This is a genomic window from Moraxella oblonga NBRC 102422, assembly GCF_001598275.1.
Classification (GTDB): Bacteria; Pseudomonadota; Gammaproteobacteria; order Pseudomonadales; family Moraxellaceae; genus Moraxella; species Moraxella oblonga.
On record NZ_BCYQ01000009.1, the window covers coordinates 1 to 92,271 of the forward strand.

The window sequence follows — 92,271 nt, forward strand, 5'->3', positions numbered from 1 at the left end:
AAATAAGCAAGGAGGCAAACAAAATAGTAAGGTTGCCAAAAACATTGTCAATGCTACGATTGTGTTTTAAAAATAATATTTTATAGTATATGCAAAAACCCCGCATGGAGCAGGGTTTTTGTAAAGCATAAAAATTAACGCTTTGAGTATTGTGGGCGTTTGCGAGCTTTGTGCAGACCCAACTTTTTACGTTCAACTTCACGAGCATCACGAGTAACAAAACCAGCTGCTTTTAGGGCAGGTTTTAGGGTTTCGTCAGAGTCAATCAAGGCACGAGTAATGCCATGACGGATAGCACCTGCTTGACCGCTTGCACCACCACCTGATACAGTGATGTATAGGTCATATTTATCCGTTACTTCCAAAAGCTCTAGGGGCTGACGCACCACCATGCGAGAAGTCTCACGACCAAAGTATTCATCTAGGCTTTTGCCGTTGATGACGATGTTGCCAGTGCCTTTTGATAGGAAGACACGAGCGGTAGAAGTCTTACGACGACCTGTTCCGTAATTCTTTTCCATGTGTATCTCCTTAGATGTCTAGCACTTTTGGTTGTTGGGCGGTATGTGGGTGTTCGGTACCAGCATACAACTTCAACTTCTTAATCATGGCATAACCAAGTGGACCTTTTGGTAGCATACCTTTAACGGCTTTGTGTAGCACGTCTTCTGGTTTGTGAGCCAAAAGTTTGGTGAAGTTAGTTTCTTTGATGCCACCAGGATAACCAGTATGGCGGTAGTATTTTTTGTCTTGGGCTTTTTTACCAGTTACGGTAATTTTGTCCGCATTGATGACAATGATATAATCACCTGTATCAACGTGGGGCGTATATGATGGCTTGTGTTTGCCACGAAGACGAGAAGCGATTTCGCTTGCTAGACGACCTAGCGTTTTGCCTTCGGCGTCCACAACATACCAGTCATGTACGACTTCAGCGGGTTTGGCACTGATAGTAGTAGTCATTTGATAAAACCTATATAATTGAGTTTGAGAGTGAAGCAATCATCAAAACGTGAACTTTGATGGTTGCGAGAGTTGGGAAACGAAGGGCTCTCAAAAAACTTTTCAATTCTACTGGATTTGGCAGTAAAAAGCAAGTGCAATCTTATTTATTTTGCAAATATTTGACAGTTATTCAAAATCCTTTAAAATAAACCATTTTTTTATACGTGATTATGACACACCTATTACTCACTCCTCTAAATGTTGGCAATCAAACCATCGCCAACCGTCTTATTGTAGCACCGATGGCAGGTGTTACCGATAACCCCTTTCGCCGTTTGTGCAAATCCTTTGGGGCAGGCTATGCCATCTCCGAGATGATGACGGCAGATAAGGCACTTTATGCCCACAAAAAATCGCTATTTCGTGCTGATTTTACAGGCGAAATTGACCCCATTTGTGCACAAATCGCTGGCGGTGATGTCAAAAAATTGTGCGAGGCTGCCCGCTTTCAAGTGGATAATGGGGCAAAAATCGTGGACATCAATATGGGTTGCCCTGCCAAAAAGGTCTATCGCAAGCTGGCAGGGTCGGCACTGCTACTGGATTTGGATTTGGTTGAGAAAATTTTAAATGCGGTGGTGGCAGCTGTTGATGTGCCAGTTACCCTAAAAACACGGCTTGGTGTGTATGATGGACAAGAAAATATTTTGACTGTGGCAAATCTTGCCCAAAATGCTGGCATTGCTGCCTTAACCATTCACGGTCGCACAAAAGAACAAATGTACACAGGTACTGCTCGCTATGAGCTGATTAAAGAAGTTAAAGCCAATGCCAAAATTCCCATCATCGTCAATGGCGACATTGACAGCCCCCAAAAAGCCAAATGGGTGCAAGAATATACAAATGCCGATGCGGTGATGATAGGGCGGTCGGCACAGGGCAAGCCTTGGATTTTTAGGGAAATTCGCCATTATTTACAAACAGGTCAACCCCTGCCTGCCCCAAGCCTTGATGAGCTTCGCTTGGTTGTGCTTAGCCATCTTGATGAATTGTATCGCTTTTATGGCGAATATTCAGGCGTGCGTATCGCTCGCAAGCATATTGCTTGGTACACAGGCGGTCTGCCAAGCTCCAATGCCTTTCGTGAGGCGATGTATGCTTGCCAAAGCAGTAGTGAACAGTATCGGGCAGTTGATGATTTTTTAAAGGCGTTTGAATAGTGGTCTACTTATCTATGTTTTGTTAGGGTTGTCTTTTTCGGTAATGATGTTGGCATTGGGGTCGCCAAAACTTAATATCTCTCCAAAATTAGGCTGTGCTTTGATGAGTAATTGTTCAGGTAGGGTTTGGGCATGGGTAATTTGGATTTTTTTGATTTTATTTTTGATACTTTCAGGAAACCAACGACCAATTTCTAAATAAATAAAATTGCCTTTATATTCAATAAAGGGCTTGCCTTTTAATTTGGGTGATAGGCTCAATAAAAAAGGCAAAGGGTCTTTTTTAAGTAGGGTGCGATATAGTTTAATGGCGTGTTTTATGGCAAATGATTTGTACCATTTTTTTGCATATAAATCAACAATCTGCGTATCGGATATTTGCTCAAAAACAACCTGCTGAATGTATTTGTCGGCTCTAATTTGAACAAGACGAAAATCAGCATAAACAGACAAATACAATCCCAAAAAATTGGCAGTGCAATAAAGTCGCATTGAGTTATCAGATAATTGCAATTTCAAATCTAACAACAATCCCACATTTTTTACTACAAATTGTGCCAATGCGTCATTAATCTGTTGCTCGCTGACGGTGATAAGAAATTCATCAGTCAGATTATTTGTGGCAGTTGCATAATTATGTTTGAGTGTATTTAAGTTATTTTGCCAACTATTTAACAAATTGGCAAAAGCGTGGTCATTGATTGGTGTAGATTGGGTATTCATTTAGATATGCTCGCCTTGCCACAGACATTCTAAAGTTTCACGCTCACGTACGATACGGTGTGTGCCGTTGTCGCATAGGATTTCAGCAGGTCTAGGGCGAGTATTGTAGTTGCTTGCCATGACAAAACCATAAGCGCCAGCCCCTGTTATGGCAAGTGTATCGCCAACTTGTAAGGATAAGGTGCGATTTTTTGCCAAAAAGTCTGATGATTCACACACAGAGCCAACAATATCCCACACTTGAGGGGTGGTATCATTTGCCAAATCGGTAGGTATGACCGCCATGACCGAGCCATATAGGGCAGGTCTGATGAGTTCGGACATGGAGGCATCTACGATGGCAAAGTTCTTGTGTTCTGTAGGTTTTAATACATCTACATTGGTTAATAAAACACCTGCATTGGCACTGATATTGCGACCAGGTTCTAAATGTAATCCCAACCCATATCTTTCTTGTAAATCAAGCAGTTTGGGCAATAAGGCGTTGGCGTATTCACTCACACTTGCAGGGTTTTCGTTTGTATAACGTACGCCCAAACCGCCACCCAAATCCACATGACGCAAGGAAATGCCAATGGCAAAAAGCTCATCAATTAATTTGGCAAATTTATCCAAAGTGTCCACAAATGGCTGAATTTGGGTGAGTTGTGAGCCAATGTGGCAATCAATACCGACAATCTCAATGCTGGGCAAGTTTTTGGCAAAACGGTAGGCTTCTATGGCGTTGTCGTGGCTGATGCCAAATTTGTTGTCTTTTAGCCCTGTGGAAATGTAAGGGTGGGTTTTGGCATCTACATCTGGGTTGATGCGTAGGGCAATGGGGGCGACTTTACCCAACTTTGTGGCAACTTCGCTGATGAGTTTAATTTCACTGATGGCTTCTACATTAAAGCACCCAATCCCTGCATTGAGAGCGGTGGCGATGTCGTCTGCTGTCTTGCCTACGCCTGAATAGACGACTTTTTGGGCTTGACCGCCTGCTTTTAACACCCGAGCCAGCTCACCGATGGAGACAATGTCAAAACCTGCCCCTGCATTGGCAAGCGTGGCTAGTATGGCTAGGTTGGAGTTGGATTTGACTGCATAGCAAATATGTACGTCATTTAAGGCGTTAAAACTTTCTACATAGGCTTGATAATTGGCGAGTAGGGCGTTTTTGCTATATACATAAAGCGGTGTGCCATAGGTTTGGGTGAGAGTTTTTGTGCTTACATTATCTATAAAAAGTGTGTTATTTTGGTAATCAATGAATGGTAAATCTGCCACACAAGCAGTGGGTTCTAAGGTTAAAATTGGGTATTCAATGTCATTTGCCATGTGTGTTTGTCCAAAAATAAATTGATGATTGGGCTTATTTTAACAAAAAAATGGAAAATTTGCCATTTTCATTTTTTTAAAATGGTTTTGTCCCATTTGAATCTTGTATAACCGATTGATTTGCAAAGGGTGAATACAACCCTTTCCCATAATTCTAAACATAACTATTGTTTAATCAATAGGTTATATTTTTGAGTTGAGATTGGGTGAATTTTTTATGATAAAATAGCTCAAAATTTCTTTGCCCACATTGTTATGACTAATTATACTTATACTTTTAAAGATAAATTCATCGCATGGTTACAACTAACCCGCTTTGACCGTCCGATTGGAACGGAGCTTTTGCTGTACCCAACTTTATGGGCATTGTTTTTGGCAAATGCAGGCGTGGGGAGGTTACCAAGTGTCAAACTCATCGTGATTTTTACGTTGGGGGCGATACTTATGAGAGCGTCTGGCTGTGCGATTAATGATTTTGCTGACCGCAAGGTTGATGGCAAGGTCAAACGCACCAAAAATCGCCCCCTAGCTGATGGGCGATTGTCCGCACGCATAGCGGTGGCGACTTTTGTGGGATTGTCACTATTGTCAGCGTGTTTGCTCTTTTTTTTGCCGATACAAGTGTTTTATTGGTCGTTTGGGGCGGTTGTGTTGGCGTTTGTTTATCCATTTATGAAACGTTACACACATCTGCCACAAGTGGTATTGGCTATGGCATTTGGGTGGGCTGTTCCGATGGTATATGTGGCAAGCATAGGTGTGGTGGATAGATGGGGCTGGCTTGTATTTGTTGCTTATATGTGTTGGACGGTGGCATATGATACGGCTTATGCGATGTGCGACCGTGATGATGATGTAAAAATTGGGGTCAAATCCACTGCCATTTTGTTTGGGCGGTATGATGTGGCGATAATTATGGCGTTGCAGGCGTGTTTTGTGGGGTTGATGACAGTAGTGCTGTGGCATTATTTTGCTGATGTGGTGGGTGTGTGGGCAGTTGCGGGGTTAACTCCTGTGATACTGATGGTGGTGTATCAATATGGGCTTATCAAAAATCGTGAACGTTTAAGCTGTTTTCAAGCCTTTTTGCATAATGCGTGGGTGGGGCGGTATGTATTTGTATTGACGGCGGTGTTGGCGGTGGTGCAAAATGGGTAAAATCATAATGCTAACTTTAATCCCAAATGCTTGCAAAATGGTAAAAAATCGCTATCTGAAAATAACAACGGTAAATCCTGCTGAATACAAAATCCCGCTATCATCACATGATTGCTTTTTATTGTGTTAATACCTTGCTTTCTTAATGTGCGATGATAATCGGCATAAATGATAGCGTTGTCTTTATTGATGATGTTAAAAATGGGTAAATTTGATAAGGCGGATTTTGCAGATAGGTAATCTTTATCGTTTTTAAAACCTTGTAAAACTTCCATTAAAATCAAATCACAAATACCAATTTGATTAAATTTTAAGACATTGTCCAAAAATTCACAATGAGTGGTATCTTTACCGTTAAAATAATCAATCCAAACGCTTGTATCTACAATTATCATATTCATGCTCAACGCCTTATCGTATTTATGCCAAATCATTTTCCCAATCTAGCTTACCACGCAAAGCACGGATATTTTCTTGGGCGTGCATGGTGATAAAAAATTGCAAGGCAGTTTCTATGGTTTTGTCTTTATCTAAATTGGTAATGGCAATGGCTTGGTTAAGCAAAATGTTGTCAATATTGGCATTGTTAAATTGTGTATTATCAAATTGTATTTTGGTCATTTCACCTTTACCTGTTAAAATCCAATTTATGTCCAATCCATAAGCATTAGATATTAACAATGCACCACTTTTTGATAAACCACGATGAACCCAATTATTGATAGTTTGGGGTGGTTTACCAATTTTTTAGCAATTTGTGTTGTGCTGTTGTGTCCAACCGCATGAAAAACCCTTTGCATTGTTTCGTGCGTCATTGTTTGTTACCCCACCTTCGCATCACACCAATCAATCACGCCCCCACCCAAACACACATCACCATCATAAAATACCACCGATTGTCCTGCCGTTACTGCTCGTTGGGGGGTATCAAAGACCACACGCACTTTATCATTTTCAAGATAGACGGTGCAGTCTTGGTCGGGCTGGCGATAGCGGGTTTTTGCGACAAGTTTTGCTCCATGGGTAGGAGGGGCAACCACCCAGTCAAGTTTATAAGCCGTTAATTCCTTGCTCATCAGATAGGGGTGTTCGTGCCCTTGTCCAACGATTAGGCGGTTATTTTCTAAATCTTTGTGCAATACAAACCATGGTTCTTCTGGGCGATTTGCCACGCCTCCAATGCCAATACCGCCTCGTTGTCCTAGTGTATAATACATCAAACCATCGTGTGTACCAAGCCTCATACCATCATCGGTGTAAATGTCGCCTTGTTTGGCAGGCAGGTAGGTTTGCAAGAAATCTTTAAATTTACGCTCACCGATAAAGCAAATGCCTGTACTGTCTTTTTTCTTGGCGGTGGCAAGTTCATATTTTTCCGCTATCGCACGTACTTGGCTTTTTTCAAGTTCGCCAACAGGAAACAACGTTTTGGCGATTTTGTCGCCCCCAACCGCATGCAAAAAATAACTTTGGTCTTTATTGGTGTCTAGTCCACGAAGCAGGTGAGCCTGTCCGTCCGTCTCAAAACTTCGGCGAGTATAATGTCCTGTGGCGATATAATCCGCTCCAAGTGTTAAGGCATAATCCAAAAAGGCTTTGAACTTGACTTCTTTGTTACACAAAATATCAGGATTGGGGGTACGACCTGCTTGATATTCTTGTAAAAAATGCTCAAAAACATTATCCCAGTACTCCGCCGAAAAGTTGGCGGTGTGTAATGGTATGCCAATTCTGTCTGCTACCGCCTGTGCGTCCGCAAGGTCAGTCATGGCGGTGCAGTATTCGGTGCCGTCATCTTCTTCCCAGTTTTTCATGAATAGACCTTCAACAATAAAGCCGGCTTCCTTCAACAAAACGGCTGATACCGAGCTGTCCACACCGCCAGACATGCCGACGATGACTTTGATTTGGTTGGGGTTTTTGTTGTGAAATTGGGCAACATCAGATAGGCGGTAGGGATTCATGTTTTTTACTTGGTTAAAAAATTGGAAAATTTATGGGGTATTTTTTGAGATTTGCAAGGCTGTTTAAAAATTATCTTAAAATTTCTTGCTTTTTATGATAAAAATGGATAAAATAGTCATTTATTTTGTCCTAGTCGTGTTCGTTAGTAAGTGCTATCAAGGGGTAGCCACGACACACAGGTTTATCGGAGAATGCGATGTACGCAGTAATCAAAAGTGGCGGTAAACAACACCGTGTACAAGTTGGTGAAACTCTAAAAGTTGAACTTCTTAAAGCAGAAGTTGGTGCTTCTTTGAACATCGAAGAAGTGCTTATGATTGTTAATGGTGCTGATGTGAAAATCGGTCAGCCTGTGGTTGTTGGTGCTAGCGTGGTTGCAGAAGTGGTTTCTCACGGTCGTGGCAAGAAGGTTCGCATTGTGAAACACCGTCGCCGTAAGCACTACCACAAAGAGCAAGGTCATCGTCAATGGTATACCGAGCTTAAAATCAACGCAATCAATGGTTAATTTACATACTTTTAGCTAAAAGTATTCACAGGAGATATTCTCATGGCAACTAAAAAAGCTGGTGGTTCCACCAAAAACGGTCGCGACTCTAACCCAAAAATGCTTGGTGTAAAAGTATTTGGCGGTCAAGGCGTTATCGCAGGTAACATCATCGTTCGTCAGCGTGGCACAGAGTTTCACGCAGGTGAAGGCGTAGGTATGGGTCGTGATCACACCCTATTTGCCCTGACTGATGGTATTGTCAAATTTGAAAAGAAAGGTGAATTCGGTCGCCGTTACGTATCTGTTGTTGGCGAATAATTAGCCAAAAACCTCACACAAAATCCCACAAGTGCAAACTGGTGGGATTTTTGTTTGGGTGATTAAAATTTATTTAACATAATCCTAATTTATGCGAATTGTTTTTTGTAATATTTTGTAAATTGTTGTATGTTCAATGTATTTATAAAATATTAACAAAAGAATGTACAATGAGAGTTATCCACAACCGATTTAACGGCGACAAATAAGAAAAACTAAGGGGGCGAGGGCGGTTAGCGTTATGGGGTTCGCACCGCCCCGCCCCCAAGTTTTTCTAAGTCGCCTATCGGATGTGGATAACTCATTACAGTTTACGCACGAATATGAGTTTTAAACTCTTATACGTGGAGACGAACACGAGCGACCCTAGCATGATTGAAATGCAATCATCAACCCTTGCGATGTTTAGGTATGCCGAAACATCGGGGTGTAGTGCGGTGTTCATTTGGGTTATTGAGCGTACTAAATAACCATCAATGATTTTATTGATGTAATTGGCGGTTGCCAAGCCAAAGCCGATACTAGCGAGAATACGCCAGACGAGACCACCAGCAACGATACCAAGAACAGAAATTAAAGAAAATTGCATGACAATTCACCAAAAAAATACCCCTAGATTATATCTAAGGGTATTTGTTTAAACAAGGTTAATTAAACAAACATCACTTCCGAAAATGCATAAAACTCATCATTTACCACAAATTCGCAAGATTGTTCATCAAGTAGAACAGATTTGACTTCGCCAGAGACCTTAATCCAAAAATCAGAATAAAAAGGCTCTAACGGCATAGGTTTGTAGAAAAAAACAACGTATTTGCCCAAGTATTGAGTATATTGGGTGATTGATGTATAATCAAGATTAGCCATAATGGTACTCCAATTAAGTTATGGTTAGAGACTTGCAAAAATTGCCGTTTTTGCAAGTCTTGCTTTTTCAAGGATAGCAAATGCTATCCTTTTTTAATCGTTAAAATCTGAGTAATCAAACGAAACACCGCCAACTACATCTCTACCACCACCAAGACGACCATTAGCAACGGAGTTTGTTATAAAAATCTTAATTTCCCTAGCCATGGTTGAATGATTTTTTTTACACAAATCATCAAACATGGCTTTCAAGTTGGAATTTATCTTAAAATTTATAGAGGCATCAAGCTCAGTGCCAACATGAGATAAATTTTTCGCTTTTTTAGATTCATGACCAAACATATCGCACCTTATAAAGTATAAAGAATGTAAAAATATATATCAATTATATTATAGATAATTTATAAAAATGTCAATAAAAATTATTAAGTAATTACAATAAAAAACATTAACTATTTGATTTTAAAAGAAATAACGAAAAATTTTTCGTTAAAGTACACTACTAAAATATGTGTACTACGCCACGAACGGCAATCCAACGCCGAAAAGTCGTTGTCATGCCGTTCGTGGCTCAATTCGCATAAATAGCGTTATATTAAATACCCCCATGCGATAGTAATTTTCGCATGGGGGTATTGTTGCTACGCTAACATAACGCATTGTTTAAGAGTGGGGCTATATGATGTGTTAAATAAGAGTGGGTCTATATGATGTGTTAAAAATTATATGTTATAAACCAAATTTTTAATGGTTAAAACCATCTTGATTGTGTAATGCTGCAAGTATAAAATGACTTAACCAAGACCTTGATAAATTATCATAAATTAAATACATGATTTTAATAAAAACCATATGTTATTAAAAGAGGGTCGTTGTTTTATAAATTTGGAAATTTCAAATAAAATCACCAAATCGTCAAATCTTTTGATAGGATAAATAAGGTGTCTAAAAACAATAAAAAATTATGCAAAAAATGTAAAAATATAGAAAAAGCAAGTGTACCACCATACAATCTGGCATGAGTTACGACATAACTAAATAACAAATGATGAAATAAAGCAAAAGGGCTAAAATTTAAATGAGCCAAAGCAAAAAATACACCACTGACCCAAAAAGCAACATGAAAACTTTGACTTTTATCATAAGTGGCTCGCCATAAAATGCCACGAAAAAATATTTCCTCAAAAATCGGTGCAATGATGACTGTGCTTAATAGACTAAGCCAAATGCCATAGACAAATAAATCATCTTTTAACCCTATTTGGTCGCCACTTAATTCCCCACCCCAAGATAACAGGCGAAACCCGATGATGACTGCTGTCCATTTTAATAAAACTGTCCAATTAGGTTCTAAAAATCCCAAATAAGACGAAACGCTTTCCCAAGATTCCAAGGTATCAATTCGCCATTTGACAAGCATTACCATGAATAAGGTTGCAAGACAAAATGCCATATAAAAACACAGCGTGAATAATTTATTTTGATTCTGTTTTAAAATTTGAAAAGCTTCAAAATCAAATAAAAAATTCAAAAACCACATACCCAATAAAGCAATGATGGTCATTATCATGAGTAATAAAGCAAATAACCCCAATATTTCTAATAAAGAAAATAAAGAGGGTGTTTCATCATCATATTCATCAGGTAATTGATTATTCATATTCATGAAATCCATGATGGCTATTAATTGATGGGATAGACATAATAGTCATCATCAAATTTTAAATAATTAATTTCAATGCAGGATTTCTTACGATATTCAAAAATATCGCCATCAAGCATTAAGCTCTCATGCTGTTTATGGAGTTCTAAAAGTCTTATAAAAAATTGCTCATTAATCTCTACGCCATTATCATCAAACACAATAAGTTGTGATTGTGTGAGTGTTTTAAAACTGGTTCTGCTAATGCCATTGGAATCTGTGGTTGTCTTTGCAAATTTATCATGTAGCCAAAACTCATAAGGTGGCTTTTGGTGTGTCAAACTCAGACAAATCGTGGCGAGTGTGGGTGTTTTGCGTTGAGTTTTTTGAGTGGGGTTTGGTTGTGTTGTGGTTTGTTCTGTGTTTTTGTTAGAAGTTTTTGTGCTAGAAATCGGAATATTGGTAGTTTGGGTGTGATTGGCGATACTGCGTTTAAGTTCGGCAATGTAGGCAGGTTTTAGGCTGTCTATCATGGGTGAAAAATAAACCCCTGTACCAATCGTGGCAGATAGGCTTAATATGCCTAGTAAGGCAAGTCCTGCATTATTAGCATTCATTGTTAAGTGTTGTTGGGAAAACGGTATTATAATGGTTGTTGTGATGGTTTGACAAGGATAAATTTTTCATTATTTTTGATGAATCTATGGTATAATAATGAGTTTATTAGAATTATTAGAGAAATTATGCGTTTTATTGATGAAGCTGTAATTAGCGTAAAAGCAGGCGATGGCGGTAATGGCATTGTCAGCTTTCGCCGTGAAAAATTTATCCCCAAAGGGGGGCCTGATGGCGGTGATGGCGGTCGTGGTGGTAGCATTTATGTTGTGGCAGACGACAATACCAACACTTTGGTGGATTTTCGTTATACTCGTAAATTTGAAGCCAAACGAGGCGAAAATGGTCGCTCCAAAAACTGCTCTGGGCGTGGGGCGGACGACATTTATCTAAAAGTGCCTGTGGGGACGACCATCATTGACACCGATCTTGATGTGGTGATTGGTGATTTGGTGGAGATTGGGCAGACCATTTTGGTTGCCAAAGGCGGTGATGGCGGTTTTGGTAATACTCGCTTTAAAACTTCCACCAACCAAGCCCCTAGAAAGGCAATCCCTGGGTTTGCAGGCGAATTTAAAAATTTAAAATTGGAGCTTAAAGTCGTTGCCGATGTTGGCTTGATTGGTCTGCCTAATGCAGGCAAATCCACTTTTATCCGCCAAGTGTCGTCCGCTCGCCCAAAGGTGGCTGATTATCCTTTTACCACCCTTGTGCCAAACTTGGGTGTGGTGGATGTGGGGACGCACCAGTCCTTTGTGATGGCAGACATTCCAGGTCTTATTGCAGGGGCAAGCGAAGGGGCAGGGCTTGGCATTCGCTTTTTAAAGCATATTGCAAGAACTCGCCGTCTTTTGCATATTGTTGATGTCAAACCCATTGATGGCAGTCATCCTGTGGATAATGCACGGACTATTTTAAATGAACTGCATAAATTTTCACAGGCTCTAAGTGAATTGCCCCAAATTTTGGTGCTCAATAAAATTGACCAGCTAGATGATGATGAGATTGACGAAGTTTGTCAAGGGATTGTCAAAGAATTGGGCTGGACTGGCGAGGTGTTTTACACTTCTACCATTAGCGGTCACGGTGTTGATGAGATTAAATATCATCTGATGAACGAAATTGCGTTGGAGCAAGAAAAAGAGCAAGAGGATGAAGAATTTGCCAAAATGCAAAAACAGCGTTTTGCTCGCCTTGAAGAAGAAGTTCGCCACAACAGCGAAATCCAAAAAGAAGCCTATCGTGCCAAGAGAAAAGCCCAAAGAGAGGGCGTGGTTGATGATGAGGACGATGAGGATTGGGACGATGAAGATTATGATGTGGCGGTGGAGTATGCACCGTATTGACAAGGGATTGTGATGAGTAAGTTAAAACGCATTGTTGTAAAAATCGGCTCCTCCCTATTGACCAACAACGGACGAGGGCTTGACCGCACCGCCATCTATGAATGGGCAAGACAAATCGCTACTTTGCACGCTCGTGGCATCGAGGTGGTGCTGGTGTCTAGTGGGGCGGTAGCAGAGGGGGTGGTGCGTATGAATCTATCCGAACGCCCCAAAAAACTGCCTGCCCTGCAAGCCTGTGCCTCTATCGGTCAGATGGGGCTGATTGAGACATGGTGGCAAGCCTTAATCCAAAAAGGCGTGCAGTCCTCGCAGATTTTGCTCACGCATGACGATTTGGCTCATCGTTCTCGTTATCTGAATATCGCCCAGACACTCAATCAGCTTATTGACTGGCATGTTGTTCCTGTCATTAATGAAAACGACACGGTCAGCTATGGAGAGATTAAATTTGGCGATAATGACACGCTCGGGGCGATGAGTGCTACGCTGGTGGGGGCGGATTTGTACATCATACTCACCGACCAAGAAGGGGTCTTTACCGACAACCCACGCACCAATCCTGACGCTCGCCTCATACAGACAGAGCGGGCGATGGCGGATTATCTGTTTGATGTGGCAGGTGATGGCGGTAAATGGGGGTCTGGTGGCATGCTCACCAAAATCCGAGCAGGACGACTGGCGGCGATGGCAAATTGCCCCACCGTCATTGCCAGTGGTAAGGTAGAAAATGTCATCGTCAGATTGGCAGAGGGCGAGTCCATCGGCACACGACTCACCACCGACCATGCTGACCGTCTCATCGCCAAAAAACAATGGCTTGCCACCCACATTCGCATGGCAGGAACGCTCATCATTGATGATGGGGCGGTCAATGCCATCACAACCGACCAAAAATCGCTACTGCCTGTGGGTGTGGTAGAAGTGCAGGGTGATTTTGAGGTGGGTGACGTGGTGGAGGTAGTCAATGCCCAAAAAGTGCGTATCGCGGTGGGGCAGGTGGGTTTTGACAGCAGTCAAGCCAAACAAATCACCCAAAAACACACCAATGAAGTGCTTGCCATTTTACACTTAACCGACAATGACAAAGCCATCATGATACATCGTGATGATATGGCAGTGTTGTGATATTAAATTGTCTGCACAACCTTGAATCAAAGAAAGCTGTTTGTGGTAAACGTGTCAAGCCATAACGGTTTTTTCCATAACGGTTTTTCCATCATCAAGGTAGGTTTGGGAAGATGGAAAATTGGTTTTACAGGAGGTTGATTTATTAAATGAAGACATTGGGTGGGTGTGATTATTTAAAAATGACACAAACTTTGTTATAATGGTGTACATAATTAAGATTTGGGTATGATATAACCATAAATTGAGTATGGTTTTATGTGGTTTTAATTTGTGGTGATTTTGCACATGTCAAAATATGGAAAATTTTTTTATGTCAATAACTAATCAAAAATTTGCCCCTCTAAAAAACGACCGTCTGCTACGTGCGTTACGCTTTGAACCTGTGGATGCAACCCCTGTGTGGATGATGAGGCAGGCGGGGCGATATTTGCCAGAATATCGTGAAGTACGTGCCAAAGCTGGGGATTTTTTGAGTTTGTGCAAAGATACTGACATGGCAACCGAGGTTACTTTACAGCCTCTACGCCGTTTTGAGCTTGATGCAGCAATCTTGTTTAGTGATATTTTGACAATTCCAGATGCCTTTGGTTTGGGCTTGTATTTTGAAGAAGGTGAAGGCCCTAAATTTAAATACACAGTACGTACACCAACTGACCTTGAACGCCTGCCGAAGATTGATGTTGCCAACCAGCTTGATTATGTACTGAAAGCGGTAACCAATATTCGTAAAGAGCTAAACGGTCAAGTACCCTTGTTTGGATTTAGTGGTTCACCTTGGACACTTGCCACTTATATGGTGGAAGGGGGTTCTAGTCGTGAATTTCGCCATACCAAAGAGATGATGTACGCACGCCCTGAGTTTTTGCACGCCTTACTTACCAAAATTAGCGATGCGGTCGTGGATTATTTGGATGCTCAAATCATCGCAGGGGCGAATTTGGTGCAAATTTTTGACAGTTGGGGCGGGGCATTGGGGCATCGCCAATTTATTGAGTTTAGCCACAACTATAACAAAGACATCATTGCTCGTTTAAAGGTTAAACATCCTGATGTGCCTGTGGTGATGTTTACTAAAGGTGGTGGGTTGTGGGTGGATGTGCAAGCAGAAAGCCAAGCAGATGCTATTGGGTTGGATTGGACGGTACGGCTTGATAAGGCTCGTTTGACACTCAATGAAGCGCAACGTGCTCTCACCATCGCCACCAAAAAACTTCAAAAACCCAAAGCCATACAGGGTAACCTAGACCCTGCTACATTGTACGGTTCACCAGCTACTATCAAACAGGCGGTTCATGATATGCTTTCGGATGCTTATCGTGCAGACAAAACAGGTTATGTAGCAAATTTTGGACACGGGATTACTCAATGGGTCAAGCCAGAACACGCCAAAGTATTTGTTGATGCGGTACATGACTTTAAGATTTGACATATTAAGAAGAAAGGGGGTTGTTGTCAACCCCATTGACATGAATATGTCTTTTAAACTTATGCACCATCATCGCCCCCATAAACAACACCGCCTGACACAGCACAATCGTTGCCCCTGTTGCCGAATCCAAATGAAAACTTGCCAACACTCCCACCGTACTACTAATAATGCTACTAATAATAGCAATGGCAAGCATTGGCAAAAAGCGTTTGGTTAATAAAAAGGCGGTAATCCCAGGGGAGATGAGCATTGCCACCACCAAAATCACCCCCACTGCATTCATCGCTACCACAATGGTTGCACACAACAGCACAAGCAGTCCATAATGCAAGGCGTTTACGGACAGTCCTGCGATTTTGGCTTGGGCGGTATCAAAGGCATATAACAAAAAATCACGGTATTTAATCAAAATCAAAAGTAGCACCGCCACCGATACCGCCACCACTTGCCAAAGCAGGGTATTTGAAATGCCCAAAAGATTGCCAAACAAAATGTGCTTTAAATGCTCGCCTGTATTTAATTTGGTAAATGCCACCAGTCCAAAAGCAAACATTGATGAAAAAACAATGCCCATTAGGGTGTCTTCTTTGATACGAGTGTGGTTTTTTAAAAACCCCACCGATACGGCACACAAAAGCCCTGCCAAAAATGCCCCAAGCATTAAGGGTAAGCCCAAAATGCTTGCCACCACCACGCCCAAAAACACGCCGTGCGATATGGCATCACCCATCAATGACCAGCCCTTTAAGACAACAAAACACGACAAAACTGCACAAACAGACGACACCGCAATGGAGGCAATCAAGGCGTGTTGCATAAAGGTATGGGCAAGCGGGTCTAGGAAAAATTGGGTTGGGGTCATTTTTGATTACTCATTTTTTAAATTATCTTAATAACATCATAAAGTTTCCAAAATAGGTGTGGCAGAATTGATAATTTGCTTTAAGACTTTAATATAATCATCTTTTTGTGCCAAGAGTTCATCTTTGTGAGTAATTATAAGGTGTAGTTTTTGTATTTCTGATTTTAATTGAATGATTTCTTTTTCTAGTTTTTCATTACCGTTATAATAATTATTATTGCCGTGATAATTTTCACCAATTTGGTAAACGATATTTTGATTATCCATTTTTAGTAAGTCAAACAATTCTACGCCCAAAATATTAGCGATTTCATTTAGGCGTTTTAGATTTGGCATACTTTTACCCTGCTCAATCTTGGCATAGCCATTACGAGTAATGTCTAGCTTCTCCGCCATTTGTTCTTGGGTTAAATCGTGTTTTTCTCTTAGTTCACGAATACTTTCAAAGTCAATCATCTTTTTTCCTTAAAATACTTACTGGCAGTTGGCAAATGGGGAGTGGGAGTTGGTTTAAAGATTTGTAAAATTATTGTACCATAGGGGAAATTATTTGGCAAACCAAAACGGAAGTATTTTATGAAAATTTATCACACCCTGATTGCTCTAATAGTACTTAGTGTTCCAGCATTAGCAAATGCAAACAATCTAAACACGCTTATCAATCAAGAAGCAAAAAAGGCGACACAATTTTTAAACAAAGAAGACGCCAAAACAACAGGTTACAAATACCATTTAGCCAACAAAAAAATCCATTATGCTGACATAAATAAAGACGGCAAAAAAGATGCAGTGGTTGCATTGTATTATTGCGAAAAACAATCGTGTCATATGACAACCAATGTTTTTGATGTAGCGGTATTTTTAAACACTGGCAATGGTAATTATAAATATGCTTCTGCTTATACATTAGGATTAACAGGAGACTTGACTGTCAAAAACGGCATTATTTATGCCAATACTTTATCTTATATAGAACACGAAGACCCTGATTGTTGTCCATCTCATAAAGCATTGGTTAAACTAAAATTTAATAATGGCAAGTTAATTCAAGTTAGATAACAGGATATTAAAATGAAGAAGTTAATATTAGCAAGTATGTTATTGGCAAGCAGTCAAATGGCAATGGCGGTAAATTGGGTATATATCGGTCAAGATAACAGAAGTTTCTTGGGAATGACCCAAAACAATGAAATGGTATACGGAACTATTCATAGTTATATTGATAAAGACAGTATTTTAATTAAGAAAATACCTAATGGAAGTCCATATATTTCTGTATGGGTAAATACAAGATACCAAAAACCATTTTTTGGAATTCCAAGATACGAAATGGAAGTATATCAGTTTAAGTCCATAATTTACTTTGATTGCAATAAACGCTCTGTTGCTACTGGATATATGTCTGCTTATGATAAGAATGGACACTTAATTACTCCAAATTCATTAGACTTTATTGTGAGAAACAACAATCTGTTAAAAAGTGATTTTGTTCCAAATGACTGGAAAAAAGTTGTTCCCGATACAATAACAGAAAAGGAATTAAATACCGTATGTTCTTGGGTAAAACAATAAATCAATTATGGATAAATTCTTTCTCTTTGTTTTTATGATAATAATTTGTGGTTATCTATGGACAGACAACCACAATCGTAAATTAATGAAAAACTTCAATCATCAATTAAGCCACCATTATAAAAAAGCCGTTCAAGGAGAATTATCATCACAAAAAGAACTGGCGAGACTTTATAGTCGTGGTGCAGATTTATTTTTTTCAAATAATAATGGCAAAAATTTGCACACTTCTGCCTATTGGTATGAACAAGCCGCCAAACAAGGGGATATGGATTGCCAATTTACTATTGCCAATATTTATGAAAACGGCATAGGAATACAGGTCAATTTGCAAAATGCCAATTATTGGTATTATCAAGCATCGTTACAGGGCGACAGTTTATCCCAACATAGATTGGCTCAAAATTTTGAAAATGGCAATGGTATTACTCAAAGTTATCAAGACGCAATGTATTGGTACACAAAATTAGCCGAACAAGGAAATAAACAAGCTATTTATAAAGTGGGTGTGGTATATGATGACGGCTTATGGGGATTTACCGAAAATAATGAGTTGGCATTATTTTGGTTGGATAAATTAGACCCCAATAATAAAAACAGTCCATTTGATTTGCGTAGCAGGTTAATTATATTAAAAAATCCAATAGATTTAAGCAAAGTACAAGCAAATCAAATTCAAATCCCCCAACAACAATACACCAATACAAACAAATACTATTCATCAGAGCATTATGGATATAGCAAAGAGCCTACTGCTCAATGTTGGGACGGTACTTATAGTTACAGTTTGGGTAAGCGTGGTGTTTGTTCTAGACACGGCGGTGTCAAATATTGGTTTTAATTTTACAAGCATTCCCTGCAAAATTCACTTTCATTTTAAAAATCAAAACTTTTAAATTTTGCAACAACCTGTTGCACTATTCCACCTTCCCCCTATTTCTCAAATACCCAAACTTCCCTGAAAACAAAAACGCCAAAATAAACAAAATCCCCTGCAAAGACACAATCACCCCACCTGTCGCCCCATCAAGAAAATAGGACAAATAAACACCCAGTCCGCCAGTTACCACGCCAATGGCGATGGCGATTTTGATGATTTGTGAAAATTTGTCGGAGAGCTGATAGGCGGTTGCCCCAGGGGTTACCACCATTGAGATGACCAAAATCGCCCCCACCGTTTGCAAACTTGCCACCACGCACGCCGAAAGCAAACTAAAAAATAACACCTTTAAGACTTTGGGATTTAGTCCGCTTGCCACCGCTTGCACTTCATCAAAAAAGGTCAAAGTCAAGTCTTTAAAAAACACCAACAAAAACCCCAAAGCCACCGCCATTACCACGCCCACTTGCCAAACATCAGCACTTGCAATACCCAAAATATTACCAAAAATAATCTCTTGCACATTGACCGCCGTAGGGTTTAGCGAAATGATAAACAAGCCTAAGGCAAAAAAGAAAGTAAAAATAAAGCCAATGACCGCATCTTCTTTTAGGGCGGTGATGGATTTTATCCAAAGAATTGCCAAAGTCGCCAAAAACCCTGACAAAAACGCCCCCACCGCAAAGGGTAATCCAAGTGCATAAGCAATCGCCACCCCCGGCACAACGGCGTGCGAAAGGGCATCGCCAATCAATGACCAGCCCTTTAACATCAAAAAACACGACAAAAACGCACACACCCCACCAACGGTTGCACTCATCACCATTGCCGTGTTCATATAGTCATAAGAAAAGGGTTCAAAGAGTAGTTCAATCATCGCCATCTTCCCCATTTTTCTTAGGACTTGGTTCGTTTTGTAGGGTTTTGGGGTTGTAGATGATGGGGGCTTGCAGGTGCTGTTTGGGGCTGGCTCTGTGGTAATTTTTGCTCATATTCTTTTTGGCAATCTCGTCTTGGCAACTGGCATCGCAATTATCATTGCCATAAAACACCGCAGGCACTTCATCGTCCGCCAAAATGGTCACGCTTCTGGTATCGTCATCATCGTGTAAATCACGCCCACCAATACGGATTTGACGCAAAACCCCACCAAACACCATTGCCAAATTCTCTTGGGTAAAGGTGCTTTGTGTATCGCCCACCGCCAAAACGGTGCGGTTTATCATCACCACTTGGTCACAAAATTCAGGGATTGTGCCTAAGTTGTGCGTGGAGATTAAGACCAAATGTCCACTTGCTTTTAATTCTAACAAAAGGGTCATAATCGCCTGTTCGGTCTTGACATCAACCCCTGTAAACGGCTCATCAAGCAGGATAATTTTGCTTTCTTGGGCAAGCGAACGAGCCAAAAACACCCGCTTTTTTTGACCACCAGACAACTCGCTGATTTGGCGATTTGCCAAACTTTCAATGCCCACTCGTGCCATCGCCTCACGCACTTTGTCTTTGTCGGCTTGTTTGGGGATTCTTAAAAAATTCATATAGCCATAACGCCCCATCATCACTACATCTAAGACCGACACAGGAAATTGCCAATCCACTTCTTCGGCTTGGGGAACATAGGCGACAAGGTTTTGTTTTAGGGCTTTTTTGATGGGCAAATTGCACAATTTGATTTGCCCTGTTGTGGGCGTAACCAGCCCCATAATGGACTTAAACAGCGTGGATTTGCCAGAGCCATTGACCCCCACCAAGGCACAAATCGTCCCCCCAGTTAGGTCAAAATTGACATCGTTTAGGGCGGTGTGTCCGTTGGGATAGCGGACAGAGACATTGGCAACGCTGATACTGGCGGTGGTCATAGGGTAAACTTTAATTCCATTATTGGATTGGGGCATTTATTTTAAAAGATAATAAGCATTTTTTAAAGTGATTTTTGTAAGGATTTTTGATTGAAAAAATCAATCGTTTTTTTAAAGTGTTTGGACAAAATCAAACACTGGCAAGTGCAGTTATTGTCAAAAATACGCTTTTCACATACAGCCATTGCAAGATGCCAATGAGCCAAAATTTATATCGCCAATTTGTCAAATAAATAAGTAGCGTTGCAATCATTGCGATTAATGCAATAATGCCTGTTTCTAGCAAGAAAAAGGGGGCAAATACACTAACAAACAATCCTGCTAAGGTATCCAATAATGAAATTTCTGATACCAAATATTGATAAAACCCAAAACCAATATAATAAATCCAAGATGATAATGCTATCAAATATTCAATACTGCGTTTTATCATTTAAACTCCTGCTACCCACTCCCCACACCAAAAGCACAAATAAAGATAACTCCAACCAATAGCAGACCATATCCAAAATTTATACTTACATTTTCTAACCAAAAAGGCAATGACAGCCATTGTTATTAATATACCAACTATGACAAGACTCACACCTTCAATCCCAAGAAAGATTATAATAAACGGAATAAATAAACCAAACAAAAAATTACCAATCACATCAACCGATACTGATTTGTTGTGATAAATAAAATAGCCAATAAAGAAAATCAACGGCGATAGCAAAACAAAATACTCTATTTTATTTTTCATATTTTAATCCATTGACAAAATAACGATTGGTTTTATTTTTAATCTCAAAAGAAAACCCATTGAATAATCACCAAAATCGCCATCATCGCAAATAACATATTTATTGTATAATGAAACTTTTTATGCCAATGACTTTTAAAATAAACATCGCTTTTTTTTACTCAAATCAAACGCAGGGGCTTTTTATAATAAGACCAATTAACGATAAGCTCCAACAACAAAACCAAACAAATGTCTTTAATCGGATTTACCCATTCCATTTTTCAAAACCAATTTAAAGTAGCTATTGGGATAATTTTATCATAAAAAGGGCGAACTTAAAATTCGCCCCTACGCCCATTTTGGCGTAATGACGGTTATTTTGTCGCACTCTCAAACCCATCGGCAATCGTTCCGACTGTCACATTTAACAAATCCAAATAAGTTGGCACTTTGCCACCGCTTTCAGAAAGACTATCCACATACAAAACACCGCCATATTTTGAACCCGTCTCGGTGGCGACTTGTTTCATCGGCTTGTCGCTAATCGTGCTTTCGCTAAACACCACAGGGATTTTGTTGGCTTTGACCGTATCAATGACCGCCTTGACTTGCTTGGGCGTGCCTTGTTGTTCGGCATTGACCGCCCAAATATAGACCTCTTGTAGCCCATAATCTTTTGCCAAATAACTAAACGCCCCTTCACTGGTAACCAGCCAGCGATATTCTTGGGGGATTTTGCTAAGTTTTTCACGCAAAGGCGTGTCTAAGTCCTTGATTTTTTGGGCATAATCTTGGGCGTTTTTGGTATAAGTGTCGGCATTGGCAGGGTCTACCTTAATCAGAGCATTTTTGATATTTTCTACATAAATCAAGCCATTAGAAGGCGACATCCAAGCGTGCGGATTGGGCAAATCCTTGTACGCCCCTTCGGTAATCGGCAAGGGCGTGATACCGTCTGTTACGGTGGCACTTGGGACATTTTTGGCGTTTTCATAAAATTTGTCAAACCAGCGTTCTAAGTTTAGCCCATTGTGCAAAATCAGCCCTGCGTTTTGCACTCGTGCAATGTCTTGGGGGGTTGGCTCATAGTCGTGAATCTCCGCCCCTGCTTTGGTGATGGAGACCACTTCGGCTTTGTCGCCTGCCACATTTTGGGCAATGTCGGCAATGACAGTAAAGGTGGTGGCAATAACCAGTTTGTCATTGGTAGGACTTGGGGTAGGTTGGGTACTAGATTCGCCACCACAGCCAGCAAGCATGAGAGTAAAGGTTACGGTCAAAATTTTGATTTTCATGGATATTGTCCAAATTTAAAATGATAATAATACTCATTATCATATAAATTGTCAAGTATGGTATGACAATAAAGTGTCATAGATTATAAGAAAAAATCCCACTTTTGTAAATGTGATTTATTTTGGGGGGTGGTTGTGCTAGAATAGACAGCCAGATATTAGATGTAATTAGTAAACAGTTGTAATTGTTTGTCATAGAGATAGCCATGAATATCGCTGATTTGCCCAAACCCCTACAAACCCTGCTTGAACTTTCCAAAAGACAAGTTGTCAAGGTCAATTTAACCGCCAGCGACAATACTTGGCAAGCGGATACATTAAGCAAAATTGGTGGCATTGGTTATTTGCCAATGGGCGAGTCTTATCCCACCAATGAACAAGGCGAACCCTTAGCATTATTATTTCAATTAAACTTTGAGCAATTAGCCAATGAAGTGGATATTAGCCAATTGGCTTATAAATTACCGAATAAGGGGATTTTGCAGGTTTATATTGGAAATACAAAGTTTTATGGTTTGGAAAATTTTGATAATTATTATCCGAGCAATAATTATCAAGTGCGTTTTTGGCAAGATTGTAAATTGCCAATCAATGAAATTCTCTTAAATGATGTAATTCAAAAACTTAAAGAAAACTTTATAGATTTGCCTTTCAATAATAAGGAATTTCAATATTTTATGGATTTTGATTTATATGAACAATTTTGTCATCTAAATTGTTTTGAGTACAAGTTATTATTGCAAAAAGATTTTCCAGAAATTTTAAATTCTGATATGTATGAATATTTATTAAGTATTGGTATTGATAATCCCGATGACAGTATGGAGCAATATTATAATTGTGTCGTTAGTCAAAATAGTCAGGTGTTGGGTTATCCAAATTTTGTGCAAACTGATTTTAGAAATTATACAAAAGAAATGCAAGCGTATATTTCTTTATTTCAATTAGAGACAAAATATTATTTTGATGAGAGAGATATTGAATGGCGAGATGGCGGTGTTGCCAACTTTTTTATTCACCCCAATGATTTAAAAAACAAAGACTTTTCCAAACTTGTTTTTCATTGGGATTGTTATTAATAACATTCTTAAAAAATTTAAAAAAGAGTATTAAAAAATGAGTTTAAAACCCGTTATTGCCCTTATCGGTCGCCCCAATGTTGGCAAATCCACCCTGTTTAACCAATTTACCAAATCTCGCCAAGCCTTAGTTGCTGACCTTGCTGGATTGACACGAGACCGTCAGTATGGCGATGTGTTTTTTGAAAACAAATCCTTTATTGTCATTGACACAGGTGGTATTGGCGAGGCTGATGACGGCACAGGTAGCATTGATGATTATATGGCAAGCCAGTCCTACACCGCCATTCACGAGGCAGACCGTGTGGTGTTTGTAGTGGATGCACGAGCAGGTATTACGCCAAGCGATGAGGAAATCGCTCGCTTTTTGCATTCGCTTGGTAAACAAGTGTACCTTGTCGCCAATAAAACAGACGGTGTTCACGAAGCTGGTATTGCCGAATTTTTCTCCTTAGGTTTGGGTGAGCCGTATCCTACTTCGGCAAGTCACGGCAAGGGCGTAACCAGCCTTCTAGAAGTCATCACCGCCGATATGAGTGAGGACGAAGCACTTGATGAGCCTGATGAGAGTAGCCTAAAACTTGCCATCATCGGCAGACCCAATGTCGGCAAATCCACGCTGGTCAACCGTCTTTTGGGCGAGGAGCGGGTGGTGGTCTTTGATATGCCCGGTACAACAAGGGATAGCATTTATATTCCTTTTGAACGAGAGGGCAGGTCTTATACGCTGATTGACACCGCAGGGGTTCGCCGTCGTGGTCGTATTGATGAAAAGGTGGAAAAATTTAGTGTTATCAAGACCTTACAAGCCATCAAAGACGCCAATGTGGTGGTGTTGGTGATTGATGCTCACGAGGGCATTGTGGATCAAGATTTGCATATGCTAGGCTATGCTCTTGATGCTGGGCGGGCGATTGTGATTGCCATCAACAAATGGGACGGCTTAAATGATGAACAAAAAAAGGTCATCAAAGCTGAGATTGACCGCCGTTTTAACTTTGTGCCTTATGTCAAAATCCATCTCATCTCTGCCTTGTATGGCAATGGCGTAGGTAATTTGTACCCGTCCATTCACAAAGCCTATGATGCCTCAATGTTTAAGGTTTCAACCTCTCGCTTGACGCAAATTCTCCAAGATGCGGTGGAAAACCACCAACCGCCAATGGTCGGTGGTCGCCGTATCAAGCTAAGATATGCTCATCTGGGCGGTCATAATCCGCCTGTGATTGTCATTCACGGTAATCAAACTTCCGCCTTGCCAAAGTCTTATCAACGCTATTTGGAAAATATTTATCGTAATATTTTTCAATTAGAAGGCACGCCTTTGCAAATTGAGTTTAAACAAAATGACAACCCCTATAAAGACAAAAAAAATCCCAAAGTCAAAAATAAAGCCCGTGCAATGCGAGAGAAAAAACGCATTGCTGAGTTTAAGAAACGAGAAAAAAAGAGAAAGTAATGCCAACGATATTTAAACACGGAATTTACTTTTATTGGAATGACAATAAATTTAAATTGGTGTATGATAATAGAGAGGTGAGTTTTGATGAGGTTATTTCGATATTTGATGACCCTTATCAACTAACTAATATCGATAGTCGCTTTGATTATGATGAACTTCGTATGCGTACAGTTGGTATGTCTAATGAAGGCAGATTATTGGTAGTCGCTTGGGTACAAACTTCTGATGATGAAATTACTATCATCACTGTATTTAAACCTGCTCACACACAAATTAAGGAGTATCAAAATGCAAGATAAACCCATAAAAGAAATTGAAGTGGCTGAATTTGTGGTAACTGCCCAAGATAATGTAATGCCAGATGTATTAAAAAGGTATCAAGCCAATAAAGTCAAAGGTCAAGAAAATTTTCCAAAATATAAAGAAATTACAGCATTATTTGATGATGATGTCATTGATATTTTGGTTAATTTGCCAAAAACAAATAAAGACCGTCAAATCATCAATGGGCTTATTCGGGCGGTCTATGCTTAATGGATTGATGTTTAAAATTTATGTTTAAAAATATCCGTATTTTAATCCTGCTGTGTATTCTTTTGATTGTGGCGGTTAATGCCTTTGATGATAAAAATCACAATTGGCAAAAGGCAACTTATGTCTATTTATTTCCCATCAATATGGATAATGATGATAAGGTACAAACTTATATCAATACTTTAAATGAAAAAGAGTTTGCCCAAATCAATGACTATATCAAAGAGCAAGCCAAACGCTATCATCAATCGGTAACAATTTATTATCGCTTTGGAGAACAGGTTAAAGAAATTCCGCCTGCTGTACCTAGAAATGGCGGTATTATGGATGCGATTATTTGGAGTTTAAAATTTCGCTATTATCATTTTAAACACAAACCAGATACACCCTTTAAGCCTGATTTGACACTTTATTTGCAGTATCATAGCCCAAATAAGCATATTTTAACAGAAACTTCCACCGCCCTACAAAACGGTCGTATTGGGGTGGTAAACTTGTTTGGCACGGATAAAAAAACTGCCAACAATAATGTTGTCATCGCCCACGAATCTTTGCACGGATTTGGGGCAACGGATAAATATGATTTAAAAACAGGCATTCCCTTATATCCACAAGGGTATGCCAATCCTAGCCAAAACCCTGTTTTACCGCAAAAACAAGCTGAATTGATGGCAGTGCATATTCCTATCAGTCAAGATAAATTTGAAATGGCACGAGAATTAAAACAAACCGTGGTAGGTGAATTAACCGCCAAAGAAATTGGGTGGATTAAAAAATGACAACTTTATTTGAAACCCTAGCTATTAAAAACGGACAAATTTTAAATTTGGTTTATCATAATAAACGCTTTAAACAGGGGCAAATTCTTTTAAATCGCCAAACAATGATTGATGATATTGCCAGTTTAATTGACATTCCCAGTCATTTTAAGGATAATCAGTTAATTCGTTGTCGTGTTACTTATAATAACGATGATATAAAAGTGGCATATTTTGACTATACACCAAAGCCCATCACCTCTTTTAAATTGATAGAATACAATAAGATTGACTATGCTTATAAATACGATGATAGAAGTGTATTAACTTCTCTTTTGTCGCAAAAAGGCAATTGCGATGAAGTTATTATTATCAAAAATGGTTTTGTTACTGATTGTTCCATTGGCAATTTATTATTTTTTAAAAATAATCATTGGTACACCCCCAATACACCACTTTTAGAAGGGGCACAAAGGGCGTATTTATTGGATAAACAAATGATTAAATTAGCCAGCATTCAACAAAATGATATTTGGCATTATGAAAAAATAATGATGATCAATGCCCTAAATGGCTTTGATGAGGATAGGGCGGTAGAGATTGCCCATGCTCTTTATGATAACTAGTTATAAAAATAAGTTATTTATTGATATATTTTTATAACTTATTTTCATTTATAAAAATCGCTCACTTTATAAAAAAATCCTTGACTTTTTATTTTAAACATTTATTATATGCACATTCACGCACGTTTGTGCATTCCATTCACCCAAACAGCAATAGGAGTAAAAGATGTCTGTATTTTCTTACACACTAACAAGACAAACCGTTTTGACTGTTTGGGCAATTCGTCTGTGATTTTTATTTAATTTCACACCCACTTTCAGACGGTGAAAGCCTTTATTGTTAAGGCTTGCGCCGTTTTTTATTGCCCAGATTTCATTTTTACAGTCCTTTTCGGTTTTACTTTTCTAATTCATTTATTCATGTCATTTTTATGATTAAAAATGATTGGGGGAGTATTGTCTTTAATTATTCAAATACCAAAATTTAATATTTGTGGTAATGGGGTTTTATTGTCTATTGATTTTTATGTTCTTTTAAAATCCCAAATACCAAAAAAGAGATTTTTTTATTATGCCTATTCAATTAACTTTAAACAAAAATGCCAAAATCGGTAAAGGCGTACCTGTTAAAATTTTTACCAATGATATTGAAGATGATGCCATACGCCAACTGCGTACTTTATCACAACTGCCCTTTGTTCATTCTCATATTGCCGTAATGCCCGATGTCCATATTGGTAAAGGAGCAACGGTTGGTTCTGTTATTCCAACCGTTGATGCCATTATTCCATCGGCGGTGGGCGTGGATATTGGCTGTGGAATGAATGCTGTTCGTTTGTCTATTAAGGCAAATCAATTGCCTGATAATTTGGCAAAAGTGCGAACCGCCATTGAACAAAAAGTGCCTGTTGGCTTTAATCAACATCAATCCATTAGTGTAAAAATGAGTACGCTTGACCCATTAGCCAAACGCCTAAAAGTCATTACCGATAAACACAAAGGTTTATTAAAAATGCTCAAAAATTTTGATAGAACTTGGGCAAAACAATTGGGTACTTTGGGCGGTGGCAATCATTTTATTGAACTTTGTATTGATGAAAATGATGATGTTTGGATAATGCTCCATTCTGGCTCTCGTGGTATTGGGGCGTGTATTGGCGAATATTTTATTGCTCTTGCCAAAAAAGAAAATGAAAGCCGTTTTGGTTATCCGCCCGATAAAGAATTGGCTTATTTTGCCCAAGGTTCACAATATTTTAATGATTATGTAATGGCAGTAACTTGGGCACAAGATTATGCTTTTGAAAATCGGCGTGAAATGATGCGACTTATTTTAAATGTTTTAAAAAATGAATTGCCCCATTTTGTTCCCACCAAAGAAGCCATTAATTGCCATCATAATTATGTCAATATAGAAACACATTTTGGCAAAGAAGTGTTTGTTACTCGTAAAGGGGCAATTCGTGCTTATCAAGATGAACTTGGTATTATTCCAGGCAGTATGGGAGCAAAGTCCTATATTGTTAAGGGCAAAGGCAATTCTGAGAGTTTTTGTAGTTGTTCGCACGGGGCGGGCAGACGATTAAGTCGGGGTAAGGCAATTCGCTCATTTAGCATTGATGATTTAAAGGCTCAAACGGTTGGTATTGAATGCCGAAAAGATAAAGGTGTGATTGATGAAATCCCAATGGCTTATAAAGACATTGATGAAGTAATGGCAAATCAAAATGATTTGGTAGAAGTCGTCCATACATTAAGACAAGTGATGTGTATTAAGGGATGAGTTATGACCTATCCTTATGTTAATGACAATGGCAAACGCCGAGCCAATCATAAAGAATGGGACGAGATACGAGCGGAATTATCTCAATTAAAAGTTAAATTGCAATTAACTGATGATGAATTTCGCTTGTTATCGCCTTATGATAATTGGCGTGAAATTCAAAATAACATTTATAAAAATTTTTGTAAAATAACTCATTATAATAAATTACCAATTATTTGGCAATCTTTTAAAAATGAGTTTTATTTTATAGATAAATTGGCAGACCCTTATGAGCATTTAAATGGGCTAATTGATGACAATGAGAAAATTTGGTTTATTGTATCTTATGCTTATGATAGTAAACTTTGGTTTTATGAAGGCAAAATGTCAGTCATTCAAAAAGTGCTTGATGAGATAAGTTTTTATCCTACGGAATGTTATTTTGTTTCCAAAAAATACCAATGGTTAATTGTCATCAATCACGCATATACCTTAATTGGTACAGGCGATATGGTTGAGCCTTTAAAAAATTTGTCAAAAAATTTAAATGGTGATTTATGAAAAGTTTACAAAATTTACTCAATGACAATCGGCTGATGTCATTAACCGTACCTTATGGTTGGTTGATGATAAAAAATAATCTGTTTGATGTGGATTTGGATTGGCTCAATGAATTGGAGCATACCAATAATGACGATTATTTTATGCTAATGGAGTTTTATTTTAAATATAATGTCTTTAATGCTTATTTTAATTTTGTAAATAATGGCATTATTTCAAAATATGAAGGTATCAATTTGTATGTTTATAGTTATACAATTGTAGAAAATGACAAAATTATCCGTTTGGAATACGATGTTGATTTATCTATAAACACAAAACGCACAAGAAAAGGCAATGTTGATTTGAGTTCTGTGCATTCCTATGGTAAGCGGTTTTTAACATTTGATGATGTTAAAAATGCACTCAATCGCTTAATGATAATGGTATCTTTTGATATTGAAAAAATGCTTCAAAATAATGATTTCTCAAAATTTGAGACATTATTAGAACGCAATGATTTGGTATAAGGATAAGTTATGAAAACGCAAAAATCCCTAATTAAACTTGGGCAAGCATTAGAAAAAAATCCCAATCTAATCGCCCAGTCGCAAAAACCCATTAAACCCAGAAATTATCTTGCCCTAAATCCGCTATTACAAAAAGGCGGATTGCACGATAAAGATGATGTTGCTCTTGCCCGTAAAAAACAAAGACGGCAAACTCGGCAGGATTTAAGAAAAACTGATTGGTTAAATCAATCTGATATTTAGGAGTAATTTATGGAACAAACTTATTTTTATTTAACCATTACAGGTAATGGCAACGCTCATGAAATTAAAGAGCAGTATAATTTGTCCGAGTTTCAGGCCTATAATCAAGGCGATTATGATGAATGTTATGGTTATTTGCAATATCAAACGATGTGTTTGCGTTACCCAGAGTTTCTAGATGATAATAAGCCAAAAGATATATTATCTAAAAGAATTGTGGGTAAATTATTAAAATTGCCCAAAGAATTTAAAATCACGGTTTATGCGATTTATCATACTTCAACCGACAGTCTATCACACGGATTTTTTATAGAAGAGCAGGATATTAGAGCATTGGCATTATTAAAAGCGGATTTTATAATGTGTTCTAAATTACATTATTTTCCATTGCATTATGATTATCCAAATACTGTCATAGATGAACATATTTTTAATAAAGAGCCTGATATTATTACCGAAAGAAAGGCTTGTTTTATGGTAAGTAGTTATCAATATAGAATTGATGAGATTGCAAAAAAAATTGGATTTATGAGCAATGATGAATCTTTTAATGTTGGCGATAAAAGATTTGTGAATGGTAAGTCTTGTGTTTATTTTTCATCATTTAAGTATAAAGCCTTAAAGGGCAATAATTTAAATGAAAAAATTAAACATTTGGCTGATGAATTATATCCTTATAAAGACAATATTTTATCATCAGCGAATGATATGGATATAGAATGCTGGGTTAATATTTCGGGAAGTATGCCAGATGAATATCAATTAACCATTGCTCACGAAACACTATTAAAATTTGCCCAAATGCGATTATCGTTGGATTTTAGGATGTATTTTGAGAATGGGTATTGAGTTACTGAATCAACTCCAAAATGGGGTTGATTTTTTGGTATTTTTCTATAAAATAGTAAAAAATACCCTTTTATATAGGAAAAACACAATGCTAACCGTAACTTCTGGGAGCTTGCAGACCAAGTTTGGTGAGATTTCCAACATTGTCAAAAGTCGTGAGCCTGTGATAATTACCGAGCAAGACAAGCCAACGATGATGTTGATGGCTTATGATGATGGTATGGAGATTTTACGCCAATACCACGCCAAAAAATTCATTGCTTTTTTGGACGAGCGAGCCAACAATAATGAATACACAAGTGATGATGAATTGGCGGATTTATTGGCGATGATTGATGAAGAGCGAAATTTGGTTTATCAAGAGAAGTTAGCTAACAATGCCTGATATTTTTATTAAACCGCCAATTGTTATTGATACCAATTTACTCATTAGTGCAATGATTTCGCCAAATTCTATCATTCACGAAGTATTAAAAAAGGCGTTGGAAGACCATACAATTTGCACTTCACAAAAAACCTTAGATGAATTTTTGGAAGTGGCAACAAGAGATAAATTTTTACGCTTTTTTAGAAATATTGCCGATAGAGATAAGTTTATTGCATTTATTATTCAAGTCAGTAAAATTATTGAGCCAGCTTATCGTGTGAATGATTGCCGAGACCCAAAAGATAATATGTTTTTGGAAGTGGCATTAACTTGCAATGCAATTTATTTGGTGAGTGGCGATAAAGATTTATTGTCCTTAAATCCTTATCATCATATTCAAATTATTACCCCTGCACAGTTTTTGGAAATTTAATATTCCAATTCAAAACAACTCCCCCTGCCCATTTGCAATCATCGTCCGCATGGGATTAAAACTTTTACGATGCTCTTTTAATATGCCATATTGCATAATCGCATCACGATGGGCTTTACTGGCATAGCCTTTATGTTTGTCAATCTGATAATTGGGGTAGAGTTTGGCATATTCATTCATGATGTTATCACGGTAAACTTTTGCCAATATACCGGCACAGGCAATACTGCTATGTATGCCATCACCTTTAATTAATGTTTGGATATTTTTTTGAAAATTTTTGAAATTATCAGACAATATTGGCGTAGCATTGCCATCAATTAAAATATTTAAATTGTTATTTGGGTTTATTTGATTGATAATGATTAAATTTTCAATTGCCAATCGCATGCCGAGTAGAGTTGCTTGATAAATATCAATCTCATCAATCACAAAGGCAGGAACATCAATGATGGCATAACTTTGACAATATTGTTTGATGGGTTCAAATAATTGATTTCGCTTTTTTTCAGATAATTTTTTACTGTCATTAATCATTGAAAATGACGTATTTGATAAATCTATTTTTCCAAATTCGCCCGTCAGATGATTGTCCAAAATTACCGCCCCCACCGTCATTTGACCAAATAAAGAGCCACGACCCACCTCATCAATACCAATCACAATGGTATTGCTATTTAATTCATGATTTTTATGGCAAATGATTTGGCAATCATTGAGGTGGGTGTTTTGGGTGTGGGCTTTTATCATGGTACAGTATTATATCTAGTAATTTTGATCAATGGGTTTTTGTAATCTTGGGCGATTGGGTTTTAATTTGTCAAGGAGTGTTTGGCTAATTGGTATCGGCTCATCAAGAATTTGACTGGCTAATACATCTGCACACAATGGAGCAAAACAAAAACCTTTTGAACCCATGCCGTAAATAGTATAAACTTGGCTATTTTGTTTGTCAATTTGCCCCATAATATTTCCTACTAAGGGGTGATAATCGGGTGTTTGGGCTCTAATACTGGCACGACCTTGTAAATCATTTGTGTGAATATTTAATTGTTTGGCGATGTTGGGTAGGCTTTGGTTTAATTTATCCAAATTAAACTGATGTTCATCAGCTCGTACACTTGTGTCTGTATCATTACGTACAAAACTTGCCCCCATTAAAAAGACGTTATCATCATTTTTAGTAAAAGTTGCACAATAGCCGTCATATTTAATGGGGGTTTCTAATGATTTTAATTGGGCTAATTTATCATTGATATGTAACCATGAGATTTGCCCGCGTATTTTTCTAGGATTAAATAAAGCATTGTTTAATAAATAACTTTCAAATCCTGCACAAATTACAGCTATGTCTGATGATAATTGTTCATCATCATTATTTATAATGACTTGATTGTCATTTTGATGAATGCCTGTAACATGAAATGTTTTAAAATGAATTAAAGGGTGGGATAAAATAAATTTTGCCAGTTTTTGGGTATCAATTAACCCTGCTTTGGCAATAAAAGTATTGATGATTTGCTGATTAAAATCGTCATTGTCCGAATTAAAGTCATCATTAATGATATGAATGAGTTCATTAGGATAATCTTTAACCAAATTTGCCAATTTCTCATGTGATTTTTGGGTGGGTAGCATAAAATCCACCACCCCTGTTTGACTAAAAATCTCATCATCAGCAAGGGTGTTTAGCGTGCGATAAATCCGCTCACTGTACAAAAAACTTATCGTCGATAAATGGTGGGCGACTTCGCTGATTTGCGTGAGTTTGGGGGCGAACAGGGCTTTGGGGTTGCCTGACGCACCTGCGAGCGGGGCGGTTTTGTCCACGAGTGTAACAGCAACGCCACGACTGGCAAGGGCATGGGCGGTAAATAGTCCTGACACGCCCGCCCCGATGACAGTGGCGGTTTTGGGCGTGGGTGTGGGGGCGAAGTCGCCTGTAAAATGGGCGGTTATCATCTCTCGTTTACGCCCAAAGCCTTTGATTTTTTGGACATTCATGCCAATGCCCTGTAAGGCACGGCGAACCGCTCCGCTACTCGTAAAAGTGGCAAGGGTGGCGTTGGGTTTGGATAGATGTTTAATTTGATTAAAAATACCCTCAGACCATAGTTCACTGTTTTTGGTAGGGGAAAAGCCATCCAAAAACCATGCATCTGCTTTGGCATTCATCTGCACAAAACTTTGATAAGCGTCCCCAAACCATAAGTCAAGTACGATGTTGCTAAAGTGTAGGCGATGACAGCCCAATAACATCAAGGGGTAGTTGCTGATGAGTGTTTGGGCAAAAGCAAAAATGTCGTCATTTTGCCAAACAGATAAGGCGGTCATAAGGTCGGGTTTGGTGAGAGGGTATTTTTCTGTACTGATAAAGTAAAGGCGAGCGGAGGGTGGGGCGGTTTTTTGCCATAAAAGACAAGTTGCCAAAAAATTCAATCCTGTACCAAAACCTGTCTCAATGATGGTAAAGGATTGACTTTCTTGTAAATTTGCAAATCTGCAAGGTAGGTCATTGCCTTGTAAAAAGACATATTCGGTCTCGGCAAGACCACCTGTTTTTGAAAAATAAACATCATCAAAGGCGGTGGAAACTGGCGTGATGTTGCCTTGTTCATCTGTTTGCCATGTGATATTTGCAGAAATCATCATATCACCAATCGGATTTGTTTTTATTGACGATAAACCACACCGAACCGATGCCAACAAACAGTCCTGCCAATACACTCATGGCACCATAAAAGAACATTTGTCCACTACGCTCATTTACCAGTACATTAACCTGTGTGGTCAGCTCATCAACCCTGCTTTGAAGTTCGGCATTTTTAGCAAGCAAGTCGGTATTGGCTTGCGACAATTCGCTTTCATCAGGCTTTTGAAGCTCTGCCAGTGTGGGGTTTTTGGGGTTATGAGGGTTGGCAGGGACAGATAGGGTGGTTTTTTCTTTATCCTTACCCTTGCTGTCCTTATCTTTGCTGTCATTTTGTGCGTGTGATGTCATGACATTGCATGCTAAAATAACACATAAAGCAATGATAATTTTATTCATGCGTATCTGCCTGTGGTAGGACTTGCACAAAAGGGCGAACGTCCACATGACTGTATACACCGCCATGCAAATACGGCTCATCAGCAACCCATGCCCGTGCTTGCTCGATGTCGTCAAAATGGGCAATGATAAGACTACCGCTCATGGCGGGTTCACCGTGAGATATGGGTGTAGGACCTGCCACAACAATGCGGTTCTGGGCGTGTAGGGCGGTCAGGCGTTCTACATGAGCAGGGCGAATTTCGGATCGTTTGGCAGTACTGTCCGCCACATCATGTCCAATAATAGCAAATAAAGGCATAATCATTCCTCATGTTTGTTAAAGTATATTTGGGTTATTTTTTGGTGGTTTATTCTATTTTAAAGTGTTTGCGAAGTATGATAAACATAGCTATCATAAAGGTTATCATCACAATCATATCACCAAAGGCGGTAAATTCTCCCCAATATTCGCCTCCTTTAAAGATAAAGGCAAAAAATGTATGTAGGCTTGCCATTAAGACAAATAGTCCCACCCATGCCCAGTTGAGTTTTGTCCAACCTGATTGGGATAAACTTAAAATGGGGTCAAATAACTTATGAATGATGGGCTGTTTATTTTTGTTAAATAAGGGTGAGATGGCAAGTCCGATGGCAAAAGCAAGATTAATCAGTACTGCTTTTAAGCGAATGTAGTAATCATCGCTTAAAGCTAATGTTAGACCACCAAACACTACTGTCATGAGCAGAACAAACCACTGCTGTTTGTCCAAGCGAAATTTTTGACTGATAAATAAATAGCCATATACAAGCAAGGTGGCGATGACCAGTCCAAGTGTACCCACCAAAATGTGATTGTTATCTACGCCACCTGATAGCCCAAATGTGGTTAAAAGTGGGTGGTTGGCATCCATTTTATCGGTTTTTTTATAAAGGATAAAAAATATGATGAGTGGAATAAAATCAAGTAGGGGTTTCATGGGTATTTTGGTTTGGTAAAATGGTTATTTTACATGGTTTTGGTGGAAAAAACCACCGCCATTCAAACAAAAATCCCTAAGCTCATTGCTTAGGGATTATAAAATTGGCACTCCATAGGGGATTCGAACCCCTGTTACCGCCGTGAAAGGGCGATGTCCTAGGCCTCTAGACGAATGGAGCATCTTAACTTTTGAACGCTTTCACCGTATCTCTCAAAAGTGGCGTTATTATAGCAAATTATTTGTATCCGTCAAGGAAAATTTTTCTAAAATGATTAAAAAGTTTATAACTTTATGAATATTAATCATTTTTTAAAGATTAATTTTTGACAAATTAATCTTTAAAGTTGTTGAATTGTAGTGGTACACCAAAAGATTTTTCCTTTAAAAACGCCATGCACGCTTGTAGATTGTCTTTTTTCTTGTCAGATACACGGATTTTGTCGCCTTGAATGCTGGCTGATACTTTTAAATCACTTTCTTTGACGGCTTTACTGATTTTTTTGGCGGTGTCTGAATCTAGACCATCTTTTAGATTGATGGTTTGTTTGGTATGTTTGCCTGACCCTACTTTTTCTTTTGGGTCTAAACATTGCAAATCCACGCCACGTTTGATGAGTTGTTTTTCAAAAATGGCATAGACGTTGTCAGCTTGTAATTCGTTGTCGCAGGTTATGGTTACGGTTTTGTTTTTGTCGTTAAGCTCTACTGTGATGTCGCTACCTTTGAAGTCAAAGCGAGTAGCAATTTCTTTATCGGTATTGCCAATGGCATTGCGGACTTCTTGGATATTTAATTCTGAAACGATGTCAAATGAGGGCATGATTTTCTCCTTTAAATGGTTTTAATAAGATATTACAAAACTTCATCATGATTTGTGTCGGTCTGCGTCTCGCAGGCAATCGGCAACATTGGCAGTTCATTAAAAATTTGACAAAACAGCTCTGCCGTCTTTTGGGTGTCGTACAAAGCAGAATGGGCGTGGTCGTTGTCAAATTCAATTCCCGCCATTTTGCAAGTTTTGGCAAGTACGGTATGCCCATAAGCCAAAGCCGATAGACTTGCGGTATCTAGCACGCTAAAGGCGTGAAAGGGCGATTGGCTTTTTGAGTTGGTGCGGGCAATTAAGGCATTTAAAAACGCCAAATCAAAATGGGCATTGTGTCCAACCAAAATACATTGACGGCAACCGTGGGCGTTTTTGATTTCTTTTAGTGCCTTAAAAATCTTGCGAATGGCTTGCTTTTCATCTTGGGCAATGCTTTTTCTAAATGGGCTATCTAGTTTGATGCCTGTAAATTCCAAAGATGATTGTTCCAAGTTTGCCCCAGCAAAAGGCTCAAGATGGGCATTAAAAGCCTCGCCTTGATACAATTTGCCTGTTTCATTCATCAAAATTGGAATGCAGGCAATCTCAAGCAGAGCGTCTGTTTGGGCGTTAAAGCCTGCCGTTTCCACATCAACAACAACAGGCATAAAGCCACGAAAGCGTTTGGCAAGGGGGGATTTTTCTTTATCGCTCATTGTACCGACCACGCCAAAGTTTGTCCTGCCATTAGAGGGGTTAGATGTTTGCCATCAAGGTAGGGGTAATTATCAGGGATTAATTGTTCTTTTTTGATAAGGGTAATGGTGTTTTGATTGACGGGCAAGCCGTAAAATAAAGCCCCAAAACGACTTGCAAAATTTTCAAGTTTATCAAGAGCATCCACACTTTCAAAGGCGGTGGCATACAAAGCTAAGGCGTGTGGGGCGGAATAACAGCCAGCACAGCCACAAGCATTCTCTTTGGTGTGGGTTGCGTGTGGGGCAGAGTCCGTGCCTAAGAAAAATTTGGGATTGCCAGAGGTGGCAACTTCCAAAAGGCGTTTTTGGTGTGTTGCTCGCTTTAAGATTGGCAGGCAATAAAAGTGCGGTTTGACACCACCAACCAGCAAATGATTGCGGTTAAAAAGCAAATGTTGGGGGGTAATGGTTGCCCCAATATGCTGACCTTGTGCCAAACAAAAGTCGGCAGCATCGGCAGTGGTGATATGCTCCATTACGATTTTAAGATTGGGGAAATTTTTGATGATAACAGATAAAATTTCGTCCAAAAAGCGTTTTTCACGGTCAAAAATATCAACATCGCTATGGGTTACTTCACCGTGAACCAGCAGGGGAATGCCGTGCTTTTGCATTGCTTCAAATACTGCCCCACGCCCCAAAATGTTGGTAACGCCATCGGCTGAATTGGTCGTTGCACCAGCAGGGTAGAGCTTGACGGCTTGCACCACGCCTGATGCTTTGGCACTGGCAATTTCATCGGCACTGGTGTGGTCAGTAAGATATAAAACCATTCTTGGGTCAAATGTTGCCTTTTTGTGTTCATCAATATCTGCCTGTGCCAATGCCGTCAAAATCCGCTCACGGTAGGCAATCGCTTCAAGGGTTGTTTTGATGGGCGGGACAAGGTTTGGCATACAAATGACACGGTGAAAGCTCATCGCTGCGTGCGGTACGGTGGTGGCAAGCGCTTCATTATCTCGTAAGTGGATGTGCCAATCGTCTGGGGCGGTGATGACAAGTTTTTGGGTTAAAGTGGGCATGGGTATGGTCATGGCAAACTTGATGAGGATGGAATTGATATTTTAAGGGTTGGAGGAATTTTGTCAAGGTAAAAATATGGCTAATTTTATCACTGTATCGGTAATAAAAAACCGCCCAATTAAGGGCGGTTTCATATAATGGCGGAAGCTGAGAGATTCGAACTCTCGGAGGACTCGCACCCTCGCCGGTTTTCAAGACCGGTGCATTCAACCGCTCTGCCAAGCTTCCAATGAGTGCGTATTATATAGAAAAATTGGCATATTGCAAGCACTTTTTTAAAAAAGTTGCTAAATTTTTGATTTTAATCAAAAAAATGAAAAGACTTTGGGCTGTCGTCTGGGTGTGCTAATCTCTTCAATGGTGATTTGGTTGGCGGTTCGGCAGTTTTTTTGGGGGTGAAAAATATCTCGTGCCAATGCCACTATTTCGTAGATTGTTCTGCGTGAGTGAATCAAGTTGTTGTCTATATTTGTCCATGAGGTTGGCATGGCAAGGGGGGCAGGCTGTGGTATCGTGGCAACCCCTGCTTTGGCAAATTGGCGTCTGGCTCGTGCCATGTGATAGCGGTCTGTGACTAAATAGACGCTGTCGGTTAGCTCGTGATGGGTGAGCAGTTTGGCGGTAAAAATGGCATTTTCGCAGGTATTCATACTAGCGTTGTCGCTGATGATGGCAGCATGAGGCAAGGAGGCTTTGATGTGTTCGTGCATCCATGGGGATTCTGCACCACTGGTGATGATGGGTAGTGGTTGTTGCGAATACATGGCAATGGCGGAATCAGCACGGCTTTGGCTATAATGGTTGAGTGCGATGTCTTGGTTTTTTTTGGTTAGCCCTCCTCCCAATACGGTGATGGCGGTGGCAGTGGTGGGGGTTTTGAGGGTAAATTTGCTAAATGTATCTAGTGCCAATACACCCACGTCTGAAAAAATGGGTGTAAATACCGATAAGGTAACCAGTGAGCTAAATATCATCAGCACCCTGACAAACCGCCAAATTTTTCGCCAAGCCCCCATGACTAATCTACCCAAACAGGCTCACGCACCAAATTAATACCAAATTTATCATGTACTGCCATGATGATAAAATCTTGGGCGGTTTTAATGTCTTGTTGTGTGGCGACATATGGAGCGTGATTGGTGAGTACCAAGGCTTGGTTTTGGTGAGTGAGAATGGGGAAAATGCCTTTGCCCTTTAAGCCTGCTTTGTCAATCAGCCAACCTGCGGGTAGTTTGACAAGGTCATCATTAACGGGGTAGCTAGGTAAGTCAGCAAATTTCTCTTTTAAATGGATAAAATCCTGCATGGGGATAATGGGATTTTGGAAAAATGAGCCACAATTTGCCAAAACCGTAGGGTCTGGTAATTTAGCTTGACGAATTTGCACCACTGCATTAAATACATCAATAGGGTGGGGCGTGGGGCGTGCGTTTTGGTTGGCAAAATGCTGGGCGACTTGTGCCAAATCACCATAATTTGTAATAACTTTGTCAGTATTTTTGTGAAGTTTGAATATCACATGACTAATCAAGTAGCGGTTTGGGTTGTCTTTAAAAATGCTGTGGCGATAATCAAAATGACAATCAGTATTATCAAACGTACATTGCTTGCCACTTGTTAAATCGATGGCGATGACTTTTTCAATAAAATCAGAGACTTGTATGCCGTATGCTCCGATGTTTTGGATAGGGCAGGCTCCCACCAATCCAGGTATGAGAGCGAGATTTTCAAGCCCATACCAACCTCTATTTAGGCAGGTTTGTATAAACGTGTGCCAATGTTCACCGCAAGCGACCTGTACCGTAATGTCGTTATCATTCTCATTTATGATATCAATGCCTATGAGTTTGGGTAGTAGCACCATCGCATGAAGTTTGCTTGGTAAAATTACATTGCTACCACCTGACAACACAAACAATGGCAAGCCATGCTCTTTGGCGACATTATTTGCAAAGATAATATCATCACATAATGTCTTGGCATCATCAAGTGGTAGGGCATAACGTGCCATGCAGGATAATGCCATGGTGTTGTGGTGGGATAAGTCGTAGTCAAGGATAAGGCGGTGTGTCATTGGGGGTGTTTCCAAGTATCAATCCAGTGTTTGCTGGCTTGCTCAATATGCTCAAACATCACATCAAAGTCGCTGATGTTGCCATAATAGGGGTCAGCCACAGGTGTGCGGTCAAATGCTCCCACACGAGCGGTGGCATTAGCAGGCATGATTTTGCGGATATCGTCTAGGTTGTTTTTGTCCATCGCAAAGATAACATCAAAATCATAAAAATCTTGTATGGTAAGCTGTCTGGCTCGCAAATGCGACAGTTTATAACCCAAACCTTCGCCCACTTCTATGGCTCGGCTGTCAGGGGCTTTGCCCACATGATAATCGGCTGTTCCTGCTGAATCAAAGTGGATTTTGAGAAAATTGTCATGGGCAAGTTTGGTCATCACTGCCTCAGCAGAGGGGCTACGGCAGATGTTGCCAAGACAAACAAACAAAACAGAACGGGGTGTGTTCATGGCACGCTCCTTTGGGGTAATGGGTTATTGTAGCATATTTTGGGGTGGTGGGGGTGGGTTTTGGGTTAATGGGTTGTAAATAGGGATTTTTCAGGTGTAAACACATACTCTTTATAAAAAGTATCTATCGCTTTTCCTGTACCTCTTTGCCCATATCTATTGCCTTCCCAAGCCCATACTTCGCCATTTTTTGTTAGTAATGCGGATATATAGGCATTTCTTACAAAAGAAACAGCCATAAGATTGTTTGCGATAAGTGTGGGTTTGGTGATTTTATACATTGATGATTCGCCAGCATTTGGGCTTTTGCCCACCAAATAATCTCCCCAAATGTACAAATCACCATTAACGGTGTTTGCTGAGAAATTGGATATATTGACAACTTGTGATAAACCCTTAACTCTTCTTGGCAATAAAAGTGCTTTATTATTGGTTTCTTCCGCTATTGTTTCTAAATCGCCCCAAGCCCAAACTGTACCATCATCAAGCAAGGCAAAATCTGTGATGCCATGAGCAAAATCTACCACTTTTTTATCAAAAGGAATTTGACATATCTCGCCTTGTTCTGATTGATGAGTTTTTTGAAAACCTTCCTTGCAAGCTGTTGTAAAAAGATTGCCATCTTTGTCTAAGGCTAAAATATAGCCAGAATTGGCATCTACCCTAGCAATGTTTTTTAATCCTGAAATTTTGATTGGTGCTGATACTTGTTTGTCTTGTAAATTTTTTAAAATTTTCCATTCATTACTTCCCAAATAGAACACTTCGCCATTTTTGTTTAAAAATACAGATGAGCCAGAACCAGCACTAATATCCACGATATCCTCCACCCCCTCTATCCTCCTAGGTTTATAGATAAAATCACTGTCATCATTGGGGTCTACATAACCATCATAATTACTTCCCCAACCCCAGACACTGCCGTCCTTTTTAAGCATTAGTATGTGTCCAATACCAGCTGAAACAGCAACCACATCAGTTATGCCTTCTACCTGCTTTGGGGTAGGGTCAAATCCACCCGATGCAATATTGCCACTACTGCCATCCCAAGTCCATAATGTCCCATCGTCTTTTACGCCAACAGCAGTTGTGGCAGTCATCGCTACTTTTTTAGGTTCTATGATAATGTCTAAAGGTTTTTCTAATGGCGTGTCAGGAATGTTGGCGGTGGGGTATTTGTCATTACAAGCTGTTAGGGCAACAGATAGACATAAAAAAAGAGCGGATAGAATTTTAGTGGGTGTTAACATGGTAACTTCTCCTTGTGAGGGCTTGTGGGATTATACGTTGGTTTGGGTGGTTTGTATAGCCAAATGTTGGGTGGTTATGATAAACTGCTCTGATAAATTTAAGTAACGTAATTTACCAAAAAATCACACAAACACCACCACAAACTACAACCAATTATCTTGTGGTAAGGCAAGCGTTCTATAATCAAAATAATTTCCAACCGCTCTTTTTGAGGATTTTTTATGAAAAAGTTATTCGTTGCCATTTGTGGTGCAAGCCTGCTTTTGACCGCTTGTGCTACCACCAATCCACAAACCAACACCCAAACCCGTAATACTGTACTAGGTAGTGCTGCTATCGGTGCCGCCATCGGTGCATTGAGTCAAACTGATGACGGTGATCGCAAAGACATCGGTAAGGCTGCCGCCATCGGTGCGGTAACTGGTGCTGGTGCAGGTTATGCCATTACTCGCTAATATGATGAGATAAAAAACGCCCTAATGTGGGGCGTTTTTTTATTTGATGGATGAATTTTTCAAGGTTTCTTGTTAGGAAATGATACATTTCCAAATATTGATTGTTTTTTGGTAAAATCCGTTTATAATGATAAAAATTTTCATTAACAAGAGAGACGATTATGTCAAAAACTACCCTACAAACGGTTGCCGAAACTCGCCGTTCGGTCTATGCCCTAAACAAAAACCTACCCATCAGCACCAATGATATTAACCAAATCGTTGAGCATGCATTGCTACACACCCCATCATCATTTAACTCTCAATCTACTCGCCTAGTGGTACTTCATGGGGCAGAGCATGAAAAGCTGTGGGAAATTGCTAAGGCTGAACTTGCCAAAATCGTCCCTGCTGACAAATTTGCCCCTACCGAAGCCAAGCTAAATATGTTTAAAGCAGGTGCGGGTACGGTGTTATTTTTTGAAGATACAGACGTGGTAAAAGGTCTACAAGAGCAGTTTTCTGCCTATGCCGACAACTTCCCAATTTGGGCTGACCATGCCAATGCGATGACTCAATATGCCATTTGGACAACGCTTGCTAGTGAAAATGTGGGTGCAAACTTGCAACATTATAACCCTGTGATTGATGCCAAAGTGGCCAGCACTTGGGACATTCCAGCCAACTGGCAACTAAGAGCTCAGTTGGTGTTTGGTGGTATTGAAGCTCCTGCTGGTGAGAAAAGTTTCGCTCCTGTGGCAGACAGACTTAAAGTGTTTGGTTAATTTATGGAGCAAAAAGAGATGGGAGACCATCTCTTTTTTTTGATTAAAGTACGCCTAGTACATTCAAATTTGATAGGGTTTTGAAGTGAATTGGGATAAAAATAAGAACAATCATACTTTTTTTAAAGAAAAGCTTGCAGTTGATATTCATCATGCCAACAAGAGCTTTGACGATAAAATCACCCAATCACCCAATCTGATAAAATTAAAATCAACCTTAATTTATGGAATTAAGTGGGCTAGGTAGCCATTTTTAATGCAAAAACACAACTGTGTGCTATGTCAAGTGCCAACATGCGATAGAATGTTCTCTTATCTACTCTTTGCTAAGGGGGGTGGTATGTATTTTGGATTTATAATGTCATTCTAAAATATACCAAAACAATCTAAAATTACCACAAATTTATTTTCAGCGGTAGGGGCAAATTACAACTTATCCCCTACAATCCGTAGTGGATTTAAGTTCGTTGGGTATATATTCAAAGTTATTTTAACACCACAAAAACAGGGCGGTATTGAAACCGCCCTATTTTGCCACTTCATCAACTTCTTAATGTTTGTTCATCTGATTTGATGACGATACTAGGTTTTAGAGGCATGAGCGGAGAGACAAGAGCGAATTTTAGCACTTCGTCAATCGTCTCAACTGCTTGAATGGTTAAGCCTTCTTTGACGTTGTCAGGAATATCCGCCAAATCTTTTTCGTTAGATTTGGGGATAAGCACCAAAGAAATTCCACCACGATGGGCAGCAAGCAGTTTTTCTTTTAATCCACCAATTCGCAAAACCTTGCCACGTAATGTTACCTCACCTGTCATGGCAATATCAGGGCGAATGGCAATCCCTGTCAATGCTGACACGATGGCGGTGGTAAGGGCGATACCTGCTGAAGGACCATCTTTGGGGGTTGCCCCCTCTGGCATATGGATATGCACGTCTGTTTCTTTGACCTTGTCATAGCTGATGCCATAACGTTCACCGCCTGCACGAGCCACACTCATGGCGGCACGAATGGACTCTTTCATGACATCGCCCAGACTGCCTGTAAAAATCAACTCGCCCTTACCTGCCATTGTTGCAGTCTCAATGGTGAGTAGTTCACCACCCACCGAAGTCCAAGCAAGCCCTGTAATGCGTCCAACCTCTGGCTCTTTTTCTGCCAAGCCATAATCATAAGGTTTTACCCCCAGATAATCAGTGATGTTATCATCATTAATGATGATGGGTTCGCTTTTGCTGTCTTTGTTAGGTGTTGTGTCGTATTTTTCAACTTGGGCTCGTACCGCTTTACGGCTGATTTTGTTGATTTCACGTTCTAGGTTGCGTACGCCTGCCTCACGTGTATAGTGGCGAATGATGCTTGTTACCGCTTCGTTGGTGATGTCAAGCTCATCTTTGCCTAGCCCGTTTTGTTCTAGGGATTTTGGTGTAAGATAATTTTGGGCGATTGCCAGTTTTTCATCTTCGGTGTATCCTGGCAGACGAATGACTTCCATGCGGTCAAGCAAGGCTGGCGGAATGTTCATGCTGTTGGCAGTACAAATAAACATAACCTCTGACAAATCCAAATCTAGGTCAAGATAATGATCGTTAAAGGCATTATTTTGTGAGGGGTCAAGCACTTCTAGTAGGGCAGATGCTGGGTCGCCACGATAATCCTGTGCCATTTTGTCAATTTCATCTAGTAAAAATAACGGATTTTTGACTTCTACTTTTGCCAATGATTGTACGATTTTGCCTGGCATTGCACCAATATAAGTACGGCGATGCCCACGAATCTCTGCTTCATCTCGCACACCACCAAGTGCCATACGCACAAATTTACGCCCTGTGGCACGAGCAATGCTCTCACCAAGCGAAGTTTTACCCACCCCCGGAGGACCGACAAGGCACAAAATAGACCCTTTAATTTTGTTGACACGAGATTGTACTGCCAAATATTCTAAAATGCGATCTTTAACATCATCAAGCCCATAATGGTCTTTGTCTAGCGTCTCTTTGGCGGTGGTTAAATCAATGCTAACTTGGGTGGATTTGTTCCATGGTGTATCTAAAATCCACTCCACATAGCCACGCACCACGCTTGCTTCTGATGAACTTGATGGCATTTGTTTTAATTTTTTAAATTCATTTTGGGCTTTTTTGCGAACATCTTCTGGCAAATCAGCGTCATTGAGGCGTTTTTCAAGTTCACTGTCATCATCATCAAAGCCATCGTTTAAATCTGATAATTCAGACTTGATGGCTTTCATTTTTTCGTTCAAAAAATATTCACGATGGTTGTTTTCCATCTGTTTGCGAACGTCCTCTTGGAGTTTGTTTTCAATGGCTTGTTCGGCTTGATTTTTGATAAAATAGTCATTTAAAATTGACAAGTACTCATCCACATCTGCACCGCTTAGAATGCGTTGTTTGTCTGCTAAGGGCATGGCAGTACGGGTGGCAACAAAATAGATAAGTTCTAGCAAATCATCAATGCGACTTGCCACACGCATAAGTTCACGAGCATTGCGTAGGTTGCTATCAGCATAATCACCAAACAATCCAAGCAATAGGGCTTTTTGGGTGTCGCTGTCGGCTGGGAGATTTTCTACTGCTTCTTCGCTAAATGTCGCCAAAAAGATGTCTTTATCTTCTACTTTTTCAACTTTGGCACGAGTGACGCCCTCAATCAGTACTTTGAGCGTTTTGTTGTCGCCATCATGAGGCATGGTGCTGACCACTCGGCAAAGTGTGCCATAATCGTGGAGGTTGTCAGTGTTGATTTCTTCGGTGAGCGAGTCTTTTTGGGAAACGACCAAAATCTGACCGTTGTGGTCTTTTTGGGCGATTTCAATGGCTTGAATGGACTTTTCACGTCCCACAAATAGGGCAATTTGCATATGCGGATACACCACCACATCACGCACAGCAAGTAATGGTAAGGTTTGGTTATCAGACATGATAAACTCCAAATAAATTCTTATAATGTTTGCCTGTTATGGTGGCAGACGTGATAAATTGCAAGGGGGTGGGTGAATTTACTTGGCTTATTATCGTGATATGGAAAATGTGATGTTAAAAAACACCATTTTGAGTATCCACCCAAAATGGTGTGTGATATGGGCAGTTTTGTTATTTGCTTGGAGTTAAACCATCTGCCAATTCTATGAGCTTCACAAACTCATGCCGTAGTCCTTGTTCATCTTTGCCAAGTCCGCTTTGGGCAAGTTTTTTACTGTCAGCAAAATGCCAATCGCCCACATAGGGACTTTGGGTTAAAAGTTGCCCAAATCCTGCCACCGCCATCGCAAATTTTAAATCATGACTTGGCTTGGTAACTTGATTTTTGATTGGAAATTCAATCAGTTTTGAGGTGTTACCATTGGGGGATTTGTAGCGGATTTTTAGATAGCCCAGTTCATCGCTCTTTTTGTTATCTATTGTTTTGGGTTGATAACGACTGTCGTCTAACATACCTTTTTGATGGGAAGGGGTTATCTCAAACAATGCCACCACTGCCTTGCCTGCCCCCAAATCACCTGCGTCCACCTTGTCATTGTTAAAATCCTCGCTTGCCAGCACTCGGTTTTCATAGCCGATAAGTCGCCATTCTTTGACGGTATTAGGGTTAAACTCTACTTGCACCTTGACATCTTTGGCAACGGTATTAAAGGTTGCTGACATCTCATCAATCAAGGCTTTTTTGGCTTCAGATAGGCTGTCAATGTAGCTATAATTGCCATTGCCATTATCTGCCACTTGTTCCATCATATGATCATTTAAATTACCCTGCCCAAAACCAAAAGTGGATAGTGATACACCACTGTCTCGTTCACGGCGAATGATTTCTAACATATCATCAACATCAGACACGCCAACATTAAAATCACCATCGGTCATCATCAAAATGCGGTTAATGCCATCTTTTTTAAAGGCTTGGCGAGCTTGGGCATATGCAAGTTTAATGGCTGCTTCGCCATTGGTAGAGCCACTTGCTGTTAAGTGGTCAATGGCAGACATGATTTTGGCAGTTTCTTTGCCACTTGTTGCAGGCAGGACGATTTCGGTATTGCCTGCATAGGTGATTAGACTTATTGTATCTTGTTCTCTTAGGTTTTTGGTGAGCATTTTTAGGGAGGCTTGGACGAGGGGTAGTTTGTCATTTTCATCCATTGAGCCTGATACATCAACCAAAAAAACTAAGTTGGCAGGTGGCAATTCATTGTTTTTGCTAAATTTATCTGCTGTGGGGTCATCGGCTTTAATGGCGATTTTGATGATGTGATTGGTTTGTTTCCAAGGTGAGCTGACCGTTTCGGTGCTGACTAAAAATGGTGCATCATTTTGGCGAATGGCTTGGCTAAAATCATAATTAAAATAATTAATGAGTTCTTCAATCCGCACGGCATTAGTGGGCGGTAACGCACCGTCATTTAAATGTCGTCTGGTGTTGGCATAACTGCCTGTATCGGTATCAATGCTAAATGTGGCAAGGGCATTTTTGGTGGTGTCGTTAATTGGATTGGGGGTTTTGTCTTGGTAATTTTCGTGATTGGGTGGTGTGTATGCCACCTCCGCTTGTCTGTGCATAGAGTAGTGAGCCATCTGTTTTGCTTGGGTATTTATTATTGGGGCGGAGGCAATATCATTGGCTTGGGCAATGGTGCTTGTGGTGGCTTCGGCGACATCGTCAGTTTGGGTGGAAGTTTTGGGTGAGCTACACGCACCAATCAGGGCGGTTAAAACACACAGGCTTATTGTTTGAATGGTGAATTTGGCGGTCATTGGGATTTCCTTATAAAATTGGGAATTTATTTTGACATCAATTTGGCGTGGTGGCTTTGTGAATAAAATCCCCAAGCCAGACTTGGGGATTTTATTAGTGCGAAGTGGATTTTAACAAATGATTCTCTAAATAATGGATATTTTGAGCTTCTTCGTAAAACGCTTCGTCCACCAAAATCTTATCACGGTGCAAGGCGATGTTGGTCTTAATGCCTTCAATAACAAGTTCATCAAGCGAATGCAGGCTTTTGGCGATGGCTTGCTTTCTGGTTTGGGCGTGGCAGATGAGTTTGCCAATCATTGAATCATAATAAGTTGGAATGGTATAGCCTTGATACAAATGACTGTCAAAGCGTACGCCAGAACCGCTAGGAGCAAACAGGCGGTTAATCGTACCGGGGGAGGGCATAAAGGTGTTTGGGTCTTCGGCATTGATACGGCATTCAATGGCGTGCCCACGAATGGTAATTTCGTCTTGATGATAAGAAAGCCCATAGCCTGAGGCGATTTTGAGCTGTTCTACAATAATGTCAATGCCTGTAATCATTTCGGTAACAGGGTGTTCTACTTGGACACGGGTATTCATTTCAATAAAGAAAAATTCTTCATTTTCGTACAAAAATTCAAAAGTCCCCGCCCCACGATAATTTATCTGCTCGCAGGCACGCACACACGCATCCAAAATCGGCTGTTTGACATCGTCAGGAATGCCAGGGGCTGGAGCTTCTTCTAGCACTTTTTGATGACGGCGTTGCAGTGAACAATCACGGTCAAACAGGTGCAAGGCATTGCCATCGCCATCGCCCAAAACCTGTACTTCTACATGGCGAGGGTTTTTTAAGAATCTTTCCATATAGACGGTATCATCGCCAAAGGCGGTTTTGGCTTCGGCTTTGGCGGCTTGTACTTGGGGCAATAGCTCCTCAAAGCGTTCCACCACACGCATTCCTCGTCCACCACCACCTGCGGCTGCTTTGACGATTAAGGGAAAACCGATTTTTTTGGCTTCTTCTTCGGCATTTTGTAGGGTGATTGACCCTGCCGAACCTGGCACGGTGGGAACGCCTGCTTTTTTCATTGCATTGATGGCAGAAACCTTGTTGCCCATTAGCCGAATATGGTCAGCGGTAGGGCCGACAAAGGTTAGCCCTGCTTCTTCTACGCTTTCGGCAAATTTGGCATTTTCGGACAAAAATCCGTAGCCAGGGTGAATGGCATCTGCCCCTGTGATTTCAGCGGCGGCGATGATACGGCTAATATCAAGATAGCTTTGGGGGGAAGGGGGGTTGCCAATACAGACCGCTTCATCACAAAATTTTAGGTGCATAAGGTCTTTGTCGGCAGTAGAATACACGCCAACGGTTTGTATGCCAAGTTGTTTGCAGGCACGGACAATGCGTAAGGCGATTTCACCACGGTTGGCGATGAGTAGTTTTTTAATCATTATAAATCCTTATTTATCAAAAACTTAACACAATTCTTAATCTAACTTTGAGCAAAGGGCAATGCCTTAAACCTTAGGTTAAGAATGAGCTAATGTTACTTATGATTTATAACGAAACACAGGCTGGTCAAATTGCACCACTTCGCCATTTTTGACCAAAATTTCTTCAATAATACCATCTTGGCTGGCTTCTAGCGGATTCATAATTTTCATCGCTTCAATAATGCCAAGCTGTTGCCCCTTGACCACGCTTTGCCCAACTTTGACAAAGGGCGGGTCATTGGGGCTTGGTGCAGAATAAAACACGCCGACCATTGGCGATTTTTCTACCACGCCAGAGACTGCTTTGGGGGCAGGGGCGGTGGGTGTATTGCTGGGTGTGATGGTGGTTTGGGGTATGGCAACCGTTTGTACTGCAACATTGCGAGTTAGATGAATGTAGTCGCCTTTTTTGCCGTATTCAAGACTAGCTAGGTCTTTTTCTTCCATCAAGTCAATAAGTTCACGAATTTGTTTGATGTCCATCATCATCACCTTTAAAACTAAATCAAAAATGGTTAATTGTAACAAATTTTTTCAAAATCGCCTAGCATTTTGCAGGGTATTTTTATTAAAAAAATTATGGTGTATATAGTGTACATTCGTTTTTAATTATTTCAAGTATTTTTATGTAAATTTTTATCACAAACCAAACAAAGTGCCAAAAAAAGGCGTTGTAAAATTTTACACAATCATGTAGGAATTAGGCTATAATAAGCAAATTTTTATGATTTGCTGTCCCTATCCATGTCAAAAACCAAACTGTTTAGTCTACTTTCCAACCTTGCCATTTTAGCCAATTTAGTTGTGGGATTTTTACAGATTCATTGGCTCATCATTCCTGTGTTTGCAGGGATACACGCCGTATTGCGTTTGGCTTACCTAAAAGCAGAAAGCGAACTTGTGGTGCATGATGAAAACACCACCCAAACCACCATCGCACCGCCTATGGTGCGAAACATCGCCAGCGTGGTAACGGCGGTGATTTTGGCGTTGGCGACTTATTGGATAGGTTATGGCGTGGCGTATTTTGTTAAATAAGCACAAAAATCAGGAAAATTCATGTTAAAACAATTCGTTGTATCCATATCGTGTGTGTCAGTGCTGGCGTTGTCTGGGTGTGGATTTGCCCTACGTGGTACAGACAAAAGCCTACATGTCGCCCCCCAACATCAAAGTGTAGAATTGACCAGCGATGAGACGGCAGACGCATTTGCACTAAAACAACCACTGACCAAACACCTACAAGTGCGTGGCATCACAACAAATTCTGCCAACAACCACATTCACTTACAAAATGTGCGTTTTCGCCGATATGATTTTGTGGGGACTTTGACCGAAGTGCGGTTGGTGCTGATGGCGGACGTGGTGTATCAATTTGGTGATAAAAAATACCAATATCCCTTGCAAGTGGAGCGTAGCTATCAGTACAACGAAGCAAGCGTGGTAACAGATGATGGTCAAGACAGGCAGACCAGAGTATGGTTGTATGACCATCTATCCGAGCGTATCGCCGAGCAGTACCGAGCGATTGCCAAGTCCATTCAATAATGTGCCAATATCATGCAAACTCGCCTACTGCCCTTATTGTATGACCTAAAAAGAAATGCGGTTGCCTTGAACGGATTGTGGCTTTTGCATACAGATAATCCTGTGGTGGCAGACTGGCTCATCGAGGCGTGTCGTCCAGCGTGGACGGCACAGGGTCAATTTGCCAAACGTATGGAGCTAACTTCCCCAAAGTCATGGCATGAAGTTGTTAATGAGTTATTTGGTTTAAGTTTGTTTGATGAGACAACCGTGCTGATTGTGTCGGGCAACCATAAACCTGACACCAAAGACAAAGCACTCATGTCATCACTTAACCGCTTTACCCAAGATGTCAAAGACAAAACAAACCAAAATCAGCTCATTTGGTGTTTACCAAAACAAGACAAAAAGTCACTTGCCACCAAAGCCATGCAGTTTTTTGATATGCATGGGCTTATCATTGATGGCAACATTTATGATGAAAAATTACGAGGTGAGTTTTTGCACCTAAAAGCCCAAGAGCTTGGACTGACACTAGATGACATGGCATGGCAAATGCTCATGAATGCCACCGAAAAAAACCTACTCACCGCTTATCAGACTTTGTGGCGATTGTCGTTTTTGCCTCATGCAGATGTGGTTGGGGCAGATGAATTGGAGCAGGCACTCGTGGCGGGGGTGGATTTTAATGTGTTTGATTTGTCAGATGCACTACTTACCGCTAACGCTCCAAAAACTCTACAAATCCTAAATCATCTACAACACACCGACATCGCCCCTAGTATCGTCTTGTGGGCGGTTGCCAAAGAGGCACGGCTTATTTTGCAAATCCAAGCAGGTAAAAACCCAAGCGAGCTTGGCGTTTGGCAAAGTAAATTATATTTATATCTAAACATCGCCCAACGCACGCAAGGCATCAGTGGCGACTGGCTAAGCCAAATCTACGCCATTGATAAAGCCATCAAAGGCGTATCGGGCATGGACGTATGGGGTGAGATTGAACGACTTTGTTTGGCAATGTGTGGCGTGAATTGATTTTTATCATCATGGAAGTTTTGTAAAATACTGGTCAAGATGTGCTGGGCTGTTTGGCGTGCCAGAGGTTGTGTTAAAAAAGGCGATGATTCGCCTTTTTATTTGCTTAACATTTTTTAACAAATCCCCACAAAATCATGCCATTTCTTTATACTTTATCAAAATCAATTTGTTATGATAACTTGTGTTTTGCACACTTATCTATGATTAATTTTTTGTTATAAAATAACTTTTTATCTATCTTGTTTGGAAAAATCATGTCTGCCACCACCAAAAAATTTAGTCCCCTAAAATGGGCGATGATTGTTGTTTGTTTAGGTATTTTGGGGTTGATTGTGTATCAATTTTCAAAACCTAAATCCACCCCGCCATCATACTTGACCGCAGATGCTGTCATGGGCGATATTGAAAATACTGTCATGGCAAGCGGTAAAGTCAAAGCCATTCAAAGTGTGGACGTGGGGGCAGAAGTTTCAGGGCGTATTGTCAAACTGTATGTGGACGTGGGTGATGAAGTCAAAAAGGGGGATTTGATTGCCCAAATTAGCCAAGTTGAAAAGCAAAACACCGTCTCCAATGCAGGAGCAAACCTAAGCCAAGCCCAAGCAAACCTAAGCCAAGCCCAAGCAAACCTTGCATCATCTTTGGGTAGTGTCGCAAGCAGTGAAGCCACCCTAAACGCCAGAATGTCTGAACTTAAAAAAGCTCAACAAGCTCTTGACCGTCTAGAAAACCTTATCGCCATTAATGCCATCAGTCGCCAAGATTATGATGATGCCAAAATCGCTGTTGAAGTCGCTTTGGCAAATGTGGACATCGCCAAAACCAATCTAAACAACGCCAAAAACGATGTTGCCAATGCTCGTGCCGCCATCGCCAGCCAAAAAGCAGGCATCAACAAAGCTCAAAATGACCTTTCTACCGCCAGCGAAGATTTGAACAAAACCACCATTGTTGCCCCAATGGATGGCACGGTAGTGTCTGTTACCCAAAAAGAAGGCACAACGGTCAATGCCAATCAATCCGCCCCAACCATCGTAACACTGGCTGACCTTAGTTCTGTGCGTATCAAAGCCCAAATCAGTGAGGCGGATGTCGTCCATGTCAAAGCAGGATTGCCAGCTCGTTTTAACATCATTGGCAACACAAGCGAGCAGTTTGATACCATACTTACAGGCGTAGAGCCTGCCCCTGAAAAAATCAGCACAACAAGCAGTACTGACTCTGCTGTCTATTATATTGGTTATTTGGATGTGGATAATAGCGAGCGTAAATTTAGGATTGACATGACTACCCAAGTTACCATCATTACCGATAGTGTCAAAGACGTACTGACCATTCCATCGTCCGCCCTTAAAAATGAAAATGGTAAATACAGTGTGCGTGTGGTGGGCAAAGATGGCATTGCCAAACCTGTGGAAGTGCAAATTGGCTTAAATAACCGTGTCAATGTCCAAATCAAATCAGGACTCAATGTAGGCGACAAAATTGTCATTGGCGAAGCTACGCCCCAAGTTGGACAAAAACAACAAAACAACCGCCCGCCCATGATGCGATGATTTTTTTGTAATTGTTTAAACTTACTTGCTTAATCCATTATTATCCAGATTTGAAACATCATGGCAAAAAAACACACCAAAAAACCAAAGATTCCCAATGCTCAACAAGCCAAACAAATCCCCAATCATTCGGTGTTGGTGGATTTGTTGCCCAACTCTTCTGCCCAAACCAAAACGGTAGAGACAAACAAAGAGGCGGTGCAACAAACGCAAACCAAAACAACTCAAACTGACGTGATGGAAACAGCCTATTTATCCGAACAGTTGGAAAATTCACCCAGTCCAGTTCCTACTGCACGCTCCCAAAATCCACCAAAAACCCCACTCATTGAAGTCAAAAATCTGGTGCGTGAATTTCGTGCAGGCGAGAGTACGATTCGTATTTTGCATGGCATTGATTTGACACTTTATCAAGGCGAGATGGTTGCCATCATCGGTCAATCAGGTTCGGGTAAAAGTACCCTCATGAACATTTTGGGTTGTCTTGACAAAGCCACAAGTGGTAGCTATACCATTTTTGGTAAATCGGTGGACGACATGGACGCAGAAGACCTTGCTAAGCTAAGACGTGAGCATTTTGGCTTTATTTTCCAACGCTATCATTTGCTTGGCGACATCAATGCCATTGACAACGTAACCGTGCCGGCCGTCTATGCAGGCATGGATACCACCAAACGTAGGCAACGAGCCCAAGAATTGCTAACTCAACTTGGGCTTGGCGAAAAAACCCAAAACCGCCCCAATCAGCTCTCAGGTGGACAACAGCAACGTGTTTCTATCGCACGAGCCTTGATGAATGGGGGTGATATTATCCTAGCGGACGAGCCGACAGGGGCATTGGATAGCGGTTCTGGCAAAGAAGTCATGAACATTTTGCATACGCTCAAAGACGAGGGGCATACCATCATCATGGTAACGCATGACCCTACATTGGCACAGCAAGCTGAGCGGGTGATTGAGCTAAAAGATGGTCATGTCATCGCTGATTATTATACCGCCCATGCAAAAACTCGCACCGAACACACCAATCCTGTGAGCAAAAATACCTTTGGTTCAAAAAGTGCGTGGCTTGGGGTTATAGATAGGCTAAAAGAAGCCTTTAAAATGTCCATTTATGCCATGAAAGCCCACAAGATGCGAACACTTTTGACCATGCTTGGCATCATCATAGGTATTGCCTCTGTGGTATCTATTGTGGGGCTTGGGCAAGGCTCACAAGCCAAAATTCTAGCCGACATCAACGCCCTAGGCACAAACACCATTACTGTGATGAATGGCTATCCATGGGGCGACCCACGCCGTAGATTTGGACGAGACAGCTTAACGGTAGCGGACGCAGAAGCGGTGGGTAGTCAGCCCTATGCTTTGTCGGTCAGCCCTATGGTTAATAAAAGCATGAATATTCGCTTTGAGAATATTGATGCCACAGGCACAATTAATGGCGTGGGCAAGGACTATCTGTCAGTAACGGGTGAAAATTTGGCTATGGGGCAAGGCTTTGATGGTCAGAGTATCGCCACCGCCAGTCAGGATATTATCATTGACCAAAATGCCTACAAAACTTACTTTAATAGTCAGGGCAATCCCATTGGGCAAACTTTGCTTGTTGGTAATGTCCCTGCTCGTATTGTGGGCGTGCTATCACAAAAAACCTCGTCCTTTGCCCGCACCAGCAACTCGCCCACTGTCTATATGCCTTATACTACTGTGATGTATCGTATGCTTGGTACAAGCTATATTGACCGTTTTGTGGTACTGATAGATGACGACACTTCGTCCGCCATTGCCGAAACTGCCATCAAAGATTTGATACGTTCTCGTCATGGCGAAGAAGATTTTAACATCATGAACACCGACAGTATCAAAGAAACAGTACAATCCACCACCGCCACCATGACCCTACTTATCTCGTCCATTGCCATCATCTCACTCATTGTGGGCGGTATTGGTGTGATGAATATCATGCTGGTGTCTGTAACCGAACGCACCAGTGAAATTGGTGTGCGTATGGCGGTAGGTGCTAGACAATCCGACATTATGGGGCAGTTTCTCATTGAGGCGGTACTGGTGTGTATCTTGGGTGGCGTGCTTGGCATACTCATGGCATTTGGTGTTGGTGGGGTGATTAATAAATTTGGTGGGGGTAATTTTGCCGTCATCTACTCACCACTTTCCATTGTGGTGGCATTTGTTTGCTCAACGCTCATTGGTGTGGTTTTTGGTTTTTTGCCTGCTCGCAACGCCTCAAAACTCAACCCTGTGGACGCTTTGGCACACAATTAATAGCTACTCACCAAAAATCACCATACAATTATGTATGGTGATTTTTTTGAAAAAATAATTAATCTTTTGGGGATTTTGCGATAGAATAGAACGCTTTTTTAAATTATTTGAGATTTTTTCATGAAACGAGTGGTTGTTAGCACTTCATCATCTAGCTTAAACTATATCAATGCTCCTCATAATATTCGCTTTATCCCTTTTCATATTTTTGTTGAAGGGAAGGATTATTTGGATATTCGAGACATTGATACGCCCAAATTGAGCAAAATGATTCGCCAAAACCCCAGCTTGAATGTCAAAACTAGCCCAGCGACAGAACAAGAAATTTTTGCTTTGTTTGAAGAATTACGCAAAGAGGGTTATACAGAAGTTTTTCTTTGCACCATCTCATCAGCAATCAGTAACAGCCATGCCATTTTTGATCGTCTAAAAGCCAAATATGTGGGTCATATGGATATTTATGTCTATGACACAAAAACGCTCAACATTGATGAGGGGGTGTTGGCATTTGAGGCGGATTTGATGATGCAAGAGGGCAAATCCATGCTTGAAATCATCAACCGCTTAGATGAGCTACGCCAACACAGTTTGTTTATGTTTACTTTGTCAGATTTGGATTTTATCATTCGCAGTAAAAAACTCTCTGCTCCTGCAGGTTTTGTTGCCAATCTATTTGGTATCAAACCTGTCATGTGGGTCAATGACGAGGGGCTTGTTGTGCCAAAAGACAAAATCCGCAAAATTGAACGTAGTATGCGGTATATGATAGAAGAAGTCATTACCCAGATTGCTGGTAGAGATGCGTTTATTTATATTGCAGACACATCAATGGGGGCATACACCGAAGAATTTAAGCGAATGCTTGCCAATGAGTATGGACTTAGAGATATTCCTGTGATTCATGTTTCTACGGTTTCCCTTGCCAATCACGGTACCGAAGGTGTAGGGATTGGCGTGTATTATGGTGAAGTGCCACGTCTGACACAGTATTTGGGGTGAAACCAATGTAGGAAGTTGTGGGAGATGGTTATCTCCCATTTTTTTATGAAAAAATATCATGCCATGTGTCATCAAAGCCAATTAATGCCACCTGTTGCCCATCAAACACGCCAAGCACAATTGGGCGTTTTAACACACTTTGGTTGTGTTTGATGATTTCATAACTGGCAGACAAATCTTGACCTGCCAAAACCGCCTTTTCATCATCGCTTAGTTTTTTGTAAGTTGTGCCTTGTTTATTAAACACTTTTTCGCCAAAAGTTGCCACAAATTGTTCAAAATCATTTTGACTTAGCACCAATTTTTTATAATCAAAAAACTGATAATCAATGCCATTTTGATTGAAAAAATCAAAGGCTTTTTTCATTGTGTTGCAATTTTTAATACCGTAAATGGTGAGCATTTTTGTTCTCGCTTTGAAAAAGTATTGGCAAATTATAGCAAAATTACGCTATAATAGCCTGTTATTTTGATTAAAATTTGGAAAATTTATGTTACAAGATTACAATTTTAAAGTCATTGAACAAACCCAGCAAGCCAAATGGCAAGCCGACAACCGCTACCACACCGACAACAACGACAACGGCAAGCCCACTCGCTATATGCTGTCAATGTTCCCTTATCCAAGCGGTAAATTGCATATGGGGCATGTACGAAACTATGCCATTACCGATGTACTAAGCCGTTACTACCGCCAAAAAGGCTATGAAGTAATGCAACCAATGGGCTGGGACGCTTTTGGTTTGCCTGCCGAAAATGCCGCCATTGATAACAAAGTTGCCCCACACAAATGGACAATGGCAAATATTGACCATATGCGTGGGCAATTAAAGGCATTGGGGCTGTCTATTGACTGGGGGCGTGAATTTGCCACTTGTACGCCTGAATATTATAAATGGGAACAATGGTTGTTTTTACAATTGTACAAAAAAGGCTTGGTCTATAAAAAACTAGCCAGCGTCAATTGGGACCCTGTGGATAATACCGTCCTTGCCAACGAACAAGTCGTGGACGGTCGTGGCTGGCGGTCGGGTGCATTGGTGGAAAAAAGAGACATTCCAATGTACTATTTTAAGATTACCGACTATGCCGATGAGCTACTAGAAGATTTGCAACTATTGGAAAACAAATGGCCCAAGCAAGTTTTGACAATGCAACAAAACTGGATTGGTCGCTCGCACGGTATGGAAATTCATTTTCCCTATGAATTGGACGGACAAAGAGACACCATTAGTGTGTTTACCACCCGTCCTGATACCTTGATGGGGGTTACTTATTTATCAGTAGCCGCCGAACACCCCCTTGCTCAATACGCCGCCAAAGACAACCCTGCCCTACAAGCCTTTATCAATGAATGCAAACAAGGCTCGGTTGCCGAAAGTGAGCTTGCCAAAGCCGAAAAACTAGGAATGAATACAGGGCTGTTTGTCAATCACCCCATCACAGGCAAGGCTGTACCTGTCTGGGTTGCCAACTATGTGCTAATGAGCTATGGCTCTGGAGCAGTAATGGGCGTGCCATCACACGATGAAAGAGACTTTGAATTTGCCAAAAAGTATGAATTACCCATTATCCAAGTAATTGATTTTAAAGATAAAACATATAGCACCGAAGCGTGGCAAGACTGGTATGGCGACAAAGTCGGTGGCGTATGTATCAATTCAGGTGAGCTTGATGGCTTGGATTTTGAAAGAGCCTTTGAGAAAGCAGAAGCGATTTTATCCGCCAAAAACTTGGGCAAAAAAACCATCAACTACCGCCTAAGAGATTGGGGGGTAAGCCGTCAGCGTTATTGGGGTTGCCCAATTCCAATGATTAACTGTGAGTACTGCGGAACGGTGCCTGTACCAGAGAGTGATTTGCCCATTATTCTACCAACCGATGTTGTGCCTGATGGACGAGGCAACCCTTTAAAAAATATGCCAGAGTTTGTAAACTGCACTTGCCCAAAATGCGGGCAACCTGCGGAGCGAGAAACCGACACTTTTGACACTTTTGTAGAAAGCAGTTGGTATGCCCAGCGTTTTACCACGCCAGATGATGATAGCCAAATGGTTGGTCGTATTGGAGCTGATAAATGGCTGTCTGTCAATCAATATGTGGGCGGTATTGAACACGCCATTTTGCACCTTTTGTACGCACGCTTTTTCCACAAAGTAATGCGTGATGAAGGACTTGTTGGTGGCAGTGAGCCTTTTGAAAACCTCTTGGCACAAGGTATGGTTTTGGCAGGCACTTTTTATCGTGAAAATGATGACGGTTCAAAGTCCTACTACTTTCCTTATGAAGTAGAAGTGCGTGGCAATGAGGCAATTTTGCTATCAGATGGCAAACCTGTTACCATTGGCAAAATTGAAAAAATGTCCAAATCCAAAAACAATGGCGTTGACCCCCAAACCATTATGGACGAATATGGAGCAGATACAGTACGACTGTATACAATGTTTACCGCCCCTGCCGACCAAACCTTAGAATGGTCAGATTCCGCCCTAAAAGGTCCTTATAATTTTGTCAAAAAGGTGTGGCGACTTGCTGATGAGCATTTGACCGCCATAGATGGCAAGGATAAATTGGCACTGGTTGTTGATGTTGCCAATTTATCCAATCCTGCCAAAGACTTACGCCGTAAAACACACGAAACCATCGCCAAGATTGATGTGGCATTGGGTGAGCATTTGGCACTTAATACGCCCGTCTCGTCCTTGATGGAACTTGCCAATGAATTGTCAGCCTTTACCATTCAAAATGACAATGATTTGGCAGTCCAGCACGAAGCGATGATTGCCCTTTTGACCTTGCTTGCCTTGTATGCACCGCATATTGGTGAATATTTGCTTGAACAATTTGGCTTTGATAGCCGTACACTTGTTTTCCCAAGCCTTGACCAATCCGCCCTTGTTGCTGATAGCATTACAATGGCAGTACAGGTCAATGGCAAAGTACGTGGCGAGATTCAAATTCCAACAGGCACAGACAATGAAACCATTAAAGCAATGGCACTTGCCTGTGAGAGTGTTGCCAAATTTATCACAGGCGAACCCAAAAAAGTCATTGTTGTACCAAACAAACTTGTGAGTGTGGTGGTTTAATGTTGACAATACAATAGGGAGTGATGATGCTCCCTATTTTTATGATGATGAATTTTGATGATGATTTTATGAAAAAGTTACTCCTTATTCTGGTTGTTGCCCTATCTGCCCCTACCGCCTTTGCTTGTTCGGCGATGTCGCCTGAATCTGGATTGGTTTATCAATTTGATAAAAACCAAGACGGTCAGTTGAGCCGTACCGAATTTATAGTCATCAAAAAGGCAGATGGTTATATATTGGATTTTAAACCAAACAAAAGAGCCTTTAACCGCCTTGATAGCAACAAAGATGGTCAGCTTTCGTCCGATGAGTTGTCAAATAAAGTGGATTATGTTCGCCACCCCTGTGCCAATTGGGAAGAAGCGATGGCAAAAATGCTAGAAGAAGAACAAGTAAACCGCATTGAAATATATAAAAGCGATGACTCTCGTCAATGTGCTAATATTGGTATTGACCCCAAAACGATGGCAAAGGAGCTTGGCGATATTGCCATTTATGACAGTAGAAAAGACCAGCTTGATAGAATGTATCCATCTGTGTGTGGTGGCGAAACGGGCAGTGTGAATGTGTTTGTTATTGATAAGTCGGATTTGGAAAAAGCTAAACGTTTGGGTTTTGAGCTTTTTGACAAATAGTATTTTGACAAGACAAGACGAGTTTTATACAATGGGTATGTCATGCAGATATACCCATTTTTAACTTTTTGGACAATCATGGATACTTTAACCAGCATACAAGTGTTTCATCAAATCGTGGCACAGGGCAGTTTTACCAAAGCATCTGACAGTTTGGATATGTCAGTGGCGATGGCAAGCAAACACATCATGTATTTGGAAAAACAGCTTGGTGCAAAACTCTTGCACCGCAATAGTCGCAATATTCATCTGACGCAGGCGGGGCAAGAATATTATCGCCAATCCTTATACGCCCTAGAAGTTCTAAACCATGCCAAACTTACCGCCATGGGGGCAACCGATAAACCGCAGGGTGTGTTAAAAATTACCATGCCACGTTGGTTTGCCAACCCAAAAGTATCAGGCTATTTGGCACAGTTTCGTGAGCGTTATCCTGATGTTGTGTTAAATTTGTCATTATCAAACCAACTGGTGGATTTGGTGGCAGATGGGTTTGATTTGGCATTGCGATTGACACATGATCCAAAGCCATCTTTGATTGCACGTCCTTTGGGGGTGGTGGATTTTTATTTGGTGGCAAGCCCCAGTTATCTTGCCAAACATGGCATACCCACACACCCCAAAGAGCTTGAACATCATCACATCATTTTACCAACCTACAATAAATCGCACCCCATAGACATCACACATCGCATTAGCAAAGAGCGTATGCCCATTTACCCAAAAACCGCCATGATGAGCGATGATACGCCCATGAATGCCGAACTTGTACGTCAGGGCGTGGGCATTGGTTATGCCCCAAGTTGGCTTGTAGAACAGGATTTGGCAAATGGTAATTTGGTGCAATTATTTACAGATTATGAGATTTTTTCTGTACAATTATGTGCTGTATATACAGATAGGGCATTTTTAAGGGCAAATGTGCGTGCATTTATTGATTTTTGGGTGGAACAATTGTCATAAAAATCCCCCAATGATTGGAGGATTTGGTTATCGTGGCAAATCAAAAAGTAAAAATTCTGCAAATTCATCACTTTTTACCACAAGTTCATTTTCATCAACAATGGCAAGAGCATCGCCTGCCTGATAGCTTTCATCACCAACACGAACACTGCCTTTGGCAACTTGTAGCCAGTATGCTCGTTTGTTATCAAGGGTAACATTTTGCTCATCATCAAGTTGATAACGCCACAGTTTCATGTCTTGGTATACGGTAAATGAGTTGTCATCACCTGTGGGGGAGAGTATCAGCGTGCCACCGATTTTATCTGCAAAACTGGCTTGTTTATAACGTGGTGTTACGCCCAGTTGGTTGGGCATAATCCAAATCTGATATAGGTGTAGCTCATCGGTATCGCTTGGGTTAAATTCTGAATGACGCACACCTGTACCTGCTGACATGAGTTGAAATTCGCCTTGTGGCACGATTTCACTATTGCCCATGCTGTCTTTGTGAGCGACTGCTCCTGATAGTACATAGGTCAAAATTTCCATATCACGATGTGGGTGCATACCAAAACCCATGCCTGCATCTATCCAATCTTCGTTAATAACACGTAGGGCAGAAAATCCCATAAAGTTGAGGTCATAATAATCAGCAAAAGAAAAACTGTGGCGAGAGGTTAGCCAGCCATGTTTAGCAAGTCCACGTTCGTTTGAGAGTCTGGGAATAATCATGATATTTGCCTTTTTTGATTGATGTTGGGCGTATTATAATCTTTTAAAATTAGTTGATAAATGGTATTTTTGTTGATATATCTTTTCTTGTTAGGAAAAGATACCAAAAATAAAATCATTGTGTTGATTTAGACAGTTTCACGCTTAAATACTTCTCTTAACTCAAAACTGGTGTGTAGTTGGCTAACCCCTTCTATTTTGCTAAGTCTGTGTAACAAAAATTCTTCATAATGTTTCATATCACGCACCAATACTTTAAGCAAATAATCTTCTGATCGCCCTGTAACAAGGCTACATGACACCACTTCATCAAAGGTTTTGATGTGATTTTCAAATTCGCCAAAGCGTTCGGCGGTGTGTTTGTCCATACTCACCGCCACAAAGACTGACAGTGTGTAGCCAAGTTTGGCATGGTTTGTGTGAGCGTGATAACCTGTGATAATACCAAGCTCTTCTAGGCGTTTGATTCGCCGTGTGGTGGGTGTGGCGGACAGATGGACGCTTTCAGCAAGTTCGCTAATGCTGGCTTGGGCGTTTTGGGTCAGTTGTTTGATGAGTTTTTTATCAATGGGGTCTAAATTGGGGGCTTGGTTTGACATAAAATTAAAATAATAGTGAAATTCTCTCAATTTTAGCATAATTTTAGTGATTTTGACTTATTTGTGATAAAAATTTTTAAATTTTAAGTTAAATTTACCAAAAAAATTTGCTATGATATATAAGATAAGAAATTGCTAAGATTTTACAGTTTTTATTGATTTGTAAAATGACACTTACCAAATTTAAAATTTGTGCGATGGATAGGGGCGAATTGCAATTTGTCTTTACCGTGCCAATTTTAAATTCTATGGGTATTGTTACATAAAAAGTGAGACACAAAATGCCAACCGTTAGCCCAAAAATCACCCCCAAAAATCCTGCTTTTGACCACACCAAATATCGCCCCTTTGAATTTGCTCCCAAGCTAGAAAACCGTACTTGGTGCGATAAACGTATTGAAAAAGCTCCTATTTGGTCAAGCGTGGATTTGCGAGATGGCAATCAAGCCTTGATTGACCCAATGACCATTGACCAAAAAATGAAGTTTTTTAAACTTTTGGTGGCGGTAGGTTTTAAAGAGATTGAAATTGGTTTTCCTTCTGCATCGCAAGTGGAATTTGATTTTACCAGAAAACTGATTGAAGAGGGGCATATCCCTGATGATGTAACGGTACAAGTCTTGGTGCAGGCTCGTGAGCATTTGATTGAGCGTACTTTTGAGAGTTTAAAAGGGGTTAAAAAAGCCATTGTGCATGTGTACAACAGTACATCAAGAGTACAACGAGAAAAAGTCTATCAACTAGATAAAGAGGGCATCAAGGCGATTGCGGTGCATGGAGCGACCTTGCTTCGTGATATTTCTAAACGCTATCCTGAAACCGAGTGGGCATTTCAGTACAGTCCAGAGAGTTTTAGTCAAACCGAAACTGATTTTGCCATAGAGGTATGCCAAGCAGTCTGCGATGTTTGGCAACCACAAAATGGACAAAAGGTGATTTTAAACTTGCCAGCAACGGTAGAAGCATCTACCCCCAATCTGTACGCTGACCAAATTGAGTATTTTTGCCGTCATTTACCCAGTCGTAAAGACGTCATTATCAGTCTACACACGCATAATGACCGTGGCTGTGGCGTGGCAGCAAGTGAGCTTGGTGTGATGGCGGGGGCCGACCGTGTGGAAGGCACGCTATTGGGAAATGGTGAGCGTACGGGTAATATGGACATCGTTACTATGGCGATGAATCTTTATACACAAGGCATTGACCCAGAGCTTGATTTGTCGCAAGTCAGCGAAATCATACAAGTGGTGAACGAATGCACCAATCTACCTGTGCACCCACGCCACGCCTATGCAGGTGAACTTGTATTTACGGCGTTTAGCGGTTCACATCAAGATGCGATTAAAAAGTCACTAGACTATAATGAGTCGCACCCAGAAACCCAAAAACATTGGGACGTGGCATATCTGCCCATTGACCCGATACATATTGGTCGTTCTTATCAAGATGTGGTGCGGATTAATAGCCAGTCTGGTAAGGGTGGGGCGGCTTATATTTTACAGCGTCATTTTGGTTTTAATTTGCCACGTTGGACACAGATTGATTTTGCCAAAGTTGTGCAAAAAGAGGCAGAAAACTTGGCTCGTGAACTTAAAAATGATGAGCTTTTGGATATTTTTAGCAAAACTTTCCTTGTACAAGAAACTTTTAAATTAAGCGATTACCAAATCAAAAATGTCAGTGGTGATGTATCTTTTGAAGGGCAAGTTGCCACCAACGAAGATGTATTACAAATCATTGGAAAAGGAAATGGGGCGTTGTCAGCGTTTATTGATGGGCTTGTTAAGGTTACTGGCAAAGACATTCACGTTACCAATTATGCCGAACACGCCATTAACACCAAAGCCACCCCAAGCGTGCTTGATGATGAGCTTGGCGACAACCAAACCAACTCGGCGGCGGTGTCGTATGTTCAACTCAATGTTGGTGGTAAGGTCTATTCAGGCATCGGCGTGTGCAACAGTACGGTATCGTCCATGTTAAAGGGTGTATTGTCGGCATTGTCGCAGGCGTGGTGATTTTAACCAAAAAGAGCGAAGCAATTCGCTCTTTTTTTGGCAAAAAAAATTATTTAACATAATCCTAATGTTTTTTTGAATATAAAATCAATGGGGTGTGGATTTGATATGGTTATGGGCAAATATAAACTTGTTCTCAACTTGATGTGCCTACTTGATTTTTATCAGGGTGAACGAAAATTTGCTACCGCACTTAAATATAACTATTTTATCAGTCAATAAAAATCATAATCTTATAGTAAAATCTATTTTGTTTGTGGTGAGCTTGCCAAACCCAACAAAAAAAACCGCTTCATCCAAAGGCTTGGCTTAGGGTAAGGGTTTTTGTATGATTTTGATGTGAATTAAATATCAATCAAGAAAAATAAATATAAAAATGGATACACCAAAACCTTAAAATCAACCATAATTCTGATACTATTTGACGATAACGCATATTCAACCCAAACCAATTTTATGTTAAAATATTTTTGACTCAACGTAATTAACCACCCATTCTCATGCAACCCATTCAAATATCCCTAGCAGATTTTTTTCATAAAATCTTTTATGATTTATACCAAAGTATTTATGTGTCGTTGGGTGGTTCGCTTGATGATGGGGTTATCAACTGGGCGGAGCGCGGCATTCGATTTTTAGAAGTTGGTATCAAGTGTGTCATCTTGCTTACTGTGATTGGTTTTTTTTATTGGTTATTTGTTTACATCGTCAAGCATTTAAAATGTAGGTTGCATTTATCCCAACGCCAAGTTTGGATTATTAGGGCGAATTTGCGTTATGCGTGGGTGGTGATGAGTATGTTGGCAATCATGACTCAAATCGGCGTTGAAACCAAAACCATTGCCGCCACCGCCAAAGCAACCGCATGGGCAGGGTTTTATTATGTGCTTTGGGCAAATAGCGGACAGATTTTGGCAAGTATTTTAAAACATTATGAATTAAATGCTTCCATTGAGCAGCTATTAAAAAATCTGATTTCTGTGCTGATTATGGTTTTGGCATTGGCGACTATTTTGGCACAATTTGGGTTTGATATTGTATCGCTTGTAGCAGGTTTGGGTATTGTGGGTTTGGCGGTGGGTTTTGCTGCTCAAAGTACGCTTGCCAACTTCATCGCTGGGATTACCATTTTGGTGGAGCAGTCTTTTCAGGTGGGTGATTGGATTCGCATCAAAAACCAAGAAGGACGAGTGGTTAAAATCTCACTGCGAGCCACCCAAATCCTAGACCGTGATAATATCATCATCATCATTCCCAACGCCACCATGTCGTCATCTGATGTGGTGAATCTCACCTCTAAAAAAATGATACGATTTGATGTGCCAACTCGCATTGAGCTTGATGCCAGTATTGAGGATGCACGCCAAGCGATTTTAAAAGCTCTCGCCAAAGATGAGGTTGTGCTACGCCAACCTGCCCCAACAGTAACGGTTGGTGAGATTGGTGATTATGCCGTTCATTTAGTGGTGCGGTTTTGGGTTGCTCCGTTGTCAGTAGCACGCATTCCTATCATCAAAGAACAAATGCAAGAAAAAATCAAAAACAGCCTAGAAATGGCAGGCATGGTGATACCAAAAGTGGCGTTGTCGGTAGAATTGCCCAAAAGCCACATCAGTATCACCGATGATATGACAAAGCCTGATTTGACCAAAACAGACATGGATGAGAGTGATTGAAATGGCGAATTTTTATCAATCATGTTATAATCAGAAGTTTATTTGTATAGAAAAAATACCATGTTAATTTCGCCCTTTACTCATCTTAACCCCAATGCTTTTAAGATTGTCATTACCTGTGCAGACGGACTAGAAAATGCTCTTTTGATTGAGCTTGGTTTGTTTGACTTGGTAGGGCAAGTCATGCGAACAGGGCGAGTGTGTGCTACTGTATCTCTTAGTGATTTTTATAAAATCTGCTTATATAGCCGTGTGGCAAGTCGTGTGTTGCTCCCCATTGGTGAGTATTATTTTCGCCAAAAAAGTCAGACTGTCAACCAAGTGCGTGAAGTGAACGGCAAATCCATCACTCGTACAACAGAAATCAAAGTGGTGGATGAAGATGTTCCCTCTGCTTTATATGAGTTTGCCAGTCGTTATGACTGGACGAGCGTATTTGACGTGGACAGCACCTTTGCCATACGTCTGTCGGTAGATAAACGCCTGACAGCGAACCAACAATTTGCCACATTGCGTATCAAAGATGCTATTGCCGACTGCTTTAATCGCATTTTGGGTAAGCGTCCCAACGTGGACAAATCTCCTGATTTTCACATCTATGCTCACGCAAGTCATGACCTTGTTGAACTGTATTTGGATTTGTCGGGTACAAGTTTGCACAGACGTGGCTATCGTGTAGCAAACACGGACGCACCCCTAAAAGAGAATTTGGCTTGTGCCTTACTCTACGAATGCGGTTGGCATAAAGGTGAGCATGATGCACTCATTGATCCCATGTGCGGTTCTGGTACATTCATCAGTGAAGCACTGCTCATGAAAACCAACTATCCTGTGGGTATTGATAAAAAGTCAAACGAATTTGGTTTTTATCATTGGCAGTACCATGATGATGAGTTGTGGCAAACATTGGCAAATAATGCCCTAGACGAATTTCATGACAATCTTGCCAAACTTGAACAAGCCTTGGCAAATGGTCAATTTTGTGTGATTGCCACCGATGCTAACGCCAATGCGGTCAAAGCCTGCCACAAAAACCTCATTGCCTCTGCTCTTGCTCCCATCACTCATCATATCCACCTAGAACAGCGAACAGTTGCCCAACTGTCACCTGTGTTAAATAAAACAACCACCCTCCATCCACTCATCATCACCAACCCTCCCTATGGTGAGCGACTTGGTGAGCGTGATTTCATCAAACCGTTGTATCAAGGTTTGGGCATGATTGTGGCAGATGCGTTGCGTGGTCGCTGTGAGCGTGCTGATATGGCGGTGCTGGCAAGCCATGTTGAGCATGCTGATACTTTACCTCTGTGTGAAGCCAATACTCTAAAATGTCATAATGGTGCGTTAAGTGTCTATTTTCGTTATGGGCAAATAGATTTTGATAAATCCAACCACACCACAACGGATTTGGTAGCTAATTTTTATAAAAAAGAAATTGAAAATCCTGACGGTCAAGAATTTATTAACCGTTTACAAAAAAACCTCGCCCATTTAAAAAGAATTGCCTACAAAAATCATATTAGCAACATGAGAATTTATGATGCAGATTTGCCAAATTATAATGTGGCAATTGATGTGTATGGTGATAAAATTCATGTTCAAGAATATGCTCCACCCAAACAAATTCCTGCTGATGTCGCCAAAATGCGATTTAATTTGGTGTTGTCTGCCGTACGAAATGTATTTGATGTCAATCGTGAAAGTATTTTTATCAAAACTCGTATGCGTCAATCAGGCAATGACCAATACACCAAAACCGAAACCAAGCACAAAAAAATGTATGTCGCCCATGAGCACGGGGCTTACTTTTATGTTAATTTTACCGATTATTTAGATACAGGTCTATTTATTGACCACCGCAATATGCGTGAAATCATCAAAAATGAAAGTTGTGGCAAAAATGTCTTAAATCTTTTTGCTTATACTTGCACCGCCAGCGTGCATTCGGCAATGGGCGGAGCAAAATCAGTAACCAGCGTGGACTTGTCTGCCAATTATTTAAATTGGGGCAAACAAAACTTTGCTCTAAATGGACTTGATTTATCTGCCATGATAGATGATGAATTAAAATATCAATTTATTGCCACCGATGTGTTTGAATGGCTAAAAAACAATAGTGAACAATTTGATTTGATATTTATAGACCCGCCCACTTTTTCAAATTCCAAAAAATTCAAAGGTACCTTTGATGTACAAAGAGACCATGTGGCATTAATCAGTCGTGCCATGAATAGGCTAACGGCTGACGGCGTACTGTATTTTAGCAACAACTTTACCAGATTTGAATTATCTGATGATGTCAAAAACCGCTATGATGTTGCCCCAATTACCGATAAGACCATTGGTGTAGACTTTGATATTAAAAAACCCATTCATCAGAGTTTTAAAATCACCCATAAGAACCGCCAAGCCACCACCTATCATGTCCAAAGCGATTTTGATACAGTGATTGAGGATTGGCAAGATGATGTTGATAAAGTTACCATACATCATAAAAAAGAAACAACTTTTAAAGATAAATCTTTTAAAGAAAAATCTTTTAATGATAAAAAATCAGATTTTAAAAGAAAAGATAATACACAAGGTGATTTTAAAAAATCACACAAACCATCTGGTTTTAAAAAATCAGATAATAAAAATACCAAAAGTGGCATTAAAAATGCCAAAGCTCATTTTCAGGAAAATTTTGATAAAAATTTATCAAAATTGATTGATGTGCAAAATCATGCACCCACCAAACCAAAAATTCGTTATGAAAAAATCAATGGTCAATTAGTGGCAATGCCTGTACCTGATAAATCTGATGATACTGATGGTATTAATGCAATAAAAAAGTATCGTATAAAATCCAAATAAAAGAATGAGTAATCCATGAATAATAGTAATCCAAATTTAAACCCAAATCTTGATAATGATGATTTACAAATCATTCAAATGCTATCACACCAATCTGATGAATTGCATCAGACAGATGATGACGATGATGAAGGTGATGAAGTGCATGATTTTGATGATGGCATCAAATCTGTTCGCTTTAAAAAACTGCAAAAGAAAATCAGAAAAGAAGTGTCGTGGGCAATTCGTGATTTTAATATGATTGAAAATGGCGATGTCGTAATGGTCTGTATTTCTGGTGGAAAAGACAGTTTTACTCTCCTTGATATTTTATTATTTTTAAAACGCATTGCTCCCATTGATTTTGAAGTGGTGGCGGTAAATCTTGACCAAAAACAGCCTAATTTCCCTGAACATATTTTGCCAGAATATTTATCAAAACAAGGCATTCCTTATTATATCTTGGAAAAAGATACTTATAGCATTGTCAAACAAGTTGTGCCAGAGGGCAAAACTTATTGCTCAGCGTGTTCAAGACTTCGCCGTGGGTCATTATATGGTTTTGCCAAACAAATTGGGGCAACCAAAGTGGCACTTGGTCATCACAGAGATGATATTTTGGCAACTTTCTTTTTAAATTTATTTCACGGCGGTAGTTTAAAAGCAATGCCCCCCAAATTACTTTCGGACGATAAACAAAATATCTTAATTCGCCCGCTTGCCTATGTTGCCGAAAAAGACATTATTAAATATGCCCATTATAAAGCATTTCCCATTATTCCTTGTGGTCTTTGTGGCAGTCAAGAAAACCTACAACGGGCGATGATTAATGATATGTTGCGTGAATGGGATAATGCCCACCCAAAACGACTGGCGAGTATGTTTAAAGCCCTACAAAATGTCGCCCCAAGTCAATTAGCTGATAGAGAGCTGTTTGATTTTGAAAGTTTAAAAGTTCAAAGAAACGATGATGAAAGGCTTTTTGAAGGCGATAATATTCAAGTAGGGGTGGCAGATAAACTTGCGGATATGGGTTTACCTGTGAATCCAAAGGTGCAAACCTTTAATCCCAAATTTGATAAACAAAAGGATAATAAAATCCCAGTGATAAATCCTTTATTGTAATAAAAAAATAGCAAATAAAAGGTTGTGATGATGAATAGATTTATTGGTGTTATCATTTTGTCGGCAATGCTATTGAATGGTTGTGCGACAGTATATACTGTTAGTAGTGCAAACGATGTGCGATATAGAAAGCAAACCGCCTTATCCGAAAAAATTATTGCAGTAGGCAAACCAAAATCCCCAATACCATCACACCCTTATGCAATGGTACTGGTTGGAGAGACGCATAGTATTTTGGTTAATCCAACACCAAGTGCCAAAATTCCACAAAATTTATTTAATCAAATTTTTGATAAAGTAGATTTGAATTATTTGTATTTGACTACGACCAATGACGGCACAAGCAAATCATTGGAACTTGATATGGGTAAAGACCCTGTCGGTATGCCAAAAATCAACCAAGAAGTGCGTTTTTTATTTTCTAAGCCAAGAAATTTGATAAAAACCAACGAACAAAAAACATTGGAAAATTTGGGATTTGATTGCCAAACACATAATGATAATTCAGCAAATTTAATATGCACGCAAATGGTGAATACCAGCTTTACTTTGGCTCAAAAAGTTCAGAATGCTCACAATATCCCTTACCGTTTTAAAGAACCTTTGGTGATTCATTTTAATTATAAGCAATCCCATAAACAGCCTGCTCGTTTGTTATTGACACCCCTTGCATTGGTTTTGGATGTGATTACTTTGCCAATCATCATTCCTGTGGCAGGAATGGTGGCGTATGGATTATCGCAATGGGACGGAACCTAATGCCGATTTATTTTTTATAACGGTGCTTATCTTCGTCTTGACCGTATTTTTTATCAAACACCATATAATAGATTGCAGAGCAATTACCCATATTCAAACTTGGTGTTACCCCAACATAATCCGTCATCGCAAAGTAAAATTGTTGTGGACGATTTGGGCAAATAAATTGTAAAACAATGGGAGCGTTAATACTGCTATAAGGTTCGTATAAGGTTGGTATTTGAAATACGCCCGTGTCAGAAGTATCTTTGGGGATGTTACCATAACCCTCTACAACATTAATAAACTCTCTGATGGTAACAATAGGGTCATCATAGGTTGAGCTATGGCTATCTTTTAATTCAAAATCCAAAAAGACACTTTTGGTATAACCATTGTCATCGGTAACACCAAATGTTTCTAACAAAACTTTTCTGCTATTGCCACCGCTTTCAATGACAAGAACATAAGGTGTATTTTTTGCCACATAATGTTGTTTGTGTTGGCGATGGAATTTGGAAAAACGAAATTTATATTCATATTTGCCATTTTCTTTACTAATGAGTACAATTTGTTCTTTCCAGTAATTAGAAAATAGCAAATGTTTTTCTTTGTCATCGCTGGCGATTTCCAGATTTTGTGATTGCTTGGCATTAAAATCATTAATGATGGTAATTTTATCCAACGCACTTGGGGGTACGGTCATAGCTACGCAATTTGCGTGGCAATCGTCGTTTGGCACTTGGGGTAATGTTGGGTGTTTATTGCCTTGTTGCATATTCGCAAAACCAATATTTGCCAACACAACATTTGCCAATATCACTATTTTAATCATCATTTTCATAGCAAATCCCTCATTGACTCAAAAAAATATTAACCAATGCAATCAGCTCTTCTGGTTCATCAAGCAATAAGCTATCAATTAAAACATATTTTAAATAAATGGTTTTACCTTGTCTTAAATAAGAAAAACAAACATCATTATCATGAATATTGATTTTTATGGCATAATAGACATTTTGTTTGGTGCTAAACCATAATAAAAATGTGTTTTGATTGGCTTAAACCCCCCCCCATTCAAAGTTGTATGGTGTCAGCTTTCAATGGGGATGAGCTAGGGATTGCATCTGCCAAACCCTAAATCCTATAATTCTTTTGGTGTGTATGTGATTTTTAAAATGCAAAACCAAAACACAGTGGCTGTGTTGTGGTTTTTAAATCTCTTTTAAAATCTGTGTCCCTACCCCTTCATCGGTAAAGATTTCAAGCAAGCAAGCGTGTGGCACTCGTCCGTCCACGATGGTGGCACTTCTTAGCCCTGCTTTGACCGCCTCCAATGCTCCTGCGATTTTGGGAATCATGCCTCCGCTTATCGTACCGTCTTTGATGAGATTATCCACATCGGTGGGCGATAGGCTTGTGAGTACATTGCCATCTTTGTCTAGCACGCCTTTGATGTTGGTGAGTAGTAGTAAGCGTTCGGCGTTTAAAAACTCCGCCACACGACTTGCTACAAGGTCAGCATTGATATTATAGGTCTCACCATGCTCGTCCACACCCAAAGGGGCAATGACAGGGATAAAATCACTAGCAATGAGCATATTAATAACATCGGTATTCACATGCTCCACCTCACCTACAAAACCCAAATCAATCACATTGCCGTCTTTGTTAGTCATGGCAAGTTTGGTTGCTTTAATAAGATTTGCGTCTTTGCCTGTTAAGCCGATGGCTTGACCGCCGTGTTTGTTGATGAGATTGACGATGGATTTGTTGACCGAGCCACCCAGTACCATCTCCACCACATTCATCGTCTCTTTGTCGGTAACTCTCATGCCATCAATGCGGTCGGACTCTTGCCCAAGTTTGGCGAGCAGTTCATCAACTTGCGGACCGCCACCATGCACTACCACAGGGTGTATGCCCACCGTCTTTAATAGCACGATGTCTCTGGCAAAGGAGCTTTCAAGCACAGGGTCAGTCATGGCATTGCCACCGTATTTGATGACGATAAGCTTGTCTTTATAACGCTGAATGTAGGGCAGGGCGGTGGTGATGACCTCGCTGGTGTGTTTGGCTTCGTCTAGGGTTAGGGATTTGTGTTGCATGGGATTTCCTTTTAGGGGTTGTCTTGTTGTAATAATTGTAAATTTTCGCAAGCCGTCAGATGTGTTTGCTCACAGGCTTTTGTGTACCAATGCTTGGCAAGGGTGATGTCTTGGGGTACGCCTTTGCCAAATTCATACATGACTGCCAGATTATTTTGGGCTTTGGCATGACCTTGCTCGGCAGAGAGTGTGAACCATTTGGCGGACTCTACCAAATTCTCTGATATACCATGGCGACCCATATAAATCAGCCCCAAATTATACTGTGAGCTAGCATGACCTTGCAGGGCGGATTTGCTGTACCATTCTATGGCTTGGGCGGTTTCATATTTTTGGTCATAATGACTGCCCACATAATATTGAGCCCCCATATGACCTTGTTTGGCGGATTCGTGAAACAGTTCAATGGCTCGCTGATTGTCCTCATAGGTGTTTTTGTCAAGATGTGCCAAGGCAAGCTCAAACTGGGCTTGGGCAATATTTTCTCCGCCAATCCCATCATAGGCATAAGTTGCAAGCGACATGAGTGCTGTTATTGTAATGAAAAATGATTTTACCATGATTTACCCAAAGCTTGGCTCATATTAAATTACTTTACCCCAGAACTGCCAAATCCACCTGCTCCTCGCTCGCTATCATCATCAAACTCTGACACCACCTCAAAGCTAGGACGCACCACAGGCACGACCACATATTGTGCCATGCGTTCGGCAGGGTTTAGGGTAAAATCGGTATCACTACGATTCCATACCGACACCAAAAGCTCACCTTGATAATCGCTATCAATGAGACCTACCAAATTGCCCAGTACAATACCATGCTTATGCCCAAGCCCCGAGCGTGGCAAAATCAACCCTGCAAAATTAGGGTCTTTGATATAAATAGCAATCCCTGTGCCAATAAGACGAGTTTCGCCTGCACGAATTACCACAGGTTCGTCAATGCACGCACGCAAATCAATGCCTGCACTGCCATCGGTGGCATGAGTGGGCAAAGGAAAATTGGGGTCATTGCCGATTTTGGGATTTAGGATTTTGACTTGGACGAAGTTCATGGTGCGCCTTAATTAACAATAATTTTGGTTATTATAATGAATTTTTATCCATAAAAATACCCAAAAACAAAAAGTTTTTGGGTATGATGAAATGATAAAATCAAGCATCGCCATTGGCTTGGCTTTGTAAAAATGCTTGCTCAAAATTGACAGGAGCAAGGAGTAATTGTGGGAAACTGCCACGAGCGATGATGTCGCTGATGACCTCACGAGCATAAGGGAATAGCACGTTTGGGCAATAGGCATTTAGAAGGTGTGGCATATCCGCTTCTGGGATATTTTTTAGGACAAAAATCCCTGCCTGCTGTACTTCGGCGATAAAGGCGGTACTGCCTGCGTTTTTGGCAGTAACACTGACAGTTAGCACAACTTCTTTATGATCCTCGTCAAGGTCAGAACTTGCGGTGGTTAGACCAATATCAAGTTCAGGTTGCCAGTCTTTGGTAAAGACTTCGGCACTAGGTACTTCTAGTGAAATGTCTTTGACATAAATGCGTTCAAGACCAAGCTGTGGTGCGTTTTGTTCGTCTGCCATTGCAAGACTCCTTAGAATAATGTGTTTAAAAAATTAGTTAGCAAGCATCTCATCAAGTTTGCCTTGACGGTTTAGTGCATCAAGGTCGCTAAATCCACCAATAAAAGTCTCACCAATAAAAATCTTGGGTACGGTGCGATAATGGTTGGTTTTGATGGCAACTTCATCTGTCTGTGCTTGGCTCATGCCATAGACATCAATCTCGGTGTAGGGTACGCCCTTTTGTTCAAGCAGACGCTTGGCATTGATGCAATAGGGGCAAGTGGCTTTGGTGTAGATAGTAACGTTTTTCATAATTCACCTCAATTTTGTTTTTAAGATGGGTATGGTGGGTATTTTTTTCAATGCCACCATGATAAGAAGTAAGATTTTTGTAATAAACGGTTATTTTTTGCTACCAACAAGTGGTAAGCCTTGTGATTGGTAATTGGTGATGCCACCTTCTAGTCGCATGGCGTTAGGTTTGCCAATGAGCTGAACCGCCATGCCTGCTTGCATGCCAATATCGCAGATAAAGACAATGGGGGTGGTGATGGCTTGTAGCTCGGTGAGGTGATTTTTAAGTTCTGAAAAAGGAATGTTGCGAGAACCTGCAATATGCCCTGTGGCAAAATTTTTGGCAGGACGAATGTCAATGAGCTTAGCCTGTTCGTTGTTAACAAGCAATCCTAAGGCTTGGGGAGCGATTTTTTTACCGCTTCTTTTACTTTCAAGGCTAAACAGCATGATGGCAAGCACAATCCAAATCCCAAATAAAAAGGGGTGATTGCCCATAAATTCAAACCAACGTTCCACATTAACTCCATAAATTTTTTACAAGCGGTTATTATACCCTAAATTTGGGCGATTGACTATTTTAAAAAAACATACTTACTTCTTGACATTCAATTTATGGTTGGTCTGGGCTTCGGCAACAAGTGTATTAAAATTAGACACACGTCTTGCCAGCACTTCACCATTTGCCACCGCTTGCCAAAATGCACAGCCTTTGGCATTGGGTTGATGATTGCAATCACGAAATTGGCATTGACCAGACAACTCATTTAACTCATCAAAACCTGCCAAAATATCCACACTATCCAAATGCCAAATGCCGTATTCACGAATGCCAGGACTGTCAATAATGCCACCCTTGCCCATATCCATGTCATCATAGGGGAAAAGTCGGCTTGCGGTGGTGGTGTGCTGACCTAGATTTGAGCTGTCTGAAATGACATTGGTGGATTGCATGGCGTGGGGCAAAAGGCGATTGATGAGACTTGATTTGCCCACACCCGATTGTCCTGCAAAAATGACCAACTTGCCATTAATGCGTGTTTGCAAATCATCAAGTCCTGTGTCATCATTGGCACAGGTTGTGATGATATCAAAATGATATTTTTTACCAAGTTCTTGATATTCTTGAAAAATATTTAGGCTATCAGGATAATCGCCCAACAAATCAGCCTTATTTAACACCAATAATGGCTCTACATTTGATAGTCGGCAAATCAGCAAATAACGGTCAATCAGCTCTGTGGCAGGTTTTGGCAGAGGGGCGAACACCACCACAAGCATGGCAACATTACTTGCAACAGGTTTGATTTTATGATAGCGGTCAGGGCGAGTAATGAGCGTAGTGCGTGGGGCTAGTGCCTCTATCGTGTTTGTTGCGGTCGCAACATCAACATGAATTTTTACCGTATCGCCCACCGTCAAAGGAGGTAAGGTTGTGCGGGCATGACAACGGCGAATGTCGCCAATTTGTAAATGAGCGGTCAAGGCAGGAGGTATGGCACTAATCTGCACATCAAGCTGTTTGCCAAAATGCGAAACAATCACCCCTGTGATTAACGCATCGTTATCAGCCAATTGGTGATTTTTTTGGATTTGGCGAGTTTGGTTTTGGGTGAGTTTGCGTTTTTTGATAAAAGTCATGTCATTATTGGTTAACAAAATTATAAGTATATCTTAACAAACCGATGGCAATTGCCCACATGATGATGCCAATGAATGCATCAAGGATTTGCCATGTTTTGGCTTTTTGAAAATAAGGAATGAGTAGTCTTGCCCCATAACCTAGCCCAAAAAACCACATGGCAGAAGCACTAACCGCCCCCATCAAAAAAAGCGGTTTTTGGGCAAATGTCAAAGGACTGGCAATCGTACCCACCAGCACAAGCGTGTCTAAATAGACGTGAGGGTTTAGAAGTGTGAGAGCAAGTGTGGTGGCAATGGTTTTTTTGAGCGTTTGTTTGGTGTGATTGTCGTCTAAACTTAGCTGTGAATTGCCCAAATAAGAGGAACGAAAAGCACGATAGCCATACCAAAATAAAAACATTGCCCCAAAAATAGCAAGGGTAATCTTAAAGGTGGTGTTTTTGTCAATCAAACTACCAAACCCAAGCACGCCCAAACTTAGCAGGGTAAAATCACACAAAAAGCACACCAAACACACCCAAAAAATGTGTTGTTTGAGTAAGCCCTGTTTTAACACGTAAGCGTTTTGTGCACCAATGGCAACAATCAAGCCAAAAGACACCCAAAAGCCATGAAGTATCGTAGTAAACATAACATACAACCAAAAGCACGCTCAAATAAAGCGTGCTTGTTTTAAAATGAATTTGGTATTATTTGTTGTCAAGCTGTGGCACGGCATCAGCACCTGATAAGCCAAGCAATCCTGCATTTGCATAAATACCAAGTTTGGCACGAGTATCAGAAATATCAAGGTTTCGCATTGTTAGCTGTCCAATACGGTCAGTGGCAGTGAAGCTGGCTTCTTCTACCTTTTCCATAGACAAGCGTTCTGGTTCATAGGTTAAATTGGGCGACTTGGTATCCAAAATACTATAATCATTGCCACGGCGTAATTCTAGGCTAACCTCTCCTGTAATGGCTTTGGCAACCCAACGCTGGGCGGTTTCTCTTAACATCAAAGCTTGACTATCAAACCATCTGCCTTGATAAAGTAGGCGACCCAAACGCAACCCATTAATACGATATTGCTCAATAGTATCTTCATTGTGAATACCTGTAACAAGGCGTTCATAGCAAATATGCAAAAGTGCCATACCAGGGGCTTCATAAATCCCACGAGATTTGGCTTCAATGATACGGTTTTCAATTTGGTCGGTCATACCCAAGCCGTGCCGTCCACCGATTTCATTTGCCTTTAAAATCAAATCCACAGGGCTGTCAAATTTTTCGCCATTAATTGTTACAGGATTGCCTTCAAAAAACTCAACCCTTACCGTTTCAGGGGCGATTTGAACACTTTCGTCCCAATAACGCACCCCCATAATCGGCTCAACAATCTTGTGGCTTGCACTCAAAAACTCCAAATCTTTGGCTTCGTGCGTTGCCCCAAGCATATTAGAATCGGTGGAATAGGCTTTTTCTTTGCTCATTTTATAATCAAAGCCATTATCAATCAAAAACTGACTCATCTCAGCTCGTCCACCCAATTCATCAATAAAAGTTTCATCAAGCCACGGTTTGTAAATTTTTAGTTTTGGATTGGTCAAAAGCCCATAGCGATAAAAGCGTTCAATGTCGTTGCCCTTGTAGGTTGAACCATCGCCCCAAATATCCACGCCATCGTCCGCCATTGCCGCCACCAACATTGTGCCTGTAACCGCTCGTCCAAGTGGCGTGGTATTAAAATAAGGCATTCCACCTGTGCTAATATGAAACGCACCACATTGAATAGCAGCAATGCCCTCTAAAGCCAATTGCAAACGGCAATCCACAAGGCGTGCCTTGTTTGCACCATACGCCATCGCCTTAGCAGGAATGGCATCATAATCAGACTCATCAGGTTGCCCCAAATTGGCGGTATAAGCATAAGGCATTGCCCCTTTTTGCTTAATCCACAAAATCGCCGCCGAAGTATCCAATCCGCCAGAAAAGGCAATGCCCACCTTTTGACCGACTGGCAAGGATTGTAAAATGGTACTGCTCATAAAAAACCCTTATTTTAATCAAACAAAATCACTTGGAAAAAATTATAACATTTTTACTCATGCTTGGGGTGGAAATTTTAAAAATTCCCAAAATTTTTGTGAAAAGATGTGAAAAATGAAAAAAAATTTGTTAGAATTACCTCCTTAAATAGTCAGTATTTTTAAAATTGATGATATGGATACCACCTTATTATGATAAAACTACGTATTGATACCAATGCACAGACTTTGACTGTGCTAGATAATGATAATGTTGTTGCAACTTTTGTTGTTTCTACCGCAAAAAATGGCACAGGGCAACTTGAAGGTTCAGGTTGTACGCCACTAGGTCGTCATGTCATCGGCAACAAGATTGGTGGCGATTTTCCCAAAAATGCGGTATTTGTGGGGCGTGTGTTTACAGGCGAGATTTATGACGATGAGCTTGGGCGGATTCATCCAGAAAGAGATTGGATTTTGAGCCGAATTTTGTGGCTAAAAGGTGTGGAGCAGGGTTTTAATTTGGGTAAAACCGCCGATGGTAAAGTCTGCGATACGCACGCACGTTATATATATATTCATGGTACGCCAGACACTGAACCTATGGGCGTGCCAATGTCGCATGGTTGTGTGCGTATGCATAATGATGATGTAATTGCATTATATGAGATGGTAGAGGTAGGTACGTCTGTTATTATTGTATAATAAAACATAAAAATTAAGGTTAATCATGAATTTACAAAAAGTTGATTTGAATTTACTTGTCTATCTAGATGTTCTACTTCGTGAAAAAAACGTAACACGTGCTGCCGAACAACTTGACATCACCCAACCTGCGATGAGTAATATCTTACGCAGACTTCGCTCACTGTTTAACGACCCTCTACTGGTACGTTCAAGTGAGGGCATGACACCCACCGAGCGAGCTACCGAGCTACAACCTCGCATTCGTGAGATACTTTCAGATGTGGGCGTACTCTTGGAGCCACGTACTGAATTTCGCCCTTATAGCACCTCTCGTGTGTTTCGTATCATGACATCAGACTATGCCGAAGCCACGCTTGTGCCACGACTTGTCAAGGCGTTGCGGTCAGAAGCCCCTAACGTCATTTTGGATTTTTTAACACCCTCTGATGTATCCTATCGTGATATGGAGCAAGGACGGGTAGATTTGGCAATCAACCGCTTTAATGAAATTCCTCAAAGTTTCCATCAGGTGTTGGTATGGCGTGATACATTTAGCTGTTTGTTGTCAGCAGACAGTCCGTATTTGTACCGTTTTAATTTAAAAAGCTATCTAAAAGCTCAGCATGTTTGGGTATCTAAAACAGGCATGGGGGTAGGTTTTGGGGTCAATCCAGAAAAGTCAGGCGGTCTAGGTTCAATAGACCAAGCCTTGCAACGGTTGGGTACAAAACGCCAAATCAGCGTTTTTACTCGCCATTATCAAATGCCAGCCATGCTTATTGCCAATAAGGATTTGATTGCAACGCTACCCACTCGTGTTGCCAAACTTCAAGCCCAAAATAACCCCAAAATCGTGGTAAAAGAACCACCATTTTTTATTCCAGAGTTTGAGCTGACAATGGCGTGGTCTCCTCTATTGCAACATCACCCTGCTCATAAATGGCTACGTCAACTTATCATTCATGTGGCACGGCAGATTATGGCAGAAGAAGAGGCTAATTCTACCTAAAAAATGTATACAAGGTGTGTACACATATACCAAAAAGAATTTTACGTATAGTCAATTCTACTCAAAAACAAACAAAGGTTTTTTGTTTGTGGTAGGCTTATCAAACCATAACAGAAAACCGCTTTATCCGCAAGCAAGCTCAAGGTGAAGGTTTTTATGTGATTTGATGTGAATTAAGCATGATGTTGAACCCTAAAAAATAAGCCCCAAATTGGAGCTTATTTTCTATCAGTATTAAGTCAAAATCTCAACTGCCCCATGATCATCACAATGGTCGCCATGTTGGTAGTGTAAACGTCCGTCCACGATATAGCAAATGTGGTCGCCATGTGGCACAGCTTCGTGTCCACAGCCTTCGCCATGAATGTGGTCTTGGCAGTTAAAGGCGTGATTGCAGGTGGCGGGATTTTGCTCGCTGATTTCTAAGATATGCTCATCAACGTGGTCGCCATGCACGTGGTGCAGATGACCGTCATGCAAATAATCCACATGGTCTCCATGACGAATGGCGGTATGTCCACAGTCTTTGCCGTGAACGTGGTCGTGGTGAGCGTGAATGGTGCAAGTCATGATGAACTTTCCTTTTACAATTAAAATAAAAACTGCTTTTATTTTAACGCATTAATATAAAAAGTAAAGGTTACATCATTTCAAAATAACAAATAAAATCAGTCTTTTTTGTTATGATTAAAATTAAAATCCAAATTTTTTTGTAGGGTTTTTTAAAGCAATATTATATAATATGCTGTTTGTGATTTTACAAAAAAGAGACATTGATTTTAATTGGGTCATTGCATAAAATATGTGCGATTGATGTTTTAACTATTGAAGGAATAAAATGAAATTACATCACTTATCTGCGTTGGTACTGGCGACCGCCATTCTGTTTGGTTGTGGTGGCGATAAAGCTTCGCCTGTTGAGTCCGCCAAAGATGCCTCTACTCAAACTGACAAAGCTCCAAAAAGTGTTGCCATCAGTGCGATTGTGGAGCATCCATCGCTAGATGATATTAGAAAAGGCGTGGTGCATGGACTGGGTGAGGCAGGCTATAAAGATGGTGAAAATTTGATAATTAATTTTCAATCAGCTCAGGGTAATATGGCAACCGCAGGGCAGATTGCAAAACAGTTTGCTTCTGAAAACCATGATGCTATTGTGGCAATTACCACGCCAACCGCCCAAAACATCGTGGCAGTAACCCAAAATATTCCAGTTATCTATACTGCCGTTTCTGACCCTGTGGCCGCCAAACTCATCAATGAACAAGGTGTTGCCAATCAGCCCAACGTAACAGGGTTATCTAGTGAGTTACCACTTGAACCGCAGATTGAGTTATTTACCAAAATTAAGCCAAATGCCAAACGTATCGGCTATGTGTATAGTTCGGGTGAAGCCAATTCGGTCTCTTTAAGAGAGCGTTTGGCAGTGGAGTTGCCAAAACATGGCATGACACTGGTTGATGTGCCTGCCAACCGCTCATCAGATGTGGCAAATGCCACTCGTTCGTTGGTTGGTAAGGTGGATTTGCTGTACACGTCTATGGATAATGGTGTGGCATCGGCCATGGAGGCTATGGTGGGTGTTGCCAATGAGATTGATGTGCCGATTGTAACATCTGATGAATTTAGTGTCAGACGTGGGGCAAGTGCAGGGCTTGGGGTGAATGATTTTGATTTTGGAGTAACAACCGCCAAAATGGTTGCTCAAATCCTAGACGGTGCCAAACCTGCTGACATCAAACCGCAAGTGATGAATACATTGACGTTGTATGTCAGTCCAAAACACGCCAGCGAACAGGGCATTGCGATAAGTGATGAGCTGTTGCAAAATGCGGTCAATGTGGATAGCACACCTGCTAAGTGATTTTTTATTAGTCAAGCCACCGTCATTTTGGCGGTGGTTTTTATGATTGGGTTAATGTGATAAACACAAGCTCTGGACGGTTAAAAATTCTAGGTACTCGTGTGGATTCTCGTGCCAAACCCCGACTGACGATGAATTTACTTTTGCCACGCTCGTCATCAAACTCATAAAGCCCGCCTGCATACTTGGGCAAAAATCCTTGATTGGGAGCAAATACGCCATTAATGATAAATGGCACTCGCCATTGCCCACCGTGTGCGTGTCCTGACAGTATCACATCAAAGTCATACTCACGATAGGTGTCAATGCGTTCTGGACGGTGGCTTAATAAAATATTGATATTGTCCTTATTTAAATTGGCAGTGATGGCTGTTAAATCTTTGTCAAAATGACCGCCATCAGGGTCAGAAATTCCGTGAACAATCACATTGGTATTGGGAATGGCTATGCTTTTGCCGTGAATGACTGATACACCATGCTCGGTAATGGCTTTAATGACTTGATTGTATTGTTGTTGTGGTAGCCAATTTTCGTGGTTGCCATCGACATAGTAAGTCGGAGCAATGGCGGGCAGTTGGCTTAATAAGCTATCGGCATTATCAAAGGGTCGTTTATCATCATAAATATCCCCACCCAATAATATCACATCAGGCTGTTTTTGTTTTAAAATATCCACAAGCCATTTTTGATTGTCGCCATAATAGCAGGCGTGTAAATCGGTAATGAGGGCGATATTAAGATTTTTATTGCCTTTAAAACCCACATCATCAAATTGATAATCTACCACCTTTAATAAATGACTATAAATCAAGATCAACAGAATCACCAATAAAACCATTAGCCGTTTTATCAGTGATTTTTTGTGTTTTTTAAAAAAAGTCATTAGGGCAAAATCCGCTCTCTGACCCATTTCTCATTTTCTTTTTTATAGACAATGCGGTCATGCATACGGTTGGCTCGCCCTTGCCAAAATTCAATCTTATCAGCAATCAATAAATACCCACCCCAAAACTCTGGGCGTGGTACATGAGTGCCAAACTGGGTTTGATAGTTGACAAAATCGCCCTCCATCACCTCACGGCTATCCACCACACCACTTTGGGGGCGACTGACCCACGCTGCCAGCTGGCTGTCAATGGGGCGAGAGGCAAAATAAGTGTCCGATAACTCTTCGTCCAATTTTTGTACCGCACCACTGATACGTACTTGGCGTTCCATGTCTGCCCAAAAAAACAGACATTCGGCGTGGGGGTTTTGTGCCAAATCTTGCCCCTTATCGCTGTCATAATTGGTATAAAATACCAAAAACACCTCATCGCCACGCTCCACAACTTCACGCATGAGTACCGTGCGTACGCTTGGGCGATTGTCTGCCCCACAGGTTGCCACGCTCATGGCGTAGGGTTCTTTGACTTTTTCAGCCAAAGCGTCTTTTATCCATTGGTCAAACAAAGGATAAGGTGTGTTTGGGGTGTTTTGTTCAATCAGCTCATCTTTTTCATAAGATTGACGGCTGGCACTAAAATCAATGCCCATAGGGTTTACCTTTTATTAAAACTGTTTTAATTTATCTTGGCTGGGTAATTCAAAAAGCAGAGCTTGTTTCTACTTTCATCTTGCACCGCCTAGCCAATCCGCTAATTGTTCTACGCTATCAAAATGGGGTGCAGGGGTAGAACCGCTTTTGATGGATTTATCCAATTTCTCAATATCAAAATGATGTTGATAAAACCAATCATAATAAGCATCTTCATCTTCTTTGGCAAATGTGGATAATAAAAGCTCATCAACCGTAACACCTGCTTGTTCGGCTTTGCTGATAATCAGCTCTACGGTGGTTGGGGGTAGGTCTAATAGCATTATTTTCCCCCTTTTTTTATAGCAATTTATCGCCATTGGGATAAATCACATCGCCATCTTCGCTACTGACATCAAAAAATCCCACTTGATGTTTTATGGCAAGTTCTTTGACCTTATCATAGGCATCATCAGCATTTGACCACGAAAATGTCAAATAAATGCCATCTTTACCAGTGCTATGGCCTATGCCATAATTACCCTGCTCTTCAAATTCATCTAATTTGTCTTCATCATAAAACTCACCGTTGATTGGCGGATAAAATTGGATTAATTCCAAAAAGAAATTTTGCAATGCTTGGGTGGTGTGTTTATAATCACTATAATCCACTTCTTCTTCATATTCGGTAAATTTATCATACCACGCCAAAAACTCTGCTTTATTGGAAAATTCCTTATCTTTATTAAAGACCATTAAATCATAGCTCATATACGCTCCTTATCTGATGATTTGGCTTTTGCATTGATTACAAAAGCCAAATTCAATTCGCTTAAATAATAGCCTAACCCAAAACTGCTTTGACCTTATCCGCCAACGCCTCTGCCAAGCGTTTGGCAAGATGGCCATCTTGGGCTTCTACCATCACTCTGATGACAGGTTCGGTGCCTGATTTGCGGATGAGTAGTCGCCCTGTGTCGCCAAGCTGTTCTTTGGCTTTGGTAAATTCTTGTTGTAGCACTTCATTGTCATTGGGGTCTTTCATCTGACTTAGGCGAACATTGATGAGCGTTTGTGGATAAGGGGTATAGCCTTTGGTTAAATCCGAGAGTTTGCCCCCCTTTTTAACCAAAATCGCCAAAACTTGCAAGCCTGCCACAATGGCATCGCCCGTGCGAGACTTATCAAGGCACAAAATATGCCCAGAGGATTCACCGCCAATGACATAACCATATTTTTCAAGCTCTTGCATCACATAGCGGTCGCCGACTTTGGCACGGATAAAGTTGATGCCTTGATTTTTAAGAAAATTTTCAAGTGCCATATTACTCATCAACGTGCCAACCACGCCAGCAGGTTTTTCGTCCGCCCCATTTGTCAAGACATAAAGAATACTATCGCCATCAAGCACTTGCCCACGCTCGTCCACCATCACAATACGGTCGCCATCGCCATCTAGGGCAATGCCTAAGTCGGCTTTGTGTTCTAAGACCAGTTTTTGTAAGGTCTCTGGATGGGTTGAGCCGCAGTTATCATTGATGTTTGTGCCGTTTGGTTCATTGGCATACGCAATCACCGTTGCTCCAAGCTCACGCAAGACCCGTGGGGCAACGCTGTATCCTGCACCATTGGCACAGTCTATGACAATGGTCAAGCCAGACAAATCGTACTGATAGGGGAATGAGCCTTTGCAATATTCAATATACCGCCCCTTGGCATCATCAATGCGGTAGCTTTTGCCAAGTTCGGTGGGGTAGTCGGTGAGCCGTGAAAGACTGTCGCCGTGTATCATTTCGTCCAATTTGGCATTGATGGCGGATTGGGTATTGTCCGAGATTTTTTTGCCCTCAGATGAAAAGAATTTGACACCGTTGTCGCCATAAGGGTTGTGGCTGGCTGAAATCACCACCCCCATATCGGCGTGAAAACTTCTTGCTAAATGAGCAATGGCAGGCGTGGGCAAAGGTCCAAGCAAATGCACATCAACACCTGCACTGTTAAACCCTGCTTGTAGGGCGGATTCAATGACATAGCCTGAAATACGAGTGTCTTTGCCGATAACCACGCTTGGGCGTTTGCCTTTGTTTTGGGCAAGCAATACCTGCCCTGTGGCATAACCCAAGCGAAGTAGAAAATCAGGGGTAATAGGAAACTCTCCAAATGCCCCACGAATGCCGTCTGTACCAAAATAGCTCATGATGTTGTCCTTAATAAAAACCTAAGATGATGTTAAGTATAACGCCAAAACATGCAACAATCCAATAATTTTTGGTATGATAAAGGTTAATAGGGTAAACAATAATTTTTATCAATTTTTACAAAATCCTTGTTTAAATCACTAAACTTTGCCACAATATAGCACCCCTAACGATAAATTTTGGAAAAAATATGACTGATTTTACTTTACACCCCACCTTTACCCTAAAAGATACTCACCATATTGAGGCACTAGACATCACGGTGATTGTCAGCGAACACACCACCACAGGGGCAACTCATTATCATCTGGCGTGTGATAACAGTGAAAATGCCTTTATGATTGGTTTTGCTACCCAGCCCATGACCTCTCGTGGTGAGGCTCATATTCTAGAACATGTGGTGCTGTGTGGGTCAGAAAAATATCCTGTGCGAGATCCGTTTTTTAGCATGATTAAGCGGTCATTACAAACCTTTATGAATGCCATGACTGCAAGCGACTGGACGGTGTATCCCTTTGCCAGCCAAAACAAAAACGACTATTTTAACCTATTATCCGTCTATCTTGATGCCGTCTTTTTTCCAAACATTCACAAACTTGATTTTGCCCAAGAAGGCATACGAGTGGAGCTTGATGAAAATGGCAAACCAGAATATCATGGCATTGTCTTTAATGAAATGAAAGGGGCGATGAGTGGCGAGATTGATCAGTTGTATTATGCCCTTGTGCCACATTTGTATCCGACCACCACTTATCATTATAATTCGGGGGGCGACCCAAAAGAGATTATTAAATTAAAGCATGAGGATTTGGTTAAATTCCACAAGGCACATTACCACCCCTCTAATGCCATCATCATGAGCTTTGGTGACATCAGCGTAAGCGAAATCCAAGCCAAAATCCACGATGAGGCATTGGTTCGTTTTGATGATAAAGAAAAAGTCGCTCGTGGCAAAAAGTTTGTCTCGATGAGTGAAACTCGCCTTGAAAACCCTGTGCAGGTCTATGACACCTACACCGCCGATATTGATGGCGAGAAAATGACCCATCAGGTGCTGGCGTGGCTACTGCCTAGCATTCTTGACCCCAAAGAGCGTCTGGCACTGCGTCTGATGGAGGGGGTGCTGGTGGAGCATGCAGGCTCACCGCTTAGGGCGTATCTGGATAGTTCATCTCTTGGTACATCAGCCAGTCCGCTTTTGGGTTTAGATGACAGTCATTATGAAATGGCGTTTTATGCAGGGCTTCGTGGTTCGGAGCGTGAGCTTGCCGATGAAGTGGAGCAGGGGATTTTGGCACTATTAACATCGGTGGCAGATAACCACATTGATGATAAGGTCATTGAAACGGTGCTACACCAGATAGAGATTGACCAACGCCATATCGGTGGCGACAGCATGCCTTATGGTTTGACACTTATGTTAGAGGGGTTTAGCACAGCACTGCATGGTGGCAATCCTGTTGATGTGTGGGAAATTGATGAGCATCTAAATTGGCTAAGAGAGCAGGTCAAAGAGCCAAACTATGTACAAAACCTCATCAAAACCTATTTGATAGACAACCCTCATCGTGTGCGTCTGACCCTATCGCCTGATAAAGATAAGGCTCAAAGGCTCATTGATGAAGAACGGGCAACTTTGGTGGAGTTTGATAAGACCCTGACCGATGAGGATAGGGCGGTGATTGCCCAAGAGGCAAAGGAGCTTGCCATACGCCAAGCAACCATCGATGATGTAGATCTTTTGCCCAAAGTGGGGCTTGATGACATTCCCAGTCAGATGACATTTGCCCAAGTGCAAACTCAACCTCTTGTCATTGATGGACAGGAGCGTACTTTGTATGAATATCATGCAGGCACCAATGGCTTGTATTATTATCAGCTTGTCATTGATTTAAATGAAGATTTAGACATTTTGCATGACCCACTTTTGCCGACTTATTTGGGGCTGCTCTCTGAGCTTGGGACGGACAAATATGACGCTCGCTCGTTTCAAGAAGTGCAAGCGTCCGTCTCATCAGGTGTTACCGCTCGTATCAGCCAGCGTACCGACCGCCATGACAAGGAGAATATGAGCAGTTATCTTGTACTGGCAACTCGTGCCTTAGCTCGTAAGATGGAGGCGGTGAGTTTGGTCAGTGAGGTGCTACACGACACTATTTTTACAGAGATTGACCGCATGAGTGAACTTTTGCAACAAAGACAAGCCTCATGGCAATCTCGCCTATCAGCAAGCGGACACAGCTACGCCATACAGACCGCCTCTCGCGGCATGAGTGCTTTATCATCACTAGAATATCAGCATTCAGGTTTGCCTGCGTTGTCTGCCCTAAAAGCCTTTTTAAAAAATAGTGAAACCGACCAGACGGTTTGGCAAACCTTGTCATCTCGTCTGGCTCATCTTCACAAGCGTATCCAAAGCCTGCCCAAATCGGTGATTTTGGTGTGTGAGGCAGATAAGGCAGATGAGTTAAAAGCGGTGATTGGTGAGGTGCTAAACACATCGCATGAGGCTAATGATGCACCTGTTTTGGCAAATGACGCACTCCCATTTGATGAATCAGTTGGCACCGACAACGATAAAGACATCGCATGGCTCATCGCCACCAATGTGCATCACAACGCCATCGCCTATCCTGCCGTCACCTCAGGGCATGCCGATGCACCTGCTTTGACCATTTTAGCTCCATTTTTGCGAAATGGCTACCTGCATTCGGCAATCCGTGAAAAGGGCGGAGCGTATGGTGGTGGGGCGAGTTTTGATGCCAATTCAGCCAGTTTTCGTTTTTATAGCTACCGAGACCCACATTGTGAGGCGACTTTTTCTCACTTTACCAAGAGTATCGATTGGCTCCTAGACAATGAGCATGATAATGACAAGCTAGAAGAGGCGATTTTGGGGGTGATTGGTGGTATGGATAAGCCTGCCTCCCCAGCAGGCGAGGCGGTCAAGGATTGTTTTAGTTTGTTGCATGGTCGCACGCATGCCATGCAAGAGGAGCTTCGAGCCAAGCTACTTACTGTAACAATTGACGACCTCAAACGAGTGGCACGCACTTATCTAAAAGACAAGCCATTTGTACGAGCAAGCCTTGCTCCGCTTGAAAAAGAGGGGGAGATGACAAAGCTTGGATTTGAGTGTAAAAAGTTGGCGTGATAAACAATGGGGCGAGTGATTTGCCCCATTTTATGTGCTGTGTTGTTTGTGTTTAAAAATCTTTTAAAAACAGTCAGTTACCTATATAAATGAAAATTTTTCAACTAACTTTAAAAAAACTTCAATTTTTTTCAAGTAAAAAATGTGGTTTAATATACCCATCTTAAACAAAACAGGAGTAATGTTATCATGACCACAAATTTTGCTTGCCGAGTGCATACCCTAGACTTTAACGAAAACTACGAGCCTGCCCAAAGCACTCGTTTGACCACCAACTTTGCCAATCTAGCTCGTGGCGAGAACCGCAAACAAAATCTACAAAATGCCATTAAAATGATTGACAACCGTTTTAATGATTTGGCACGTTGGGATAATCCAAATGCTGACCGTTATTCTGTCAAATTGGAAATTGTCTCTATTGATATTGATGTGGCGGGTAAGGGTGAATATTTTTCTGGTTTAGAATGGTTAAAGACTTATGTCGTTGACCATAAAACTGGCAAAACCATTAATGGTATTATTGGCAATAGCTTTTCATCATTTGTTCGTGATTATGATTTTAGTGTTTTGCTACTAGATTATAATAAAGATAAACCAGAATTTACTGTACCAAAAGGCTATGGCGATTTGCATGGTAAACTGTATAAATACTTGCTTGATTCACCAGAATATAAAGCTAGGGGTGAAAAACCACCTGTGCTTTGCCTAAGTGTGGCGACCACTCGTACCTATCATCGCACCACAAATACTCACCCAATTTTAGGTGTAGAATATGTACAAAATGACTATTCTTTGACCGATGAATATTTTGCTAAAATGGGCTTAAAAGTGCGTTATTTTATGCCACAAGGTTCGGTCGCCCCTTATGCGTTTTATTATGATGAAACGGCGGATTTATTAAATGATTATACCGCCCTTGAATTAATCAGCACCATTGCCACGATGGAAGCATTCCAAAAAATTTATCGCCCAGAGATTTATAATGCCAATTCGGTGGCGGGTCAAACTTATAAAGGCAGTTTGACTTATGATGATTATTCACTAACTCGTGTGGATTATGACCGTGTGGAACGTACTCAATTAGCCATCAAACAAGGCAAACTTGCTGAAGAGCAATTTATTAAGCCTTACCAAGAAATTTTAACCAACTGGCTAAATGAAAAATAATTAGTTCGTCAATTAAATCAGCTGATAATAAAAAATCAGCTGATTTAAATTTAAAACAAACTGTATTTATAAAATTTTAAAATTGACATATCATTTTTTTAATTTTTTAAGTATAATATGCAACTATTTTTTTAAAAGAATATTGATTATGAGCAAAATTTTATTCCCGACTTCTACTGCTGGCAGCCTGCCCAAACCCTCTTGGCTTGCTGAACCTGAAAAATTATGGTCGCCTTGGAAATTTGAGGGTGAAGAACTTTTGCAAGCCAAGCAAGATGCCTTGTTGGTATCGCTGGCTGAACAAGTTGCCGCAGGTATTGATATTGTCAGTGATGGTGAACAAACTCGTCAGCATTTTGTCACGACATTTATTGAACATTTAAATGGTGTGGATTTTAACAAAAGAGAAACCGTTCGCATTCGTAACCGTTATGATGCTTCTGTACCCAGTGTTGTTGGTGATGTTTCTCGTCCCAAGTCTGTTTTTGTGGAAGATGCTAAATTTTTGCGTGCACATACTGATAAATTGATTAAGTGGGCATTGCCTGGTCCGATGACTATGATTGATACTTTGTATGATGGGCATTATAAAAGTCGTGAAAAACTGGCGTGGGAATTTGCTAAAATTTTGAATGAAGAAGCCAAAGAATTGGAAGCGGTAGGCGTGGATATTATCCAGTTTGATGAGCCAGCGTTTAATGTGTTTTTTGATGAGTTGAATGATTGGGGCATTGCTGCCTTAGAGCGAGCAGTAGAAGGCTTAAAATGCCAAACGGCGGTGCATATTTGCTATGGCTATGGCATTAAGGCAAATACTGATTGGAAACAAACACTTGGCTCTGAATGGAGACAATATGAAGAGAGTTTCCCATTACTGCAAAAATCTAACATTGACATTATTTCATTAGAGTCCCAAAACTCCAAAGTACCGATGGATTTAATTGAGCTACTTCGTGGCAAAAAGGTAATGCTTGGGGCGATTGATGTGGCGACCAATCAAATTGAGACACCTGATGAAGTTGCAGATACCTTGCGTAAAGCACTGCAATTTGTTGAAGTAGAGAATCTATATCCTTGCACCAACTGTGGTATGGCACCATTGTCTCGCACGGTAGCTCGTGGTAAACTAAACGCCCTAAGCCAAGGGGCTGCGATTATTCGTGGTGAGCTTGGCGGTCAATAAGAGATTTATTCCCATGATGCCAATCTATGGTGTGATGGGAATGCCGTTTGACGACTTCATAGGAAGCACAAGCGGTTTTGATATGGTTATTAAAAAGATAAGAAAATAAAAATGGTATCTGTTACAGAGTTTAAAGATGCAATGGCACAGCTTGCCACAGCCGTGCATGTCGTTACTACAGATGGTGAGAATGGGCGTTATGGCTTTACAGCCTCTGCGGTGTGTAGTGTTACTGATTCTCCGCCTACACTCCTTGTGTGCATGAATACAAACATTCGCTTTTATGATAAGTTTGTTAAAAATGGTGTGTTAATGGTGAATACCTTGACTGCCCAGCAGTCCGAACTATCTAACGCCTTTGCTTCACCACTCACCAGTGAAGAACGCTTTGCCAAAGCAGAGTGGACAACTTTGGTTACAGGTTCGCCAATGTTAAAAAACGCTTTAATCAATTTTGATTGTAAAATTAGCGAAATCAAACAAGTGGGTACACATGGCATTTTGATTTGTGAGATTGTTGGTATTCGTCAAGGCGATGATGATAAAGCACTTATTTATCATAATCGGAATTATCGTAGTGTTTGATAGTAAAATAAAACTTGGCGAAAGTCAGGTTTTATTTTTTGGGCGTCATAAATATCATCTTATTTTTAACTTAAAAGTATCAATTATTGATTGACGTTATTTATTTTTAGATATGGCGATGAATTGCAATTATCCCCTATAAAATCAAATATACTAACCG

99 protein-coding genes, 2 tRNA genes and 1 pseudogene are annotated in these 92,271 nt (G+C 40.7%); 46 read left to right on the top strand and 56 right to left on the bottom strand.

The features are described 5' to 3' along the window. Positions 1–134: 134 nt before the first annotated feature. Both rpsI and rplM read right to left on the bottom strand, forming a co-directional pair. Positions 135–521, bottom strand: coding sequence for a 30S ribosomal protein S9 (gene rpsI, locus MOB01S_RS02960; RefSeq protein WP_066801427.1), 387 nt, complete (start codon positions 519–521; stop codon positions 135–137). Positions 522–531: 10 nt separating this feature from the next. Next, the gene (gene rplM / locus MOB01S_RS02965; protein WP_066801429.1) at positions 532–963 is read right to left on the bottom strand and encodes a 50S ribosomal protein L13; all 432 of its coding nucleotides are present in this window, start codon (positions 961–963) and stop codon (positions 532–534) included. A gap of 212 nt (positions 964–1,175) precedes the next feature. Here rplM and dusB point away from each other — a divergent pair, with 212 nt between their 5' ends. Continuing rightward, positions 1,176–2,165 (top strand): tRNA dihydrouridine synthase DusB, encoded by a 990-nt coding sequence (gene dusB, locus MOB01S_RS02970; protein WP_066801433.1) that lies wholly within the window; start codon positions 1,176–1,178, stop codon positions 2,163–2,165. Between the two features lie 12 nt (positions 2,166–2,177). Here the strand turns inward: dusB and MOB01S_RS02975 are convergent, their stop codons facing one another. Both MOB01S_RS02975 and lysA read right to left on the bottom strand, forming a co-directional pair. Beyond that, the gene (locus MOB01S_RS02975; RefSeq protein ID WP_066801436.1) at positions 2,178–2,888 is read right to left on the bottom strand and encodes a hypothetical protein; all 711 of its coding nucleotides are present in this window, start codon (positions 2,886–2,888) and stop codon (positions 2,178–2,180) included. Then, positions 2,889–4,205, bottom strand: coding sequence for a diaminopimelate decarboxylase (lysA, locus tag MOB01S_RS02980; protein ID WP_066801440.1), 1,317 nt, complete (start codon positions 4,203–4,205; stop codon positions 2,889–2,891). A gap of 255 nt (positions 4,206–4,460) precedes the next feature. On the opposite strand from lysA, the gene ubiA reads away from it, so the two are divergent. After that, entirely contained in the window at positions 4,461–5,363 is a 903-nt protein-coding gene (gene ubiA, locus MOB01S_RS02985) for a 4-hydroxybenzoate octaprenyltransferase (RefSeq protein ID WP_066801443.1), read from the top strand. A 2-nt stretch (positions 5,364–5,365) separates the two neighbouring features. Here the strand turns inward: ubiA and vapC are convergent, their stop codons facing one another. The 3 genes from vapC to mnmA all read right to left on the bottom strand — a co-directional run bounded on the left by vapC (position 5,366) and on the right by mnmA (position 7,327). After that, positions 5,366–5,764, bottom strand: a complete 399-nt coding sequence (gene vapC / locus MOB01S_RS02990; RefSeq protein WP_218016065.1) for a type II toxin-antitoxin system VapC family toxin — start codon at positions 5,762–5,764, stop codon at positions 5,366–5,368. Between the two features lie 19 nt (positions 5,765–5,783). Continuing rightward, positions 5,784–5,984 carry a hypothetical protein gene (locus tag MOB01S_RS02995; protein WP_066801446.1) on the bottom strand — a complete coding sequence of 67 codons (201 nt, stop codon included), beginning with the start codon at positions 5,982–5,984 and terminating at the stop codon, positions 5,784–5,786. A gap of 200 nt (positions 5,985–6,184) precedes the next feature. Beyond that, positions 6,185–7,327 carry a tRNA 2-thiouridine(34) synthase MnmA gene (mnmA, locus tag MOB01S_RS03000; protein WP_066801449.1) on the bottom strand — a complete coding sequence of 381 codons (1,143 nt, stop codon included), beginning with the start codon at positions 7,325–7,327 and terminating at the stop codon, positions 6,185–6,187. 197 nt (positions 7,328–7,524) lie between these two features. Here mnmA and rplU point away from each other — a divergent pair, with 197 nt between their 5' ends. After that, the gene (rplU, locus tag MOB01S_RS03005; protein WP_066801451.1) at positions 7,525–7,836 is read left to right on the top strand and encodes a 50S ribosomal protein L21; all 312 of its coding nucleotides are present in this window, start codon (positions 7,525–7,527) and stop codon (positions 7,834–7,836) included. 42 nt (positions 7,837–7,878) lie between these two features. Further along, positions 7,879–8,136 (top strand): 50S ribosomal protein L27, encoded by a 258-nt coding sequence (gene rpmA / locus MOB01S_RS03010; protein ID WP_066801453.1) that lies wholly within the window; start codon positions 7,879–7,881, stop codon positions 8,134–8,136. A 304-nt stretch (positions 8,137–8,440) separates the two neighbouring features. Here the strand turns inward: rpmA and MOB01S_RS03015 are convergent, their stop codons facing one another. The 5 genes from MOB01S_RS03015 to MOB01S_RS03035 all read right to left on the bottom strand — a co-directional run bounded on the left by MOB01S_RS03015 (position 8,441) and on the right by MOB01S_RS03035 (position 11,262). Continuing rightward, on the bottom strand, positions 8,441–8,725 hold the full coding sequence (locus MOB01S_RS03015) for a DUF2523 family protein (RefSeq protein ID WP_066801455.1): 285 nt from the start codon (positions 8,723–8,725) through the stop codon (positions 8,441–8,443). A gap of 62 nt (positions 8,726–8,787) precedes the next feature. Next, on the bottom strand, positions 8,788–9,003 hold the full coding sequence (locus MOB01S_RS03020) for a hypothetical protein (RefSeq protein WP_066801457.1): 216 nt from the start codon (positions 9,001–9,003) through the stop codon (positions 8,788–8,790). Between the two features lie 93 nt (positions 9,004–9,096). After that, entirely contained in the window at positions 9,097–9,345 is a 249-nt protein-coding gene (locus MOB01S_RS03025) for a hypothetical protein (RefSeq protein ID WP_066801460.1), read from the bottom strand. Positions 9,346–9,907: 562 nt separating this feature from the next. Next, entirely contained in the window at positions 9,908–10,663 is a 756-nt protein-coding gene (locus tag MOB01S_RS03030) for a CPBP family intramembrane glutamic endopeptidase (RefSeq protein ID WP_066801462.1), read from the bottom strand. Positions 10,664–10,686: 23 nt separating this feature from the next. Then, positions 10,687–11,262, bottom strand: a complete 576-nt coding sequence (locus tag MOB01S_RS03035) for a hypothetical protein (protein WP_066801471.1) — start codon at positions 11,260–11,262, stop codon at positions 10,687–10,689. Between the two features lie 126 nt (positions 11,263–11,388). Here MOB01S_RS03035 and cgtA point away from each other — a divergent pair, with 126 nt between their 5' ends. The 3 genes from cgtA (at position 11,389) to hemE (ending at position 15,160) form a co-directional block, all read left to right on the top strand. Continuing rightward, positions 11,389–12,606 (top strand): Obg family GTPase CgtA, encoded by a 1,218-nt coding sequence (gene cgtA / locus MOB01S_RS03040; RefSeq protein WP_066801474.1) that lies wholly within the window; start codon positions 11,389–11,391, stop codon positions 12,604–12,606. 12 nt (positions 12,607–12,618) lie between these two features. After that, the gene (gene proB / locus MOB01S_RS03045) at positions 12,619–13,731 is read left to right on the top strand and encodes a glutamate 5-kinase (RefSeq protein ID WP_066801478.1); all 1,113 of its coding nucleotides are present in this window, start codon (positions 12,619–12,621) and stop codon (positions 13,729–13,731) included. A 313-nt stretch (positions 13,732–14,044) separates the two neighbouring features. Continuing rightward, positions 14,045–15,160: a uroporphyrinogen decarboxylase gene (gene hemE, locus MOB01S_RS03050; protein WP_066801687.1), complete on the top strand. Its 1,116-nt coding sequence runs from the start codon at positions 14,045–14,047 to the stop codon at positions 15,158–15,160. Positions 15,161–15,164: 4 nt separating this feature from the next. Here the strand turns inward: hemE and MOB01S_RS03055 are convergent, their stop codons facing one another. Together MOB01S_RS03055 and MOB01S_RS03060 are read right to left on the bottom strand one after the other, a co-directional pair. Next, entirely contained in the window at positions 15,165–16,025 is an 861-nt protein-coding gene (locus MOB01S_RS03055) for a metal ABC transporter permease (protein ID WP_245639986.1), read from the bottom strand. A gap of 36 nt (positions 16,026–16,061) precedes the next feature. Continuing rightward, positions 16,062–16,481, bottom strand: a complete 420-nt coding sequence (locus MOB01S_RS03060) for a helix-turn-helix domain-containing protein (RefSeq protein WP_066801481.1) — start codon at positions 16,479–16,481, stop codon at positions 16,062–16,064. Positions 16,482–16,601: 120 nt separating this feature from the next. Here MOB01S_RS03060 and MOB01S_RS03065 point away from each other — a divergent pair, with 120 nt between their 5' ends. The 3 genes from MOB01S_RS03065 (at position 16,602) to MOB01S_RS03075 (ending at position 18,438) form a co-directional block, all read left to right on the top strand. Continuing rightward, positions 16,602–17,084, top strand: coding sequence for a VCBS repeat-containing protein (locus tag MOB01S_RS03065; protein WP_066801484.1), 483 nt, complete (start codon positions 16,602–16,604; stop codon positions 17,082–17,084). 12 nt (positions 17,085–17,096) lie between these two features. Beyond that, the gene (locus MOB01S_RS03070; RefSeq protein ID WP_066801487.1) at positions 17,097–17,597 is read left to right on the top strand and encodes a surface-adhesin E family protein; all 501 of its coding nucleotides are present in this window, start codon (positions 17,097–17,099) and stop codon (positions 17,595–17,597) included. An 85-nt stretch (positions 17,598–17,682) separates the two neighbouring features. After that, positions 17,683–18,438: a DUF3761 domain-containing protein gene (locus tag MOB01S_RS03075; protein WP_066801490.1), complete on the top strand. Its 756-nt coding sequence runs from the start codon at positions 17,683–17,685 to the stop codon at positions 18,436–18,438. A 76-nt stretch (positions 18,439–18,514) separates the two neighbouring features. Here MOB01S_RS03075 and MOB01S_RS03080 read toward each other — a convergent pair whose 3' ends face one another. From MOB01S_RS03080 to MOB01S_RS03100, 5 genes are all read right to left on the bottom strand, one after another. Then, a complete protein-coding gene (locus MOB01S_RS03080; RefSeq protein WP_066801492.1) occupies positions 18,515–19,354 on the bottom strand; it encodes a metal ABC transporter permease in 840 nt (279 codons plus the stop codon). Beyond that, positions 19,347–20,339, bottom strand: a complete 993-nt coding sequence (locus MOB01S_RS03085; RefSeq protein WP_084349597.1) for a metal ABC transporter ATP-binding protein — start codon at positions 20,337–20,339, stop codon at positions 19,347–19,349. The genes MOB01S_RS03080 and MOB01S_RS03085 overlap by 8 nt, the downstream gene beginning before the upstream one ends. Before the next feature lie 130 nt (positions 20,340–20,469). Beyond that, positions 20,470–20,772: a hypothetical protein gene (locus MOB01S_RS03090; protein ID WP_066801494.1), complete on the bottom strand. Its 303-nt coding sequence runs from the start codon at positions 20,770–20,772 to the stop codon at positions 20,470–20,472. Then, positions 20,773–21,084, bottom strand: coding sequence for a hypothetical protein (locus tag MOB01S_RS03095; protein ID WP_066801495.1), 312 nt, complete (start codon positions 21,082–21,084; stop codon positions 20,773–20,775). Positions 21,085–21,440: 356 nt separating this feature from the next. Further along, positions 21,441–22,361, bottom strand: coding sequence for a metal ABC transporter substrate-binding protein (locus tag MOB01S_RS03100; protein WP_066801503.1), 921 nt, complete (start codon positions 22,359–22,361; stop codon positions 21,441–21,443). Between the two features lie 206 nt (positions 22,362–22,567). Here MOB01S_RS03100 and MOB01S_RS03105 point away from each other — a divergent pair, with 206 nt between their 5' ends. From MOB01S_RS03105 to MOB01S_RS03165, 13 genes are all read left to right on the top strand, one after another. Further along, on the top strand, positions 22,568–23,440 hold the full coding sequence (locus tag MOB01S_RS03105; protein WP_066801505.1) for a YwqG family protein: 873 nt from the start codon (positions 22,568–22,570) through the stop codon (positions 23,438–23,440). A gap of 37 nt (positions 23,441–23,477) precedes the next feature. Next, a complete protein-coding gene (gene der / locus MOB01S_RS03110) occupies positions 23,478–24,899 on the top strand; it encodes a ribosome biogenesis GTPase Der (protein WP_066801508.1) in 1,422 nt (473 codons plus the stop codon). Further along, a complete protein-coding gene (locus MOB01S_RS03115) occupies positions 24,899–25,201 on the top strand; it encodes a BrnT family toxin (RefSeq protein ID WP_066801511.1) in 303 nt (100 codons plus the stop codon). The genes der and MOB01S_RS03115 overlap by 1 nt, the downstream gene beginning before the upstream one ends. Next, complete coding sequence (locus MOB01S_RS03120) at positions 25,191–25,436, top strand: hypothetical protein (RefSeq protein WP_066801515.1); 246 nt, start codon at positions 25,191–25,193, stop codon at positions 25,434–25,436. The genes MOB01S_RS03115 and MOB01S_RS03120 overlap by 11 nt, the downstream gene beginning before the upstream one ends. A gap of 20 nt (positions 25,437–25,456) precedes the next feature. Next, positions 25,457–26,215, top strand: a complete 759-nt coding sequence (locus tag MOB01S_RS03125) for a hypothetical protein (protein ID WP_066801518.1) — start codon at positions 25,457–25,459, stop codon at positions 26,213–26,215. After that, the gene (locus MOB01S_RS03130) at positions 26,212–26,820 is read left to right on the top strand and encodes an aminotransferase class IV family protein (RefSeq protein WP_066801521.1); all 609 of its coding nucleotides are present in this window, start codon (positions 26,212–26,214) and stop codon (positions 26,818–26,820) included. Before MOB01S_RS03125 ends, MOB01S_RS03130 begins: the two co-directional genes overlap by 4 nt. Before the next feature lie 511 nt (positions 26,821–27,331). Beyond that, positions 27,332–28,543, top strand: a complete 1,212-nt coding sequence (locus MOB01S_RS03135) for an RtcB family protein (RefSeq protein WP_066801524.1) — start codon at positions 27,332–27,334, stop codon at positions 28,541–28,543. Between the two features lie 3 nt (positions 28,544–28,546). Then, a complete protein-coding gene (locus tag MOB01S_RS03140) occupies positions 28,547–29,086 on the top strand; it encodes a DUF6756 family protein (protein ID WP_066801527.1) in 540 nt (179 codons plus the stop codon). Continuing rightward, positions 29,083–29,595: a hypothetical protein gene (locus MOB01S_RS03145; protein WP_066801530.1), complete on the top strand. Its 513-nt coding sequence runs from the start codon at positions 29,083–29,085 to the stop codon at positions 29,593–29,595. The genes MOB01S_RS03140 and MOB01S_RS03145 overlap by 4 nt, the downstream gene beginning before the upstream one ends. 9 nt (positions 29,596–29,604) lie before the next feature. Then, the gene (locus tag MOB01S_RS03150) at positions 29,605–29,838 is read left to right on the top strand and encodes a hypothetical protein (protein WP_066801533.1); all 234 of its coding nucleotides are present in this window, start codon (positions 29,605–29,607) and stop codon (positions 29,836–29,838) included. A gap of 9 nt (positions 29,839–29,847) precedes the next feature. After that, complete coding sequence (locus tag MOB01S_RS03155) at positions 29,848–30,687, top strand: DUF4279 domain-containing protein (RefSeq protein ID WP_066801536.1); 840 nt, start codon at positions 29,848–29,850, stop codon at positions 30,685–30,687. Positions 30,688–30,775: 88 nt separating this feature from the next. Next, complete coding sequence (locus MOB01S_RS03160; RefSeq protein WP_066801539.1) at positions 30,776–31,072, top strand: type II toxin-antitoxin system Phd/YefM family antitoxin; 297 nt, start codon at positions 30,776–30,778, stop codon at positions 31,070–31,072. After that, the gene (locus MOB01S_RS03165; RefSeq protein ID WP_066801541.1) at positions 31,065–31,487 is read left to right on the top strand and encodes a putative toxin-antitoxin system toxin component, PIN family; all 423 of its coding nucleotides are present in this window, start codon (positions 31,065–31,067) and stop codon (positions 31,485–31,487) included. Before MOB01S_RS03160 ends, MOB01S_RS03165 begins: the two co-directional genes overlap by 8 nt. A 9-nt stretch (positions 31,488–31,496) precedes the next feature. Here the strand turns inward: MOB01S_RS03165 and rnhB are convergent, their stop codons facing one another. The 14 genes from rnhB to MOB01S_RS03235 form a co-directional block, all read right to left on the bottom strand. Next, positions 31,497–32,237: a ribonuclease HII gene (gene rnhB / locus MOB01S_RS03170; protein WP_066801543.1), complete on the bottom strand. Its 741-nt coding sequence runs from the start codon at positions 32,235–32,237 to the stop codon at positions 31,497–31,499. 15 nt (positions 32,238–32,252) lie between these two features. Next, positions 32,253–34,136 carry a bifunctional tRNA (5-methylaminomethyl-2-thiouridine)(34)-methyltransferase MnmC2/FAD-dependent 5-carboxymethylaminomethyl-2-thiouridine(34) oxidoreductase MnmC1 gene (gene mnmC / locus MOB01S_RS03175; RefSeq protein WP_066801545.1) on the bottom strand — a complete coding sequence of 628 codons (1,884 nt, stop codon included), beginning with the start codon at positions 34,134–34,136 and terminating at the stop codon, positions 32,253–32,255. A 4-nt stretch (positions 34,137–34,140) separates the two neighbouring features. Further along, the gene (locus tag MOB01S_RS03180; RefSeq protein ID WP_066801547.1) at positions 34,141–34,536 is read right to left on the bottom strand and encodes an SH3 domain-containing protein; all 396 of its coding nucleotides are present in this window, start codon (positions 34,534–34,536) and stop codon (positions 34,141–34,143) included. Then, positions 34,529–34,837 (bottom strand): YciI family protein, encoded by a 309-nt coding sequence (locus MOB01S_RS03185; RefSeq protein WP_066801550.1) that lies wholly within the window; start codon positions 34,835–34,837, stop codon positions 34,529–34,531. The genes MOB01S_RS03180 and MOB01S_RS03185 overlap by 8 nt, the downstream gene beginning before the upstream one ends. Positions 34,838–34,886: 49 nt before the next feature. Next, positions 34,887–35,495, bottom strand: coding sequence for an inner membrane-spanning protein YciB (locus tag MOB01S_RS03190; RefSeq protein ID WP_066801553.1), 609 nt, complete (start codon positions 35,493–35,495; stop codon positions 34,887–34,889). A gap of 105 nt (positions 35,496–35,600) precedes the next feature. After that, positions 35,601–35,676, bottom strand: a tRNA-Glu gene (locus MOB01S_RS03195). A 153-nt stretch (positions 35,677–35,829) separates the two neighbouring features. After that, positions 35,830–36,318 (bottom strand): YajQ family cyclic di-GMP-binding protein, encoded by a 489-nt coding sequence (locus MOB01S_RS03200; RefSeq protein ID WP_066801556.1) that lies wholly within the window; start codon positions 36,316–36,318, stop codon positions 35,830–35,832. Positions 36,319–36,350: 32 nt separating this feature from the next. Beyond that, a complete protein-coding gene (gene rnt, locus MOB01S_RS03205) occupies positions 36,351–37,019 on the bottom strand; it encodes a ribonuclease T (protein WP_066801559.1) in 669 nt (222 codons plus the stop codon). Beyond that, complete coding sequence (gene pyrC, locus MOB01S_RS03210; RefSeq protein ID WP_066801690.1) at positions 37,016–38,083, bottom strand: dihydroorotase; 1,068 nt, start codon at positions 38,081–38,083, stop codon at positions 37,016–37,018. Before pyrC ends, rnt begins: the two co-directional genes overlap by 4 nt. Before the next feature lie 139 nt (positions 38,084–38,222). Next, a tRNA-Ser gene (locus MOB01S_RS03215) sits at positions 38,223–38,312 on the bottom strand. A 77-nt stretch (positions 38,313–38,389) separates the two neighbouring features. Further along, entirely contained in the window at positions 38,390–39,115 is a 726-nt protein-coding gene (locus MOB01S_RS03220; RefSeq protein WP_245639987.1) for a YdcF family protein, read from the bottom strand. Continuing rightward, positions 39,103–40,158: a UDP-N-acetylmuramate dehydrogenase gene (gene murB, locus MOB01S_RS03225; protein WP_066801565.1), complete on the bottom strand. Its 1,056-nt coding sequence runs from the start codon at positions 40,156–40,158 to the stop codon at positions 39,103–39,105. The genes MOB01S_RS03220 and murB overlap by 13 nt, the downstream gene beginning before the upstream one ends. Continuing rightward, positions 40,155–40,607, bottom strand: coding sequence for a low molecular weight protein-tyrosine-phosphatase (locus tag MOB01S_RS03230; protein ID WP_066801568.1), 453 nt, complete (start codon positions 40,605–40,607; stop codon positions 40,155–40,157). Before MOB01S_RS03230 ends, murB begins: the two co-directional genes overlap by 4 nt. Positions 40,608–40,672: 65 nt before the next feature. Next, entirely contained in the window at positions 40,673–41,857 is a 1,185-nt protein-coding gene (locus MOB01S_RS03235; protein WP_066801571.1) for an RCC1 domain-containing protein, read from the bottom strand. Between the two features lie 222 nt (positions 41,858–42,079). On the opposite strand from MOB01S_RS03235, the gene MOB01S_RS03240 reads away from it, so the two are divergent. Together MOB01S_RS03240 and MOB01S_RS03245 are read left to right on the top strand one after the other, a co-directional pair. After that, a complete protein-coding gene (locus tag MOB01S_RS03240) occupies positions 42,080–42,313 on the top strand; it encodes a YMGG-like glycine zipper-containing protein (RefSeq protein ID WP_066801574.1) in 234 nt (77 codons plus the stop codon). 161 nt (positions 42,314–42,474) lie between these two features. Next, the gene (locus tag MOB01S_RS03245) at positions 42,475–43,077 is read left to right on the top strand and encodes a nitroreductase family protein (RefSeq protein WP_066801576.1); all 603 of its coding nucleotides are present in this window, start codon (positions 42,475–42,477) and stop codon (positions 43,075–43,077) included. A gap of 542 nt (positions 43,078–43,619) precedes the next feature. On the opposite strand, the gene lon is transcribed toward MOB01S_RS03245, so the two are convergent. The 4 genes from lon to accB form a co-directional block, all read right to left on the bottom strand. After that, positions 43,620–46,019: an endopeptidase La gene (gene lon, locus MOB01S_RS03250; RefSeq protein ID WP_066801578.1), complete on the bottom strand. Its 2,400-nt coding sequence runs from the start codon at positions 46,017–46,019 to the stop codon at positions 43,620–43,622. Positions 46,020–46,191: 172 nt separating this feature from the next. Then, entirely contained in the window at positions 46,192–47,844 is a 1,653-nt protein-coding gene (locus MOB01S_RS03255; RefSeq protein ID WP_066801580.1) for a vWA domain-containing protein, read from the bottom strand. Between the two features lie 94 nt (positions 47,845–47,938). Then, the gene (gene accC, locus MOB01S_RS03260) at positions 47,939–49,288 is read right to left on the bottom strand and encodes an acetyl-CoA carboxylase biotin carboxylase subunit (RefSeq protein WP_066801582.1); all 1,350 of its coding nucleotides are present in this window, start codon (positions 49,286–49,288) and stop codon (positions 47,939–47,941) included. Between the two features lie 99 nt (positions 49,289–49,387). Further along, positions 49,388–49,813: an acetyl-CoA carboxylase biotin carboxyl carrier protein gene (gene accB, locus MOB01S_RS03265; RefSeq protein ID WP_066801585.1), complete on the bottom strand. Its 426-nt coding sequence runs from the start codon at positions 49,811–49,813 to the stop codon at positions 49,388–49,390. A gap of 261 nt (positions 49,814–50,074) precedes the next feature. Between accB and MOB01S_RS03270 the strand changes: the two genes are divergently transcribed. From MOB01S_RS03270 to MOB01S_RS03295, 6 genes are all read left to right on the top strand, one after another. Next, positions 50,075–50,368 carry a hypothetical protein gene (locus MOB01S_RS03270; RefSeq protein WP_066801589.1) on the top strand — a complete coding sequence of 98 codons (294 nt, stop codon included), beginning with the start codon at positions 50,075–50,077 and terminating at the stop codon, positions 50,366–50,368. 21 nt (positions 50,369–50,389) lie between these two features. Then, positions 50,390–50,878: an LPS-assembly lipoprotein LptE gene (locus tag MOB01S_RS03275; RefSeq protein WP_066801592.1), complete on the top strand. Its 489-nt coding sequence runs from the start codon at positions 50,390–50,392 to the stop codon at positions 50,876–50,878. 12 nt (positions 50,879–50,890) lie between these two features. Beyond that, positions 50,891–51,892, top strand: coding sequence for a DNA polymerase III subunit delta (gene holA, locus MOB01S_RS03280; RefSeq protein ID WP_066801597.1), 1,002 nt, complete (start codon positions 50,891–50,893; stop codon positions 51,890–51,892). Positions 51,893–52,149: 257 nt separating this feature from the next. Continuing rightward, positions 52,150–53,451, top strand: a complete 1,302-nt coding sequence (locus MOB01S_RS03285; RefSeq protein ID WP_066801600.1) for an efflux RND transporter periplasmic adaptor subunit — start codon at positions 52,150–52,152, stop codon at positions 53,449–53,451. A 60-nt stretch (positions 53,452–53,511) separates the two neighbouring features. Next, positions 53,512–55,734 (top strand): MacB family efflux pump subunit, encoded by a 2,223-nt coding sequence (locus MOB01S_RS03290; RefSeq protein ID WP_245639988.1) that lies wholly within the window; start codon positions 53,512–53,514, stop codon positions 55,732–55,734. Positions 55,735–55,854: 120 nt separating this feature from the next. Beyond that, a complete protein-coding gene (locus MOB01S_RS03295) occupies positions 55,855–56,733 on the top strand; it encodes a DegV family protein (protein WP_066801603.1) in 879 nt (292 codons plus the stop codon). A 43-nt stretch (positions 56,734–56,776) separates the two neighbouring features. Here MOB01S_RS03295 and MOB01S_RS03300 read toward each other — a convergent pair whose 3' ends face one another. Then, positions 56,777–57,136 carry an arsenate reductase family protein gene (locus tag MOB01S_RS03300; RefSeq protein ID WP_066801605.1) on the bottom strand — a complete coding sequence of 120 codons (360 nt, stop codon included), beginning with the start codon at positions 57,134–57,136 and terminating at the stop codon, positions 56,777–56,779. An 88-nt stretch (positions 57,137–57,224) separates the two neighbouring features. On the opposite strand from MOB01S_RS03300, the gene leuS reads away from it, so the two are divergent. The 3 genes from leuS to MOB01S_RS03315 all read left to right on the top strand — a co-directional run bounded on the left by leuS (position 57,225) and on the right by MOB01S_RS03315 (position 61,420). Beyond that, positions 57,225–59,822 carry a leucine--tRNA ligase gene (leuS, locus tag MOB01S_RS03305; RefSeq protein WP_066801608.1) on the top strand — a complete coding sequence of 866 codons (2,598 nt, stop codon included), beginning with the start codon at positions 57,225–57,227 and terminating at the stop codon, positions 59,820–59,822. A gap of 26 nt (positions 59,823–59,848) precedes the next feature. Further along, positions 59,849–60,457 (top strand): EF-hand domain-containing protein, encoded by a 609-nt coding sequence (locus MOB01S_RS03310; RefSeq protein ID WP_066801611.1) that lies wholly within the window; start codon positions 59,849–59,851, stop codon positions 60,455–60,457. 78 nt (positions 60,458–60,535) lie between these two features. Next, a complete protein-coding gene (locus tag MOB01S_RS03315) occupies positions 60,536–61,420 on the top strand; it encodes a LysR family transcriptional regulator (protein ID WP_066801613.1) in 885 nt (294 codons plus the stop codon). 27 nt (positions 61,421–61,447) lie between these two features. On the opposite strand, the gene MOB01S_RS03320 is transcribed toward MOB01S_RS03315, so the two are convergent. Both MOB01S_RS03320 and MOB01S_RS03325 read right to left on the bottom strand, forming a co-directional pair. Continuing rightward, positions 61,448–62,134, bottom strand: a complete 687-nt coding sequence (locus MOB01S_RS03320; RefSeq protein ID WP_066801616.1) for a pirin family protein — start codon at positions 62,132–62,134, stop codon at positions 61,448–61,450. Between the two features lie 128 nt (positions 62,135–62,262). Continuing rightward, positions 62,263–62,733: an Lrp/AsnC family transcriptional regulator gene (locus MOB01S_RS03325; RefSeq protein WP_066801619.1), complete on the bottom strand. Its 471-nt coding sequence runs from the start codon at positions 62,731–62,733 to the stop codon at positions 62,263–62,265. 281 nt (positions 62,734–63,014) lie between these two features. Between MOB01S_RS03325 and leuA the strand changes: the two genes are divergently transcribed. From leuA to MOB01S_RS03350, 5 genes and pseudogenes are all read left to right on the top strand, one after another. Continuing rightward, positions 63,015–64,751 (top strand): 2-isopropylmalate synthase, encoded by a 1,737-nt coding sequence (gene leuA / locus MOB01S_RS03330; protein ID WP_066801629.1) that lies wholly within the window; start codon positions 63,015–63,017, stop codon positions 64,749–64,751. A gap of 500 nt (positions 64,752–65,251) precedes the next feature. Then, a complete protein-coding gene (locus MOB01S_RS03335; protein WP_066801631.1) occupies positions 65,252–66,427 on the top strand; it encodes a mechanosensitive ion channel family protein in 1,176 nt (391 codons plus the stop codon). Positions 66,428–66,487: 60 nt separating this feature from the next. After that, positions 66,488–69,184 (top strand): annotated as a pseudogene (gene rlmKL, locus MOB01S_RS03340) (bifunctional 23S rRNA (guanine(2069)-N(7))-methyltransferase RlmK/23S rRNA (guanine(2445)-N(2))-methyltransferase RlmL); the annotation flags it as partial. A gap of 180 nt (positions 69,185–69,364) precedes the next feature. Further along, positions 69,365–70,390 carry a tRNA 2-thiocytidine(32) synthetase TtcA gene (gene ttcA, locus MOB01S_RS03345; RefSeq protein WP_245639990.1) on the top strand — a complete coding sequence of 342 codons (1,026 nt, stop codon included), beginning with the start codon at positions 69,365–69,367 and terminating at the stop codon, positions 70,388–70,390. 30 nt (positions 70,391–70,420) lie between these two features. Further along, entirely contained in the window at positions 70,421–71,149 is a 729-nt protein-coding gene (locus MOB01S_RS03350; RefSeq protein ID WP_066801634.1) for a hypothetical protein, read from the top strand. Between the two features lie 7 nt (positions 71,150–71,156). Here MOB01S_RS03350 and MOB01S_RS03355 read toward each other — a convergent pair whose 3' ends face one another. From MOB01S_RS03355 to argG, 10 genes are all read right to left on the bottom strand, one after another. Then, positions 71,157–71,972, bottom strand: coding sequence for a hypothetical protein (locus MOB01S_RS03355; RefSeq protein ID WP_066801635.1), 816 nt, complete (start codon positions 71,970–71,972; stop codon positions 71,157–71,159). Positions 71,973–72,342: 370 nt separating this feature from the next. Then, a complete protein-coding gene (argB, locus tag MOB01S_RS03360; protein ID WP_066801637.1) occupies positions 72,343–73,236 on the bottom strand; it encodes an acetylglutamate kinase in 894 nt (297 codons plus the stop codon). A gap of 11 nt (positions 73,237–73,247) precedes the next feature. Continuing rightward, on the bottom strand, positions 73,248–73,796 hold the full coding sequence (locus MOB01S_RS03365) for a tetratricopeptide repeat protein (protein WP_066801645.1): 549 nt from the start codon (positions 73,794–73,796) through the stop codon (positions 73,248–73,250). Between the two features lie 29 nt (positions 73,797–73,825). Next, positions 73,826–74,290: a dUTP diphosphatase gene (dut, locus tag MOB01S_RS03370; RefSeq protein ID WP_066801647.1), complete on the bottom strand. Its 465-nt coding sequence runs from the start codon at positions 74,288–74,290 to the stop codon at positions 73,826–73,828. Between the two features lie 100 nt (positions 74,291–74,390). Then, complete coding sequence (gene secB / locus MOB01S_RS03375; protein ID WP_066801649.1) at positions 74,391–74,825, bottom strand: protein-export chaperone SecB; 435 nt, start codon at positions 74,823–74,825, stop codon at positions 74,391–74,393. A 33-nt stretch (positions 74,826–74,858) separates the two neighbouring features. Beyond that, positions 74,859–75,119 (bottom strand): glutaredoxin 3, encoded by a 261-nt coding sequence (grxC, locus tag MOB01S_RS03380; RefSeq protein WP_066801651.1) that lies wholly within the window; start codon positions 75,117–75,119, stop codon positions 74,859–74,861. Positions 75,120–75,209: 90 nt separating this feature from the next. Next, on the bottom strand, positions 75,210–75,620 hold the full coding sequence (locus MOB01S_RS03385) for a rhodanese-like domain-containing protein (RefSeq protein WP_066801654.1): 411 nt from the start codon (positions 75,618–75,620) through the stop codon (positions 75,210–75,212). A gap of 75 nt (positions 75,621–75,695) precedes the next feature. After that, on the bottom strand, positions 75,696–76,742 hold the full coding sequence (rsgA, locus tag MOB01S_RS03390) for a ribosome small subunit-dependent GTPase A (protein WP_066801694.1): 1,047 nt from the start codon (positions 76,740–76,742) through the stop codon (positions 75,696–75,698). 4 nt (positions 76,743–76,746) lie between these two features. Continuing rightward, on the bottom strand, positions 76,747–77,376 hold the full coding sequence (locus tag MOB01S_RS03395) for a LysE/ArgO family amino acid transporter (protein ID WP_066801655.1): 630 nt from the start codon (positions 77,374–77,376) through the stop codon (positions 76,747–76,749). Positions 77,377–77,434: 58 nt separating this feature from the next. Beyond that, the gene (argG, locus tag MOB01S_RS03400; protein ID WP_066801657.1) at positions 77,435–78,769 is read right to left on the bottom strand and encodes an argininosuccinate synthase; all 1,335 of its coding nucleotides are present in this window, start codon (positions 78,767–78,769) and stop codon (positions 77,435–77,437) included. A gap of 192 nt (positions 78,770–78,961) precedes the next feature. Between argG and MOB01S_RS03405 the strand changes: the two genes are divergently transcribed. Further along, entirely contained in the window at positions 78,962–79,453 is a 492-nt protein-coding gene (locus tag MOB01S_RS03405) for a L,D-transpeptidase (RefSeq protein WP_066801659.1), read from the top strand. 25 nt (positions 79,454–79,478) lie between these two features. Then, complete coding sequence (locus tag MOB01S_RS03410; RefSeq protein ID WP_066801662.1) at positions 79,479–80,444, top strand: LysR family transcriptional regulator; 966 nt, start codon at positions 79,479–79,481, stop codon at positions 80,442–80,444. Between the two features lie 234 nt (positions 80,445–80,678). Here MOB01S_RS03410 and MOB01S_RS03415 read toward each other — a convergent pair whose 3' ends face one another. After that, on the bottom strand, positions 80,679–81,014 hold the full coding sequence (locus MOB01S_RS03415) for a hypothetical protein (RefSeq protein ID WP_066801663.1): 336 nt from the start codon (positions 81,012–81,014) through the stop codon (positions 80,679–80,681). Positions 81,015–81,282: 268 nt separating this feature from the next. Here MOB01S_RS03415 and MOB01S_RS03420 point away from each other — a divergent pair, with 268 nt between their 5' ends. Next, on the top strand, positions 81,283–82,308 hold the full coding sequence (locus MOB01S_RS03420; RefSeq protein ID WP_066801664.1) for an ABC transporter substrate-binding protein: 1,026 nt from the start codon (positions 81,283–81,285) through the stop codon (positions 82,306–82,308). Between the two features lie 40 nt (positions 82,309–82,348). Here the strand turns inward: MOB01S_RS03420 and MOB01S_RS03425 are convergent, their stop codons facing one another. The 5 genes from MOB01S_RS03425 to glmM form a co-directional block, all read right to left on the bottom strand. Then, positions 82,349–83,134, bottom strand: a complete 786-nt coding sequence (locus MOB01S_RS03425) for a metallophosphoesterase (RefSeq protein ID WP_169798115.1) — start codon at positions 83,132–83,134, stop codon at positions 82,349–82,351. 56 nt (positions 83,135–83,190) lie between these two features. Further along, on the bottom strand, positions 83,191–83,838 hold the full coding sequence (pdxH, locus tag MOB01S_RS03430; protein ID WP_174521829.1) for a pyridoxamine 5'-phosphate oxidase: 648 nt from the start codon (positions 83,836–83,838) through the stop codon (positions 83,191–83,193). A gap of 81 nt (positions 83,839–83,919) precedes the next feature. Then, complete coding sequence (locus tag MOB01S_RS03435) at positions 83,920–84,168, bottom strand: hypothetical protein (protein WP_066801671.1); 249 nt, start codon at positions 84,166–84,168, stop codon at positions 83,920–83,922. Positions 84,169–84,184: 16 nt separating this feature from the next. Further along, positions 84,185–84,595, bottom strand: a complete 411-nt coding sequence (locus tag MOB01S_RS03440; RefSeq protein ID WP_066801672.1) for a hypothetical protein — start codon at positions 84,593–84,595, stop codon at positions 84,185–84,187. A gap of 73 nt (positions 84,596–84,668) precedes the next feature. Further along, the gene (gene glmM / locus MOB01S_RS03445) at positions 84,669–86,021 is read right to left on the bottom strand and encodes a phosphoglucosamine mutase (RefSeq protein ID WP_066801673.1); all 1,353 of its coding nucleotides are present in this window, start codon (positions 86,019–86,021) and stop codon (positions 84,669–84,671) included. A 191-nt stretch (positions 86,022–86,212) separates the two neighbouring features. On the opposite strand from glmM, the gene MOB01S_RS03450 reads away from it, so the two are divergent. The 4 genes from MOB01S_RS03450 to MOB01S_RS03465 all read left to right on the top strand — a co-directional run bounded on the left by MOB01S_RS03450 (position 86,213) and on the right by MOB01S_RS03465 (position 92,111). Continuing rightward, positions 86,213–89,176: an insulinase family protein gene (locus tag MOB01S_RS03450; protein ID WP_066801674.1), complete on the top strand. Its 2,964-nt coding sequence runs from the start codon at positions 86,213–86,215 to the stop codon at positions 89,174–89,176. Between the two features lie 189 nt (positions 89,177–89,365). Next, a complete protein-coding gene (locus MOB01S_RS03455; RefSeq protein WP_066801679.1) occupies positions 89,366–90,343 on the top strand; it encodes a putative oxygenase MesX in 978 nt (325 codons plus the stop codon). Positions 90,344–90,491: 148 nt separating this feature from the next. Continuing rightward, positions 90,492–91,526, top strand: a complete 1,035-nt coding sequence (locus MOB01S_RS03460) for a methionine synthase (RefSeq protein WP_066801680.1) — start codon at positions 90,492–90,494, stop codon at positions 91,524–91,526. Positions 91,527–91,637: 111 nt separating this feature from the next. Continuing rightward, positions 91,638–92,111: a flavin reductase gene (locus MOB01S_RS03465; protein WP_066801681.1), complete on the top strand. Its 474-nt coding sequence runs from the start codon at positions 91,638–91,640 to the stop codon at positions 92,109–92,111. Positions 92,112–92,271: the final 160 nt, after the last annotated feature.

Bases quoted from the DNA above. Each gene is read 5' to 3' on its own strand.
- rpsI (WP_066801427.1), bottom strand. From the start codon at position 521: ATGGAAAAGAATTACGGAACAGGTCGTCGTAAGACTTCTACCGCTCGT.
- rplM (WP_066801429.1), bottom strand. From the start codon at position 963: ATGACTACTACTATCAGTGCCAAACCCGCTGAAGTCGTACATGACTGG.
- dusB (WP_066801433.1), top strand. From the start codon at position 1,176: ATGACACACCTATTACTCACTCCTCTAAATGTTGGCAATCAAACCATC.
- MOB01S_RS02975 (WP_066801436.1), bottom strand. From the start codon at position 2,888: ATGAATACCCAATCTACACCAATCAATGACCACGCTTTTGCCAATTTG.
- lysA (WP_066801440.1), bottom strand. From the start codon at position 4,205: ATGGCAAATGACATTGAATACCCAATTTTAACCTTAGAACCCACTGCT.
- ubiA (WP_066801443.1), top strand. From the start codon at position 4,461: ATGACTAATTATACTTATACTTTTAAAGATAAATTCATCGCATGGTTA.
- vapC (WP_218016065.1), bottom strand. From the start codon at position 5,764: ATGAATATGATAATTGTAGATACAAGCGTTTGGATTGATTATTTTAAC.
- MOB01S_RS02995 (WP_066801446.1), bottom strand. From the start codon at position 5,984: ATGACCAAAATACAATTTGATAATACACAATTTAACAATGCCAATATT.
- mnmA (WP_066801449.1), bottom strand. From the start codon at position 7,327: ATGAATCCCTACCGCCTATCTGATGTTGCCCAATTTCACAACAAAAAC.
- rplU (WP_066801451.1), top strand. From the start codon at position 7,525: ATGTACGCAGTAATCAAAAGTGGCGGTAAACAACACCGTGTACAAGTT.
- rpmA (WP_066801453.1), top strand. From the start codon at position 7,879: ATGGCAACTAAAAAAGCTGGTGGTTCCACCAAAAACGGTCGCGACTCT.
- MOB01S_RS03015 (WP_066801455.1), bottom strand. From the start codon at position 8,725: ATGCAATTTTCTTTAATTTCTGTTCTTGGTATCGTTGCTGGTGGTCTC.
- MOB01S_RS03020 (WP_066801457.1), bottom strand. From the start codon at position 9,003: ATGGCTAATCTTGATTATACATCAATCACCCAATATACTCAATACTTG.
- MOB01S_RS03025 (WP_066801460.1), bottom strand. From the start codon at position 9,345: ATGTTTGGTCATGAATCTAAAAAAGCGAAAAATTTATCTCATGTTGGC.
- MOB01S_RS03030 (WP_066801462.1), bottom strand. From the start codon at position 10,663: ATGAATAATCAATTACCTGATGAATATGATGATGAAACACCCTCTTTA.
- MOB01S_RS03035 (WP_066801471.1), bottom strand. From the start codon at position 11,262: ATGAATGCTAATAATGCAGGACTTGCCTTACTAGGCATATTAAGCCTA.
- cgtA (WP_066801474.1), top strand. From the start codon at position 11,389: ATGCGTTTTATTGATGAAGCTGTAATTAGCGTAAAAGCAGGCGATGGC.
- proB (WP_066801478.1), top strand. From the start codon at position 12,619: ATGAGTAAGTTAAAACGCATTGTTGTAAAAATCGGCTCCTCCCTATTG.
- hemE (WP_066801687.1), top strand. From the start codon at position 14,045: ATGTCAATAACTAATCAAAAATTTGCCCCTCTAAAAAACGACCGTCTG.
- MOB01S_RS03055 (WP_245639986.1), bottom strand. From the start codon at position 16,025: ATGACCCCAACCCAATTTTTCCTAGACCCGCTTGCCCATACCTTTATG.
- MOB01S_RS03060 (WP_066801481.1), bottom strand. From the start codon at position 16,481: ATGATTGACTTTGAAAGTATTCGTGAACTAAGAGAAAAACACGATTTA.
- MOB01S_RS03065 (WP_066801484.1), top strand. From the start codon at position 16,602: ATGAAAATTTATCACACCCTGATTGCTCTAATAGTACTTAGTGTTCCA.
- MOB01S_RS03070 (WP_066801487.1), top strand. From the start codon at position 17,097: ATGAAGAAGTTAATATTAGCAAGTATGTTATTGGCAAGCAGTCAAATG.
- MOB01S_RS03075 (WP_066801490.1), top strand. From the start codon at position 17,683: ATGAAAAACTTCAATCATCAATTAAGCCACCATTATAAAAAAGCCGTT.
- MOB01S_RS03080 (WP_066801492.1), bottom strand. From the start codon at position 19,354: ATGATTGAACTACTCTTTGAACCCTTTTCTTATGACTATATGAACACG.
- MOB01S_RS03085 (WP_084349597.1), bottom strand. From the start codon at position 20,339: ATGACCACCGCCAGTATCAGCGTTGCCAATGTCTCTGTCCGCTATCCC.
- MOB01S_RS03090 (WP_066801494.1), bottom strand. From the start codon at position 20,772: ATGATAAAACGCAGTATTGAATATTTGATAGCATTATCATCTTGGATT.
- MOB01S_RS03095 (WP_066801495.1), bottom strand. From the start codon at position 21,084: ATGAAAAATAAAATAGAGTATTTTGTTTTGCTATCGCCGTTGATTTTC.
- MOB01S_RS03100 (WP_066801503.1), bottom strand. From the start codon at position 22,361: ATGAAAATCAAAATTTTGACCGTAACCTTTACTCTCATGCTTGCTGGC.
- MOB01S_RS03105 (WP_066801505.1), top strand. From the start codon at position 22,568: ATGAATATCGCTGATTTGCCCAAACCCCTACAAACCCTGCTTGAACTT.
- der (WP_066801508.1), top strand. From the start codon at position 23,478: ATGAGTTTAAAACCCGTTATTGCCCTTATCGGTCGCCCCAATGTTGGC.
- MOB01S_RS03115 (WP_066801511.1), top strand. From the start codon at position 24,899: ATGCCAACGATATTTAAACACGGAATTTACTTTTATTGGAATGACAAT.
- MOB01S_RS03120 (WP_066801515.1), top strand. From the start codon at position 25,191: ATGCAAGATAAACCCATAAAAGAAATTGAAGTGGCTGAATTTGTGGTA.
- MOB01S_RS03125 (WP_066801518.1), top strand. From the start codon at position 25,457: ATGTTTAAAAATATCCGTATTTTAATCCTGCTGTGTATTCTTTTGATT.
- MOB01S_RS03130 (WP_066801521.1), top strand. From the start codon at position 26,212: ATGACAACTTTATTTGAAACCCTAGCTATTAAAAACGGACAAATTTTA.
- MOB01S_RS03135 (WP_066801524.1), top strand. From the start codon at position 27,332: ATGCCTATTCAATTAACTTTAAACAAAAATGCCAAAATCGGTAAAGGC.
- MOB01S_RS03140 (WP_066801527.1), top strand. From the start codon at position 28,547: ATGACCTATCCTTATGTTAATGACAATGGCAAACGCCGAGCCAATCAT.
- MOB01S_RS03145 (WP_066801530.1), top strand. From the start codon at position 29,083: ATGAAAAGTTTACAAAATTTACTCAATGACAATCGGCTGATGTCATTA.
- MOB01S_RS03150 (WP_066801533.1), top strand. From the start codon at position 29,605: ATGAAAACGCAAAAATCCCTAATTAAACTTGGGCAAGCATTAGAAAAA.
- MOB01S_RS03155 (WP_066801536.1), top strand. From the start codon at position 29,848: ATGGAACAAACTTATTTTTATTTAACCATTACAGGTAATGGCAACGCT.
- MOB01S_RS03160 (WP_066801539.1), top strand. From the start codon at position 30,776: ATGCTAACCGTAACTTCTGGGAGCTTGCAGACCAAGTTTGGTGAGATT.
- MOB01S_RS03165 (WP_066801541.1), top strand. From the start codon at position 31,065: ATGCCTGATATTTTTATTAAACCGCCAATTGTTATTGATACCAATTTA.
- rnhB (WP_066801543.1), bottom strand. From the start codon at position 32,237: ATGATAAAAGCCCACACCCAAAACACCCACCTCAATGATTGCCAAATC.
- mnmC (WP_066801545.1), bottom strand. From the start codon at position 34,136: ATGATTTCTGCAAATATCACATGGCAAACAGATGAACAAGGCAACATC.
- MOB01S_RS03180 (WP_066801547.1), bottom strand. From the start codon at position 34,536: ATGAATAAAATTATCATTGCTTTATGTGTTATTTTAGCATGCAATGTC.
- MOB01S_RS03185 (WP_066801550.1), bottom strand. From the start codon at position 34,837: ATGCCTTTATTTGCTATTATTGGACATGATGTGGCGGACAGTACTGCC.
- MOB01S_RS03190 (WP_066801553.1), bottom strand. From the start codon at position 35,495: ATGAAACCCCTACTTGATTTTATTCCACTCATCATATTTTTTATCCTT.
- MOB01S_RS03200 (WP_066801556.1), bottom strand. From the start codon at position 36,318: ATGCCCTCATTTGACATCGTTTCAGAATTAAATATCCAAGAAGTCCGC.
- rnt (WP_066801559.1), bottom strand. From the start codon at position 37,019: ATGAGCGATAAAGAAAAATCCCCCCTTGCCAAACGCTTTCGTGGCTTT.
- pyrC (WP_066801690.1), bottom strand. From the start codon at position 38,083: ATGCCCACTTTAACCCAAAAACTTGTCATCACCGCCCCAGACGATTGG.
- murB (WP_066801565.1), bottom strand. From the start codon at position 40,158: ATGACACACCGCCTTATCCTTGACTACGACTTATCCCACCACAACACC.
- MOB01S_RS03230 (WP_066801568.1), bottom strand. From the start codon at position 40,607: ATGAACACACCCCGTTCTGTTTTGTTTGTTTGTCTTGGCAACATCTGC.
- MOB01S_RS03235 (WP_066801571.1), bottom strand. From the start codon at position 41,857: ATGTTAACACCCACTAAAATTCTATCCGCTCTTTTTTTATGTCTATCT.
- MOB01S_RS03240 (WP_066801574.1), top strand. From the start codon at position 42,080: ATGAAAAAGTTATTCGTTGCCATTTGTGGTGCAAGCCTGCTTTTGACC.
- MOB01S_RS03245 (WP_066801576.1), top strand. From the start codon at position 42,475: ATGTCAAAAACTACCCTACAAACGGTTGCCGAAACTCGCCGTTCGGTC.
- lon (WP_066801578.1), bottom strand. From the start codon at position 46,019: ATGTCTGATAACCAAACCTTACCATTACTTGCTGTGCGTGATGTGGTG.
- MOB01S_RS03255 (WP_066801580.1), bottom strand. From the start codon at position 47,844: ATGACCGCCAAATTCACCATTCAAACAATAAGCCTGTGTGTTTTAACC.
- accC (WP_066801582.1), bottom strand. From the start codon at position 49,288: ATGATTAAAAAACTACTCATCGCCAACCGTGGTGAAATCGCCTTACGC.
- accB (WP_066801585.1), bottom strand. From the start codon at position 49,813: ATGGACATCAAACAAATTCGTGAACTTATTGACTTGATGGAAGAAAAA.
- MOB01S_RS03270 (WP_066801589.1), top strand. From the start codon at position 50,075: ATGTCAAAAACCAAACTGTTTAGTCTACTTTCCAACCTTGCCATTTTA.
- MOB01S_RS03275 (WP_066801592.1), top strand. From the start codon at position 50,390: ATGTTAAAACAATTCGTTGTATCCATATCGTGTGTGTCAGTGCTGGCG.
- holA (WP_066801597.1), top strand. From the start codon at position 50,891: ATGCAAACTCGCCTACTGCCCTTATTGTATGACCTAAAAAGAAATGCG.
- MOB01S_RS03285 (WP_066801600.1), top strand. From the start codon at position 52,150: ATGTCTGCCACCACCAAAAAATTTAGTCCCCTAAAATGGGCGATGATT.
- MOB01S_RS03290 (WP_245639988.1), top strand. From the start codon at position 53,512: ATGGCAAAAAAACACACCAAAAAACCAAAGATTCCCAATGCTCAACAA.
- MOB01S_RS03295 (WP_066801603.1), top strand. From the start codon at position 55,855: ATGAAACGAGTGGTTGTTAGCACTTCATCATCTAGCTTAAACTATATC.
- MOB01S_RS03300 (WP_066801605.1), bottom strand. From the start codon at position 57,136: ATGCTCACCATTTACGGTATTAAAAATTGCAACACAATGAAAAAAGCC.
- leuS (WP_066801608.1), top strand. From the start codon at position 57,225: ATGTTACAAGATTACAATTTTAAAGTCATTGAACAAACCCAGCAAGCC.
- MOB01S_RS03310 (WP_066801611.1), top strand. From the start codon at position 59,849: ATGCTCCCTATTTTTATGATGATGAATTTTGATGATGATTTTATGAAA.
- MOB01S_RS03315 (WP_066801613.1), top strand. From the start codon at position 60,536: ATGGATACTTTAACCAGCATACAAGTGTTTCATCAAATCGTGGCACAG.
- MOB01S_RS03320 (WP_066801616.1), bottom strand. From the start codon at position 62,134: ATGATTATTCCCAGACTCTCAAACGAACGTGGACTTGCTAAACATGGC.
- MOB01S_RS03325 (WP_066801619.1), bottom strand. From the start codon at position 62,733: ATGTCAAACCAAGCCCCCAATTTAGACCCCATTGATAAAAAACTCATC.
- leuA (WP_066801629.1), top strand. From the start codon at position 63,015: ATGCCAACCGTTAGCCCAAAAATCACCCCCAAAAATCCTGCTTTTGAC.
- MOB01S_RS03335 (WP_066801631.1), top strand. From the start codon at position 65,252: ATGCAACCCATTCAAATATCCCTAGCAGATTTTTTTCATAAAATCTTT.
- ttcA (WP_245639990.1), top strand. From the start codon at position 69,365: ATGCTATCACACCAATCTGATGAATTGCATCAGACAGATGATGACGAT.
- MOB01S_RS03350 (WP_066801634.1), top strand. From the start codon at position 70,421: ATGAATAGATTTATTGGTGTTATCATTTTGTCGGCAATGCTATTGAAT.
- MOB01S_RS03355 (WP_066801635.1), bottom strand. From the start codon at position 71,972: ATGAAAATGATGATTAAAATAGTGATATTGGCAAATGTTGTGTTGGCA.
- argB (WP_066801637.1), bottom strand. From the start codon at position 73,236: ATGCAACACAAATCCCTAACCCTAGACGAAGCCAAACACACCAGCGAG.
- MOB01S_RS03365 (WP_066801645.1), bottom strand. From the start codon at position 73,796: ATGGTAAAATCATTTTTCATTACAATAACAGCACTCATGTCGCTTGCA.
- dut (WP_066801647.1), bottom strand. From the start codon at position 74,290: ATGAACTTCGTCCAAGTCAAAATCCTAAATCCCAAAATCGGCAATGAC.
- secB (WP_066801649.1), bottom strand. From the start codon at position 74,825: ATGGCAGACGAACAAAACGCACCACAGCTTGGTCTTGAACGCATTTAT.
- grxC (WP_066801651.1), bottom strand. From the start codon at position 75,119: ATGAAAAACGTTACTATCTACACCAAAGCCACTTGCCCCTATTGCATC.
- rsgA (WP_066801694.1), bottom strand. From the start codon at position 76,742: ATGACTTTTATCAAAAAACGCAAACTCACCCAAAACCAAACTCGCCAA.
- MOB01S_RS03395 (WP_066801655.1), bottom strand. From the start codon at position 77,376: ATGTTTACTACGATACTTCATGGCTTTTGGGTGTCTTTTGGCTTGATT.
- argG (WP_066801657.1), bottom strand. From the start codon at position 78,769: ATGAGCAGTACCATTTTACAATCCTTGCCAGTCGGTCAAAAGGTGGGC.
- MOB01S_RS03405 (WP_066801659.1), top strand. From the start codon at position 78,962: ATGATAAAACTACGTATTGATACCAATGCACAGACTTTGACTGTGCTA.
- MOB01S_RS03410 (WP_066801662.1), top strand. From the start codon at position 79,479: ATGAATTTACAAAAAGTTGATTTGAATTTACTTGTCTATCTAGATGTT.
- MOB01S_RS03415 (WP_066801663.1), bottom strand. From the start codon at position 81,014: ATGACTTGCACCATTCACGCTCACCACGACCACGTTCACGGCAAAGAC.
- MOB01S_RS03420 (WP_066801664.1), top strand. From the start codon at position 81,283: ATGAAATTACATCACTTATCTGCGTTGGTACTGGCGACCGCCATTCTG.
- MOB01S_RS03435 (WP_066801671.1), bottom strand. From the start codon at position 84,168: ATGCTATTAGACCTACCCCCAACCACCGTAGAGCTGATTATCAGCAAA.
- MOB01S_RS03440 (WP_066801672.1), bottom strand. From the start codon at position 84,595: ATGAGCTATGATTTAATGGTCTTTAATAAAGATAAGGAATTTTCCAAT.
- glmM (WP_066801673.1), bottom strand. From the start codon at position 86,021: ATGAGCTATTTTGGTACAGACGGCATTCGTGGGGCATTTGGAGAGTTT.
- MOB01S_RS03450 (WP_066801674.1), top strand. From the start codon at position 86,213: ATGACTGATTTTACTTTACACCCCACCTTTACCCTAAAAGATACTCAC.
- MOB01S_RS03455 (WP_066801679.1), top strand. From the start codon at position 89,366: ATGACCACAAATTTTGCTTGCCGAGTGCATACCCTAGACTTTAACGAA.
- MOB01S_RS03460 (WP_066801680.1), top strand. From the start codon at position 90,492: ATGAGCAAAATTTTATTCCCGACTTCTACTGCTGGCAGCCTGCCCAAA.
- MOB01S_RS03465 (WP_066801681.1), top strand. From the start codon at position 91,638: ATGGTATCTGTTACAGAGTTTAAAGATGCAATGGCACAGCTTGCCACA.